106 protein-coding genes, 1 tRNA gene and 5 pseudogenes (1 of these 112 cut by a window edge) are annotated in these 112489 nt (G+C 65.4%); 41 read left to right on the top strand and 71 right to left on the bottom strand.

Features of this window, described 5'->3' with window-relative positions; all coding sequences use genetic code 11:
- The 7 genes from ABIC90_RS08595 to ABIC90_RS08625 all read left to right on the top strand — a co-directional run.
- On the top strand, positions 1–2187 hold a 2187-nt coding region (locus ABIC90_RS08595), incomplete at its 5' end, for a DUF637 domain-containing protein (RefSeq protein WP_354353678.1).
- The gene (locus tag ABIC90_RS08600; RefSeq protein WP_354353679.1) at positions 2187–2741 is read left to right on the top strand and encodes a hypothetical protein; all 555 of its coding nucleotides are present in this window, start codon (positions 2187–2189) and stop codon (positions 2739–2741) included. The genes ABIC90_RS08595 and ABIC90_RS08600, both read left to right, overlap by 1 nt.
- A gap of 252 nt (positions 2742–2993) precedes the next feature.
- Positions 2994–4724 (top strand): ShlB/FhaC/HecB family hemolysin secretion/activation protein, encoded by a 1731-nt coding sequence (locus ABIC90_RS08605; RefSeq protein ID WP_354353680.1) that lies wholly within the window; start codon positions 2994–2996, stop codon positions 4722–4724.
- A gap of 93 nt (positions 4725–4817) precedes the next feature.
- Entirely contained in the window at positions 4818–5351 is a 534-nt protein-coding gene (locus tag ABIC90_RS08610) for a hypothetical protein (RefSeq protein WP_354353681.1), read from the top strand.
- On the top strand, positions 5348–5791 hold the full coding sequence (locus ABIC90_RS08615; RefSeq protein WP_354353683.1) for a hypothetical protein: 444 nt from the start codon (positions 5348–5350) through the stop codon (positions 5789–5791). Before ABIC90_RS08610 ends, ABIC90_RS08615 begins: the two co-directional genes overlap by 4 nt.
- A 39-nt stretch (positions 5792–5830) precedes the next feature.
- On the top strand, positions 5831–6598 hold the full coding sequence (locus ABIC90_RS08620; protein ID WP_354353684.1) for a CC0125/CC1285 family lipoprotein: 768 nt from the start codon (positions 5831–5833) through the stop codon (positions 6596–6598).
- A 143-nt stretch (positions 6599–6741) separates the two neighbouring features.
- A complete protein-coding gene (locus ABIC90_RS08625; protein ID WP_354353685.1) occupies positions 6742–6951 on the top strand; it encodes a hypothetical protein in 210 nt (69 codons plus the stop codon).
- On the opposite strand, the gene ABIC90_RS08630 is transcribed toward ABIC90_RS08625, so the two are convergent.
- Positions 6948–7490 (bottom strand): nucleoside 2-deoxyribosyltransferase, encoded by a 543-nt coding sequence (locus ABIC90_RS08630; RefSeq protein ID WP_354353686.1) that lies wholly within the window; start codon positions 7488–7490, stop codon positions 6948–6950. The two genes, ABIC90_RS08625 and ABIC90_RS08630, sit on opposite strands and share 4 nt — an antisense overlap.
- Positions 7491–7554: 64 nt before the next feature.
- Positions 7555–7977: a YbaN family protein gene (locus ABIC90_RS08635; protein ID WP_436318184.1), complete on the bottom strand. Its 423-nt coding sequence runs from the start codon at positions 7975–7977 to the stop codon at positions 7555–7557.
- A gap of 167 nt (positions 7978–8144) precedes the next feature.
- Here ABIC90_RS08635 and ABIC90_RS08640 point away from each other — a divergent pair, with 167 nt between their 5' ends.
- Both ABIC90_RS08640 and ABIC90_RS08645 read left to right on the top strand, forming a co-directional pair.
- Positions 8145–8540 carry a glutaredoxin gene (locus ABIC90_RS08640; protein ID WP_354353688.1) on the top strand — a complete coding sequence of 132 codons (396 nt, stop codon included), beginning with the start codon at positions 8145–8147 and terminating at the stop codon, positions 8538–8540.
- Positions 8541–8692: 152 nt separating this feature from the next.
- A complete protein-coding gene (locus tag ABIC90_RS08645; protein ID WP_354353689.1) occupies positions 8693–9442 on the top strand; it encodes an SDR family oxidoreductase in 750 nt (249 codons plus the stop codon).
- A 40-nt stretch (positions 9443–9482) separates the two neighbouring features.
- Here ABIC90_RS08645 and cynS read toward each other — a convergent pair whose 3' ends face one another.
- From cynS to ABIC90_RS08680, 7 genes are all read right to left on the bottom strand, one after another.
- Entirely contained in the window at positions 9483–9926 is a 444-nt protein-coding gene (cynS, locus tag ABIC90_RS08650) for a cyanase (protein WP_354353690.1), read from the bottom strand.
- A 36-nt stretch (positions 9927–9962) separates the two neighbouring features.
- Positions 9963–10790 (bottom strand): ABC transporter ATP-binding protein, encoded by an 828-nt coding sequence (locus ABIC90_RS08655; protein WP_354353691.1) that lies wholly within the window; start codon positions 10788–10790, stop codon positions 9963–9965.
- A gap of 25 nt (positions 10791–10815) precedes the next feature.
- Positions 10816–11697 (bottom strand): nitrate ABC transporter permease, encoded by an 882-nt coding sequence (gene ntrB / locus ABIC90_RS08660; RefSeq protein WP_354353692.1) that lies wholly within the window; start codon positions 11695–11697, stop codon positions 10816–10818.
- A 3-nt stretch (positions 11698–11700) separates the two neighbouring features.
- Entirely contained in the window at positions 11701–13056 is a 1356-nt protein-coding gene (locus tag ABIC90_RS08665; RefSeq protein WP_354353694.1) for a CmpA/NrtA family ABC transporter substrate-binding protein, read from the bottom strand.
- Positions 13057–13204: 148 nt separating this feature from the next.
- Entirely contained in the window at positions 13205–13873 is a 669-nt protein-coding gene (locus ABIC90_RS08670; RefSeq protein WP_354353695.1) for a response regulator transcription factor, read from the bottom strand.
- Between the two features lies 1 nt (position 13874).
- The gene (locus ABIC90_RS08675) at positions 13875–15062 is read right to left on the bottom strand and encodes a sensor histidine kinase (protein ID WP_354353696.1); all 1188 of its coding nucleotides are present in this window, start codon (positions 15060–15062) and stop codon (positions 13875–13877) included.
- A 158-nt stretch (positions 15063–15220) separates the two neighbouring features.
- A complete protein-coding gene (locus ABIC90_RS08680) occupies positions 15221–15643 on the bottom strand; it encodes a nuclear transport factor 2 family protein (protein WP_354353697.1) in 423 nt (140 codons plus the stop codon).
- 97 nt (positions 15644–15740) lie between these two features.
- On the opposite strand from ABIC90_RS08680, the gene ABIC90_RS08685 reads away from it, so the two are divergent.
- From ABIC90_RS08685 to ABIC90_RS08695, 3 genes are all read left to right on the top strand, one after another.
- Positions 15741–16358: a TetR/AcrR family transcriptional regulator gene (locus tag ABIC90_RS08685; protein ID WP_354353698.1), complete on the top strand. Its 618-nt coding sequence runs from the start codon at positions 15741–15743 to the stop codon at positions 16356–16358.
- A 27-nt stretch (positions 16359–16385) separates the two neighbouring features.
- Positions 16386–17270 (top strand): LysR substrate-binding domain-containing protein, encoded by an 885-nt coding sequence (locus ABIC90_RS08690; protein WP_354353699.1) that lies wholly within the window; start codon positions 16386–16388, stop codon positions 17268–17270.
- 186 nt (positions 17271–17456) lie between these two features.
- Complete coding sequence (locus ABIC90_RS08695; protein ID WP_354353700.1) at positions 17457–18614, top strand: alpha-hydroxy acid oxidase; 1158 nt, start codon at positions 17457–17459, stop codon at positions 18612–18614.
- A 372-nt stretch (positions 18615–18986) separates the two neighbouring features.
- Here the strand turns inward: ABIC90_RS08695 and ABIC90_RS08700 are convergent.
- From ABIC90_RS08700 to ABIC90_RS27385, 3 genes and pseudogenes are all read right to left on the bottom strand, one after another.
- Positions 18987–19271: pseudogene (locus ABIC90_RS08700) on the bottom strand (SDR family NAD(P)-dependent oxidoreductase); the annotation flags it as partial.
- Between the two features lie 12 nt (positions 19272–19283).
- Entirely contained in the window at positions 19284–19514 is a 231-nt protein-coding gene (locus ABIC90_RS08705) for a glycoside hydrolase family 95-like protein (protein ID WP_436318189.1), read from the bottom strand.
- A 6-nt stretch (positions 19515–19520) separates the two neighbouring features.
- Positions 19521–20021, bottom strand: a pseudogene (locus ABIC90_RS27385) (glycosyl hydrolase family 95 catalytic domain-containing protein); the annotation flags it as partial.
- A 99-nt stretch (positions 20022–20120) separates the two neighbouring features.
- Between ABIC90_RS27385 and ABIC90_RS08715 the strand changes: the two are divergent.
- On the top strand, positions 20121–20546 hold the full coding sequence (locus ABIC90_RS08715; RefSeq protein WP_354353704.1) for a FadR/GntR family transcriptional regulator: 426 nt from the start codon (positions 20121–20123) through the stop codon (positions 20544–20546).
- Positions 20547–20607: 61 nt separating this feature from the next.
- Here the strand turns inward: ABIC90_RS08715 and ABIC90_RS08720 are convergent, their stop codons facing one another.
- Together ABIC90_RS08720 and ABIC90_RS08725 are read right to left on the bottom strand one after the other, a co-directional pair.
- The gene (locus ABIC90_RS08720; protein WP_354353705.1) at positions 20608–21960 is read right to left on the bottom strand and encodes an alpha/beta hydrolase family protein; all 1353 of its coding nucleotides are present in this window, start codon (positions 21958–21960) and stop codon (positions 20608–20610) included.
- Complete coding sequence (locus ABIC90_RS08725; RefSeq protein ID WP_354353706.1) at positions 21957–24746, bottom strand: tannase/feruloyl esterase family alpha/beta hydrolase; 2790 nt, start codon at positions 24744–24746, stop codon at positions 21957–21959. The genes ABIC90_RS08720 and ABIC90_RS08725 overlap by 4 nt, the downstream gene beginning before the upstream one ends.
- 119 nt (positions 24747–24865) lie before the next feature.
- Between ABIC90_RS08725 and ABIC90_RS08730 the strand changes: the two genes are divergently transcribed.
- Both ABIC90_RS08730 and ABIC90_RS08735 read left to right on the top strand, forming a co-directional pair.
- Positions 24866–25795, top strand: a complete 930-nt coding sequence (locus ABIC90_RS08730) for a LysR family transcriptional regulator (RefSeq protein WP_354353707.1) — start codon at positions 24866–24868, stop codon at positions 25793–25795.
- A complete protein-coding gene (locus ABIC90_RS08735; RefSeq protein WP_354353709.1) occupies positions 25792–26790 on the top strand; it encodes a Bug family tripartite tricarboxylate transporter substrate binding protein in 999 nt (332 codons plus the stop codon). The genes ABIC90_RS08730 and ABIC90_RS08735 overlap by 4 nt, the downstream gene beginning before the upstream one ends.
- Positions 26791–27426: 636 nt before the next feature.
- Here ABIC90_RS08735 and ABIC90_RS08740 read toward each other — a convergent pair.
- The 3 genes from ABIC90_RS08740 to ABIC90_RS08750 form a co-directional block, all read right to left on the bottom strand.
- Positions 27427–27678 (bottom strand): hypothetical protein, encoded by a 252-nt coding sequence (locus tag ABIC90_RS08740; RefSeq protein ID WP_354353710.1) that lies wholly within the window; start codon positions 27676–27678, stop codon positions 27427–27429.
- Positions 27679–28089: 411 nt separating this feature from the next.
- Positions 28090–28467: a hypothetical protein gene (locus tag ABIC90_RS08745; RefSeq protein WP_354353711.1), complete on the bottom strand. Its 378-nt coding sequence runs from the start codon at positions 28465–28467 to the stop codon at positions 28090–28092.
- 415 nt (positions 28468–28882) lie between these two features.
- Positions 28883–29179 carry a hypothetical protein gene (locus tag ABIC90_RS08750; RefSeq protein WP_354353712.1) on the bottom strand — a complete coding sequence of 99 codons (297 nt, stop codon included), beginning with the start codon at positions 29177–29179 and terminating at the stop codon, positions 28883–28885.
- Positions 29180–29190: 11 nt separating this feature from the next.
- Between ABIC90_RS08750 and ABIC90_RS08755 the strand changes: the two genes are divergently transcribed.
- Positions 29191–29508, top strand: a complete 318-nt coding sequence (locus ABIC90_RS08755) for a hypothetical protein (RefSeq protein WP_354353713.1) — start codon at positions 29191–29193, stop codon at positions 29506–29508.
- A gap of 60 nt (positions 29509–29568) precedes the next feature.
- Here ABIC90_RS08755 and ABIC90_RS08760 read toward each other — a convergent pair.
- The 11 genes and pseudogenes from ABIC90_RS08760 to ABIC90_RS08805 all read right to left on the bottom strand — a co-directional run.
- Positions 29569–29841: pseudogene (locus ABIC90_RS08760) on the bottom strand (RHS repeat-associated core domain-containing protein); the annotation flags it as partial.
- A gap of 30 nt (positions 29842–29871) precedes the next feature.
- Positions 29872–30150 carry a DUF7710 domain-containing protein gene (locus ABIC90_RS08765; protein ID WP_354353714.1) on the bottom strand — a complete coding sequence of 93 codons (279 nt, stop codon included), beginning with the start codon at positions 30148–30150 and terminating at the stop codon, positions 29872–29874.
- 211 nt (positions 30151–30361) lie between these two features.
- A pseudogene (locus tag ABIC90_RS08770) lies at positions 30362–30657 on the bottom strand (RHS repeat-associated core domain-containing protein).
- Positions 30658–30699: 42 nt separating this feature from the next.
- Entirely contained in the window at positions 30700–30762 is a 63-nt protein-coding gene (locus tag ABIC90_RS27390) for a hypothetical protein (protein ID WP_436318190.1), read from the bottom strand.
- A gap of 261 nt (positions 30763–31023) precedes the next feature.
- Positions 31024–31515 carry a hypothetical protein gene (locus ABIC90_RS08780; RefSeq protein ID WP_354353716.1) on the bottom strand — a complete coding sequence of 164 codons (492 nt, stop codon included), beginning with the start codon at positions 31513–31515 and terminating at the stop codon, positions 31024–31026.
- On the bottom strand, positions 31512–31769 hold the full coding sequence (locus ABIC90_RS27395; RefSeq protein WP_436318191.1) for a hypothetical protein: 258 nt from the start codon (positions 31767–31769) through the stop codon (positions 31512–31514). Before ABIC90_RS27395 ends, ABIC90_RS08780 begins: the two co-directional genes overlap by 4 nt.
- A gap of 120 nt (positions 31770–31889) precedes the next feature.
- A pseudogene (locus ABIC90_RS08785) lies at positions 31890–32213 on the bottom strand (RHS repeat domain-containing protein); the annotation flags it as partial.
- Positions 32214–32453: 240 nt separating this feature from the next.
- The gene (locus ABIC90_RS08790) at positions 32454–32930 is read right to left on the bottom strand and encodes a hypothetical protein (RefSeq protein WP_354353717.1); all 477 of its coding nucleotides are present in this window, start codon (positions 32928–32930) and stop codon (positions 32454–32456) included.
- A gap of 1 nt (position 32931) precedes the next feature.
- Positions 32932–37956, bottom strand: coding sequence for an RHS repeat-associated core domain-containing protein (locus ABIC90_RS08795; RefSeq protein WP_354353718.1), 5025 nt, complete (start codon positions 37954–37956; stop codon positions 32932–32934).
- 74 nt (positions 37957–38030) lie between these two features.
- Entirely contained in the window at positions 38031–40979 is a 2949-nt protein-coding gene (tssI, locus tag ABIC90_RS08800) for a type VI secretion system Vgr family protein (RefSeq protein WP_354353719.1), read from the bottom strand.
- A gap of 291 nt (positions 40980–41270) precedes the next feature.
- On the bottom strand, positions 41271–41834 hold the full coding sequence (locus ABIC90_RS08805; protein WP_354353720.1) for a putative glycolipid-binding domain-containing protein: 564 nt from the start codon (positions 41832–41834) through the stop codon (positions 41271–41273).
- A 63-nt stretch (positions 41835–41897) separates the two neighbouring features.
- Between ABIC90_RS08805 and ABIC90_RS08810 the strand changes: the two genes are divergently transcribed.
- From ABIC90_RS08810 to ABIC90_RS08820, 3 genes are all read left to right on the top strand, one after another.
- Positions 41898–42533 (top strand): YiiX family permuted papain-like enzyme, encoded by a 636-nt coding sequence (locus ABIC90_RS08810; RefSeq protein WP_354353721.1) that lies wholly within the window; start codon positions 41898–41900, stop codon positions 42531–42533.
- 116 nt (positions 42534–42649) lie between these two features.
- On the top strand, positions 42650–43846 hold the full coding sequence (locus tag ABIC90_RS08815) for a Y-family DNA polymerase (RefSeq protein WP_354354084.1): 1197 nt from the start codon (positions 42650–42652) through the stop codon (positions 43844–43846).
- A gap of 4 nt (positions 43847–43850) precedes the next feature.
- Positions 43851–44534 carry a TIGR02117 family protein gene (locus ABIC90_RS08820; RefSeq protein WP_354353722.1) on the top strand — a complete coding sequence of 228 codons (684 nt, stop codon included), beginning with the start codon at positions 43851–43853 and terminating at the stop codon, positions 44532–44534.
- 6 nt (positions 44535–44540) lie between these two features.
- Here the strand turns inward: ABIC90_RS08820 and ABIC90_RS08825 are convergent, their stop codons facing one another.
- Complete coding sequence (locus tag ABIC90_RS08825; protein ID WP_354353723.1) at positions 44541–45611, bottom strand: purine-nucleoside phosphorylase; 1071 nt, start codon at positions 45609–45611, stop codon at positions 44541–44543.
- A 107-nt stretch (positions 45612–45718) separates the two neighbouring features.
- On the opposite strand from ABIC90_RS08825, the gene ABIC90_RS08830 reads away from it, so the two are divergent.
- On the top strand, positions 45719–47011 hold the full coding sequence (locus tag ABIC90_RS08830) for a DNA topoisomerase IB (protein ID WP_354353725.1): 1293 nt from the start codon (positions 45719–45721) through the stop codon (positions 47009–47011).
- Here ABIC90_RS08830 and ABIC90_RS08835 read toward each other — a convergent pair.
- From ABIC90_RS08835 to ABIC90_RS08855, 5 genes are all read right to left on the bottom strand, one after another.
- Positions 46957–47634, bottom strand: a complete 678-nt coding sequence (locus ABIC90_RS08835; protein WP_354353726.1) for a hypothetical protein — start codon at positions 47632–47634, stop codon at positions 46957–46959. The genes ABIC90_RS08830 and ABIC90_RS08835 overlap by 55 nt on opposite strands.
- A gap of 164 nt (positions 47635–47798) precedes the next feature.
- Complete coding sequence (locus ABIC90_RS08840; protein ID WP_354353727.1) at positions 47799–47978, bottom strand: DUF3606 domain-containing protein; 180 nt, start codon at positions 47976–47978, stop codon at positions 47799–47801.
- Positions 47979–48093: 115 nt separating this feature from the next.
- Positions 48094–49590 (bottom strand): class I adenylate-forming enzyme family protein, encoded by a 1497-nt coding sequence (locus tag ABIC90_RS08845; RefSeq protein WP_354353728.1) that lies wholly within the window; start codon positions 49588–49590, stop codon positions 48094–48096.
- 3 nt (positions 49591–49593) lie between these two features.
- Positions 49594–50580 (bottom strand): Bug family tripartite tricarboxylate transporter substrate binding protein, encoded by a 987-nt coding sequence (locus tag ABIC90_RS08850; RefSeq protein WP_354353729.1) that lies wholly within the window; start codon positions 50578–50580, stop codon positions 49594–49596.
- Between the two features lie 34 nt (positions 50581–50614).
- On the bottom strand, positions 50615–52972 hold the full coding sequence (locus ABIC90_RS08855) for an acyl-CoA dehydrogenase (RefSeq protein WP_354353730.1): 2358 nt from the start codon (positions 52970–52972) through the stop codon (positions 50615–50617).
- Between the two features lie 106 nt (positions 52973–53078).
- Between ABIC90_RS08855 and ABIC90_RS08860 the strand changes: the two genes are divergently transcribed.
- The 3 genes from ABIC90_RS08860 (at position 53079) to ABIC90_RS08870 (ending at position 56631) form a co-directional block, all read left to right on the top strand.
- Positions 53079–53864: a citryl-CoA lyase gene (locus ABIC90_RS08860; RefSeq protein WP_354353731.1), complete on the top strand. Its 786-nt coding sequence runs from the start codon at positions 53079–53081 to the stop codon at positions 53862–53864.
- 120 nt (positions 53865–53984) lie between these two features.
- Positions 53985–55151 carry an acyl-CoA dehydrogenase family protein gene (locus tag ABIC90_RS08865; RefSeq protein ID WP_354353732.1) on the top strand — a complete coding sequence of 389 codons (1167 nt, stop codon included), beginning with the start codon at positions 53985–53987 and terminating at the stop codon, positions 55149–55151.
- Positions 55152–55260: 109 nt separating this feature from the next.
- Positions 55261–56631, top strand: a complete 1371-nt coding sequence (locus ABIC90_RS08870) for an MmgE/PrpD family protein (protein ID WP_354353733.1) — start codon at positions 55261–55263, stop codon at positions 56629–56631.
- Positions 56632–56859: 228 nt separating this feature from the next.
- Here ABIC90_RS08870 and ABIC90_RS08875 read toward each other — a convergent pair whose 3' ends face one another.
- The 7 genes from ABIC90_RS08875 to yaaA form a co-directional block, all read right to left on the bottom strand.
- Positions 56860–57750 (bottom strand): LysR substrate-binding domain-containing protein, encoded by an 891-nt coding sequence (locus tag ABIC90_RS08875; protein ID WP_354353734.1) that lies wholly within the window; start codon positions 57748–57750, stop codon positions 56860–56862.
- Between the two features lie 79 nt (positions 57751–57829).
- On the bottom strand, positions 57830–58735 hold the full coding sequence (locus ABIC90_RS08880; protein WP_354353735.1) for an SDR family NAD(P)-dependent oxidoreductase: 906 nt from the start codon (positions 58733–58735) through the stop codon (positions 57830–57832).
- Positions 58736–58842: 107 nt separating this feature from the next.
- Positions 58843–59658 (bottom strand): ATP-grasp domain-containing protein, encoded by an 816-nt coding sequence (locus ABIC90_RS08885; protein ID WP_354353736.1) that lies wholly within the window; start codon positions 59656–59658, stop codon positions 58843–58845.
- Between the two features lie 11 nt (positions 59659–59669).
- Positions 59670–60557, bottom strand: coding sequence for an NADPH-dependent 7-cyano-7-deazaguanine reductase QueF (gene queF / locus ABIC90_RS08890; protein WP_354353737.1), 888 nt, complete (start codon positions 60555–60557; stop codon positions 59670–59672).
- Entirely contained in the window at positions 60554–61456 is a 903-nt protein-coding gene (locus tag ABIC90_RS08895; RefSeq protein WP_354353738.1) for an alpha/beta fold hydrolase, read from the bottom strand. The genes queF and ABIC90_RS08895 overlap by 4 nt, the downstream gene beginning before the upstream one ends.
- Positions 61457–61469: 13 nt before the next feature.
- A complete protein-coding gene (locus ABIC90_RS08900) occupies positions 61470–62312 on the bottom strand; it encodes a 2OG-Fe(II) oxygenase (protein ID WP_354353739.1) in 843 nt (280 codons plus the stop codon).
- The gene (gene yaaA / locus ABIC90_RS08905; RefSeq protein WP_354353740.1) at positions 62312–63094 is read right to left on the bottom strand and encodes a peroxide stress protein YaaA; all 783 of its coding nucleotides are present in this window, start codon (positions 63092–63094) and stop codon (positions 62312–62314) included. Before yaaA ends, ABIC90_RS08900 begins: the two co-directional genes overlap by 1 nt.
- A 129-nt stretch (positions 63095–63223) precedes the next feature.
- Between yaaA and ABIC90_RS08910 the strand changes: the two genes are divergently transcribed.
- Complete coding sequence (locus tag ABIC90_RS08910; protein ID WP_354353741.1) at positions 63224–66103, top strand: valine--tRNA ligase; 2880 nt, start codon at positions 63224–63226, stop codon at positions 66101–66103.
- A gap of 100 nt (positions 66104–66203) precedes the next feature.
- Entirely contained in the window at positions 66204–67094 is an 891-nt protein-coding gene (gene galU / locus ABIC90_RS08915; RefSeq protein ID WP_354353742.1) for a UTP--glucose-1-phosphate uridylyltransferase GalU, read from the top strand.
- 65 nt (positions 67095–67159) lie between these two features.
- Here the strand turns inward: galU and ABIC90_RS08920 are convergent, their stop codons facing one another.
- From ABIC90_RS08920 to cysM, 3 genes are all read right to left on the bottom strand, one after another.
- Positions 67160–67387, bottom strand: coding sequence for a sulfurtransferase TusA family protein (locus ABIC90_RS08920; protein WP_013539858.1), 228 nt, complete (start codon positions 67385–67387; stop codon positions 67160–67162).
- The gene (locus tag ABIC90_RS08925; protein ID WP_354353743.1) at positions 67377–67955 is read right to left on the bottom strand and encodes an NUDIX domain-containing protein; all 579 of its coding nucleotides are present in this window, start codon (positions 67953–67955) and stop codon (positions 67377–67379) included. Before ABIC90_RS08925 ends, ABIC90_RS08920 begins: the two co-directional genes overlap by 11 nt.
- Positions 67956–68100: 145 nt before the next feature.
- On the bottom strand, positions 68101–69003 hold the full coding sequence (gene cysM / locus ABIC90_RS08930; protein WP_354353744.1) for a cysteine synthase CysM: 903 nt from the start codon (positions 69001–69003) through the stop codon (positions 68101–68103).
- Between the two features lie 41 nt (positions 69004–69044).
- Between cysM and ABIC90_RS08935 the strand changes: the two genes are divergently transcribed.
- Positions 69045–69129: transfer RNA gene (locus ABIC90_RS08935), tRNA-Leu, on the top strand.
- Between the two features lie 79 nt (positions 69130–69208).
- Positions 69209–69868, top strand: a complete 660-nt coding sequence (locus ABIC90_RS08940; protein WP_354353745.1) for an SGNH/GDSL hydrolase family protein — start codon at positions 69209–69211, stop codon at positions 69866–69868.
- A 9-nt stretch (positions 69869–69877) separates the two neighbouring features.
- Here the strand turns inward: ABIC90_RS08940 and ABIC90_RS08945 are convergent, their stop codons facing one another.
- Positions 69878–70810: an SDR family oxidoreductase gene (locus ABIC90_RS08945; RefSeq protein ID WP_354353746.1), complete on the bottom strand. Its 933-nt coding sequence runs from the start codon at positions 70808–70810 to the stop codon at positions 69878–69880.
- 56 nt (positions 70811–70866) lie between these two features.
- Here ABIC90_RS08945 and ABIC90_RS08950 point away from each other — a divergent pair, with 56 nt between their 5' ends.
- Both ABIC90_RS08950 and ABIC90_RS08955 read left to right on the top strand, forming a co-directional pair.
- Positions 70867–71931, top strand: a complete 1065-nt coding sequence (locus tag ABIC90_RS08950) for a CDP-6-deoxy-delta-3,4-glucoseen reductase (RefSeq protein ID WP_354353747.1) — start codon at positions 70867–70869, stop codon at positions 71929–71931.
- A gap of 24 nt (positions 71932–71955) precedes the next feature.
- Positions 71956–72930: a Bug family tripartite tricarboxylate transporter substrate binding protein gene (locus ABIC90_RS08955; RefSeq protein WP_354353749.1), complete on the top strand. Its 975-nt coding sequence runs from the start codon at positions 71956–71958 to the stop codon at positions 72928–72930.
- 119 nt (positions 72931–73049) lie between these two features.
- On the opposite strand, the gene ABIC90_RS08960 is transcribed toward ABIC90_RS08955, so the two are convergent.
- The 8 genes from ABIC90_RS08960 to ABIC90_RS08995 all read right to left on the bottom strand — a co-directional run bounded on the left by ABIC90_RS08960 (position 73050) and on the right by ABIC90_RS08995 (position 82326).
- Positions 73050–73814, bottom strand: coding sequence for an ABC transporter ATP-binding protein (locus ABIC90_RS08960; protein WP_354354085.1), 765 nt, complete (start codon positions 73812–73814; stop codon positions 73050–73052).
- Positions 73815–73830: 16 nt separating this feature from the next.
- The gene (locus ABIC90_RS08965; protein WP_354353750.1) at positions 73831–74610 is read right to left on the bottom strand and encodes an ABC transporter ATP-binding protein; all 780 of its coding nucleotides are present in this window, start codon (positions 74608–74610) and stop codon (positions 73831–73833) included.
- 20 nt (positions 74611–74630) lie between these two features.
- Complete coding sequence (locus tag ABIC90_RS08970; RefSeq protein ID WP_354353751.1) at positions 74631–75839, bottom strand: branched-chain amino acid ABC transporter permease; 1209 nt, start codon at positions 75837–75839, stop codon at positions 74631–74633.
- A 10-nt stretch (positions 75840–75849) separates the two neighbouring features.
- On the bottom strand, positions 75850–76779 hold the full coding sequence (locus tag ABIC90_RS08975; RefSeq protein WP_354353752.1) for a branched-chain amino acid ABC transporter permease: 930 nt from the start codon (positions 76777–76779) through the stop codon (positions 75850–75852).
- Positions 76780–77021: 242 nt separating this feature from the next.
- Positions 77022–78314, bottom strand: coding sequence for a replication-associated recombination protein A (locus ABIC90_RS08980; RefSeq protein WP_354353753.1), 1293 nt, complete (start codon positions 78312–78314; stop codon positions 77022–77024).
- A gap of 20 nt (positions 78315–78334) precedes the next feature.
- Positions 78335–78967, bottom strand: coding sequence for an outer membrane lipoprotein chaperone LolA (gene lolA / locus ABIC90_RS08985; RefSeq protein WP_354353754.1), 633 nt, complete (start codon positions 78965–78967; stop codon positions 78335–78337).
- 167 nt (positions 78968–79134) lie between these two features.
- Entirely contained in the window at positions 79135–81558 is a 2424-nt protein-coding gene (locus tag ABIC90_RS08990) for a DNA translocase FtsK (RefSeq protein WP_354353755.1), read from the bottom strand.
- Positions 81559–81651: 93 nt separating this feature from the next.
- Positions 81652–82326 (bottom strand): Crp/Fnr family transcriptional regulator, encoded by a 675-nt coding sequence (locus tag ABIC90_RS08995; protein ID WP_042580841.1) that lies wholly within the window; start codon positions 82324–82326, stop codon positions 81652–81654.
- 181 nt (positions 82327–82507) lie between these two features.
- Between ABIC90_RS08995 and trxB the strand changes: the two genes are divergently transcribed.
- The 3 genes from trxB to rpmG all read left to right on the top strand — a co-directional run bounded on the left by trxB (position 82508) and on the right by rpmG (position 84070).
- Positions 82508–83467, top strand: a complete 960-nt coding sequence (gene trxB / locus ABIC90_RS09000; RefSeq protein ID WP_354353756.1) for a thioredoxin-disulfide reductase — start codon at positions 82508–82510, stop codon at positions 83465–83467.
- Positions 83468–83651: 184 nt separating this feature from the next.
- Positions 83652–83885 (top strand): 50S ribosomal protein L28, encoded by a 234-nt coding sequence (gene rpmB, locus ABIC90_RS09005; RefSeq protein WP_007830293.1) that lies wholly within the window; start codon positions 83652–83654, stop codon positions 83883–83885.
- Between the two features lie 11 nt (positions 83886–83896).
- A complete protein-coding gene (rpmG, locus tag ABIC90_RS09010; protein WP_007830291.1) occupies positions 83897–84070 on the top strand; it encodes a 50S ribosomal protein L33 in 174 nt (57 codons plus the stop codon).
- A 178-nt stretch (positions 84071–84248) separates the two neighbouring features.
- Here the strand turns inward: rpmG and ABIC90_RS09015 are convergent, their stop codons facing one another.
- The 3 genes from ABIC90_RS09015 to ABIC90_RS09025 form a co-directional block, all read right to left on the bottom strand.
- The gene (locus ABIC90_RS09015; RefSeq protein ID WP_354353757.1) at positions 84249–85463 is read right to left on the bottom strand and encodes a DesA family fatty acid desaturase; all 1215 of its coding nucleotides are present in this window, start codon (positions 85461–85463) and stop codon (positions 84249–84251) included.
- 132 nt (positions 85464–85595) lie between these two features.
- Positions 85596–86867 carry an RsmB/NOP family class I SAM-dependent RNA methyltransferase gene (locus ABIC90_RS09020; RefSeq protein WP_354353758.1) on the bottom strand — a complete coding sequence of 424 codons (1272 nt, stop codon included), beginning with the start codon at positions 86865–86867 and terminating at the stop codon, positions 85596–85598.
- 28 nt (positions 86868–86895) lie between these two features.
- Positions 86896–88749, bottom strand: coding sequence for a M48 family metallopeptidase (locus ABIC90_RS09025; protein ID WP_354353759.1), 1854 nt, complete (start codon positions 88747–88749; stop codon positions 86896–86898).
- A 51-nt stretch (positions 88750–88800) separates the two neighbouring features.
- On the opposite strand from ABIC90_RS09025, the gene ABIC90_RS09030 reads away from it, so the two are divergent.
- Positions 88801–89034, top strand: a complete 234-nt coding sequence (locus tag ABIC90_RS09030; RefSeq protein ID WP_354353760.1) for a DUF1653 domain-containing protein — start codon at positions 88801–88803, stop codon at positions 89032–89034.
- Positions 89035–89039: 5 nt separating this feature from the next.
- On the opposite strand, the gene ABIC90_RS09035 is transcribed toward ABIC90_RS09030, so the two are convergent.
- Positions 89040–89354, bottom strand: coding sequence for an I78 family peptidase inhibitor (locus ABIC90_RS09035; protein WP_354353761.1), 315 nt, complete (start codon positions 89352–89354; stop codon positions 89040–89042).
- Between the two features lie 36 nt (positions 89355–89390).
- A complete protein-coding gene (gene purN, locus ABIC90_RS09040; protein WP_354353762.1) occupies positions 89391–89987 on the bottom strand; it encodes a phosphoribosylglycinamide formyltransferase in 597 nt (198 codons plus the stop codon).
- A gap of 153 nt (positions 89988–90140) precedes the next feature.
- Between purN and ABIC90_RS09045 the strand changes: the two genes are divergently transcribed.
- The 4 genes from ABIC90_RS09045 (at position 90141) to ABIC90_RS09060 (ending at position 94722) form a co-directional block, all read left to right on the top strand.
- Positions 90141–91322 (top strand): acyl-CoA dehydrogenase family protein, encoded by a 1182-nt coding sequence (locus ABIC90_RS09045; RefSeq protein WP_354353763.1) that lies wholly within the window; start codon positions 90141–90143, stop codon positions 91320–91322.
- Between the two features lie 36 nt (positions 91323–91358).
- Positions 91359–92474 (top strand): acyl-CoA dehydrogenase family protein, encoded by a 1116-nt coding sequence (locus ABIC90_RS09050; protein WP_354353764.1) that lies wholly within the window; start codon positions 91359–91361, stop codon positions 92472–92474.
- Between the two features lie 83 nt (positions 92475–92557).
- A complete protein-coding gene (locus tag ABIC90_RS09055) occupies positions 92558–93919 on the top strand; it encodes an alpha/beta fold hydrolase (RefSeq protein WP_354353765.1) in 1362 nt (453 codons plus the stop codon).
- Between the two features lie 14 nt (positions 93920–93933).
- On the top strand, positions 93934–94722 hold the full coding sequence (locus ABIC90_RS09060) for an enoyl-CoA hydratase (protein ID WP_354353766.1): 789 nt from the start codon (positions 93934–93936) through the stop codon (positions 94720–94722).
- A 5-nt stretch (positions 94723–94727) separates the two neighbouring features.
- Here the strand turns inward: ABIC90_RS09060 and ABIC90_RS09065 are convergent, their stop codons facing one another.
- Positions 94728–95288: an HNH endonuclease gene (locus tag ABIC90_RS09065; protein WP_093245882.1), complete on the bottom strand. Its 561-nt coding sequence runs from the start codon at positions 95286–95288 to the stop codon at positions 94728–94730.
- 167 nt (positions 95289–95455) lie between these two features.
- Between ABIC90_RS09065 and ABIC90_RS09070 the strand changes: the two genes are divergently transcribed.
- From ABIC90_RS09070 to lspA, 3 genes are all read left to right on the top strand, one after another.
- Positions 95456–96505 carry a bifunctional riboflavin kinase/FAD synthetase gene (locus ABIC90_RS09070; RefSeq protein ID WP_354353767.1) on the top strand — a complete coding sequence of 350 codons (1050 nt, stop codon included), beginning with the start codon at positions 95456–95458 and terminating at the stop codon, positions 96503–96505.
- Positions 96506–96628: 123 nt separating this feature from the next.
- Complete coding sequence (gene ileS, locus ABIC90_RS09075) at positions 96629–99493, top strand: isoleucine--tRNA ligase (protein WP_354353768.1); 2865 nt, start codon at positions 96629–96631, stop codon at positions 99491–99493.
- Entirely contained in the window at positions 99493–100014 is a 522-nt protein-coding gene (lspA, locus tag ABIC90_RS09080; protein WP_354353769.1) for a signal peptidase II, read from the top strand. The genes ileS and lspA overlap by 1 nt, the downstream gene beginning before the upstream one ends.
- Before the next feature lie 525 nt (positions 100015–100539).
- Here the strand turns inward: lspA and fabG are convergent.
- From fabG to ABIC90_RS09130, 10 genes are read right to left on the bottom strand one after another with little or no spacing between them, the layout of a single operon-like run.
- The gene (gene fabG, locus ABIC90_RS09085) at positions 100540–101271 is read right to left on the bottom strand and encodes a 3-oxoacyl-ACP reductase FabG (protein WP_354353770.1); all 732 of its coding nucleotides are present in this window, start codon (positions 101269–101271) and stop codon (positions 100540–100542) included.
- Positions 101268–101738: a hydroxymyristoyl-ACP dehydratase gene (locus tag ABIC90_RS09090; RefSeq protein ID WP_354353771.1), complete on the bottom strand. Its 471-nt coding sequence runs from the start codon at positions 101736–101738 to the stop codon at positions 101268–101270. The genes fabG and ABIC90_RS09090 overlap by 4 nt, the downstream gene beginning before the upstream one ends.
- Positions 101735–102499: a class I SAM-dependent methyltransferase gene (locus ABIC90_RS09095; RefSeq protein WP_354353772.1), complete on the bottom strand. Its 765-nt coding sequence runs from the start codon at positions 102497–102499 to the stop codon at positions 101735–101737. The genes ABIC90_RS09090 and ABIC90_RS09095 overlap by 4 nt, the downstream gene beginning before the upstream one ends.
- Entirely contained in the window at positions 102496–103323 is an 828-nt protein-coding gene (locus tag ABIC90_RS09100) for a polysaccharide deacetylase family protein (RefSeq protein WP_354353773.1), read from the bottom strand. The genes ABIC90_RS09095 and ABIC90_RS09100 overlap by 4 nt, the downstream gene beginning before the upstream one ends.
- 16 nt (positions 103324–103339) lie before the next feature.
- A complete protein-coding gene (locus tag ABIC90_RS09105; RefSeq protein ID WP_354353774.1) occupies positions 103340–105745 on the bottom strand; it encodes an MMPL family transporter in 2406 nt (801 codons plus the stop codon).
- On the bottom strand, positions 105742–106350 hold the full coding sequence (locus ABIC90_RS09110; RefSeq protein WP_354353775.1) for a LolA-related protein: 609 nt from the start codon (positions 106348–106350) through the stop codon (positions 105742–105744). The genes ABIC90_RS09105 and ABIC90_RS09110 overlap by 4 nt, the downstream gene beginning before the upstream one ends.
- 13 nt (positions 106351–106363) lie before the next feature.
- Positions 106364–107395 carry an acyl-CoA synthetase gene (locus tag ABIC90_RS09115; RefSeq protein WP_354353776.1) on the bottom strand — a complete coding sequence of 344 codons (1032 nt, stop codon included), beginning with the start codon at positions 107393–107395 and terminating at the stop codon, positions 106364–106366.
- Positions 107392–109113, bottom strand: a complete 1722-nt coding sequence (locus ABIC90_RS09120) for an AMP-binding protein (RefSeq protein WP_354353777.1) — start codon at positions 109111–109113, stop codon at positions 107392–107394. The genes ABIC90_RS09115 and ABIC90_RS09120 overlap by 4 nt, the downstream gene beginning before the upstream one ends.
- 16 nt (positions 109114–109129) lie before the next feature.
- Complete coding sequence (locus ABIC90_RS09125) at positions 109130–109774, bottom strand: hypothetical protein (RefSeq protein WP_354353778.1); 645 nt, start codon at positions 109772–109774, stop codon at positions 109130–109132.
- Between the two features lie 5 nt (positions 109775–109779).
- Complete coding sequence (locus ABIC90_RS09130; protein ID WP_354353779.1) at positions 109780–110091, bottom strand: phosphopantetheine-binding protein; 312 nt, start codon at positions 110089–110091, stop codon at positions 109780–109782.
- A gap of 100 nt (positions 110092–110191) precedes the next feature.
- Here ABIC90_RS09130 and ABIC90_RS09135 point away from each other — a divergent pair, with 100 nt between their 5' ends.
- The gene (locus ABIC90_RS09135) at positions 110192–111709 is read left to right on the top strand and encodes a helicase HerA-like C-terminal domain-containing protein (RefSeq protein WP_354353780.1); all 1518 of its coding nucleotides are present in this window, start codon (positions 110192–110194) and stop codon (positions 111707–111709) included.
- A 10-nt stretch (positions 111710–111719) separates the two neighbouring features.
- Here ABIC90_RS09135 and ABIC90_RS09140 read toward each other — a convergent pair whose 3' ends face one another.
- Together ABIC90_RS09140 and ABIC90_RS09145 are read right to left on the bottom strand one after the other, a co-directional pair.
- The gene (locus tag ABIC90_RS09140; RefSeq protein WP_354353781.1) at positions 111720–112361 is read right to left on the bottom strand and encodes a DUF1109 domain-containing protein; all 642 of its coding nucleotides are present in this window, start codon (positions 112359–112361) and stop codon (positions 111720–111722) included.
- A protein-coding gene (locus tag ABIC90_RS09145) for a sigma-70 family RNA polymerase sigma factor (RefSeq protein ID WP_354353782.1) crosses the window boundary here: on the bottom strand, positions 112358–112489 show its final stretch. The gene runs 426 nt beyond the window's last position; only the last 132 of its 558 coding nucleotides appear in the window; the start codon falls outside the window, past its right edge; it ends in the stop codon at positions 112358–112360. Before ABIC90_RS09145 ends, ABIC90_RS09140 begins: the two co-directional genes overlap by 4 nt.

The raw sequence follows: 112489 nt of genomic DNA on the forward strand, positions 1-112489 counted from the left end.
CTGTTCAACGTCCAGAACCTGAGCATCAAGGCCAGCGGCGGGGTGACGGCGCAACTGGGGCAGAACGACGCGCTCGCGGCCCTGGCGCAGCAGCCCGGCATGGCCTGGGTGAATCAACTGGCGAACGACCCGGCCTTCGCGAACAGCATCGAGTGGCAGCGGGTGCAGGAAGAGCACAAGAAGTGGGCCGAGAGTCAGACGAGCCTGGGGCCGGTGGCGTCGGTCATCGTCAGCGTGGTGGTGGGTGTAGCCACTGCGGGAGCGGGCTCGGCTGCCGTCGGAACGGCAACCACTGCCACGTCCACGGGGACCGGTATCGCCGGGGCGATGGGGCTTTCTGCAACGACCACCACCATCGCCTCGGCTGCGATGCAGGCGGGCATCACCGCGATTGCAAGCCAGGCAACGATCTCGTTCGTCAACAACGAGGGCAACCTCGGGAAGGTGTTCGATGAACTGGGCAGCAGCCAGAGCGTCAAGAACATCCTCACGGCGATGGTCACGGCGGGTGTCATCGAAGGGCTGAGTGTCGAAGGGGTGCTGCCGGACAACCTGCGCACGGCGACGAATGGCAAGGCGCTCTTTACGGACCAACTGCAGCGCCAGATGCTCAATGGCGTCGCCAGCTCGGTGGTTCGCAGTGCGATCAATGGCACGAGTCTGGAAGACGAGTTGGGCAGCGCAATTGCAACTGCGCTCCTGAACACTGTCGCAGCGCAAGGAGCCAACGCGATTGGAGACTTGAAGAAGGACGGGACTTTCAACGTGTATGGCCAGCAGGTTGCGCACGCCATTTTGGGTTGCGTTGTGGGTGCGGGCCGCGCTTCAGCGGGAACTGGCGGCGGCGGCAGTGCTGGATGCGCTGCAGGGGCCATTGGCGCGGTGGTGGGCGAACTGACGGCCAAGGCCGTGAACCCCACGGCCGATCCCAAGCTGGCCGAGCAGACACTTCAGGCCGCCAACCTCATGAGCGGCGTCATCGGTGCGTTGGTGGGCGGGAATGCGAGCGCGAGTTACATCGCAGCATCGGCGGGAGTCAACGCGGCTGAAAACAACTTCTTGAACCACGCGGACTGGCTGCAACTGAATACGCTGCGCATCAAGGCATCTTCTCCGGGCGGGCTGACTGCCACTGAAAGTGAACAGTTGATCGCTCTGGAACGCGCCGATCAACTCAGCGATGGCTTATTGGCCAAGGCACGCTCGGGGCAGCCCTTGAGCGCCGACGACAAGATCAATCTGGGCGTCTATCTGGACAGATATCGCCTGCTCAATGGCGATGCCGCTACGGTGCAGTTGCTGACCAATGGCAGCCCTACCGCCAATGCCAGCAACTACTCCTATCCCTACGGCGGCACCGATGAGCAGAAGCTGGCCTACATGCGCCAACTGCGCGAGAACGAGGGCCCCTTCAATGCCTACCTCGGACGTGACAAGTCGGCGAATGAGCAGAACTTCAACCAAGCGCTCATCAAGGCCGGGCAACCATTGAACGTCACGAACAACGAGGCGTCGCTGCCCACTTCAGTCGAAACTCACAAGTACGATGCATTGTTTGCGGCGTTGCAAAACAGTCCGATTTTGGCTGCAGGGACATACACCATTGGCACGGCAGCGGGAGCTGACAGCCAGAAGGTGGCAGTAGCAACACAGTTGGCAAGTCTGATCAGTGATTCGCTGGGCTCGTTCGTGGTGTCCCGAGTGGATATAACCCCGTCGCTAGGGCAGACCGTTCCCCCAGTTGTGAAAGGAGATGTCACCAGAGACGGCGCGATCAACATCTTGATGGCAGAACATGCCCCACAGGGGCAAATACCTCTAACACAAGCCGCGGCCGAAGCAATCATTCAGGCAACACAACCACCTAATACAAAAATTAGAGCGGCAGGTGCAGGCGCGCCTGGTTCTGATCTTATCTACGAAGGTAGTGTCGGTACTTCGGTTCAGGTGAAAACAGCCTCAAATCCGGATAATTTTGAATCAGCCGTCAAGGGAGACCTTAGATCGGTGCAACCGAGCCCAGTAATCGCAGTGCAGGTTCCAGAAGGAATAAGCTCAAATCAATTAATGGGAAAGCTGCTGAATAACTTCAAATCCTCCGAAACCACGGGGAAATTAATATTTGTGGTTGATCAGAATGGGAAAATTCTAATCCCTCTGCAACCATTTCCAGTCAAGGAGAAATAATGTCGAGTGACTATTACCTTTATGGGCGAGATACACTGGAATTGATCTATTTAGATCAGGGGCGTGGTGACGACTGGATGGACTGGAGTGCGGAGAGATTTGGTGGACCAGTGATGTTGTTGAATCTTTTGAGTCCAGGTGAAGATTCAAAAATCGTCTACCTATATCCGGAACATTTGAAAAAATTGTATTCCCGATTTGCGGGCGCCAACCCTTCGGGGGTGGAAATTGGAAAAAATAGTTGGTACGAGCGTAAATATCCACTTGCCGATTTCTTGAATCATGAAGGTGAAACCCGCCATGCTAGAAGCCCATATGTCAATCTATCCATGACTGACGAGGAGGCGGGATATCCACATCTCAAGAAATATCTGCCGGAAATATTTGACAAGGAAATAGTCGCCAAAATGGCGACTGACCCTTGGTTGGATATGCGTTTATTGGGAGAGGCGATAGGAAAAGGCCTTGTTAAGCCGAATCCTCATTGCAGCCCTCGGTGGACAGTCGATTGGCAAAATTATTGCGACGACTTGAGACTTAAAAAGTCTTCATGATGAGAAGCTTGGGAATTGGTCGACCGGCGAGCGGAATTCACTGTGAAACAGGTTAGCACTATCCGGCAATATGGAGGAACCCGGGCCAATTCTTAGACACCCGATGTGCCCGATTCAGGTCGTGCACAAACCCCAAAGACAGTGGCCGGTTCTGGTGGCACTCGCAGTGCGTTTCATGCCTGTGGCTGAGCTTGCCGAACAGCGGTGCGCGAGGATGCGCACAAGAAAGATTTTGAGGGAGAGAACTTGAAAATGAATCCGCGTGCCATCCTGGCCGGCGTGCTGTTGGGCGGTCCTTTGTGGGCGCACGCCCAAGTACCCAGCACCCCCCAATCGATCATCGAGCAGCAACGCCAGCAAGAACGTGAACGCGCCCTGCGCGAGCAGAACGAGCGCACTGTCGACCAGCGCGCGCAGGCCACACCCCCGGCGCCGGCGCAGCGCATCCCCGAATCCGAGTCCCCGTGCTTTCGCATCGACCGCGTGCTGCTGGCCGGCGAGCAGTCCGAGGCCTTCCAGTGGGCCGTCGCCGATCTCTCAGGCCCTGACGGCAACGATTCACCCATCGGCCGATGCCTGGGCACATCTGGGGTCAACGTGGTCTTGGCCCGCGCCCAGCAGGCCGTCATCGCCAGGGGCTGGGTCACCAGCCGCGTGCTCGCCGCGCCGCAGGATCTTTCTACCGGCACGCTGACCTTGTCGCTGGTGCCGGGCCGCATCGCCGCCATCCGCCTGACACCGGATTCGTCTTCCACACTGCTCGGCAGTTCCGCCTTGCTGGCCACCGCGATCCCCGCGCGCCCGGGCGATCTGCTGAACCTGCGCGACATCGAGCAAGGGCTGGAGAACCTCAAGCGCGCTCCCACCGCAGAGGCCGACATCCAGATCGAACCCTCAACCGCCCCCGGCGCAAAGCCCGGCGACAGCGACCTGGTCGTCAAGTACGTCCAGTCCAAGAAATGGCGCGTCACCCTGAGCCTGGACGACAGCGGCACCAAGGCCACGGGCCGCAACCAGGCCGGCGCCACCGTCTCGCTCGACAACCCCTTCGGCCTGAACGACCTGTTCTACGTCAGCGCCAACCACAGCATCAACAGCCATTTCCTCTCGGAGCCCAGCTACGGCACCGAAGGCCAGACCGCGCACTACTCGCTGCCGTTCGGCTACTGGATGCTGGGCTTCACCGCCTCCAACAGCCAGTACCACCAGAGCGTCGCCGGCCTGAACGGCGACATCGTCTACGCCGGCAAGACCAACAACGCCGAGGTCAAGCTCTCGCGTCTTGTCTACCGTGACCAGAGCCGCAAGACGACGGTGGCGCTCAAGGGCTTCAGGCGCGAGTCGCGCAACTTCATCGAAGACCAGGAGCTGGATGTGCAGCACCGCGTGGTTGGCGGCTGGGAACTGAGCTTGAACCACAAGGAGTTCATCGGCGAGGCCACGCTCGAAGGCACGCTGGCGTACAAGCGGGGCACCGGCGGCTTCGGCTCGCGCGCCGCGCCGGAAGAAGCGTTCGGCGAGGGCACCTCGCGCATGAAGCTCTTCACTGCCGATATCAGCCTGAACGCGCCGTTCAAGCTGGGCGAGCAGAAGCTGCGCTACTCGGGCCTGATCCGCGCGCAGTGGAACCGCACGCCGTTGACGCCGCAGGACCGCTTCGCCATCGGCGGGCGCTACACGGTGCGCGGCTTCGACGGCGAGACGAACCTCATGGGCGAGCGCGGCTGGCTCATCCGCAACGACATCGGCTGGGCCATGGGCCAGAGCGGCGCGGAGCTTTATGCGGGCATGGACTACGGCCATGTCGGTGGGCGTTCCACCATCGACACGTTGGGCCGCAGTCTGGCCGGCGCCGTCATCGGCGTGCGCGGGCAGTGGACCAAGCTCAGCTATGACTTATTCGTCGGCGCGCCGATCAGCAAGCCCGAGGGGTACCGCACCGCCAAAGTCACGCTGGGCTTCAATCTCAACGCCAGCTTCTGATTCAAAAATATGAGGGAAATCCGAATGCACCGTCCTATAGAAATAGTCCACCGATCAGCAGCAAAGCCAGCAATTGCACTGAAAAGAAGCCTCATGAAGGCGCTAACAGCTTTGCCCTTAGTCGCCGCACTTTGGGGCTGCGCTTCTCCAACACCTCGCGTTCCAATCGAGACGGTTCGTTCCAACTACCAGAATCAATTGGTCAAAGCGGGAGAACCCTTCGCCACGCTGAGCGGCTATCCCTACAGCCACTACAGCAATACGGCATGGGCTGCCTACGTTCCTTCTCGCGTCGACGGCACCGCCACGGGCATCAGACAGTTCGGAGGTGCCAGTGTCGGCCTCTACAGCCCTCAAGTCTCTCTTCTCAAACTCAAGATTCCGCCAGGGCGACACGACGTAATGGTCTCCGGCGGAAAGCTCACGGGTGAGCAGACTTTGCTCAAGAACATTGAATTCAAGGCTGGAGCGAGCTACGTGATCACCGAAAAGACAAGTGAAAAAGGAGAAAGGCTCGTGCTGATATCGGCCTACCACGCGGACGCACGGTTCTCCATCGATGAGAAGGAGCACTACCTCGTGGAGTCACCGGCTCTCGCCGTGGCCCCCTTGGGGAACTCAAAATGAAGAGGTTTTTCCTCCTGGTGCTGGCCTGCGTGCTTGCCGGTTGCACTGCCATGCCGTTGTACAGAAGTGTTGACGAACTCAAGGCCCGCGCGGAGCACCGTGTGACCCTCACGACGGAACGCGACTTCGTCCTGGTGTACCGCGACGTCGGGCGTCAAGCCCGCAGTGCGTCCGCGACCATCAACAAGATGTTGACCGGTGCCTCAAGCATCGATATGCGAGAAATTTCGGAGCTTGATCAAACCGGAGGTCAAGGCACCGTGACGATGATGCAGGGATATACAACGCGAATTGCCCACTACGAGATCACCAAGCTTTCGACGGGCGGTACCGAGGTGAAGGCTTGGTGGTCTCGCTTCAGCCCCGTCTCTATCGATTTCTTGAAATCCGCCGTGGAAGGCAAGGCGCCTACGGAGGGCACACCCCAGCCTTCCAAGTAGCTAGAACTCGGTGGCGTCCGACGAGTTCAGCGTGCCTCAATGCAAGCTTTTAAAGCGCCATACAAAAGTCACGGCCTGCGGCACAACGGGCTGAATGCACGACAAATCATCATCAAAGGGAGAACTCAAATTCTAAAAATACTCGCCACCTTGGCGGCGGCTGCATCGCTGGCTGCATGTGTCAGCCCTACGTCTTATCGCCCTGCCGGCGCTGAAGGCAACATCTTCGGCTACACCAGCAGCAAGCTCTCGGACCAGGTCTACCGCGTCCGATTCCAGGGCAGCGGCCGAACGCCCTACCGGTGGATAGATGCCTTCCTGCTCTACCGCAGCGCCGAGGTCGCGAAGGACGCCGGAGCACCAGCGTTCAAGATCATCGAAGGCAAGGTGGATGCTTCAACGGTGCTCTCAGGAGAAGACATCTTTGGCGGGGTCGATCCAGACGCCAAACTGACGGTCGTCGCGATGTCCAGGCGTCCAGAACCGGAAGGCGATGTCGTGCTCGGCAGCGCCGATGGTGAGGCGAACATGCGCCGCACAGCCGGCGCCATGCCGGTGTTCCGGATGCCCCGTCCACCGCTGCCGAAGGCGCCGGCGCCGGCGCCGATCTACATCTACACGCCCGGCTACGCAACGCCTGCGCTGCCTGACCGCTCCATCCTGATCGAGTTGCGCGCCGACCTCCAAGACAAGGGCGACAACATCTTCGAGACGGCAGAGGTATTGCAGAAGCTCGCGCCGCGCATCAAGCGCGCAGTGCCTACAACGCAGGCAACCCCAAGCGCGACAACGCCGACCCCGCTGTAAATGGGAGGAGAAAAAATTGACTACCCGTAAACACATCCTCTTCATCGCCGCCCTGCAGTAAGTGAACCCGAGCAGCCGGAGCCGGCGGCCCATGCCTGCAACGCCGTGATCCTGCATGGCTGAACCAAGCCATCCAGGATCAATTGCTGGCCCCCTACGAGTTCGTAGTGCTGTCGCACTCGGCCAACGTAGCTGGCGCGCCAACGCTGCGCATCGAAATCACGGACATATGGCCAATGCTGGCGGGCTTTACTGCCCATGCTGTGGGCGATGCAGTCGGCTACGCGGCAACGCTCCTGCGCGATGAACTGGTCACCAGCAAATTGGACAAGAACCCTGCAGTAAGCGGCTAGCGCTGTGCGGCAAGCAGCGCAGCGATCATTTGCAGCGCCGCCTCCGGCGTTGGCTCGATGTGAATCGAACAAGCCAGCATGAGATTCAGCGGCTGGCCGAAATCTTCGACTGCAATACCGGTGGCGCTCTCGCGCAGCACGCCGCCTTCGTCATGCGTGCAGGACAACGCTGCACGCGCACGATCCGCATAGCTGCCTTCAGGCACGCCGTAAGCCACGACCGGAATTCCCAAAGCCACGGCAGCGCCAACCTCGAACACCGTGCCCGAATCCGGCTCCAGGCCTCTGAAGGACGAGAGGTTCGCCACCACGCCGTCCGCGCTGCGAAGGCGCTGCATGTTGGCTTCGTAGATGCGCTTTTCCAGCGCGTCGGGCGTCTGCTGCTCTTCTTCGCCATCGGCGGGCAGCAGCGCTACCAGGCCCAGTACGTCGCAAGCGAGCGTGAGCCGCACGAAATGTGCCCTGGCATCGGGACGGAAGACGTCCGGGCCCGCGAGGTAGATCCTGGGACGCTTCGGCGTTTCGGGGGTCTGGTTCATCGCAGGAGCTTCGTCGATTTTCAAGCTGGGCTCAATATGCGACGAAGCACTGCATCGCCGCGCCTCACTGCGGCGGCAGCAACGAAGACGGCGGCTGCGGCGAAGGCACCGGCCGCGACCACAGCCAGGCCAGCACCACGGCCATGCATCCGATGGCCAGCACAGCCATCCACGTGCGATGTGCCGTGAACGACACGATGACCGCGCAGGCCGCCATGGTGACGGTCGCGCTCCACTTGGCGCGGCGGCTCACGGTGCGACCGTTCTCCCAGTTGCGCAGCAAGGGCCCGAACAGGCGGTGATTACGCAGCCACGCATGCAGGCGCGGCGAACTGCGCGCGGCCGCCCATGCGGCCATCAGGATGAACACGGTCGTCGGCATGCCCGGCAGTACCACGCCGATGAGCCCGAGGACCAGGCACAGCACCGCAAAGCAATGCAGCAGCACGCGTGCAAGCAAGGACAAAGGCTTGGGACCAGGGTTCAACGCAGCAACACTCTTTCTTCAAGGACCGGGGTGGCGAAGCAGACCGAATCAGCCCTTTCGCCAGTGCCCATTCTCACCAGCTTGCGGATGGCGCGTCGGCGGACCGGGCAGGAGCCACTCAGGCACGCACCTGACGCCTACAGTAGCGCGAACCACCGAAAGCCCCCATGCCCCGTCCCGTCCTCGAAGAAGCCCGCATCCACCCCGCCATTCGCGCCAAGGTGGCCGAGAGCCGCCAGACCATCGTTCGCGAGGTGATCGCGGCGGTGGCGGCGCACGACGTGGTCGTGGTCGGCATGGGCATCAACCCGCATCCGAAGCGGGCGCTACGGGCGCTCGATGCAATCCAGCAGCCGTGCAAATACCTCGAATACGGCAGCTACCTGAGCCGATGGCGCGACCGCAGTGCGCTCAAGATGTGGACGGGGTGGCCGACATTTCCGATGGTGTTCGTGAAGGGCATGCTGGTGGGCGGGGCTGCGGATTTGCAGAAGCTCATCGACAGTGGCGAGCTCAAGGGCCTTCTTGTTCGGACCGCCGACGACGCAACGCTTTCGCGCTGATCGAGCGCGGCGCGCGCTCCGCGCTTTCGCAGGATCAGGCAAGAACCCTGTTCGATCCATCTACCGCTGCCGACCCCATCGCCGCGAAACTTCTCTGCATGCCCGGCGCACCCTTCGCGCCGTGGTCCCGCAACCCGCACGAGGAGTTTCATATGAGCGCAATCCAGGAAAAAGTCGTCCTCATCACCGGCGCGAGCAGCGGCATCGGCGAAGCAGCCGCGCGGCTGCTGGCGCGGCGCGGGGCCAGCGTGGTGCTGGGTGCGCGGCGCACCGAGCGGCTCGAAGCCCTTGCGGCGGAGATCAACGCCACGGGCGGCAGCGCGAGCTTTCAGCATCTCGATGTGACGCATCGGCCCAGCATGGAAAACTTTGCCGAGTTCGCCTTCGACACGCACGGCCAGATCGACGTGCTGGTCAATGCGGCGGGCGTGATGCCGATGTCGCCGCTGTGGAACCGCAAGATCGAGGAGTGGGAACTCATGATCGACGTGAACCTGCGCGGCGTGCTGCTTGGCATTGCCGCGGTACTGCCGACGATGCAGCTGCAGGGCTGGGGCCACATCGTGAATGTGGCGCCTGTCGCGGTGCAGGGCCTGTCGCCGGAGTCGGCGGTGTACCACGGCACGCAGTACGCGGTGAACGCGATTTCCGAAGGGCTTCGGCAGGAGCACGAAGGCCGCCTGCACGTCACGCTGCTGAGCCCCGATGTGACAGGGCTCGCCGATCCGCTGTCCGAACGCATCGCCGCAAGCTACACCTTCGAGCGCATGCACACGCGGCGGCGGCTTGCCGCGCCGGCCGACCACGTGGCGCGGGCGATTGCCGGCGCCATCGAAGGCTACGGCGTCACGATGCCGATGCGCGCAGCTGCCAGGTCCAAGCCAGCCGCGCACGCGTGGTGACAGGCAGAGGCAGCCAAGGCCCGGCCCGGTCCGGTCCGCGTCAGTAGGTCTTGTACGGCAGGAACTTGCCCGACAGCACCACGTTGACGCGGTCGCCCTTCGGGTCGGCCTGGCGCTGGATGTCCATGCTGAAGTCGATCGCGCTCATGATGCCGTCGCCGAACTCTTCGTGGATCAGTTCCTTGATGGTGGTGCCGTACACGCTCACGATTTCGTACCAGCGGTAGATCAGCGGATCGGTCGGCACGGGCGTGGCCAGCGAGCCCTTGTAGGGCACGACCTGGAGCCACTTCTGCTCTTCGACGGTGAGGCCGAAGATCTTGCCCACGACCTTGGCCTGCTTGTCGTCGAGCGTCATCTGGCCGAGGCACGCGGCGGTGGTCCATTCCTTGGACTGGCCGACCTTCCTGGCCACGTCGGCCCATTGGATGCCCTTGGACACCTTCACGGTGATGATCTTCTCGGTGACGTCGTTGCGGTTCATGCGGGTTTGCTCCTGATTGAAATCGAGACTGAAAGGTCACGACGCCTTGGCGCGCGTGACGAGGAAATCGACGATGTGGTTGCGCAGCGCGTAGTAGCCGTCCAGGTGGTGCAGCGAGGCGCGCGTGCGCTCACGCGGCAACGGGTTGACCACGGTCTCGGCGATGTTCCCGGCGCGGTAGCCGCCGCCGGGCTGGTCTGCGCCGTTGGTCATCAGCAGGATGCGGTCGGCCAGCAGGATGGCCTCGTCCACGTCGTGCGTGATCATGAAGACCGTCTGCTGGGTCTGGCGCACGATGGCCATCAGCTCGTCCTGGATGGTGCCGCGCGTGAGCGCATCCAGCGCGCCGAAGGGCTCGTCCAGCAGCAGCATCTTGGGCTGGATGGCAAAGGCGCGCGCAATGCCCACGCGCTGCTTCATGCCGCCCGAGAGCTTCGAGGGCTTCTTGTCGATGGCCGCCTGCAGACCCACCATCTCCACGAAGCGCTCGACCTGTTTGTCGACATGGCCGGCCGACCAGTCGGGCCATCGCGAGGACACGGCAAAGGCGATGTTCTTGCGCACGGTGAGCCAGGGCATCAGCGCGTGGCTCTGAAAGACCACGCCGCGCTCCAGGCTCGGGCCGGCCACCTCGCGGCCATCCATGAACACATGGCCCGCACTGGCCTGGTCCAGGCCCGCCAGCACGTTGAGGATCGTCGTCTTGCCGCAGCCCGAGTGGCCGATGATGCAGACGAACTCGCCGCGGTCCAGCGTGAAGGACACGTCGGCGAACACGGGCCGCGAGGGCACGAAGGCCTTGGCAAGCCCCTCGATGCGCAGGAAACCGCTGATGGCGGGCGGGGGGGTGGTAGCGGGGGTCATGAGAGGAGCGCCTTGTGCCAATCGATCACTCCACATAGGTCACCTTCCGCTGCAGGCCGGCAAAGGCCTGGTCGAGCAGCATGCCCACGACGCCGATCACCAGGATCGCGAAGATCACATTGGTGAGCGAGAGGTTGTTCCACTCGTTCCACACGAAGTAGCCGATGCCGGTGCCGCCCACGAGCATCTCGGCCGCCACGATGACAAGCCACGCGATGCTCATGCTGATGCGCATGCCGGTGAGGATGGTGGGCGCGGCCGCCGGCAGGATGACGCGGAACGCGCGGCGCAGCGGCTTGACCTCGAGCGTGCTCGCCACGTTGAGCCACTCGCGCTTGACCGAGGCCACGCCGAAGGCGGTGTTCAGCAGCATCGGCCACACCGAGCAGATGAAGATCACGAAGATGCCGCTGACCGACGAGTCCTTGATGGTGTAGAGCGCCAGCGGCATCCACGCGAGCGGCGAGATCGGCTTGAGCACCTGGATGAACGGATCGAAGGCCTTGTGCAGCAGCGGCGACATGCCGATGACGAAACCCAGCGGCACCGCCACCACGCAGGCCAGCAGAAAGCCCAGCCCCACGCGGGCGAGCGAATAGGCCAGCTGGATCGCAATGCCTTTGTCGTTCGGCCCGTTGTCGTAGAACGGGTTCGACAGGTGCTTCCACGCGGTGGCGCCCATCTGGGCCGGCGTGGGAAAGCCCGAGCTCTTGACCTGGCCCTCCTGGCCTTGCGTGGGGTCCTTGCCGAGCATCTTCTGGTACTCGATCTGCTCGGCGGTCATGCCGGCCGTGGCGGCTACGGTGGCTGGCGGCGCCGTAGCAAGCTGCCACACGCCGATGAGCAACAGGAACATCAGCAACGACACCAGGGCCGCCTTCATCGACAGCGTTTGCTTCTTGCCCATGGCTCAGGCCATCTTGCTGATGGCGAAGCTCTTGACGTAGTCGTCGGGCTTCGCGGGGTCGAACACCTTGCCCATGATGGTGAACTTGGGGTACGCGCCATCGGGCACGCTCTGGCCGAGTTCCTTCATGCGCTTCTTGGCGTCGGTCAGCAGGAACACCTTCTCGGCGATCTGCTTGTAGTTGACGTCGCCCTTCACATAGCCCCAGCGCTTCATCTGCGTGAGCATCCACACCGCCATCGACTGCCAGGGAATCGGGTCGAAGTCGGCGCGGTCCGGCACGGTGCGGATGTTGCCCAGGCCGTCGGCGAACTTGCCGGTGAGCACCTGGGTGATCACGGTCTCGGGCTGGTTCAGGTACTGGGCGGGCGCGATCACCTTGGCGATGAGCTCGCGGTTCTTCGGCTCGCGCGCCATGGCCGAAGCAGTGAGCACTGCCCGCACGAGCGCGGCGAAGGTGTTGGGATGCTTCTCGATGAACTCGCTCGAGGTGCCGAAGGCGCAGCAGGGGTGGCCGTTCCACAGGTCGCGCGTCAGCAGGTGCAGGAAGCCGATTTCCTCGAACACGGCGCGCTGGTTGAACGGGTCGGGGCCGAGGTAGCCGTCGATGTTGCCGGCACGCAGGTTGGCCACCATCTCGGGCGGCGGCACTACGCGGATCTGGATGTCGGTGTCGGGGTTCAGGCCCGCTTCGGCCACGTAGTAGCGCAGCAAAAAGTTGTGCATGCTGTACTCGAAGGGCACGGCGAACTTCATGCCCTTCCACATCTTCGGATCGCGCTTGTCCTTGTGCTTGTTGGCCAGCGTGATGGCCTGGCCGTTGGTGTTCTGGATGGTCGCGACGTTCATCGCCACCGGGTTGGAGCCCGCGCCCATCGAAATGGCGAGCGGCATCGGCGACAGGAAGTGCGTGGCGTCGTATTCCTTGTTGAGCATCTTGTCGCGGATGAGCGCCCAGCCCGCGGTCTTGACCACGTCCACGTTGAGCCCCTGCTTCTGATAGAAGCCCAGCGGGTGCGCCATGATCAGCGGCGTGGCGCAGGTGATGGGGATGAAGCCGATCTTGAGATTGGTTTTTTCGAGCGGCGCCTTGTCCTGTGCCATGGCCTGCAGCGCGCCCAGCGGCAGCACCGACGCGATGGCGGCGCGCGCGGTGTTGGCGCCCACGGCGCGCAGGAAGTTGCGGCGCAGGCTGTCGTTCGGGAACAGCGCCTTCATGAGGCTGGCTTCGAGCTTGTCGTCGGGGCCGACGTCGATCTCCGGGCCGCCGCCGTGGTTGCGGCCGCAGGCGCAACGCATGCTCAGGGGCCGGTCGGCGTCGTAGAGATCGCAGGCGGTCGAATCGGATGGGCTGGACATGGTGGTGCACCTCGGTGAAAAGATGCTTGCCACGATGCAAGGCCCGGGCCGGATGCGCGGGCCAAAGGCCTTCGGCGCTCAGATCGTGCCGCTGTTGTCGAGGGCTTGTAGGGCTGGCACTACAAGACGGCCGCCGCTGGCTCCCATTTCAGGCCGCGGGGGCCGCCTTGCCGTGGCGTTCGGCATACAGCGCGAGTTCCACGTCGTTCTTGGTGCCGGTCTTCTCGAGGATGCGCGCGCGGTAGGTGCTGACGGTGTTGGGCGCGAGGCCCAGCTGTGCACCGATTTCGCTCACGCTGTGCCCGGCGCTGAGCAGGCGGTAGACCTGGTGCTCGCGGTGCGAGAGCTGTTCGGCGCCCTGCCCCGCGTTGCGCCCCACGGCAGCGGCCAGCGCCTCCGCCGTGGCGGCTGAGACATACAGGCCGCCTGCCGCCACCTTGCGCACCGCGCTCACCATGTCGTCGGCATCGGCGCTCTTGTTCAGGTAGCCGGAGGCGCCGAGCTTGATGCAACGCACCGCGTACTGCTTCTCGGGGTAGGTGCTGAGCATCAGCACCGGCAGCGTGGGCCATTCCTTGCGCAGGGCCTGCAGCACGTCGAGGCCGTCACGGCCGGGCAGTGCGATGTCGAGCAGCACCACGTCCAGCCCCTGCGGGCCGTGGAGCTGCTGCACCGCTGCGAGCACCTCGGGGCCGGTCTGCGCTTCCGCGCGCACGCTCATCGAGGGCAGGCCGTTGGAGGGGTCGCCCAGCATCTGCTTGAGGCCCTCGCGCACGATGCGGTGGTCGTCGCCGATGAGCACGCGGATGTCGTTCATCTCAGGCATCGGCAGGCAATGGCAAGTGCAGGCAGAAGGTGCTGCCCTTGCCCACCTGGCTATCGATATCGATGCGCCCGCCAAAATGGCGCGCCCGCTCCCGCATGCCGAGCACGCCGTAGGAGGTGGAGGCCTCGAAGGCCTGCGCCGGTGCGCCCACGCCGTCGTCGCGCACGCGGATGCTCAGTTGCTGTGCCTCAAGGCCGATGCGGATATCCAGGCTGTGCGCCTTCGCGTGGCGACCGACATTGCTGAGCATCTCCTGGAAGATGCGGAACACCGCAATGGCCGCGGGCTCGGGCAGCTCCACGCCCGCCGGCACGTCGAAGTGCCACTCGAGCGCCAGCTCGGCCGACTGGACGAACTCGTGCGCCTGCCATTCGAGCGCGGCCCACAGGCCCTGGTGGTCGAGGATGCTGGGACGCAGGTCGGTGATGATGCGGCCCACGTTGTCGACGGCGCGCTCGATCAGTTGGCTCATGTTGCCGCACTTGCAGCGCATCTGGTCGCGCATGGATTGCGCCGCATCGGGCGTGCGCTCCTGCTGCTCGCCCAGGCGCTTGCCGATCCAGTTCACGTCCATCTTGAGCGCGACCAGCAGGCTGCCGAGTTCGTCGTGCACCTCGCGCGCGATGCGGGTGCGCTCGTCTTCGCGCACCTTGTCGAGCCATGCGGAGAGTTCGCGCAACTGCACGAGCGCGTCGCTGAGTTCGCGGGTGCGCTCCTGCACGCGCAGGCCCAGTTCGTCCTTGGCCTGCTGCAGCGCCTGGGCGTGGCGGCGGCGCTCGGTGATATCGACGAAGGTGATGACGGCGCCGCGCACCTGCGTGCCGTCCATGATCGGGTGGCTCGAATACTCCACCGCGAAGGCGGTGCGGTCGCGGCGCCAGAACACCTCGGTGTCGATGCGGCACGGCAGGCCGCGCCTGAAGGCGTTGAAGATCGGGCAGTCGGTGTCGGCGTAGTGAGCGCCGTCGGGGTGCGAGTGGTGCGTGAGCTCGTGCATGTTCGAGCCAATCACGTCGCGCGCCTCGTGGCCCAGCATCTGCGCGCCGGCCCGGTTGATGAACATGCAGTGGCCGTCCAGGTCGATGCCGAAGATGCCCTCGCCGGTGGACTCCAGCAGCAGCCCCAGTTGGTGCTGCCAGAGCGGATGGCTGGCGGTGGGGTTCAGGACGGGGGTTTCCATGCACCAAAAGCAAGCAACAAACGTTCCCGATGTTTTGCTCCCTCCCCCTCTGGGGGAGGGCCGGGGTGGGGGCACACGGCCTAGAAGAAAGCACTGCGCCTGCTCGAAGGCCTGCCCCCATCCCAACCTTCCCCCAGCGGGGGAAGGGGCAAGACCGGTCAGCGGTCCCAGCGAAACTGGCGCTCCGACTCCGCAATCGGCTGGTCGTTGATGCTCGCGTAGCGCTTCTGCATCAGGCCGTTCTCGGCGAACTCCCAGTTCTCGTTGCCATGGCTGCGGAACCACTGGCCCGCGGCGTCGTGCCATTCGTACTCGAAGCGCACCGCGATGCGGTTGTCCATGAAGGCCCAGAGCGTCTTCTTCAAGCGGTAGTCGTGCTCGCGCTCCCACTTGCGGGTGAGGAAGGCCACCACCTCTTCGCGGCCGTTGACGAAGTCGGCGCGGTTGCGCCATTCGGTGTCGGGCGTGTAGGCCAGGCTCACCCGGACCGGGTCGCGGGTGTTCCAGGCGTCTTCGGCGGCCTGGACTTTGCGGGTGGCGGTCTCGAGGGTGAAGGGCGGCAGCGGCGGGCGAGATTCCATGAAGGTCTTTCGTTGAAGTGGAAGCAAAGGCAAGCGAGGCGGACGGCCGGAATGTGCCACACGTAGACAGACCTGTCTACATGCCTACAATCGCGGCATGGACATCTACGCCATTCCCGACCTTGCGGCATTCCCCGCGCGCGACCGCATCCTGCTCACGGCACACGACCTCTTCTACGCCGACGGCATCCGCGCCACCGGCATCGACCGCGTGATCGCCGCCTCGGGCGTCACCAAGGTCACCTTCTACCGGCACTTCCCCTCGAAAGACGACCTGGTGCGCGCCTTTCTCGATCATCGGCACGGCCGCTGGATGGCGTGGTTCGTCGACGCATTGGGCCGGCGCGGCGCGCAGCAACGCATCGGCGACGGGCGAGCCCTGCTGGTGCTGGCCGACGCCATGGCCGAGTGGTTCGCCGATCCGGTGTTCCGCGGCTGTGCCTTCATCAACTCGGTGGTGGAAGTGGGTGCCAGCGTGGCTGGCGCAGCCGACATTGCGCGCGAACACAAACGCGAGATGGTCGAGGTGATCGCCGGCCTGCTGCCCGACGTGCCGCAGCGCATGGCCATCGCGCAGGCCGCCGGGCTGGGGGTCGACGGCGCCATCATCAAGGCGCAGATGGGCGATGCGGCACTGGCACGCGAAGCGGTCGGCGACCTGCGCCGGCTGCTCGAAGCCCTGGTCGCCAGCTTGCCGGCGGCCGCGATTCGCTAACATCGCTCGCCCACCCCAAGACACTGCATGGCATCGACCCGACTCCCCTCGACACAGGGCCTGCAGGCCTTCGAGGCGGTCGCACGGCTGCGCAGCGTGAACCTGGCGGCCGAAGAGCTCAGCGTGACACCCAGCGCGGTGAGCCATCGCATCCGGCAGCTCGAAACGCAGCTGGAACTCAAGCTCTTCACAGGCAACGACTTCAGCCTCGGCGCCGACGGCGTGGCCTACCTGGCCCGCGTGCGCGAAGCCATCGCGGCGCTGCAGCAGGTGCCGGGCCGCGAGCCCGCGTCGCAGATCCGGCGGCTGCGCGTGGCGGTCACGCCCACCTTCTCTCGCCAGATGCTGCTGCCGCGCCTCGCGCAGTTTCGCGATGCCTACCCGACCATCGAGCTGATGCTGCAGGTGACCATGCCGGTGCGCAACATGACGGCCGAGGAGGCCGACCTGGAGCTGCGCTTCGGCACCGGGCCCTTTCACGACCGCGAGTTCTGCCAGCTGCTGGCCGACGAGGTGGCGCCGGCCTGCAGCCCCGCGTACCTGCAGCGCCACGGGCCCTTCGACGGTTTCGCGACCGATGCGGAGGTCTCGCGCGTGCAACTGCTGCGCACGCCGCTCGAATCGTGGCGCACCTGGTTCAAGGCGCGCGGCATCGGCCTGCCGGAGCCCGCCACCGGCCATCAGTTCAACGACCTGGGCCTGGCGCTCGATGCGGCGGCCGAAGACTTCGGCGTGGTGCTGATGCACCTGAAGCTGGGCAGCGCCTGGCTGGAGAGCGGGCGCCTCGTGCGGCTTTCGGCAGAGAGCGTGCCTTCGCCCAATGCGTACTTCCTGTGCTGGCGGCCCGGGGCGATGGAGCGCTGGGAGTGTGCGACCTTCGTCGAATGGCTGCGGCAGGCGCTGCGCGACTGACTGATCAGCCAAGCGACTGAACGATCGACTGAATTCTTTTCAGGTCGCCCCCGGGTACTTTTCAGATCGTCGGCGCTTTGCCCGCCCACACTCGACCGGGGCGGCGCCTGCCCATAATGGCCCGCCCGCCGCTTCGCCGGATCCGCTTGCGCGAACGAACACACAAGACCATTCAGGAGACTCCCCGTGGCCGACCTTTCCAAGATCACCAACATCGAAGACCTGCGGGTGATCGCCAAGCGGCGCGTGCCGAAGATGTTCTACGACTACGCCGACTCCGGCGCGTGGACCGAAGGCACCTACCGCGCCAACGAGAGCGACTTCCAGAAGATCAAGCTGCGCCAGCGCGTGGCGGTGAACATGGAGGGCCGCTCCACCCGCAGCACCATGGTCGGCCAGGAGGTGGCCATGCCCGTGGCCATCGCGCCCACCGGTCTCACCGGCATGCAGCACGCCGATGGCGAGATCCTCGGTGCCCGCGCGGCCAAGGCCTTCGGCATTCCGTTCACGCTGTCGACCATGAGCATCTGTTCGCTCGAAGACATCGCCGAGAACACCGACCGCCATCCCTTCTGGTTCCAGCTCTACGTGATGAAGGACCGTGACTTCATCGAGCGCCTGATCGAACGCGCCAAGGCCGCCAACGTCACGGCGCTGCAGCTCACGCTCGACCTGCAGATCCTCGGCCAGCGCCACAAGGACATCAAGAACGGCCTCACCGCGCCGCCCAAGCCCACGATCAGGAACCTCATCAACCTCGCGACCAAGCCGCGCTGGTGCATGGGCATGCTGGGCACCAAGCGCCGCACCTTCGGCAACATCGCGGGCCATGCGAAGGGCGTGAAGGACCTGTCGTCGCTCTCGTCGTGGACGGCCGAGCAATTCGACCCCGCGCTGAGCTGGGCCGACGTGGAGTGGATCAAGAAGCTCTGGGGCGGCAAGCTCATCCTCAAGGGCATCATGGACGTGGAAGACGCGCGCCTTGCAGCCAGCAGCGGTGCCGATGCGCTCATCGTGTCGAACCACGGCGGCCGTCAGCTCGACGGCGCGCCCTCTTCCATCGCCGCGCTGCCGGCCATCGTGGAGGCCGTGGGCAGCGAGATCGAGGTGTGGATGGATGGCGGCATCCGCAGCGGGCAGGACGTGCTCAAGGCCCGCGCGCTAGGCGCAAGAGGCACGCTGATCGGCCGCAGCTTCCTGTACGGCCTGGGCGCCCACGGCCAGGAAGGCGTGACGCGCGCGCTGCAGATCATCCACAAGGAACTGGACATCACCATGGCCTTCTGCGGCCATACGAAGATCGACACGGTCGACTCCAGCATCCTGCTGCCGGGCACCTTCTGAAGAGAAAAAGACGGGGCCTGCAAGGCCACGTCGACGGCAGGTGGAGGAGGTGCCTGCTGACACGCGCGGCGTGCGTGCGTGCGGGACAGAATGTTGCAGGGACAACAACATAGCCGCCCCGCATGGCGGCCTCGTCGGACAACCTGGCCGAGTGGTTCGACTTCTACGTTTACGCGTTCTCGGCGCTCTATTTCGCGCCGGCTTTCTTCCCAAATTCGGACCCCACCGCGGTCGTCGCGCTGCTGCTGCATGAAACGCAGATCGTCGCAGCTCGTAACGAAGATGACCTACTCACCCAAGTAATTGGGCACTCGGTTTCCAGCAAGCGGACCCTTCGGGGTCCGCTTTCATTGCAGCTCGAATATCCGATCCATCGAGCACGCTGCCGTGGTGCACGTAGCCTACGCAGTTGAAGAGACCGTCGAGCGCAGGCAGTTTGGCCGCCAGCGCGGCAATCGCGTCCGCGCTACGCACGTCAAGCACCGCCGTGCGGATTCCGGTGGAGGCATGCGCCAGCTTGTCGAGAAGCCCGACGTTGATGTCGGTCGCGATCACCTGCGCGCCTTCGCGTGCGCAGGCCAGCGCGGTGGCAAGGCCGATGCCCTGCGCCGCTGCGGTGACGAGGATCGTCTTGTTCTGGAGTCTGTTTGAAGTCATCTGTTCATTGCGTCACGTCGGCGTGACATCGCGTTCTTCGCCATTGATACGCACCCGCACCGGCTTCTTGTCGCGCGCCTTGTCCGCGACGATTTCATAGGAGGTGACGACCCCGTCCTTCCACACGCAGCTCACGCGGTAGCCGCCACGCGCGCGCAGGCCGTTGAATGCGCCGGCTTTCTTCCAGTCGCCGGGACAGGCGGGCAGCAGCACGATCACGCCTTCGTGGCTTTGCAACAGCATCTCGGTCAGCGCACCCGAGATGCCGAAGTTGCCGTCCATCTGGAACGGCGGGTGGTTGCAGAACAGGTTCTGCAGCGTGTTGTAGGTCAGGAGGCCGCGCAGCATGGTCTGCGCGCGCCCGGCATCGCCCAGCCGCGCGAACAGGGCACAGCGCCAGGGCTAGGTCCACGAACGGCGGCTGTCGCCCGTCACCATCGAGGCGGTGAAAGGCTGGTTGGCCACTTCGCCGCAGCGGGCCTTCAGCGACACCAGCGCGGCGGCTGCGAAGGCGGGCGTCTTGGCGGGCGTGATCTGGCGCCCCGGATACACCGCGAACAGGTGCGAGGTGTGGCGGTGGATGTCCTTGGGATCGTCGATGTCCTCCTGCCATTCCTGCAGCTGGCCCCACTTGCCGATCTTGTTCGGGGCGAGCCTGGCCTGCATGTCCGCCACCACCGACTGGTAGTCCGTGTCGATGTTCAACGTGCGGGCCGCATCCAGGTAGTTCTGGAACAGATCCCAGATGATCTACTGGTCGTACATCACGCCGTCTTCGGTCGGTCCGTGTTCCGGCGACCAGCCGTTGGGCGAGACGAAACGCCAGCGCTCGGCGAAAGCCCGTCCGAAATGATGCAGGCCCGCGCGATGCTCGAAGGCTCGGTGGTCACGCTGGCCTCGGCCCGCGTCACGCCCCAGCATCTGGAGCGTGTGAAGGCATCGCTGGAAAGCATGCGCAAGGACGGGCTCAACGGTCGCACACAGATCGAGAACGACCGGCGCTTTCACATCGCCATTGCCGAGATGACGGGAAACTCGGTGCTCGTGCGGCTGATCGGGGAGCTCTTCGATGGTCGGCACAGCCCGATCTCCTCTCGCATGAGCGCACGCACCGAAGATTCGCAGGCGTGGAAGGCTGCGTTCGTCGAGCACGAGGCGATCTACCGCGCGCTGGAGGCGCGGGATCCCCAGGCCGCGGTGGCGGCGATGTTGCATCACCTGAGCGCATCGCATGCGCGGTGGACCGCGGAAGCCACACCGGCCTCCGTCGACTGAGCGACCGGTGCAGGCAGGCGCTGCAAGTGCTGGGGTGTGCGGCCGATCCGGCCGCGCCAGTTCAGGGCGCGCGCGCAGGCACGCGGCTCTCGAGCGCAGGCGCTTGCCACTCAGGCCTGATGTGGCAGCCGTTCTTGCCGTCGGTGTCGTAGCGCGGCGCGAGCGATGCGCAGCGTTGCGCCAGGCTCTGGGGCGTGGGCTTCTCGCCCTTTTCGATCCAGTCCATCAGCGCACCGAAGAGCGCGGGGTATTCCGAATCGCTCAGGTAGCTGTGCTCGCGCTCGGCGCTGAAGCTCTGCACCAGATTGCCTCCGGTGCCGGCCGCGTCGCGGATGCGGCGGTAGGCGTTCTCCAGTTCGACGAAAGCGGTCGGGTCGTCGATGGCATGCAGGCCCACCGTGGGCAGCGAGGTGCGGCCGGTCGGCTGGCTGTCGGCCGCCAGCGCGCCCTTGGCCTGCGGGTCGGCCGCGTAGCGCAGCACGCCGGCGTTGAGCGCCGCATCGTCGGCCGAGCCGCTGTAGACCACGCCGATGTTGCCGAAGGGGTTGCGGCCGCCCAGGCGCTTTTGCACCAGGTCCTGGAAGAGCCATGTCGCCCAGTTCAGATGGCCGACGAGCGAGCGCTCCTGGATCTTCACGACCGACAGAATCGTCTGGAGCCGCGCGGCCTGCTCGGGCGTGCGCTGCGCGGGGGGCATGCCGACGCCGGTGCATTCCCTGACGCGCGCGGCGAGCTCGGCGCGGGTGAGCTTCGAATCGGCCGGCAGGCCCATCCACAGCGGGTACTGCGGCTCGTCCGGACGCGGATGGTTGCGGCAGACGTACTGGTAGACCACGCGCAGATCGAGCCGGAAGTCGTAGTTGCTGTTGCCGCCGCCGATCACGCCGCTGGTGAGCAGCAAGCCGTCATACGGGCTCTTTGCATCGCCGACGGGCGCATAGAGCTCGGCCGCTTTCGCCGCCACGCCCCCGCCGTAGCTCTGGCCATGCAGCAGCGTGCGCTTGGGCTGGCCGAAGTGGCGCACGAAGATACGGCGCAGCCGCTCGGTGTCTTCGGCCGCCATCGTCACGCCGTAGCCGCCGCGCCGGTAGGTGGAGCCGGCCCACGCATAGCCGGCCTTCACGGTGATGGCCCAGCGCTTCAGGTCTTCCTCGCTGCGCTCCAGCTTGGGCGGCCCGGTCTCGGGGCCGCCGTGGGCATGCATCACGAGCACGCCGCGGTTCCAGTCCTTGGGAATCGCGATCCAGTAGAAGGCGCCCTCGCCGTCTTCACCGGTGTAGCAGCGCGCGGCCTCGGGCACGGGCGCCGGGCAGGTCGCGGGCTTCGGTGCGGTGGCGGATGCCGCGTGCGCGGAAAGCAGGGGCGCGGTGCCCAGCAGCGCGAACGCGGCCAGCGTGGCGAGATGTTTTTTCAATGTCGTACTCCGAGTTCCAGCGCCGCGTTCGCTCCTGCCGTGGAGACGAAACCGAGGACGCCGCTGTTGAAGATGAAATTGCCCGGCCGGCCGGCATCGGCCTGCACCACGCCCACGGTGGGCGTGTCGTAGCTCAATGATGCCGCCGCGCCGCCCAGGTTGAAGCCGCTGCCCGACACCGTGGCTTCGCGGCTCTCGCCCTTGACGCTGGCCATGGCGTAGCTGCCGTCGGCCGCGCCCGGCAGCAGGCTCTGCTGCAGTCCGAACATGCGCAGGCCCGCATTGGCGGCCGACTCGCGCACCAGGTGCAGCGGCACCGGACTGCCGTTGACGAGACCGATCACCATCGAGCCCGTGACCACGCCCCCCTCAGTCACGGCATTGCCGCTCGCGTCGGTGGTGTGCACATCGAAGGCATTGCGTGCCGCGTTGTAGGTGATGTAGCCCTTCTCGGGACTGTTGCAACTGGCGAGGTAAGGCACGAAGCCCACGACCGGATCGCGGCAGTATTGGAATGTGCCCGCATTGCGCAGCTTCACGGCGAACGCCTGCGCCGTCGTGGTCACTTTGCCCACCATGCTCGCCGTGTCCTGCAGCACTCCCACCACGTTGCCTTCGAACGCGACCGGATTGAAAGTCGTGGGCTTGGCCGCGTTTTCGAAGGTGTTCTGGAACGCAAGCAGCGGCGCGAAACTACCGCCGACGGGCGCATTCACACCGCCCAGCAGCACGCCGCCCGGTGCGAAGCTGAAGACCGCCCCGCTCTCATCGCTCGCATAGCTGCAGCTGCCCTGCGACACCAGCGTGCCGCTGCGCTGCGTGCCCACGGCGCGCTGCAGGCTGGCATCGACGGTCACGGTGTAGGCCATGGCCGCGGGGTCGATCTGCACCCGGAGTTCTTCGCCGAAGCTGTTGCCGCCCTTGTAGCTGGTCAACGACGCGGGCAGGTTCGGGCACGCCAGCGGGTCGCCCACCTCGGTCACGCAGCTGTAGTTGACGGCGGCGTCCAGGCTGCCGCTGCCGCGGTACTTGGGCCACGACGGAAACTGGCACAGCGGACGCGTACGGCCGTAGGTGCCGGCCACCGCATCGACCGCCACGCCGGTGGCGGGCGCCAGGCCGCCTTCCACCCAGCCTTCGAGCGCGGCGAGCGAATCCCAGTTGGGAATGAAGCTGCCCGTGCCGTGGCCCATGCCGGGCACGGTGTAGAAGCGCACATGCTGGTCGACCGCGGCCTGGCCCACGGTGGCGACGAGCTGCCGGTAGTAGTCGATGGTCGAGTTGGGGCTGATCACCTCGTCGGCCAGGCCGTGCAGCATGATGAGCCGGCCGCCGCGCGCGAAGAACGGTGCAAGGTTCGGGTTGGTCGCATCGGTCAGCATCGAAACCTCCGTCACCCGCGCGGCATAGCTGCCCGGGTCCAGCGGATCGAAGCCCAGCGAGTCGAAGGTGGGAATGCGCGTGACGAAGTACTTCACCCACTGGTCGCCGGTGACGTACATGTTGGCATCGGCCGAGGTGGCCGGGTTCGCTGGCACCGGGCGCGTGCCGAGGTCGCGCGTGGTGTACGGGCCCGCCACCAGCGCGCCTTCGAGGATGTTGTAGCCGCCCGCGCGCTTCACGCCGTTGGCGAGCGCGTAGGTCATGAATTCCAGCGGCGACTCGATGGTGCGCACCGTGGCCAGTTGCGCATCGGACAGGCAGGTGTTGCCCGTGTCCGCGCCGCCGTTGCAGCGCAGCGAGTCCAGGATCTGCGTGTTCAGCAGCCGGCAGCTTTCCACGTTGCTCACGATGTTGTCGACCGCGCCGTCCAGCTTGTCGCACGCCTGCATGGCGGTGCGCTGCACCAGCAGCGTCTTGGCAACGTTCATCCACCCCGCGCCGCCGTTGGCGTAGAGCGCCCGGCCCACCGCCACGTTCGACAGCCGCGTGCCGGTGTAGTTGAGCGCGGGCTCGTTGGCGATCACGCCGTCGTAGTCCTCGGGCCAGCGCTGGATGTAGCCGAGCGCATCGCGCCCGCCGGTGGAGGTGCCCAGGAACCAGGCATGCCTGGGCTTGACCGCGTAGCGCGCGAACACCAGCGCCTGCGCCACGTCGCGTGTTTTCTTGAGCGCATTGCCGCCATAGTTGGCCAGCTGCTCGTCGTTGGCCGCAAAGCGCCCGTCGGTGATGCTGCTGGACTGGTGGCCCGAGTCGTCGCCGTAGGTGGCATAGCCGAGCGCCAGCGGCGCGGGCTTGCCGGCGGGGCCGAAGCGGATGACCTCGGTGCCGTCGATGAGCACGCCGTCGAAGCCGCCGCCGCCGAAGTGGATGGTCTTCTGGTTCCACTTCTCGGGCAGGTTGACCGCGAAGTTGATGAGCTGCGACGCCGGGTCCACGGGCTGGATGGTGCCGCGCACGCGGCAGTAGTCGCCCAGCTGGTTGCCGGCATCGCCTGCGGCCACGGGCGTGGCGCTGGTGACGGTGGCGCCCTGCGTCGGCAGGCTGATCAGCGAGGCGGGCAGGCTCTTGCCGGCGAGGTCCGCGCAGGCGATAACCGGCACCACGGGCGGGGGTGGCGGGTTGTCGGGTGGGTTGTCGGGTGGGTTGTCGCCCGGGCCGCCGCTGGCCGGAGGGGTGTTCGGCACGACCGGGAAAAAGCCGGCGCCGCCGCCCCCTCCTCCGCCTCCGCCGCAAGCGGCGAGAACCAGCGACAGCAGCGATGCAGCAATCGCGGGGCCGAGCGAACGTACGGCACGAGGGCCGATGTCCATCTTCGAAATCGGGCGGGGGCACAGTGTGCGCATGCGTTTGTCTCCGGCATGCGGCCTCGAAGGACCGCTTTTTTGGGTGGGCGGCCGGACGATAGGTGCCGAGTGACCTAGGGTCAAATAAAATAAAAGCCTGTATTCGATATAAAAAAAGTATGGAGATAAGACCGCTTCGCTATTTCGTGGCCGTCGCCGAAACCGGCCACATGACGCGCGCCGCAGAGCAACTGGGCATCCAGCAGCCGCCGTTGAGCCTGGCAATCAAGTCGCTCGAACGCGAGCTGGGCGTGCAGCTTTTCAGGCGCCATCCGCGCGGCGTGGCGCTCACCGACGCGGGGCGGCTGTTCCAGGTCGAGGCGCTGCGCATGCTGCAGGACATGGAAGCGATGAAGCAGCGCATGGCGCGCGTGGCAAGCGGCCAGGCCGGCACGCTGGCGGTCGGCTTCACCAGTTCGGCCGCGGCGCACCGCTTCGTGCCCGAGGCGCTGCGCGCGTTCCGCCGCGAGCATCCAGGCGTGGAACTGCAACTGCGAGAGAACAACGCCGCCGAGCTCACCGAAGCGCTGGCCGCTGGCCGGCTGCACTGCGGCCTGCTGCGCGTGCCGGTGGCGCGGCCCGAGGGGTTGCTGTTCGAGACGCTGCTGCGCGAACCGGTGCTGGTGGCCATGCCCAGCGACCACCGCTTCGCCCTCGCACGCAAGAACAAGGACACCGGCTCGCGGCCGTTTGCGCTCGCGCGGCTGTGCGAGGAAGGCATCATCCTCGTGCGCCGTCCGGGCGCGCCGGGCCTTTATGCCGATCTGTTGGCGCTGTGCCACGCCAAGGGCCTGCGCCCGCGCGTGGTGGCCGAGGTGGACCGCATGATGACCAACCTGAACCTGGTGGCCGCGGGTGTCGGCCTGTCGGTGGTGCCGGCGTCGATGACCGGCGTGCACGCGCATGCCATCGCCTACGCGCGGCTGGCCGACGGCGGACAGCTCGATGCGCCGCTCACGCTGGTGTCGCGCGTGGAAGAAGACAACCTGCCCGCGCAGCACTTCGCCGCACTGCTGCGCCGGCATGCGAGCGAGAACCCCGGGTCATGAGCACCTTGCCGACCCGCCGCCACTTCGTGCGCCGCACCGGCGTGGCGCTGGCTGCTGCGTGCGCCATGCCGCAAATCGTGTGGGCGGCGACCACGCCATGGCCGAACCGGCCGGTGCGCCTGCTCGTGGTCTATCCGCCGGGCGGCGTGAGCGACGGCATGGCGCGCGTGCTGGCCGAGCCGCTCGCGCAATCGCTGGGCGTGCCGGTGCTCATCGAGAACCGCGCCGGCGCGGGCGGCAGCATCGGCATGGATGCGCTCGCTCGCGCCGTGCCCGACGGCTGCACGCTCGCCTTCTCGGCCATCAGCCCGATCACGCTGCACCCGCTGATCGCACGCGTTCCTTATGACCCGCTGCGCGCCTTCGCGCCCGTGGCCAGCGTGATGCGCACGCCGGTGCTGGTGGTGGGCACGCCGGCGTTCACGGGGCACAGCTTCGACGATCTGATTGCGCTTGCGCGCAGCAAGCCGGGCGCGGTGCGCTGGGCCACCTCGGGCGTGGCCACCGTCGGCCACATGGTGCTGGCGCAGGTGCGCACGCAGAGCCGCACCGACATCACGCACATCCCCTATGCGGGCGGCGGCCCGCAGCTCAACGATGCGCTCAGTGGGCAGTTCGAGGTGCTGTCGACCAATGTGGCGGCGCAGCAGCTGCAGTACATCGAGGGCGGGCGGTTCCAGGCATTGGCGGTGGGAGCGCCAGCGCGCATCGAAGCACTACCGGCCATGCCGACGCTGGCGGAACTGGGCTACGAGCGCGCGAACTGCGACTCGCTCTTCGGCGTCTTCGCGCCGGCGCGCACGCCTGCGGCGGTGGTGCAGCGGCTCAATGCGGAGATCAACCGGGTGTTGCAGGGCGAGACAGTGCGTGCGCGGCTGCGGGAGGCGTACAACCTGCCGGCCGGAGGAAGCATCGAAAGCTTCGTGCTGGAGATTGCAACGGACCGGCGGCGCAATCGGGCGCTGGTGGCGGGGGGACGGGGGCAGTTCGATTGAATGCTTGTGCGGCGGTCTGGCACCAATATGCGGCCTGTCGGGCAAATAGCCGATCCATGGTGAAGCTTGTCACGTTCGACTTTGCAAGGCATTCGAAGACGTCGGCAATCACCTCCTGCGCAGAGGTCGGGAAAAAATTTCGACCTGCGTTGCTACGCAGACTTCGCGGTCATAGCTTTACTTGCGCTGGATGCTCAACGCGCCGGCCTTCGGGACAGAAGGAGAGGGGTCGTCCCGACTCTGGCCCAGTCTCTTCACACGGCTGAGCGCCTGAGCCTTCAAGCGCCCTGCCGGGTCGTACTGCTGCTCCTGGGCCGCCTCGTTGGCCTGTAGCGCCTTGCCAGGGTTTGCACCACCAAGGCCTGGCCGCAGCGCAGTGAAGGCTCCACCGCCAGCCATTGCCTTGAATTATTGAAGGAGCCCGTCACACTCATTGGCAGGGGCAACAACCATATCGCCCGCATCAATGCGGTCTCTTCCTTCGCCAAGGGTTGTGGCGTTCTGTGCTGCGCTCCACAACGAATCCTGCGTGAGGTCATAGCTACCGCCATTGGCCGCCATCAACGCTTTCACGCCTGACGCTCAGCAGCCTCCAGCGTACCAAAGGCCGGATCAGCGTCCCTTGGTGTTCATGGGTTACCAGAGCTTGAGATGAGGAGAGCAAAAGCCGCGGACAACATCCAACAACTCAAGGACACGATCCTCATCGGATTCACTGGTCACTGAACTTCGGAGTTGCTCCAGTGCATGCTCGACTTCTTCCGCTGCCGATCCTCGTCGCTTGTACTGGCTCAATAGACCGTGAAGTTGAATGGAGTCAGCACCTGCAGATATCTGGCTTGCAAGCTCCTGCTGAATTCCTGAGCCAGGATATGGGTCCTGTTTCATGGCTTTCTCTATCTTTCTTGGTTCGTTTCAGAGCATCTAGATATTTACTGGCCGGCATAGTGCCGCTTGGCTGAATCGTTCCGTGCGTCGCACCGGCGCGCACGCCTGCGGGGCGGTGCAGCGGCTGAAATGCGGAAACAAATCGGCGGCGCAATCGGGCGCAATTCGACTGAACGCCTGCAAGGCAGACTGACGATCAAGCCGTGATGCCAATCAGCAATCGCCTGCCTTCGCTCAACGGGCCAATATGGATTGGCGCCCCCCGAATACATCAAGAACTTGCTCTGCCTGGATTTTTAACTTTTACAGTCTCACGTCGATGCCGTGTGGGCCAACGCTCCATGCTTCAAGCTGGAGCACGGCGGCCTCCTCCCTGCGCCTGCAACAGGCTCTGGATAGACCTCTAGGCTGTCATTTCACCGGGTACTCAACAAGCCCAAGCTCCTCCGATCTCGTGTAAGGGAGTTTCCCTTCATAGAACTCGAAACCGGCAGCCCGCAAACGCCCCATCAGACCCTGCGCCAATTCGGAGTCAGTGTTCCAAGGCAGATCCAGGCCAGTCTCCGGAGAAACGGGTAATCCCTTGTGCGCGCAAATCGTCAAGCTGTAGTTTCTGTCCTCGATATCGAATTGGTAGGGATACTTCGCAAGTATTGAGTCGAGATCATCTGGAACCCCAAGAAGAGTCATGAACCAACTCTCGCCGTCATCCTCGCACTCAACCCTGTATGCGGGGTATTCATCGTACACAGGCGTTTCACCACCTGCCAGATCTACGCCGAGAATCATCCCGATTCTCTTGGCAGCTTCGCCCAATGACCTCTTGGGAATAAGCCAAGCACCAAAACAAGTCATCCCGCATTCCTCAAAGTGAAACTGCCCCTTCTTTCATGAATCCCGGAAGCGCCTTAGATGCAAATATCTTGAAACCGAAATTCCCGCCACCCTTGGTTCAGACGTGCACGTGGCCCGCGCCATAAGTGAGCCAAGTGGTCGGTATGGCCGTCGGCTTGCGTGATCTGGATGCGATTGCCAAGCTGTCGCAGCGGTGCTGCCAGCGGCCGTCAGCAACTGGCGGCTCAGCTTGCCCTCTTCGCCGATTAGGTAATTGCTACCGACTCATCTGCCTTGCAGATGCGCGGGCACGGCAGGGCATCATCGAGCTTCATTTCGACCCCTTTTCACTGGCCCCATCAGGTCGCATTCATCCCGGCTCTCGACGCATCTTCAGGCACTCCGCGCACATGGGCTTCAGGCTGCCAAGGATTTCGTTGAGTTCCTCTTCCTGCACCACATGGAGTGAGCCGTCGATCAAGGTGGTATTCGGAAGCGGGAGCTCCAATTTGAGCGCCACGATGGGAAACTCTATTTCGTCCCATATCAAATTCAGGAAAACGATTTCTCTTGGGGCGAAATAGCTCTTTTCAATGTCATTGATGACCGCCTCGGTCACCAACTCAGCGCCATGCCAACCATGTTTTTCGCATTGCATCAATGGCATGAACTCAATCCTTGCTCCGTATTCTGTTTCGAGCCATGTATTTCATTTGTCCTCCAGCCCCCTTGCGGAACATCCGCGCCGCCTGCACGCAAGACATTGGCAACGTGATCTACGCAACTGTTAGTGCGCGCGTTGTAGATTTCCAATTTCTTACCGATCTGGCTTCGCTGAAAGCGCTGCGCCGCATCGGCATCTTCGAGTTCGATGGTTGCTGTACTCGAAGGTTTTCGATTTCTCATTTGGCAAGCAATCTTTTCGTTGACTACGGTTGTGTTATGCGCTCGATCGGTGATGACTTGATGCGTGTGCAAGTCGCCTTTCCCCCATGACGGTCACGGTGTAGTGACCGGTACGACTGTCTGTCGAATAACGGGCCAATGTGGCGCTTCCCTGGCAAGTCCCAGAGCATCAATGCAGTTCACCGGATTAGGGGCATAAGCGTGCCCGTTGATGCCGCCCGAGAGTCCGATCGGGTCTCACGATACAAACCTCCCCGCCACCGGGTCTTAATACCTGAACCGGTTGTAGTGCAGCCCCGTCTCCTCGTCCAGATACTGCCCCTGGATAGTGAGCCTGGCTTCTCCCCACGCCTTGCAATTTGCCTCTCACCCATTGTTGCCGCCCTCATCGGTCAACTCTACTGGCGTTCCGAGTTGGTCACACCGTTAGTAACGCGGTGCCCCCTTTCCTGCCTATTCAAACTGGCCGTCTTCAAAATGCATGTGCTCTTGGGAAGCGCTTGAAAATTTCCCCACAAACTCAGATTGAGTGTCTCTCGGGGTTTTTATCTTGAAATCTCCATTTGCAATCGCCCAGTCATAAACGGGTATATCAACTGGGTATTTTGTCAAAATCCCCGTCAAAGCCAATCGACCAATCCATTCAATAGCTTTGCTCTTGTCGGAAAAAATTGCGGAGGGAAATTTCGCATTTTCACCATTGAAAATCCAGACTTCTTCCAATTCTTTCATTCACAATTCTCCGATAGATTGCTGCACCTATGCCATCTCTGAATTCTATCGATTGATGATCTTATTTTTGATTTATTACTTTGAATAAAATAATTCTGCGCAGCGGTTAATTTTTCCTTGCCGCCAAGTGGTTTTCCATTTTTGCCTATTTGCATATTCAAGCATCCCTCACCCCTAAGGTGAAAATAAGCGGGCCCATGATCGCCACTCTTTACATAATGCTCCATCTCAAACCATTATCTTGGGCGATAATTTTTTCAAGCAACTTCGGTTCGGTAGAATTTCTCCTGTTCTGACACGGTTTTCTCCCGGTTTTGCTGAGTCCGAGCGGGTCGATCCACTCGATTGAATTAGGCGCATAGTGATGAAGGTTTATTCCTCCTTGCAGCCTGATCGGGTCTCTCGATACAAACCGCCCCACCACCGGTCGTAATACCTGAACCGGTTGTAGTGCAGCCCCGTCTCCTCGTCCAGATACTGCCCCTGGAACCGGATCGGATTCTTCAACCCTGCGCTTTCCTGGCCGCCTCGCTGGTCGTCAGCATGGCCTCACCCCAAGCCCTGTAGTTCGGCCTCCCATGCGATGTTGCCGCCCTCATCGGGCAACTCCATCGGCGTTCCGAGGTGGTCGCACTGGTAGTAGTGAATGTTCTCCAGCGGCGCCGGCGGCTCCCGTTCTGCCCCAGCCCTGGCTCGTACATCCCGCAATTTCGGTTCAGCAGATTTCTTCTTTCTTCCGAGACGATTTTCCCGGCTTTACTGAGCTTGATCGGGCCAATCCACATCGTGGAATTCGGCGTACAGATGAAAATTTCTACCATCATGGCCAATCTGTTTATCTATATCGGCTTATCGCCAAAAAATTTATCTATTTTAAAATCTGATTTTTTGAGCACGCAAAGAAGCAATTTCTTTAATTTCTTGATCGTCGCTCATTGCGCAGCGCTGAATCAGAGAGTCAAAAAGGGCGGGTGAAATTAATTCATACAAATCAAGAAAGGCTGAGTACTCTTCATGACTGCCATTCTTCAAAATCGGAGCCGCGACTTCTTCTATATTTAACAAAACCCATTCGCGAGGAAATTCAAGGATTAAATTTCTGCTTTCCTCCGTAAAACCGTGCGCATAGCTTGCATAGGCAACAAGATCTGGAAATATTTTTTTTCTTTCTTCAAGCGGAAGATCCCTCACCTTCTCAAATGCAATTTCTCTTGAAATTCCTGGGGCTCCAAATCTAAACTCCTCAACTACATCAATTGATTGCTTTGCAATTTCTCGAAGCTTGAAGTATTTATTCTTCGCGTTGGAAAATTGCGTATATGCATCATCCAATTCTTTCCAGCGATCAAATTTTGCAATGGTCATTTTTTCTTTCCCTTAGGAGTCCATGGAAGGGTTTGATATTTTTTCACAAATTCTTCCGCAGGCATTCGTTTTATCGGGCAGATCGTATGATGCGTCTCTCCGTGGGAACCTCCAACATCTTTACCATCGGCCTCGATACCAAGACCATCTGGCATATTGGTTCCCGCCGGTATTTGATAATAGGCCACACTGATTGGACTCTTTTGAGGATTTCCATAGGTAGGAGCACCTTGTGTACGAGTCGGCCCAACCATTCCTTCACCATCTGCTGTCAGGTCCGGTTTTTGTCCTGGCTTTAAGTTGTACCCTGCAATTCGAGGCGCCCGCGGTTGTGTTGCATTTCCAAAGGCATGAAGATCTGTTCGACAGACCTCAGTCAATCCCAATGGATCAATCCAATTGATTGGATTTGGTGCGTATTGCAGTAAATTGATCCCGCCAGCCAGGTTGATCGGGTCTTTGGATACAAACCTCCCCACCACCGGGTCGTAATACCTGAACCGGTTGTAGTGCAGCCCCGTCTCCTCGTCCAGATACTGCCCCTGGAACCGGATCGGATTCTTCAGCCCCGCCTTCCTGGCCGCCTCGCTGATCGTCAGCCTCGCCTCACCCCACGCCTTTTAGTTCGCCTCCCACGCAATGTTGCCGCCCTCATCGGTCAACTCCATTGGCGTTCCGAGATGGTCGCACTGGTAGTAGTGAATGTTCGCCAGCGACGCGGGCGGCTCCCCGTCCCGCCCCAGCCCCAGCTCGTACACCCGTTGTATAGGCGGGTCCAGGTCGTAGCGGCCCTTAGCTCCGTGTGCGCGCTTGTTGCCATCTTCGAGCGCTTGAGCAAGGCCTTCTGCAGTCTACCGGTGTGCTTGCCTGCAATATCGACACGAAGGACCTAGGCTTGATGATGTAGTCACATCTGGCGTCCTTGGCAATCCGCCTTCCTAGATCGAATTTGCATTATTTCTTTTTTTTATGATTTTTTTTGAGGATTCAATTTCAGCAATAAGCGACTCCAAAGTTTTCACCGAAAATACAATGTCAGAGTGGCATGTATCTTTTTCTGTTAGGGCATTGTTATCGCGAAAAAATTTCTCAATTCCCTTCCTAATAGAGTTTAGGGCGACTTGAGTGGGCTCGATTATTTTTATCTTCTTGTGCTCAAACAGAAGTTTTCCATTTTGAGGCTTTATCTCCAAAACAAAGGAAGAGTCTGTCCCTGAGAATTTTCTAGGCTTATTGGTCTTGAGGGCCTTCTCTAATGCGTCGATCATGTCGCTTATAGCGACATAAATCATCATTCGATGATTTTCTTCTTTTCTTGAAGATATTATCGAATCGCTTGAAATTATTGTGATATCACCCAAGTCAAAGCTGTGTGGCTTTGATTGTTTTTCAACTCTTGAAAAATCGAACCTCACGCTACTCACTCTCAGCCGGATAAACGGTAATTACTCTATTTCCGTCGACAGAGTCAACAGCTGTTTTATAGCGGGCACGCTTTCCATTAACCACGGTTTTTTTCTCATATGTCTGAATTCGACGCTTGGGATCACTTACTCTAGTTCCATTTTTTACGAGAAGTTCGCATAGACATTGGACTTGATCCTGAGTAGTGCCTGGTTCAAACAAGTCTCCTTTGCCTTGTGAGGAGGGCACCCCAGGCATGTGTCGCTCTTGAATGTGTTGCCAGCCTTCCTTTGGGTTTCCTGGTTCAATTCTGGGTGGTGTAGTTTTTCTTCCGGCCAACCCCAGCGGATCAACCCATTGCGCTGGATTCTGCCCGTACTGGTAAAGATTGGCTCCTCCCATCAGGCCGATCGGATCTTTCGACACAAACCGCCCCACCACCGGGTCGTAATACCTGAACCGGTTGTAGTGCAGCCCCGTCTCCTCGTCCAGATACTGCCCCTGGAACCGGATCGGATTCTTCAGCCCCGCCTTCCTGGCCGCCTCGCTGATCGTGAGCCTGGCCTCACCCCACGCCTTGTAATTCGCCTCCCACGCAATGTTGCCGCCCTCATCGGTCAGCTCCATTGGCGTTCCGAGGTGGTCGCATTGGTAGTAGTGAATGTTCTCCAGCGGCGCGGGCGGTTCCCCGTCCCGCCCCAGCCCCGGCTCGTACATCCCGTTGTACAGCGGGTCCTGGTCCAGGTCGTAGTGGCCTTGCGCATCGACATAGCTTTGCGTGATCGCCTTTGGCCGCTGCAACATTGCCCGGCGCATGTCGACATTGGATCTGCCCTGCAAAAGCGGCACGAAGCTGTTGGGCTCGAACACGTAATGCACCGTCCGGCTTCGTGCCGAGTCCGACTCCCAGGCCATCTGGTCTCCATCCCAACCGAAGAGCACCATGCCCAGGCCACGCGCCTGCACCTGGCGCCGGTACTCGGCCGCGTGGTACTGGCTGCCGTCCATCGAACTGGTGATGACGATCGGCTCGCTGCGCTTGGCAATGCGCCGACCGAGCGGGTCGTACATGAATGACGTGCGCGTATCCTGCGTGCGTGCCTCGGTGAGACGGCCCAACGCATCCCAGGCGAAGCGCGTGCGCTGTCCCTGGTGCAGCCGCTCGACCATGTTGCCCCGACGGTCGTATTCGAAGTGTGTGCCAGCGTAGTCCTTCACCAGATTGTTCAGGATGGCCGAGATGTTGTGGAGTGTCCCGACCTCTCTGGCCTCTGGCGCCATCGGGTCCAGGATGTTGCTGGCCGGATCGAAGGCGAAGGTCTCGGCGCCCAGTCGGCTCTGGGCTTGTAGCAAACGACCGACGGGGTCGTAGCGGTAGCTCAGGCTGCCACGGCGGCTGTCGCCGATGTCGGTGAGTTGGCCGGCGCGGTCGTAGCTGTACTCGCGCTGGATGCCCAACGCGCCGGCGTTCGAGGCAGAAGCAGATGGGCCGCCTCGGCTCTGGCCCAGTCGCTCCACACGGCTGAGCATCTGGGCCTGCAAGCGCCCTGCCGGGTCGTATTTCTGCTCCTGGGCCACCTCGTTGGCCTGAATCCGCCTGACCTCGCGATGCAGGTCATCGCGCTCGATCTGCAGGGCCTCCATGTCATCAAGCATCAGGCCGTGCACATGGCCAGCGCCGTAGGTGAGCCAGGTGGTGGTGTGGCCGTCGGGACGCGTGGTCTGGGTGCGGTTGCCCAACTCGTCGTAGCGGTGCTGCCAGACGGCCGTCAGCGGCTGGCTGCTCGGCCTGCCTTGGTCGTCGATCAGGTAGTGATGGTGCTCGGTCCTCACATTGCCGACGACGTCGGGGAACCACTGCAAGTGGATGCTGGTATTCCTCGCATCGATGAGTTGCCCGTTGCCGTCATAGGCATAGCTGTCGGTCTGGATGCTCTGCGGATCCAAGGTGCGCCCGCGGGGATGACCGTCCGGGTCCCTGGGCTCGATGTACAGCCCCGCCGTGCGTCTCGTCAGGCGCCCCATCGGGTCGAAGTCGAACTGGGTGACCGCATCGCCTTCGGCGACCTGGCGCAGGACGCCGGTGGCGGGGGTGTAGCCGTACACGGTCCTGCTGCCGTCGAACTGCGCTTCCGAAAGCAGCTTGCCCAGCGGGTCGTAGCTGAAGCTGTGCGTGCGGCCGTTTTCGTTGCGCAGCGCCGCCAGCCGCCCCAGGCGGTCCCATTGGTAGTCGATGGTGTGTCGATTGGCGTCGATGCGCCGGGCAATGAGGCCCACGGCGTTGTATTCGTAGCGGGTCTCGCGCTGCAAGGCATCGCGGTGCGAGAGCAGGCGGCCTTCTGCATCGTGTGCCAACTGCTCCTGGGTGCCATCGGGATTGACGATGCGCGTCAGCTGGCCGCGCTCGTAGTGATACTGGGTCGTCTCGCCAGCCGAATTCGTTGCCTCGAACAGGCGCCCGCGGTCGTCGTAGGTCCAGCGCGAGGTCTTGCCCGAGCAGTCGGTGTAGGCCGTCAACTGGCCGGCATCGTTATAGGCCAGTCGCTTCTTGCCGCCCCTGGCATCGGTGATCTCCACAGGAAGGCTGTGCGCGTTGTAGGCGTACTCGGTCTTGCGGCCCAGCGGGTCGATCTCCTCGATGAGATTGACGCCCTCGTAAGTGCGCCTCCAGGCATGGCCTTCGGCATCGCGGATGCCGGTGAGGTTGTCCATGTCGTCGTGGGCGAAGTGCACCGTGCTGTGGTCGGCACGCGTGTGGCTCACGAGGTTGCTGTGCGCGTCGTAGGTGTAGTGATCGCTGCTGCCGTCGGCATGCAGATGTCGGGTGATGTTCTTTCGGTCGTCGCGGAAGAACCACTCCTCATGCGCATAGAGCATGCCGTCCGCGCCGCGAACTTCCGGATGAATGATGCGGTAGGTGTAGCCCAGGTAATCGAAGTAGTAGCGTGTCTGCGCCCCAAGCGCATCGATGACAGTGGCCAGACGGACGTGGTTGTTCCAGACGATGGTGGTGTCGAAGCTGCCGTCGTCGGCGTACTCGCGATAGGCCCTGGCCTGGGCGCTGTTGCCCGCGTGCAGCTCTACGGCGTTGCCATCTTCGTGTTCCCATTGAAGATGAATACCGCGACCCGTGCGGTCCGTGTACCTGGAGATCAGGTGGGTGCTGGCCGTCTCGCCTGCGGTCCGATACTCGTAGCGCCAGCTTTGCTGGTTCTCATCCTGGGCGGCAATGAGGTCGCTGCTGCCATCGGCCAGCGTCTGGTAGGTGTAGGCGGCCAGTTGACGCATGGCACGCCCGTCCTGCACGAGCCACAGGCTCTGGATGCGGCCCTGCGCATCGATGGCGGTGCTCACATGGACCTGGCCGCTGACGATGTCCGAGAGTTGCCCGCCTTCGTGGCGGTAGGCCAACTCGGTGGTTTGGCCGGTGCGCGTGCGCTGGCTTGCGAGACGGTAGTGCACGACCTTGTTCCTTGCGCGCCCTGTTCTCCCATGCATGAACCGGGGAGCGAGTTCGAAGGTCTCGATGTAGTCTCGCCCGTGGCTCAAGATGAGCAGGCCACCGTTTGCCCGGCCGAGGGTGAGGTCCTCAATGGCGTTGTGGTGGGTCTGGCCCGCATGGCCATCCTCGGGCTCCGCCAGCTTGGGAAATCGATGCTCACGGCCATCGGCAGCGAAATAGCTCAGGCTGCCGTCCTCGGACTGATCGATGCGGGTGGTGTAGGGGCTGGTCCACCGGGCACCAAGAAAGGCGCTGTTGCCCGCCTGTCCGGATGGATGCTGCGGTCGGTCGCAGGCCGCCAGGCGCGAGTGGTACGTGCGGCTCCAGACGATGGGCATGTGGCCCGGCAGAGCAAAGTCGGTATGAACGAAAGTTTCGCTGCCGGTTGCAAAGCTGATGGAATTGGTCGTTTGAGCACCGGTTGCGCAGTTCTTGCAGGGGTTGGCATTGCTCACGCCCTTCACGCGCTCCGCGCTGAGTCTGTCCAACTCCGCATTCGTCTTCTTCCGTTCGTGCGTTGCGGTCGTCGTCAGACCGACGGTGGAAGCTCCAGTCATGCCCTTGGCGCGATAGCGCAGAACTGCATCCTTGAGCCTCAGGAGAAGCCAGGCGATGGACATGTCGACGCCCGCGTTGCCCAACGCCTCGATCTTCGTTTTCGCATCTGCGGCCAAGCCGTCCAGCGAGTCGGCGTAGGCGTTCATCAGCTTCGCCACCTTCTCGCCAGCATCGGTGTTGCGCATCACCACGCCAGCCCCGGCGTTGACCGCAACCTTGGCACCATGGGCGGCCTGCTCGCCGACATAGCTGGCGCCATCCTTGATCCCCTCCCCGATGTCGCCGGCAATCCCTTTGATGGCACCCCAGACGCCGCTCTCGTAGGTGGTTTCGGGATCGCGTTTGGGAGGCTCCGCGGGCGTCGGCGTGCTGGTGTCGAACGGGGTACCCGAGGCGAGCTTGCGCAAGACCTTGCTCAACCCAGAGAGCAGGTCGTGCGCCATGGTGGCGGCGGTCTTCAGTATGTCTTTGAGCTTGGTGCTCGCCTCATCCACGAACTTTTCGAGTTCGCCGGCCAACGTCGCATTGAGATGATCGACAAGCATCACCACGAGTGCCTCGCTGAGCCCGTGACCGGCGGTGCGCAGCTTGCTTCGCACCAGATGCAGTGCGGGCCGCAGGCTGGTCCGCGCCGCGGCCATGGTGGGGGGAAACGGAATGATGCCGATCAGGTTGATGCCGAAGCTGACCCAGTTGAGCGCCTTCTCCCCGACGTTCGCAGCCTTGTTCTCGACGAGGATGATGATGTCGCACACCGCATCGATGGCAGCCAGGATGTTGCCGAGGATCGGAACGGCACCGGCGACCGACACGACCCTGTCCAGCGTGACATAGCCGCCGCTGATCTTTATCAGCCAGTCGTTGACGGCCTTCTTGGCGCCAGGTAGCTCGGCTGGATCGATCTGGTCGAGCGGCTTGACGACCACCTCCCTCTCATTTGCCTTCTGCGCTCTTTCTGCTTGCGATATCTCGGCCATGCCGGAACTCCCTGAGCCGCCTGGCTCTTGCTGTTTTTTTGATGTGCGGGTAGGCGCTGCGCACGCCTGTGGTTTCAGACCGTGGTGCGAGGCAGCACCACCCCCGGCGGCAATCGCGCCGCGGCCTTGTCGGCGATGTCGCCCATCGCGCTGTTTGCAACAGATGCCGCAGCGGCGGTCTTGGCGATGCCGCCGAGGTGACCGAGGTGGCCGCCGATGGCTGTGCTGACGGCGCGATTGACCTGTTTCATGAGACCCGCAAGCATGTCGTTTGCAGGCGCCGTGGCTGCGTCCGCATTGCCGTCGGTTTTGTCGGGCGGCCATGTCGGTTTGCCGAAGTAGCTGCCGTGGTCCCACGGATTGCGCGGGTCTTTTCCCAGCTCGATGCGCGCCCCACCCGGTGCCAGCCCCGAGACAGCCGCAAAGCCCTTGTCATCCAGCGTGCCGGTCTTGACCTGCCCGGCCGAGTCGGTGACCTTGTAGTCCGCGCCCTTCAAGCCGTGGTTGTTGGCATAGCGGTGCGTGAGCTCGAGTTGCCCCTTGCCCGGCTTCAACCCGTCCGGCAGGCCGGGTCGGCTTGCACTGCTGGGGCCGACCATGCTGTGCACGCTCGCATGCTGGACATGCGGGCCGCTGGTGCCGCTCTGGATGCCGCCGCCCTTGTAGCGGGCGTAGCTGCCGCCACCATTTATCACCAACTCCGTCTTGGCCTCGATCCGGATCTTGTCGGCCCGGATGGTGACTTCGTCCTTGGCCAGGAGGTGGATGCAGGTCTTCAACGCCTGGATGTCGATGTCGGCCTGCGCCGCCACGACCTTGATGCCCTTTTGCGCCGCAAAGAGCTTGATGGCCTGCAGCGCCACGCCCAGGAGGCTGTCGCCGCTGGTGATGCTGGTGTGCCTGCCGCTGGTGATCGCCGTGTGCTCGACGCTGGCGATGTGCGTGCTGAACTGGCTGGTGGTCTCGATGCCCGCCGGGCTGGCGAGAACCAGGTGCGGCTGCGCCAGTTCGGGGAAGCGCCCGGCTTGGACATCGGCAGCGCCTTCGCCCTTCACCGCATCGTTCTGCGCCTTCAGGGACTTGGCGACTTCGGCCTGGTCGCTGCCTTCCTGCGCCTTGTTTTTCTGCGCCTCCTGCGCCCCCGCGTCATGCAGATCGCCCGCCTCGACCAGTCGCTGGCGGGTTTCGCCGCTGTCGAGCAGATGCGCCCTGGCGTCGGGACGCGCCTCGGTGGTGATGAGCAGACCCTGCTTGGCACGAATGGCGCCGTGTGCGTCGGTGCGCAGTTCGAAACCTTCGCCGCGTGCATCCAGCCGGCCTGCGTTGCCATCGATGCGCGTGACGTTTCCCAGGCTCAGCGAACTGCTCTGGTGATCGCTCTTGAGCTGCGCCTGGATCTTCTGGTCGGTGTCGTCCAGCACCAGATGGTTGGAACGGCCGCCGGCGCTGTTGCCGCCTTCCTTGACGAGTTCCCGGCTCCTGAAGCCTGACAGCGCCGCCTGTCCGGGCAACTTCCAGGGCGGCAGGTTCATCTGGTTGTGCACGCGCCCCGTGCAGAAGGGCAGGTCCGGGTCGCCGCCGATGAAGTCGACGATGACCTCCTGGCCGATGCGCGGTAGATGCATGCCGCCCAACTGGTTGCCGGCCCACGGCGAGCTCACCCGCAACCAGCAGGTGGAATGCTGGTTCTTCTGGCCGAGGCGGTCCCAGGGGAACTGGACCTTGATGCGGCCCAGTTCATCGGTCCACAGGTTCTCGCCCTCGGGGCCGACGACCAGTGCAACCTGGGGGCCTTGGGTACTCGGCTTGTGCCGCGACAGTTCAGGTCGAAGGGGTTCGGTGACGGGATGGGCGGTGAAGTCGACCTCGACACGCCACATCTGCTTGCGGTGGGCTGCGGCTTCCGCGCCCTGGCTCTCCTGCGCGATGTTTTCGATAAGGAACCGGGTGTCCAGCACAAGGTACTGGACGTTGGCGGCCTCGCGGGGATTTTTGTGCAACTGGAAGGTGAAGCCGGGGACCATGCCACGCAGCCGGCCGCTGGCCTTGGCGCGAGCGCCATGTGTGCGCAGGGCCTGCATGCGCAGCAGGGCAATGCGACGGCCCTCTTCAAGGGGTTGGTTGACGCCTGCCCCGGCGCGGGGCTGCGCGTAATGGCTGCCGCCCCGGCCATCGTGCCACTGGTACACCTCCTGCCCGGCTTGGCCGGTGGAGCGGGGATCGGCGCGCTTGACAGTCAGGTCGGCCCTGGGCCGGGTGTAGTCGTAGTCGCGGCCGGTGTACTGGCCGCTGGTGAGCTGGTGGTGGGGAACGAAGCTGTGGATGTATTCGGCATCGACCTTCCAGTCGGGCGGGTGGTACTCGATGTCTCGATAGGCCCGGCTCGGCATCGGCGCGTGTGCACCCATGTTGTCGGTGAGCACGAGGCGGTGCTTGCCCTGGCTGTGCGAGAAGTAGAAGTTCAGGCCCCACTCCTGGCACAGGCGCTCGAAGAATGCGAAGTCGCTCTCGTTGAATTGCGTTTGAAAGTCCCGGACCGGGTAGGTGTCGCCCAGATGGTTGTCGACAGGGAAGCCGTAGTCCGCAAGCAGCTCATCCAGGATCTGGACGACGGTCTTGTTCTGGTAGATCTTGCAGTCCGTCGTCAGCGTGGCCAGATGCAGCCAGGGGCGCAAAGTCAGCTTGTACTGGAGGTGCCGGCCTTCTTCGCCCCAGAACTGCGCGCCGGTGATGAGCGCGTTGATCTCGCGCACGCCCGCACCAAGCCCTCCTGCAGTTGCACCCGTCGCGCCTGTAGTGAACTCGCCTGCGCCGTCGAGCTCGATCGTGCAGTTGAGCTCGCAGCCGATGAAGCTGTCCAGATCGATGTCCGCCGCGGCGCCGAAGCTGAAGTTCAGTGCATCGGGGGTCTTGAGAAGCAGCTCGTACTCGAACAGTGTGTTGACGCCCTCGCGCCCCGACAGGCGCACGGGCTCCATCGAGTCGGGAATGGCGGGGCTGGTGACGGTGAGGGTTTGAGACACGCGCTGGACCTCGGATGAACGACGGTCCGGCAGTCTCTGGCAGCTAGGAGTTGCACTGTTGCAAACAATGGTCAACCATGACTCACGCGCGCAACTGGCGCAGCGAGGCGTGAAAAATTTGCGAGTGTCGGGCTGGATCGCGTCTCGCTCACCCTCCCCGCTCCTGCCCGGGCCGAACGCCGTACACGATGCGCACCTGAAGACACAGCGCTTGATCGTCAGTAGCCGGAAGAAGGGGCAACGCGATTTCGGCCCGCATGGCACCTGCCCCACTTCCGCCGGGATTGCTAGCTAGCTTTCGGCCACCCAGAGCCGCGGGTAGTCGCTCACGAAGCCATCGCCCGTGACCTTCAACACCGCCTCATAACCAAAGCGCTTCGCCGCATACGCATATTCGCTCTCCGCGCGCCGCTCGTAGCGCTGCGCCAGTTCGCTCAGCACCTCGCCGCCGTCGAGGTCGACCCACGCGGCCGGCGCATCTGCCGACTCCCCCACCGAAAGATTCAGCCGCCGCAATTGCAGCAGGTTGGTCGCGGGCGTGAAGCCCAGGTCGAGATCCACGCAGTGCGAGAGGTCCGGCACCGCCTCGTCGTTGACCTTCCAGTGGCCGTGCGCGTCGCGCGTGATCGACAGGTCGACGGCCGAGCCGCCGAGCCAGCCGCGCACCGTGCCCCACTGCGTGTGCCAGTGCAGGTCGCATCGCACGCGGTAGTGCAGCTGCGCGATGCGGCCGTCCTCCTGGCGGAACACGGCCGCGCCGTCCAGTTGCCAGGCCGAGGCATTGCGCTCGAGGCGGCAGGCGTCGTGGCCCGGTGCGTCGAGCCTGCGCCAGAGAATGGAGGCGACGGTTTGCATGGCGCGGATGATGGCCCCGCATGCGGCGGCACGCAAGCGGCATCGCGCAAAATGCCCCGCACGATGAAAGCCCTTTGCACTGCACCCGCCGCGCTGGCCGCACTCCTGGGCGCATTCCTCGCCGCACTGGCGAGCCCCGTCAGCCACGCCGCAGCCGCCCTGAAAGACGGCGACATCGTCTTCCACACCTCGCGCTCGGCGCAGAGCGTGGCGGTGCAGCGCGCCACAGGCTCCCGCTACAGCCACATGGGCATCGTGCTGCTGCGGGACGGCAAGCCCTTTGTGTTCGAGGCCGTGTCGACGGTGCGCTACACGCCGCTCGCGCAATGGACGGCGCGCGGCAACGGCGGGCACTACGTGGTCAAGCGCCTGCGCGATGCCGACACGCTGCTCACGACCGGCGCCGTGGCCCGGCTGCATGCCCGCACCGCGGACTTTTCGGGCCGTCCCTACGACCTGACCTTCGAATGGTCGGACGGACGCATCTACTGCTCGGAGCTCGTGTGGAAGCTCTACCAGCGCGCGCTGGGCGTGCGCATCGGCGAGTTGCAGAAGATCCGCGAATTCAACCTGAAAGACCCGGCGGTGCGCGCCAAGATGCGCGAACGCTATGGCAACACGGTGCCGATGGACGAGCCGGTGATCTCGCCGGTGGCAATGTTCGATTCGCCGTTGCTCGTGACCGTCGAAACGCGCTGATCGCGGGCCGAACGGTGCCCCTCGCCCGGCGCGGGCCGTCCAGCCGCGAGACAATCGTTTCCGTGAGTTCCCAGCCCCCCGCCACGCCGCGGCTACGCCGCATTGCCCACCTCGACATGGACGCCTTCTACGCGTCGGTCGAGCTGCTGCGCTATCCGCAGCTCAAGGGGCTGCCGGTGGTGATCGGCGGCGGGCGGCGCACCGTCGACGAAGCCATCCGCAACCTGCCCGAGGGCGGCACCCTGGCCGACATCCCGCTCGATGCCTTTCCGCGCCTGAAGGACTACGCGGGCCGCGGCGTGATCACCACCGCCACCTACCCCGCGCGCCAGTTCGGCATCGGCTCGGCGATGGGGCTCATGAAGGCCGCCAAGCTGTGTCCGCAGGCGTTGATCCTGCCGGTGGATTTCGACGAGTACCGGCGCTTTTCGCGCGCCTTCAAGCAGGTGATCCTTGACATCGCGCCGCTCATGGAAGACCGCGGCGTGGACGAGGTGTACATCGACTTCACCGATGTGCCCGGCGGCCAGCGCGACGGCGGACGCTCGCTCGCGCGGCTGATCCAGAAAGCCATCCTCGACGCCACCGGCCTCACCTGCTCGATCGGCGTGGCGCCCAACAAGCTCATCGCCAAGATGGCGAGCGAGTTCAACAAGCCCAACGGCATCTCGGTGGTCCACGAGGAAGACCTGCAGACGCGCATCTGGCCGCTGCCCTGCCGCAAGGTCAACGGCATCGGCCCCAAGGCCGACGAGAAGCTCAAGCGCTTCGGCATCGAGACCGTGGGCGAGCTCGCGGCGCGCGACCGCGACTGGCTGATGCAGAACTTCGGCAAGGCCACCGGCGCGTGGATGCACGAGGTGTCCTGGGGCCGCGACGACCGGCCGGTGGTGACCGAGAGCGAGCCCGTCTCGATGAGCCGCGAGACCACCTTCGACCGCGACCTGCATGCGGTGCGCGACCGCGCCGAGCTGGGTGCGATCTTCACGCACCTGTGCGAGAAGCTGGCCGAGGACCTGCAGCGCAAGGGCTACGTGGGCAAGACCATCGGCATCAAGCTGCGCTACGACGATTTCAGGATCGCCACGCGCGACCAGACCATCGACCGCTTCACCGACGACGGCAAGACGATCCGGCAGGTCGGCGGCCTGTGCCTCAAGCGCGTGCCGCTGGAGCGCCCGCTGCGCCTCCTGGGCGTGCGCGTGGGTGCGCTTGCCAAGGCGGGCAGCCCCGAGGCATTGGCGCCGGGCGGTGCGGGCGCGGCACGCGCTTCGGCGGCCGAGCCGGCTTTCACCACCGCATCGCTCTTCTGACGACATGACGCTCCAACGCTGGCTCCGGCGCATGGCATTCACGCTGCTGGGGTTGGTGGCTGCGGTGGGGCTGTATGTGGCCGTGGCGTGCGCGCTGATGTTCTGGCCCGCGAACGCGAAACCCGCCGCAGAAGCACCCGCTATCGAAGCCTGGGTGCTGAGCAACGGCGTGCACACCGATCTCGTGTTCCCGATCCGGTCGGCCACGGTCGACTGGCTGCAGCTTTTTCCGCTGACGGATTTCAAGGCGGTGCCGCCCGATGCCGAATTCGTCGCCATCGGCTGGGGCGACCGCGAGTTCTATCTGCACACGCCCACCTGGGCCGACCTGACGGCCGCACGCGCCTTCGGTGCGCTGTCGGGCGGCAACCGGGCACTGGTGCATGTGACCTACCTGCAGCGCGCGCAGATGCGCCGCGGTGCCTACAAGCTGCCGCTCTCACAGGCGCAATACGCGCAGCTCGTGGACCATGTGCGCGCCACCCTGCCTTCAGGCCGCGCAACACCCATCGCCGGCGCGCGCTACGACAAGCAGGATGCCTTCTACGAAGCCGAAGGCGGCTACCACCTCTTCGAGACCTGCAACACCTGGACGGGGCGCGGACTTCGGCGTGCCGGCGTCACGGTGAGCCGATGGACGCCGTTCGACTTCAACGTGACCTGGCATCTGCAGCCCGCGCAGCCCTGAACCCGATCACGGCTTCGGTACGCCGGCCTGCCACTGCGGCCAGTTCTTCACGATGTGATCGACCACGCGGGTGCCGACCAGCGCGATGTTTTCCACCGTCTCGGCAAACCCGCCAGCGGTTTCGCCCGGCGCCGGGTCCAGATGCTGCAGCGTGGCTTCCTTCGGATTGCCCTGGTCGAAGTTGACGGCACCGCGCAGGCTCATCACGCGGTCGGTGCCGTGGGTGCGCTTGATCACCAGCGTGATGGCGGCGGCTTCCATCTCGGTGATCACGTAGTCGTCGGCACCGTAAAGCTTCGCGATGTACTGCGCCTGCTTCGACATGCCCGGCCCGTGGAAGAAGGTGTCGCCGGTCATGTGCGTGCCGGTGCCCACGAAAGGCGCGCGGCGTGCGGCAGCATCGGGGTAGCGCAGGCGGTACTTGCGGGCAGACTCCGAATCCTTCAGCGGCGTGTCGGCCGAGAGCTTCATGGCCCAGCCGACCAGGTCGGGGTTGAGCTTGAAGCGGCGGTAGTCCTCGTAGCCCTTGCGCGGCATGAAGGTGGGCTCGCCGGGCTTGTTTTCTTCAGGCGCCCAGCGGTGGCCGAGGTCGTAGTCGACCAGCCAGGTGGCCCAGCTCACCTCGCCAATGGTGCCGCGCGAAGGCGGTGTGCCGGCCACGCCGGAAATCACGTAGTAGGCCTGCGAAAAATCGAGCTGCGGGTTCAGCAGGATGGCCTGCATCGACGATGACGAGTTGACCTTGCCCATGCCGAGCACCGCGCCGCACACGCCGTCGGCGTTGCAGTACACGGGTTGCAGCGCACCGGGCACGGCCATGGGCTTCGCGCCCTTCCAGTAGCGCTCGTACCAGTGCTGGAACTCGCCGGCGCGGTCGCCGGTGTTCTGGCCGATCTCGAACATGGCGGCGACGAACACCTTGACCTTGACGGGCGCGGCCGCCGGGGCGGTGCGCGCTTCAGGCACGGGCGCATGGGAGGCGCAGGCCGTGGCGAGCAATGCGACGCCGCACAGCGCCGGCCAGCGAATGGCGACCGACGACAAAGAAAAAAAGGAGGAGGAAAAACGAGTGAACATGATCTGGCCCGGAACAGGAGGAAGGAAGGCACCAACAGCTTGCGGCGTCCTACACCGCGCCATTGTCGGCGCTGGCAAAAGCGGATGCATCTCCAGACGCAAACACCATGCCGGCCTCTTCCTCTCGCTCGACTTCCTCGACTGCGCCTCTCGTCACGCCGCCCGTCAAGCCGCCCGTCAAGGTGCCCTCCAAGCCGACGCCCATCGCCAACGGCCTGGTCTACGTCAACCCCGACATGCCCGGCATCGCCCGCCTGAAGCACGGCGAGCGTTTTCGCTATCGCGATGCCAAGGGCCGGTGGCTGCGCGATGTCGACGAGATCTCGCGCATCCGCATGCTGGCGATTCCGCCGGCCTACACGCAGGTGTGGATCTGCCCCCTGCCCAATGGCCACCTGCAGGCCACCGGCGTCGATGCACGCGGCCGAAAGCAATACCGCTACCACGCCGACTGGCGCTCGATGAAGGACGAGACCAAGTTCGAGCGCATGGAAGCCTTTGCGCTCGCGCTGCCCCGCATCCGCACCCGTGTGCAGCGCGACCTGCAACCTGACAAGGGCCGCAAGGCCCCCGGCCGCGGCCAGGTGCTGGCGGCGCTGGTGCGGCTGCTCGACACCACGCTGCTGCGCATCGGCAACGAGGAGTACGCCAGCAGCAACGGCTCGTACGGGCTCACCACGCTGCGCAACCGCCATGTGGCCGTGCAGGGCGCGGCGCTGCAGTTGCGATTCAAGGGCAAGAGCGGCGTGATGCACGAGGCGCGGCTGGACGACCCGCGCGTGGCCAAGGTGGTGCGCCAGTGCCAGCAGCTGCCGGGACAGGCGCTCTTTCAGTACGCCGACGAAGAAGGCGCATTGCACGGCGTCTCGTCCACCGACGTCAACGACTACATCGCCGAAGCCGCCCAGGGCGAGCGCTTTACCGCCAAGGATTTCCGCACCTGGCATGGCACGGTGCAGGCGCTGGAGCTGACGCGCCTGGCCTGCGAGCCGGGCCGCGGCGGCGTGGACGGCAGCCGCTACAGCGCCAAGGACATCATCACCGCCGTCGCCAGGCAGCTGGGCAACACGCCGGCGGTCTGCAAGAAGGCTTATGTGCACCCTGCGGTGCTGTCGCTGGGCAGTGCGCTCGCGAACGACGAGGATGCCGCTGCCGTGTTCGAGAAGATGGCCCGCATTCCGACCCGGCCTTCGCGCGGGCTCTATGCGTCGGAGCGCAGGCTGCTGGCATTCCTGCGCACGCACAGGAGGGGTCTGGCTTCGGGGCAGCGTGCCGCGAAGTCGGGCACGGCGGCCACGTCGGGCAAGTCAGGCAAATCGGCCAGGCCCGACAAGAGCCGCCGGCCTCAGCCGGTCGCGAGCTTGAAGCGCACGCTGTCGCCTTCCAGCGCCACCGTGTAGCCCATGTCCTCGGCAAGGTTCTGAAGCGCGATCGCATCGATGGCGAGCGCGCGCGGTGCGCGGTGCGCATCGAGCACCGGGTTCGTGCTGGCGGTGTCGCGCAGCACGGCGCTGAGCTTCAAGCCGTCGGCGCCCAGCGGCTCGACGCGGATGGTGCCGGCCTCGTCCACGCCGTCGTGCAGGTAACCGAGGGCACCGAGAAACAGGTAGCGAAGCGCCGCGCCTGCGGGCCAACGGGGCTCGTCATCCTTCGGTTCCGGAAAGGCCTCGGCATCGAGCGTCACGCCGTGCAGGTCGAAGGCGGCACGCATCAGGCTCACGCACTGCGCCACCAGGGCGCTGCGGGTGATCCCGTCATCGGTGGTCGCAAGCTCCCAGTCGCGCAGCGACCGGATGGCAGCCACCAGTTCGGACACCTGGTTGTCGATCAGCGCCACCCGCTCCGCGCAGGCAGCGCCATCGATGGCGGCCGCGCCCACCTGGCGCTTGAGCATCAGCAGCGCCATGCGGATCACAGAGACGGGCGCCGCCATGTCGTGCCGAAGCGCCGGCAAGGCTCGTGTGAGCAACTCATGGCGCACGCCGGCGGCGATCCAGCTGCGCGCTCCGGGGGAGGACTTCATGGGGCGGCCGCCGGGATAGGCGCACGATCGGCGCGGCAAGTGGCGACTGGAGACACGGTCACTGGGCAATTCCTCGAAGCGGGGGAGGCACCAAGTATCGTGCCGGCCCTCTGTCCGGGATGTAGGAGCGTGCCTACTGAAGCGCCGTGCGCGTTGTCCCGCGTTCATGGCTTGCCGAGGTAGACCCGTATGTCCTTGGTTTCCACGCCGGCGGCAGCCACAGCCGAACGCAGCTGCGCTTCGGTAACGCCCAGCGTCTGGGTCCAGTAACGGACCTCGTGGGCTTCATTCACATTGATGCGAGCCGCATCCTGCGGTCCGCGCTTGCTCAGGTCATCGGCCATGGTGTAGCTTCCTTGTTGAAGGCCCTGACCATGCGGCGGCAAGTGGTGCCGCACTGGAGGACAGCATCGCACTTCCATGCAGGAAAAATCCGAGTGCTGCGGCACTGGCCGCGTTTCAGGGCTGCAGGGCGCGCGCCCGCAGTTCACGCTTGAGCAGCTTGCCGTTGGCGGTGGTCGGCATGGCGTCGATCACCTCGATGCGGGCCGGGCGCTTGTAGGGCGAGAGGTGCTCGACCAGTTGCGCGCGCAACGCAGCTTCGTCGAGCGCCGCACCGGGCTTCATCTCGACGAAGGCGACGATCTGCTCGTTGCCGTCGGCCTCGGGCACGCCGACCACCGCGCACAGGTGCACGCCGGCAAAGCGCCCGATCACCGCCTCGATCTCCGCGGGGTAGACGTTGAAGCCCGAGCGGATGATCATTTCCTTGAGCCGCCCCACCACGAACAGCGCGCCGTCGGCACCGAAGCGCCCGAGGTCGCCCGTGGCATACCAGCCGCCGGGGCGCATGACCTGGGACGTGGCGTCCGCATCTCGGAAGTAGCCCAGCATGAGACCGGGGCCGCGCAGCCAGATCTCGCCGGTGTCGCCTTGCGGCGCATCCTGCCCGTCGGCGGTCACGATGCGGGCCTCGCCCCCCTCGACCGCATGGCCGGCCGCGGTGTCCTGGCGCGGCGCCTCGACGCGCGTGAGAAACACCGAGCCCGCGTACTCCGACAGGCCGTAGCCGTAGTGCAGCGGCTGGCCGAACAGGCGCTCCACGCGCTGCTTCAGCGCGAGGTCCAGCGGCGCTGAGCCGGTGTACACATAGCGCAGTTGAGGAAAGCGCGGCGCCACGCCCTCGGCATCGATGTGCGCGAGCAGCCGCGCATACATCGTCGGCGGGCCCAGCAGGTTCGACACCTCCTCGTGCGCCAGCGCATGCAGCACGTCGGCCGGCGAGAAGCTGGCGCGCAGCACCAGCGATGCACCGCCGGTGAGCGCGGCCATCAGCACCGTGCCGATGCCGAAGATGTGCGTCATCGGCAGGAAGGCATAGGCGCGGTCGCGCTCGTTCAGCGCCCGCACCGACGCCGACACGCGCCCGAAATGCAGCAGGCCGCGGTGCGACACCATCACGCCCTTGGGCGTGCCCGACGTGCCCGAGGTGAAGATGATCGCGGCCGTGTCGGCCAGCGCGGCATCGGGCTGCGTTTGCGCCTGGGCGCGCGTGGCGGAATACATCACGCCCGGCAACGCGGCCGGCGTGGCCTCGGCGCGTGCCGCATGCTGCCGCGCAGCCTCCGAGGATGCGGTGGTGAAGCAGCACAGGCGCGCATCCGCCCGCTCGGCGATGGCCGCGATCTCGCCCGGCGACATGCGCGCGTTGACGCCGCACGACCACGCACCGACGCGGCTGCAGGCCATCAGCAGCGCGATGTGCGCGGCGCAGTTCTCGGCCACCAGCACCACGCGGTCCGTGGGCCGCACGCCGGCGGCCAGCAGGTCTTGCACCGCGACGTCGACCAACCCCTGCAGCGCCGCGTAGCTCGTGGTGCCCCCAGGCTCGAAAAGAAAGACCTTCTCCGGCGTGCGAACGGCGCGCTCTTCCAGCAGGCTGTGGATGCGGCGCATCGGCTATTCCGCCTCGATGCCCTTGGACGCGGTCGCCCAGAGCTTGCGGTCCGACTGGCCCTTGGCCGCGAGCAGATCGGCGCCGCCCGGCCACACGTCGTAGCCCTGCTCGCGCAGCCGGTTGGCGATGTCTTCGCGCGCCAGCATCTTTTGCGCCGCGGCGTTGATGCGCGCGACCAGCGCCGGGTCCATGCGCGCCGGGCCGTACAGGCCGAACCAGCCGCCCACGTCGTAGCCCGGCACCCCCGATTCGATCATCGTCGGCACCTCGGGAAGCATGCGGTTGCGCTGGCGCGAGGTCACGGCCAGCGCGCGCACCTTGCCCGTCTGGATGAAGGGTTTGGAGGTGGCGATGATGTCGAACATCATGGTGACCGTGCCGCCCATCACGTCGGCCAGCGCCGGGGCGCTGCCCTTGTAGGGCACATGGGTCAGCTGCACGCCCGTCATCTTCTCCAGCAGCGCGCCGCTCAGGTGGTTGGAGGCGCCCACGCCGGCCGACCCGTAGAACACCTTGCCCGGCCGCGTCCTGGCGTAGGCCAGCAGTTCGGCCACGCTGTGCACCGGCACATCGTTGTTGATGACCAGCACGTTGGTGTAGTCCACCAGCGGCGCGATGGGCGTCAGGTCCTTCATCGGGTCGAAGGCCATCTTGCGCTGCACGTTCGGGTTGATGGTGATGGTCGGGCTCGCGCCGAAGAAGAGCATGGCGCCGTCGGGCGAGGCCTTGGCGACCGCATCGCCGCCGAGCGAGCCGCTCGCGCCGGGGCGGTTGTCCACGATGACTTGCGTGCCCAGTTCCTGGCTCAGCGCGGGAGCCAACAGCCGCGCCGCGCCATCGACCGGCCCGCCGGCGGAGTAGCCGACCACGAGCTTGATGAGCGATGGCAGCGGCTGCTGCGCGAACGCGCGCGAGGGCAGCATGGACAGCAATGCGCTGCCCGCCAGCGCGGCAACGGCGTGGCGCCGGGTGAGGTCGAGGGATTCCATGGCGTTGTCTCCTGTTGTTTATTTCTTCGGCGCCTCATACCGGCAGATCTAGGACCTGCCGCGCGAGGATGTTGCGCTGTATCTCGTTGGTGCCGCCGTAGATCATTGCGGCCGTGGAACCGATGAGCGGCGACAGCACGTTGAAGCTTTGCCCGTCGAGCACCTGGTCGCCGGCGATGGCGCCCTGCTCTTCGCCGGCCTCGACCAGCAGCGCGCCGATGCGGTGGTAGGTCTCGCTGGCCCAGATCTTCAGCAGCGAGACCGACGCGGGCAGCGGCTTGCCGGCGCGCACGATGTCGGCAAAACGGGTGTAGGCGGCGGTCAGGTCGGCCACGTCGAGCCGGAGTACCGCGTAGCGCTGCGCGAACACGGGGTCGGCGAACAGGCGCCGTGCCTGCGCCAGCCGCGCGAGCTGGCCCAGCGCGTACTGCGACTGCTTGGGGCTGCCCAGAAAGATGCGCTCGAAGCCCAGCAGGGCCTTGGCAATGGTCCAGCCGCCATGCAGCTTGCCCACGAGGTTTTCGGCCGGCACGCGCACGTTGTCGAAGAACACTTCGCAGAACTCCGGCTCGCCCGCGAGCGTGTGGATAGGCCGCACCGTGACGCCCGGCGTGCGCAGGTCGCACAGAAGAAAGCTGATGCCTTCCTGCTTGCGTGCTTCCTTGTCGGTGCGCACGAGCATGAAGATGTGGTTGGCATCCTGCGCGAGCGTGGTCCAGATCTTCTGGCCGTTGACGATGAAGTGCTCGCCCTCGGCATCGCGCCCGGCAACGGCCTCGGTGCGCAGGCCCGCGAGGTCGGAGCCGGCATTGGGCTCCGAATAGCCCTGGCACCACACGTGCTCGCCGCTCAGGATGCGCGGCAGAAAGCGCTGCTGGTGCTCGGGCGTACCGTGCTGGATGAGCAGCGGCCCGATCATCACGATGCCCTGGTCGGGCGCGCGCGCCACGCCGTATTGCTCCAGCTCTTCGATCCACGCGATGAGCTTGTCGGCCGGCAGCCCCATGCCGCCGTGTGCCTGCGGCCAGGCCGGGGCGATCCAGCCCTGGGCGGACAGCGTGAGGTACCAGTCGCGGATCTCGCGCCATCGCGCGCGGTGCGACAGGTAGCGCAATGCCTGCGGATAGCGCTGCTGCAAAAAGCCGCGCACCATGCGGCGGAACTCGGCCTCGGGCATGGCGGCCCAGTCGGCAATGCGCGGGAATTCAGCGGTCCATGCGGTGGTGCTCGCGGCGGCCTCGGCTTCGCCGGTGAGCGCGGCATGCCGTTGCTGGTGCGCGGTGACGTTGCCCAGCCATGCGGAGAGGCACAGCACGCGCTTGTAGTAGAGGCTCAGGTCGCACTCCTGCGTGTAGCCAATGGCGCCGTGCAGTTGCACGGATGTGCGCGAGGCCTGCAACGCGGCCGCCGTGCAGCGCGCATTGACACGGCTCGCCTCGGCCTCCAGCCGCTCCGCAGGCAACCCTTGCGCGGCCAGCGCCAGCACCTCGCCGAGCGTGGCCTGCGCGACTTCGAGATGGATGAACATGTCGACGCAGCGGTGCTGCAAGGCCTGGAAGCTGCCGATGGGCTTGCCGAACTGCGAGCGGGTGCGCAAGTAAGCCAGCGTCTGCGCGAGCATTGCCTGCCCTGCGCCCAGCAGCTCCGCGGCCTGCAGGATCTGCCCGGCCGCGAGCGCATGGCGCAATGCGTCCTGCGCGGCGGGCCCCTCGGCCAGCACCGCCTCGGGCGGCAGCGCGACCTGCTCGAAGCGCAGGCTGGCCGCCTGCCCGCCATCGACCAGCGGCATCAGCGTTTCGGTGACGCCTTCGGTGCCGCGCGGCACCCACAGCAGCACAGCCTCGCCGGCGCCGCGCGCGGACACCAGCCAGCCGCTGGCGGCGGCACCGGGCAGCACCATGAGCTTTTCGCCTTGCAGCAGCACGCCGCTTGCATGCCCGCCGCTTGCATACCCGCCGCCTGCACCGCCGACGCGCGCTTCGCAGCCGCAAGCCAGCGGCACCGCGCTCAAATCACCCGCGCTCTCCTGCCAGGCCAGCGCGGGCAGGCTGCGGCCCGCGACCAGTTCGGCGAGCAGGGCACGGGCCGCCGGCGTGTCCAGCCGCGCCAGCAACAACGCGCTGAGGCCGGCCACGGCCAGCAGCGGTTCGGGCGCCGCATGCTCGCCGGCTGCGCGCAGGATTTCTGCCGCGCCGTCGAGCTCCATCCCAAGGCCGCCAGCGGCTTCGGGTGCCAGCATGCCCGTCCAGCCCAGTTCCGCGAGCGCGCTCCAGCCTTGTGCTTCGCCCGCGTCGGGCTCCTCCGTCAGCGCGCGCCGTCGTTGGGTGGCGCGGCTTCGCACGAAGTAGTCGAGCGCCGCTTCGCGCATTGCCGAGAGTGATTCGATGTCCATGGCCGCAGCGTGGCAGAAGACCCCGCCGGGCGGCATTTGCATTTGCCGAAGGGAGGGTTTCGCAATCACGGAGCCACCTCGCGCGGGACGGGACTAGATTCGGCGCATGACCACCAAGATCAAGAAATCCCTGCACACCGAACTGGGCCACAGCACGCCCGACAGGATCACCGTGCGCGGGCGCGACCTGCCCTCCGAAATCCTCGGCCACCTGAACCTCGGCGACATGGCCTTTCTGGAGCTCACGGGGCGCATCCCGACGCCGCAGGAGTCGGTAACCTTCAACGCCATCGTCGTCACGCTGGTCGAACATGGCGTGACGCCGAGCGCGCTGGCGGCACGCCTCACTTACGCAGGCGCACCCGAGGCGCTACAGGCCGCGGTGGCGGCGGGCCTGTGCGGTCTGGGCACCGTGTTCGTCGGCAGCACCGAAGGCGCGGCGAAGATGCTGTACGAAGCGATCCCCTTCGGCGAGAAGCCCGCGCGCCCGCTCGCCGACATGGCGAAGGACATCGTGGCCGACCACCGCGCGCGCAAGCAGATCGTGCCGGGCCTGGGCCATCCGCTGCACAAGCCCATCGATCCGCGCACGCCGCGCCTGTTCCAGATCGCGGCGGAGAACGGCCTCTCCACCCACTATGTCGCGCTGATGCAGGCGGTGCAGGAAGAAGCCGAGCGCGTCTCGGGCAAGTCGCTGCCGATCAACGCCACCGGCGCCATCGGCGCGATTGCCGCCGAGTTCGGTTTTCCGTGGAAGATCATTCGCGGCATCGGCGTGATGGCGCGCGCCATCGGCCTGGTGGGCCACATCCTGGAGGAGATCGACGACCCGATGGCCATCGAGATCTGGCAGCGGGTGGAAAAGGAAGCCGGCGGGCCACGCCAAGACTGACATGAGCCCCAAAACCGTTCGGGCTGAGCCTGTCGAAGCCTCGCGCGGCGCTTCGACAAGCTCAGCGTGAACGGATTTTTTCTCAGCGAGAGCGGACTACTTTTTCGAGCACACCCTGGCATGAACAACCACGACAGCGAACCCAGCTTCCCCGACATCCGCGACGCCGTGCGCGACCTGTGCGCGCAGTTTCCCAACGAATACTTCCGCAAGATCGACGAGGCCCGCGGCTACCCCGCCGAATTCGTGGATGCACTCACCAAGGCCGGCTGGATGGCTGCGCTGATTCCGCAGGAATACGGCGGCTCGGGGCTGGGCCTCACCGAGGCCTCGGTGATCATGGAAGAGATCAACCGCTGCGGCGGCAACTCGGGTGCCTGCCACGGCCAGATGTACAACATGGGCACCTTGCTGCGCCACGGCAGCGAGGCCCAGAAGCGCAACTACCTGCCGCGCATCGCGAGTGGCGAGCTGCGCCTGCAATCGATGGGCGTGACCGAGCCCAGCACCGGCACCGACACCACCAAGATCAAGACCATCGCGGTGAAGAAGGGCGATCGCTACGTCATCAACGGCCAGAAGGTGTGGATCTCGCGCATCCAGCACTCGGACCTGATGATTCTTCTGGCGCGCACCACGCCGCTCGCGGATGTGAAGAAGAAATCGGAAGGCATGTCGATCTTCATCGTCGACCTGCGCGAGGCCATCGGCAAGGGGATGACGGTGCGGCCGATCCTCAACATGGTCAATCACGAGACCAACGAACTGTTCTTCGAGAACCTCGAGATTCCTGCAGAGAACCTGATCGGCGTGGAGGGCCAGGGCTTCAAGTACATCCTGGACGGCCTCAACGCCGAACGCACGCTGATCGCGGCCGAGTGCATCGGCGACGGCTACTGGTTCATCGACAAGGTGACGGCGTACACCAAGGAGCGTGTGGTCTTCGGCCGGCCCATCGGCCAGAACCAGGGCGTGCAGTTTCCGATTGCCGAGGCCTTCATCGAGATCGAGGCGGCCAACCTCATGCGCTATGAAGCCTGTCGCCTGTTCGATGCGCACCAGCCCTGCGGCGCGCAGGCCAACATGGCCAAGTACCTGGCGGCCAAGGCGAGCTGGGAGGCGGCCAACGCCTGCCTGCAATTCCACGGCGGGTTCGGCTTCGCGTGCGAATACGACATCGAACGCAAGTTCCGCGAGACCAGGCTCTACCAGGTCGCGCCGATCTCGACGAATCTCATCCTCAGCTATGTGGCCGAACACATGCTCGGTCTGCCCCGATCTTTTTGACTCGCCCCCAGGCTTCGCGCACTACGTGTCGCTTCTCCAACCCCCTACCGGGGGCAACACCGGAGGCCCGGCAAAGCCGGTTCCTCGGTGTTCCCCGAAAGGATCCTTCATGACTTCCCTCATCGCCGTCGACCACCCCAGCCAGGTGCTCGCCACCTTCGCCGCCGAGCTGCAATTCGCGGACATCCCCGCCCCCGTGCTGCGCCGCACCGAAGACCTGATGCTCGACTGGCTCGGCTCGGTGCTCGCGGCGCGCACCGCGCGACCGATACGCAGCATCGAGCGCTTCGCGCAGCTGATGGGACCGGCAGACGGCCCCAGCGAAGTACTGACCTCGCGCCGCACCAGCTCGCCGCTGTTCGCCGCGCTCGTCAACGCGGCCGCTTCGCACTTCGTGGAACAGGACGATGTGCACAACGGCTCGGTGTTCCATCCGGCAGCCGTGGTCATCGCACCCGCACTCGCGGTGGCGCAGAGCATCGGCGCGAGCGGCGCGCAACTGCTGACCGCCGTGGTGGCGGGCTACGAGGTCGGCATCCGCGTCGGCGAGTTCCTGGGGCGTTCGCACTACAAGATCTTTCACACCACGGCGACGGCAGGCACGATCGCCGCCGCAGCCGCTGTGGGGCGCCTGCTCGACCTCACGCCGCAGCAGATGCTGCACGCCTTCGGCTCGGCCGGCACGCAGTCGGCCGGCGTGTGGGAGTTCCTGCGCGATGCGGCCGATTCCAAGCAGCTGCATTGCGCGCATGCGGCGGCGAGCGGCTTGCTGTCGGCTTACCTCGCGCAGGACGGGTTCACTGGCGCCGCCAAGGTCCTCGAAGGTGCACAGGGCCTGGGGGCAGGCATGTCGAGCGATGCCGATCCCGCAAAGCTCACCGATGGCCTGGGCACGCGCTGGGCGCTCGCCGAAACCTCCTTCAAGTACCACGCCTCGTGCCGCCACACCCACCCCGCCGCCGACGCGTTGCTGGATGTGATGACGAAGAACAAGCTCAAGCACAGCGACATCGCCCGCGTGACCACGCATGTGCACCAAGGCGCCATCGACGTGCTGGGCCGCGTGACGGTGCCAGCGACAGTCCATCAAGGCAAGTTCTCGATGGGCACGGTGCTCGGCCTGATCGCGGTGCACGGCCGCGCAGGCCTTGGCGAATTCGACCGCGACTTTCTTGCGCCGGAAGTGGCGGGTTTTCGCGACAAGGTGACGATGCAACTCGACACCGAAGTCGACACTGCCTACCCCGCCCGATGGATCGGCAAGGTCAGCGTAGCAACCGCCGATGGCCGCACGCTGCAGGGCCGCGTCGACGAGCCCAAGGGCGACCCGGGCAACACCCTGAGCCGCGCGGAAATCGAGGACAAGATGCAGCGCCTCGCGCACTACGGCGAAGGCGCCACCACAGAAGAAGCCAACGCCATGTGCCAACGCATCTGGCAACTCGCCACCACAACCCAAGTGGGCCGCTGGCTCCCCTGACGACAGCCTTAAAACCCAAACAAGCCCGGTCTGCGGTGCGGCGCAGCCGGCCCCTCTGCGCCGCCGAGGAGCGCAGCGTTTCGCGGATCAGGGCTCGCCGCTGTTTGAGCGCAGCGAGTTCGGCGAGACCCCGCGAAACGCGAGCACCGCAGGGAAGCCCGAAGGGCCGGCGCAGTGGGGTCGGCTGCGCCGCACCGCAGACCGGGCGGCTTCCGCTCCCGGGCAGAGCTAGAGCGCGACAAGATGATCGAACAGCTCGCGCGCAGAAGCCGGCAACTGCTCGCGGTTGCGAGCAATGAGCTTGAGCTCCCGCTCCGCCCACGCATCGCTGAGCGCAACAGTGGAGATCCGCATCGCCATCGACAGCCGCTGCGCCGAAGACGCCGGCAACACGCCGACCCCCACGCCCGCTTCGATCATCAGGCAGATGGCCTCGAAGCTGCTGACCTGGATGCGAGGATTGAAACCCCGCCCCGCCAGCTCCGCGCGGCGTTGCAAAAACCGATGGATGGCGCTGCCATGGTGCAACCCCACATGCTGTTCATCGAGCGTGTCGGCAAAGGCCACGGAAGGCGCGCCCGCCAGGTGATGCGTCTTCGGCACCACAAGCACCAGTTGGTTGCTGCCGAACGCGCGCGCATCGAAATCGCCCGTGTGCACGTCGCCTGCGAGGATGCCGATGTCGGCCTCGCCATCGGCCACTGCGCGCACGATTTCCTCGCTCAGGTATTCGCGCAGGTCCACCTGCACTGCAGGGTGCTGCGTGAGAAAGCCCGCGAGCTTCTGCGGCAGGTATTCGGTGATCGAGGTGGTGTTGGCGAACACCCGCACATGCCCCTTGATGCCCTTGCCGAAGTCCTGCATGTCGCAGCGCAGGTGCTCCATCTGCTGCATCACGCGCTTGGCGTGATACAGCACCGCCGTTCCCGCGGCGGTGAGCGTCACGCCCTGCGCACTGCGGTGCAGCAGCTTGCCGCCCACGGCCTCTTCCATCTGCTTGATGCGCGTGGAGGCTGCCGCCAGAGATATGCAGGCCTTCTCCGCGCCGCGCGTGAGGCTGCGTGCGTCCGCCACGTAGACGAACAGTTTCAGGTCGAACAGGTCGAAATGCAGGTTCACCGGGCAGGCAAGCAGGAAGCGGGAGGAACGCGCATTGTCCAGCGAATGGCGCCGTGCGTGCCCTTCCGCGGTTCTGGCCTCAGACTGGGTCCCAGCTGAACACGTCCGCCGACCGGTCCAGCGGGTAGAAGCTGGCGCGCATCGCCGGCATCGCGTGCTCGGCGATGCTCTGCGGCGTCCAGCCCTCCGACCGATGGACCGAGCGCTCCGGCCGCGGCTGGCTGATGAGCGATATCTCGTTGTTGCGCACCGAAAAAATCTGTCCGTTGACCGCGCTCGCCGCGTCGCTCGCCAGGTACACCGCGAGCGGCGCCACCTTGGCCGGCGTCATCTGCTTGATCTTGTCGACCCGCACGCGCTGCTCTTCGGTGTCGGTCGGAATCGCGCCGATCATGCGGCTCCACGCAAAGGGCGCGATGCAGTTGGAGCGCACGTTGAACTTGAGCATGTCCAGCGCGATCGACTTCGACAGCGCCACGATGCCCAGCTTGGCCGCCGCATAGTTGGCCTGCCCGAAGTTGCCGATGAGCCCCGAGGTGGAGGTCATGTGCACCATCGCTCCCGAATTCTGTTCCTTGAAATGCGTGGCGGCCGCGCGGCTCACGTAGTAGGCGCCGTAGAGATGCACCTTGAGCACCGCGTCCCACTCGTCCACCGACATCTTGTGAAAGAAGCGGTCGCGCAGGATGCCGGCGTTGTTGATCACCGCGTCGATGCGGCCGAAGCTCTCCACGGCGCACTCGACGATGCGCGCGGCGCTCGCGGCATCGGCCACGCTGTCGGTGCTGGGCACGGCCTCGTTGCCCCCGGCGCGGATTTCATCCACCACCTGCTGCGCAGGGCCGGCGCTTCCGCCTTCGCCGTCGAGCGCGGCGCCGATGTCGTTGACCACCACCTTCGCGCCGTTCTTCGCCATGGCCAGCGCGATGTCGCGCCCGATGCCACCGCCCGCGCCGGTGACGACGATCACTTTTCCTTCAACCATGTTTGTCTCTGCTCCGGAGGTTCGTTCGCCCGCGGGTTCGCGGGGTCGATCCAGAATGCCACAGGGGGCGGGGAGCAGGTTTCTGAATTCCGAAGGGGGACTTCGGGTCAGCGCGCCTCGCCCTCAAGGATATTTCTCCAGAGCAGAAGCGGGTTAACGCCAGCGTAGCCCGATTCCTGTGCGTCGTTGCATTCGATGACGATCCAGCGTCCGTCCAACGCTTTGGCAAAGTCCACCACCAAGAAAGGTACGTTCAGGCGCGAGGCAACCTCTTGCGCCAGAGCCAGACCAATCTGCACATCCGCAATTTCGTATGGAGCCACCTGATACCAGTAGCGCCCCCAGCCAACGCAGGCTCCGTTCCACCAGAACGACCTGTATTCCGCCGAGGGCGGGACCTTGCCCGGAACATGCCCGGCAATCGGCATCAGCGGAACAAACTCTCTGACCACTGGCTTCTGCCAGTGAAGGATTTCATCCTCCCGATACTTCTCGGCGGCCATCTCGTAATGCGCACGGCTTTTAATGATGGCGAGCTCGGGGTTGTGCTTGCTGGTTTGCCGCGAGCCTTTCAGGAAGACTGGCCACTCGAACATCGCTTCAATCTCGGCAGCATCGGGCAGCGTTTCATAAACAACGGTTCTGGGTGTCAGCTCTTGGATCAGGGGGTACCACCGCTCCAGTTCGCTGGCGAGAAGATGGTCTTCCGGCGCGTTGACAAGCCGCAACCCCATGTCGAGCTTCTCAGCGAATATCGCGTCGTAGCCGTCGAGTGGACCGACTCGAAGAACACATCGCTCTTCAGCATCCAGTCTGTATGGGTGGTCGCATGCAAAGTTCAACTCAAAGTTGAAGTCATAGCTCGACACACCGACCGTCTCGCTGACGATCAGAAGCTTTTGTTCGATCCGCGCAATGCCCACACTGCCCGCCTCTATTGCCGCGCCGTGCGAATGTTCGCCGGCAGTGCCTGCGGCCAGCTGGTGCGAAACGGATTGATGTCCAGCCCACCGCGCCGCGTGTAGCGCGCATACACCGCCAGCTTGGTCGGCTTGCAGCGGCTCCAGATGTCCGTGAACATCCGCTCCGCGCAGGGCTCGTGAAACTCGTTGTGGTTGCGAAAGCTCACGATGTACGCGAGCAGCCCGGCCTGGTCGATGGGCGGGCCGCTGTAGCGGATCTGCACGCTGCCCCAGTCGGGCTGGCCGGTCACGAGGCAGTTGCTTTTCAAGAGGCGGCTGGTGAGGGTTTCGTTCACGTGCACCTGCGTGGTGTCGCTGCTCAGCAGTTCGGGCGCGGGCTGGTAGTGCGTGCACTCGATGTCCAGCCGGTCCAGGTCGAGGCCGTCGATCTCGTGCACCGGCTCGCGGTCGAACAGGTCGGGCGTGAGCAGCTTCACGCCGATGCCGGCGGACTGGTCGCTGCCGCGCCAGGCGGCTTCGGCCAGGTCGGCGCGCAGATGTTCGCGCACCGCGTCGATGCTCGCGAAGGTGCTGTTGTTGAAGCTGTTGAGGTACAGCTTGAACGACTTGCTCTCGATGATGTTGGGCGTTTCGCAAGGAATGGTGAAGTGCGCGATGGCCAGTTGCGGCTTGCCGCGCGGGTTGAGCCAGCTCACTTCGAAGGCGGTCCACAGGTCGGCGCCGAAGAAGGGCAGCGCACCGGTCTTGATGCCCATGGCTTCGCGCTGCGTGGCGCGGGCGATGGGGAAGAGCAGCGACGGGTCGTACCTGTCGGCATAGGCCGAGGCGCGGCCCAGTTGCGATTGCTCGGGGGTATTGGGGTCGTCGGGGGGGTTGTCGGGGTGGTTGTCGAGGCTCATGGGGTCTTGTCCTTGGCGTCCGCGGCATGGGCGAACGGGGCGATGTGGTTGGCGAGGATGGTGCAGACCTGGGGCGGCAGGTCGTGGCCCATGCCGGGCACCGAAATGAAGGTCGAGCCCGGAATGCGTTGCGCCGAATCCTGGCCGCAGGCGATGGGCACGAGCGCATCGGCTTCGCCGTGCAGCACCAGCGTCGGGCACTGGATGCGCGCCAGCAGCTGGGGGCGGTCGTCGTCGGCGCCGATGGCGAGCATCTGTCGCATCAGCCCGGCCGGGTGGTACGAACGGCGCATGCTGAAGGTCAGGCGCTCGGCAAGCTCCGCGTCGGTCTGCGGATAGGCCGGGCTCTGGATCAGCCGCAGCAGCTTGATGCTGTGCGCCACGAGTTCGGCCTCGCCCTTGCCCAGGGGCCTGCGCATGAGCATGGCGCCCACTTCGCGGCGCGGGCCGGGCAGGCCGCGCGCGCCGCTCGAACTCATGATGCTCACCAGGCTGGCGGCACGCTCCGGCGCCGTGGCCGCCAGACGCTGCGCGATCATGCCGCCCATCGAGGCGCCGACGATGTGTGCCTTCGCGATGCCCAATGCATCGAGCACGCCGACGGAATCGTGCGCCATGTCCTGCAGCGTGTATGCCGAGCGCACCTTCAGGCCCAGCCGGTGGCGGATGGTTTCCCACACGATGTTGCCCGCGCCCGTGTGGTCGAAGCCCTGGCTCAGGCCGATGTCTCGGTTGTCGTGGCGCACCACGCGAAAGCCCGCGTCGACCAGCTGCTGCACGAAGGCGGTCGGCCATGCAACCAGCTGCATGCCGAGGCCCATGATGAGCAGGATGACCGGGCGCCCTTCGCCTCCGGTGTCGTCGACTTCGATCTGCAGCCCGTTGGCGGTGACTTTCATCGGTTCCCTGTCGTTACTTGAATTCGCGCTCGCGCAGCCATTTGGTGGCGACCCATTTCTCGCCCGCGAGCACCGGCGCGCCGCCGTGCAGCGTGCGGGTGACGGGGTCGGGCCGGTCGTAGCTGAAGAAGACGCCGGTGCCGCGCACGGGCGCGACTTCGAACCCCACGTCGGGGAAGGTGGTGGCGCCGCCCTGCTCGGGCTCCTGCAGGTACATCACGAGCGTGGCCACGCGCTGGCCGCCGCGCTTGAGGATGGTGGGCGTGCCGGGCTCGTGGGGATCGAAGTAGTCGTAGTGCGGGCGGTACTGCGCGCCTGGCGCGTAGCGCAGGATCTGCAGGCCCTCGCCGTATTCCAGCGGCCAGCGCAGCAGCATGGCCAGGCGCTGTTCGAGGCGCGCGACGATCTCGTTCTCGCCGCGCTCGAAGAACATGCCGTCGCTGGTGCGATCAACGTTGAGCACCTCGCCGCCGGTGCGCGTCTCGACGGTGAGCGAGCGCGCGAGCCGCACGCGCGCCGCGGCGATCAGCCCCTCGCATTCCTCGGCCGACAGCAGGTTGCCGAAGACGATGACGCGCGGGTGCCGCATCGTCTGCAGCACCTGCACCTGGCGGTCGCCGGCGTCGATGTAGAGCGGCGCGCCATCGAGGTCGGGCCCGGGCATCTCGGTGCGCGCCGGCGCCAGCGCCGCCTCGACATCGGGGAACCCGGCCTCCAGCTGGGCCAGCGCCATGTCGGTGGCCGAATCGTGCCAGCCGGCCGCGCGCATCGACGCACGCAGCGCAGGCACAGAATGACCGGCCGCCAGCTGGGCAGCCAGCCATTCGCGCAACTCCGGACTGATCGCTTGCGACATCAGACTTTTCTCCTGAACACCAGCCTTTCGGCTGTCGACACTTCTGCGTCGAAACCATAACCCTCGAGATTGAACTTTTCCAGCGCCTTGGGCGTGGCCGCCCTGTGCTGCACGGCCCAGCGGGCCAGCAGGCCGCGGGCGCGCTTGGCGAAGAAGCTCACGATCTTGTACCTGTCGCCCTTCCACTCCTCGAACACGCACTCGACCACGCGGGCCTTGAGCACCTTCTTGTCGACGGACTTGAAGTATTCCTGCGACGCCACGTTGATGACCACGGGCGTGCGGTCGGCCGCGAGGCGCTCGTTCAGGTGCTCGGCGATGCGCGAGCCCCAGAAGGCATACAGGTCCTTGCCGTGGCGGTTGGCCAGCGGGGTGCCCATTTCGAGGCGGTAGGGCTGCAGGCGGTCGAGCGGCCGCAGGATGCCGTAGAGGCCGCTCAGGATGCAGACATGGTCCTGCGCCCAGGCGAGCTGTGTGGGCGTGAGGCTGCGGGCATCGAGGCCGCCGTAGACATCGCCGTCGAAGGCGAAGGCAGCCTGCCGGGCGTTCTTGGCGGTGCTTTTGGCGGACCAGGCCTCGTAGCGCGCCGCATTGAGGGCGGAGAGCTTGTCCGACAGGTGCATGAGCTCGGAAATCTCAAGGGGCGATTTCTCGCGCAGCAGCTTGATCAGCTCGGTCGAGGGGCCGCGCGGGGCTTCGAAATGGGGCTGGGTGGCGGGGACTTCGGGGGGGACGGGGGTGTCGTAATCGAGCGACTTTGCAGGGGAAAGCAGGAAGAGCATTCCGGAATTATGAGTGGCCGCCATGTCCGTGGCCGTGTTCAGAGCCGTATCGGAAGGCCGCGCCAGTAAAATCGCCGGCTGTCCCACCTGCCCTCCACGGCGCCTCCGAAGGCGCCGCACTGCATTCCAATGAGCGAATCCATCACCCCTCCCGCCCAGCCCGGACTGGACAGCCTGTCCAAGTCGTTCGAACCCGCCGCCATCGAGGCGCACTGGGGCCCCGAATGGGAGAAGCGCGGCTACGCCAAGGCGGGCTTCCGCGGCACGCAGCAGCCCAAGGAGGGCGCCGATGCGTTCGCGATCCAGCTGCCGCCACCCAACGTGACGGGCACGCTGCACATGGGCCATGCGTTCAACCAGACGATCATGGACAGCCTCACGCGCTACCACCGCATGAAGGGCGACAACACGCTCTGGCTGCCGGGCACCGACCACGCCGGCATCGCCACGCAGATCGTGGTGGAGCGCCAGCTGCAGGAGCAGAAGGTCAGCCGTCACGACCTGGGCCGCAAGAACTTCGTGGCGCGCGTGTGGGAATGGAAAGAGAAATCGGGCAACACCATCACCCAGCAGATGCGCCGCATGGGCGACACGGTCGATTGGAGCCGCGAGTACTTCACGATGGACGAGGACCTCTCGGCGGTCGTGACGCAGACCTTCGTGAAGCTGTACGAAGAAGGCCTCATCTACCGCGGCAAGCGCCTGGGCAACTGGGACCCTGTGCTCAAGACCTCGGTGAGCGACCTCGAAGTCGAGAGCGAAGAAGAAGACGGCTCGCTCTGGCACATCGCCTACCCGCTGGAAGACGGCAGCGGCACGCTGACCGTGGCCACCACCCGCCCCGAAACCATGCTCGGCGACACGGCCGTGATGGTTCACCCGGAAGACGAGCGCTACAGGCACCTGATCGGCCAGCGCGTGAAGCTCCCGCTGGTGGACAAGCTGATCCCGATCATTGCGGACGACTACGTCGACAAGGCCTTCGGCACCGGCGTGGTCAAGGTCACGCCCGCGCACGACTACAACGACTATGCGGTCGGCCAGCGCCACAAGCTCGAAGTGATCGGCGTGCTCACGCTGGACGCGACCATCAACGACAACGCACCCGAGAAGTACCGCGGCATGGACCGCTTCGTGGCGCGCAAGGCCATCGTGGCCGACCTGGACGCGCTGGGCCTGCCCATCGAGGTGAAGAAGCACAAGCTGATGGTGCCCCGCTGCGCGCGCTCGGGCGCCATCGTCGAGCCGATGCTCACCGACCAGTGGTACGTGGCCATGACGCGCCCGGGCGCGGACGGCCAGTCGATCGCGCAGAAGGCCATCGACGTGGTGAAGTCGGGCGAGGTGCGCTTCGTGCCCGAGAACTGGGTCAACACCTACAACCACTGGATGGAGAACATCCAGGACTGGACGATTTCGCGCCAGCTCTGGTGGGGCCACCAGATCCCGGCCTGGTACGACGAGGAAGGCAATGTGTACGTGGCCGAGAACGAGGCCGACGCACAGGCCAAGGCGCCCGGCAAGACGCTGCGGCGCGACGAGGACGTGCTCGACACCTGGTACTCGGCGGCGCTGGTGCCCTTCTCTTCGCTCGGCTGGCCCGAAAAGACGCAGGACCTGGACCTCTACCTGCCTTCGCAAGTGCTCGTGACGGGCTACGACATCATCTTCTTCTGGGTCGCCCGGATGATCATGATGACCAAGCACTTCACCGGCAAGGTGCCGTTCAAGGACGTGTACATCCACGGCCTGGTGCGCGACGCACAGGGCAAGAAGATGAGCAAGTCCGAAGGCAACGTGCTGGACCCGGTCGACCTGATCGACGGCATCCAGTTGCCCGAGCTGCTCGACAAGCGCACGCAAGGCTTGCGCAAGCCCGAGACGGCGCCAGCGGTGCGCAAGAACACGCAGAAGGAATTTCCGGAGGGCATTCCGGCCTTCGGCGCCGATGCACTGCGCTTCACGTTCGCCTCGCTCGCCTCGCTCGGCCGAAGCATCAACTTCGATTCGAAGCGCTGCGAGGGTTATCGCAACTTCTGCAACAAGCTGTGGAACGCCACGCGCTTCGTGCTGATGAACTGCGAAGGCCAGGACTGCGGCCTCATGGAGCACACCAAGGAAGAGTGCAAGGTCGGCGGCCCGGCGCATGGCTACCTGAAGTTCAGCCGCGCGGACTATTGGATCGTCTCGCAGCTGCAGCGCGTGGAGGCCGAAGTGGCCAAGGGCTTCGAGGAGTACCGGCTGGACAACGTGGCCAACGCGATCTATCAGTTCGCGTGGGACGAGTTCTGCGACTGGTACCTGGAAATCGCGAAGGTGCAGATCCAGACCGGCGACGAATCGCAAAAACGCGCCACGCGCCGCACGCTGATCCGCACGCTCGAAACGCTGCTTCGCCTGGCGCATCCGGTGATTCCGTTCATCACGGAGGAGCTGTGGCAGAAGGTGTCGAAGGTGGCGGGCCGCGAGGGCGAGTCGATCATGGTCGCGGCCTATCCGAAGAGCCAACCCGAGAAGATCGATGAAGCGGCCGAAGCGCATGTGGCGCGGCTGAAGGCGCTGGTCGATGCATGCCGCACGCTGCGCGGCGAAATGAACGTGTCGCCCGCCACGCGCCTGCCGCTCTATGCGGTGGCCGACGATGCCGAAGGCGCGGCGTTCCTGCGCGACTCGGCACCGGTGCTGCAGGCCCTCGCCAAGCTCAAGGAAGTGAAGGTCTTCGACGACGAGGCTTCGTGGCAAGCCGCGGCCGAGGCGGCACCCGTCGCAGTGGTGGGTGCTGCGCGCCTGTGCCTGCACATGGAGATCGACAAGGCCGCCGAGAAGCTTCGCATCGGCAAGGAAATCGCGCGCATCGAAGGCGAGATCGCGAAAGTGCACGGCAAATTGAGCAACGAAGCCTTCGTCGCCAAGGCGCCGCCGGCCGTGATCGAGCAAGAACGTAAACGTCTGACTGACTTCTCGGCCACTCTGGAGCGGCTTCGCGACCAACTTGTACGCCTAGGCTGACAGACGCAGGGCATCGAAGGCGTTTACGATTCCGGATGCGGCTTCGCGCCGTCCCGCATCCGGAATTTCCCTCTCTTTGCAGAAAGACGCTGAACCGCCCATGTCCACTTCCTCGACCCGCATCCGCAAGGCCGTCTTCCCCGTTGCAGGCTTCGGCACGCGCTTCCTGCCCGCCACCAAAGCACAGCCCAAGGAAATGCTGCCGGTGGTCGACAAGCCGCTGATTCAGTACGCTGTCGAAGAAGCCTATGCCGCAGGCATTCGCGACATGATTTTTGTGACCGGCCGCAACAAGCGTGCGATCGAAGATCACTACGACACCGCCTACGAACTCGAAAGCCAGCTCGAAGCCAGCGGCAAGGATGCGCTGCTGAAGATTGCGCGCTCGGTGATGCCGGACGACATGACCTGCTCGTACGTGCGCCAGCCGCGCATGCTGGGCCTGGGCCATGCGGTGCTGTGCGCAGAGCATCTGGTGGGCGACGAGCCCTTTGCCGTGCTGCTCGCCGACGACTTGATGGTCGGCCCCGATGGCGGCGAGCCTGTGCTTGCGCAGATGACGGCCGCGTTCGCGCGCCTTGGCGGCTCGCTGCTGGCGGTGCAGGAAGTGCCGCTCGCGCACGTCAAGCGCTACGGCATCGTGGCCGGCGATCAGATCGAAGAAGGCCTGGTGAAGGTCAACCGCATGGTCGAGAAGCCCAAGCCCGAAGACGCGCCTTCGCGCCTGGGCGTGGCAGGCCGCTACATCCTCACGCCGGGCGTGTTCGACGAGATCCGCAACCAGCCCAAGGGTGCGGGCGGCGAGATCCAGCTGACCGACGGCATCGCGGCGCTGATGAAGAAGGAATCGGTCTACGCGTACGCCTACAAGGGCACCCGCTATGACTGCGGCAGCAAGGAAGGCTTCCTGCAGGCCACGGTGGAACTGGCGCTGGCGCACCCGGAGGTGGGCGACGAGTTCCGTGAATACCTCAAGAGCCTGAAGCTCTGAGGGGCGGCGGGAAGCACTGAATGGAAATGGGGCCACACAGGCCCCATTCTTTTTTTTGGTGCTCGCTAGCGCCGCTTCAGCACATGGATGAAGTCGGTGCCGACCGTCTGCTGCTCCATGAGCTCGTTGCCGGTCTGGCGCGCGAAGGCCTGGAAGTCGCGCACCGAGCCCGGGTCGGTCGACACCACCTTGAGCAGTTGCCCGCTCGCCATGTCGTTGAGCGACTTCTTCGCCTTGAGGATGGGCAGCGGGCAGTTCAGCCCGCGGGTGTCGATTTCGCGATCAACTTCCACGCTGGGGCTCCTCGGGTGGCAGGTTGATCGCGCGACGGCGTTCATTGTCCTCGGCCGCGGTGAAGAACACGGGTTCGTGGCCCCGGGTGCGCAGCCAGTCGGCCAGCGCATAGCCGGTGCCCGCGGGCCAGCACCTGAGATCGGGCAGGTCGTAGAGGCGGTAATCGACCAGTTCGGGCGAGAGCTTCACCTCGCCATCCGCCACCACGTGGTAGGCGATGATGATCTGGTTCATGCGCTGGAAGTCGTAGGCGCCCACGAGCTTCGTGGCGCTGACGTCGAGGTTGGTTTCTTCCTTCACCTCGCGCGCGATGCCTTCCTCGGGCGTCTCGCCGGCTTCCATGAAGCCGGTGATGAGCGCGAACATCTTGCCGGGCCAGGCCGCATTGCGCGCCAGCAGCACCTGGCCGCGGTACTCGACGATGGCCGCGAGCACGGGCGTGGGATTGTTCCAGTGCGTGTGGCCGCAGTTCGGGCAGCGCAGGCGCTCCTTGGGGCCGCCGTCTTCCATCAGGGCGATCCATTCGAGCGGCGTGGCACAGACCTGGCAAAACTTGGGGTGGGGCATGGGAGGGACTCTCAGCGTTGTTGTTCTTGAACCATGGTCCCTTCCAGAAACATCGCAGAACCGGCTTTGCCGGGCTGCTGATGTTGCCCCCGGAGGGGGTTGGCGAAGCGACACGAAGTGCGCATAGCCTGGGGGCGGACCTGTTTCAGGCGGGGAACACGCCGGTGGAGAGATACCGGTCGCCGCGGTCGCACACCACGAAGACGATGACCGCGTTTTCCACCGTCTTGGCGACTTCGAGCGCCGCCCACAATGCGCCGGCCGCCGAAATGCCGCCGAAGATGCCTTCTTCGCGCGCGAGGCGCCGGCACATTTCTTCGGCGTTGTCCTGGCTCACGCTGATTTCTTCATCGACGCGGCTGGCGTCGTAGATCTTGGGCAGGTACTCGACGGGCCACTTGCGGATGCCCGGAATGCGCGAGCCTTCGGCAGGCTGCGCGCCGATGATGCGCACTGCGGGATTCTTTTCCTTCAGGAAGCGCGAGACGCCGGTGATGGTGCCGGTGGTGCCCATGGCACTCACGAAGTGGGTGATCTTGCCCTTGGTGTCGGCCCAGATCTCAGGGCCGGTGGTTTCGTAGTGGATGCGCGGGTTGTCGGGGTTGGCGAACTGGTCGAGCACCCGGCCCTTGCCCTGCGCGACCATCTGCTCGGCGAGGTCGCGGGCGTATTCCATGCCGCCGCTCTTGGGCGTGAGCAGGAGCTCGGCGCCGAAGGCCTTCATCGTCTGGGCGCGCTCGACGGAGAGGTCCTCCGGCATGATCAGCACCATGCGGTAGCCCTTGATGGCCGCAGCCATCGCCAGGGCGATGCCGGTGTTGCCGGAGGTGGCTTCGATCAGGGTGTCGCCGGGCTTGATCTCGCCGCGTTCTTCGGCGCGCTTGATCATCGAGAGGGCCGGACGGTCTTTCACCGAGCCCGCGGGATTGTTGCCTTCGAGCTTGCCGAGGATCACGTTGCCGCGCCGGGCATTGTCGGCCGCATCGATGCGTTGCAGAGCCACCAGGGGGGTCTTGCCGATGGCGTCTTCGATCGTCGGATAATTCATGCCAGCCACTGTGCCATAATTTTGGGCTTCCTTCCGGATGTGCCCGGGTGGTGAAATTGGTAGACGCAGGGGACTCAAAATCCCCCACCGAAAGGTGTGCCGGTTCGATTCCGGCCCCGGGCACCATCGATACCTTGCTGTCGATGCGGAAAACAGGGCTTCATGGCCGCTTGGTTCATTCTCAAGAGTCTCACTGAAAGCCCCCATGCAAAAACACCGGCGCGCCGCGTGGCACGCACTCCCCTCGTTTTTCTGGCTGGCCCTGATGGTCCGCGCAGGCGCCGCTATGGCGGCACCCGATTGCACGGTGGCGCTCTGGGGCGATTCGATTCTTCACGGCGCTTTCGGCGCGTCGCCCACGAACCGCATCGAGGAACCGCCCGCGGTGGCATTGCAGCGCCTGCGGCCCGCCTGGTCGGTTGCGGACTTCAGCATGCCGGGCGACAGCGCCCACAAGCGCCTGCCCAGCTTCGTGCTCCAGCCGATGCCCACGCGCGTCGTGGTCCTGCAATACGGCATCAACGACGCCGGCAACCGCTACCCCTACGAGCCGGCGCTGCGGGCGATGGTCGACTACGTCAAGGCCGCGGGCAAGACGCCGGTCGTCACCGGCCTCTCGCAGGTGAAGGCCGGCCGCATGCCGCTGCGGGACGACTACGACGCCGTCGCGCGCCGCGTGGCCAAGGAGGAAGGCGCGTTGTTCGCCGACTGGGGCGCGGTCCGCTTCGACCCCGCCGACATGGCGGACGACGTCCACCCGCTGCAGCCGTACAGCACGCGCCTGGTGGAACGCCTTGCGCTCGCCCTCGACGACATCGCGCCCGAGTGCGCGCCGCCCGACAGACAGCGCCCCTCAAGGCCCTGAGCGTCGCCCTCAGGCCCTGGCCAGCAGCCCGGTGTGCACCGTCGGGTACGCCAGCCGCACGCGCAGTTCGCGCTTGAGCCGCGTGTTGTCCAGGCGGCGCGACTCGCCCATGAAGCTCAGCAACTGCAGCGGCAACTGGCGCTCAGCCTCCGCGCGTGCCACGCGCGGGGGGCGCGGCATGCCGTAGAGATCGGCGGCCAGGTCGATGTAGTCGCCCATGTGCAGTTCCGTGTCGTCCGACGCATGAACGATGCGCTGCGGCTTTCCGCGGAACAGCGCCGCGGTGCAGGCGCGCGCGAGGTCGTCGGCATGGATGTGGTTGGTGTAGACGTCGTCCTCCCGCCGCAGCACCGGCGTGCCGCGCTGCAGGCGAGCGCGCGGCGTGCCGTTTTCGCGGTCCGGCGCGTAGATGCCCGGGATGCGCAGGATGCTGGCACGCACGCCGGCGCTGCGGCCCAGCCAACGGACGGCCCGCTCGGCATCGACGCGCCGGTGGGAGCGGGGCGTGTCGGGCTGCACCCGGCGTGTTTCGCTCACCCGGGCGCCGCCGCAATCGCCGTACACGCCGCTGGTCGAGCCATAGACCAGTGCCGAAGGCGCCGACCGCAGCCGCAGCGCGCGCGCCAGGGCCGTGGTCCGCTGGTCGCGCCACCAGGCAGCACCGCCATCGCGGGCGGGCGGTGCCAGGTGCAGCACCCGGGTGGCGATGCCCGCGAGCCGCCGCAGCGTGGCCGGATCGTCCAGGCTGCCCACCAGCGGACGAATGCCGGCCGCACGCAATGCCGCCACGCGGTCGGCCGAGGAAGTGAGCGCCACCAGTTGCATGCGGCCCCGCAGGTCGCGCGCCACCCGCTGGCCGACGTCGCCGCAACCCACGATCAAGAGGCGCTCGCGCCGGAACCGGGCCGGCAGCGCACCGGAGGGACTATTGATTGAAGGCAAAATCCTCTTTCCTTTACGTTTCAGATCCAGGCTGAAAAACAAGCCGAAGAATACAGATGACTGCTGCACCGCCGCACGAAGCCGGCTTTTCCATCACCGTCGAGCCCAGCGGGCGCCACTTCGTGGTTCACGGCGACGAAACCATCCTGGCGGCCGGCATCCGGCAAGGCATCGGCCTCCCCTACGGTTGCAAGGACGGCGCCTGCGGCTCCTGCAAGTGCAAGAAACTCTCGGGCGAAGTCACCCTCGGCCCGCACCAGAGCAAGGCCTTGAGCGCCGAAGAGCAGCTCGCCGGCTACGTGTTGACCTGCTGTGCCCATGCCCGGAGCGACGTGGTGCTCGAATCGCGCCAGGTCACCGAAGCCGGTGCTTTCCCCATCCGCAAGATGCCGGTGCGGGTGCTGGCGCTGGCGCGCCAGTCGCACGACGTGATCATGCTGCGCCTGCAGCTGCCGGCCGGCGAGCCGCTGCAGTTCCATGCGGGCCAGTACGTGGAGTTCATCCTGCGCGACGGCGCACGGCGCAGCTACTCGATGGCCAATGCGCCGCACACCCTGGCCCAGCCGGGCACGGGCATCGAGCTGCATCTGCGGCACCTGCCGGGCGGCAAGTTCACCGACCACGTGTTCGGCGTCATGAAGGAAAAGGAAATCCTGCGCATCGAAGGCCCCTTCGGCAGCTTCTTCCTGCGCGAGGACTCCGACAAGCCGATCATCCTGCTGGCCTCGGGCACGGGCTTTGCGCCGATCAAGGCGCTGCTCGAGCACATGAAGTTCAAGAACATAGAGCGGCCCGCCACCCTTTACTGGGGCGGCCGCCGGCCCGAAGACCTCTACATGGACGACTGGGTGCGCGCGCAACTGGCCGAAATGCCCCACCTGCGCTACGTGCCCGTGATCTCCAACGCCACGCCCGACGACAACTGGACCGGCCGCACCGGCTTCGTCCACCAGGCGGTGCTGGAAGACTTTGCCGACCTGTCGGGCCACCAGGTCTATGCCTGCGGCGCGCCCATCGTGGTCGACTCGGCCAAGCGCGACTACGTGGCGCTGGCGGGCCTGCCCGACGAAGAGTTCTTTGCCGACGCGTTCACCACCGAGGCCGACAAGGCGCTGCCCTGATTTTTTCCCAGAGACAAAAGAAAAATGAAAACGAGACACTTTCTCCTCACCCTGCTCGCAGCCGCCGCGACCCTCGTCGCGGGCCACGCCACGGCCCAGCAGCAGCACCCCATCCGCCTCGTCGTGCCCTACGCCGCGGGCGGCCCCATCGACGTCACCGCGCGCATGCTGGCCGAGCGCGTCAAGGACGCCCTCGGCCCGGTCATCATTGACAACAAGCCGGGTGCGGGCGGCAACATCGGCGCCGACATCGTGGCCAAGGCGCCACCGGACGGGCTGACCATCGGCATCGCGGCCACCGCCACCAACGCCGTCAACCCGTGGCTCTACAGCAAGATCCCGTTCAACGCGGCGACCGACTTCGCGCCGATCACGCAGATGGTCCGCGTGCCCAACGTGCTGGTGATGAACGCCGAAACGGCCAGGCGCCTGCACATCGAGACGGTGGCCGACCTGATCCGCTACGCCAAGGCCAACCCGGCCAAGCTGAACTACGGCAGCGGCGGCAACGGCAGCGCCGGCCACCTGGCGGGCGAGCTGTTCAAGAAGGAAGCGGGCATCTTCGCGCTGCACATTCCGTACAACGGCGGCAACCCGGCGCAGCTGGCGCTGATCTCGGGTCAGGTCGACTTCAACTTCGACAACCTCGCGACAGCGGCGCCGAACATCCGCTCGGGCAAGCTGAAGGCAATTGCGGTGACGACGCTGGAGCGCAGCGCCTCGCTGCCTGAAGTGCCGACGGTGGCAAGCACGCTCAAGGGCTTTTCGATCGACACGTGGTGGGGCCTGGTCGCACCGGCCGGCACGCCGCACGACGTGGTCGTGAAGCTGAACCAGGCCTTCGTCGCCGCGCTGAACGCGCCGGAAACGAAGACCCGGTTTGCATCGCTGCTGGCCGAGCCGGTGGGCAACTCGCCGGAACAGTTCGGCTCTTTCATGAAGAGCGAACTGGCCAAGTACGAGAAGGTGGTCAAGGCCACCGGCGCAAAGGTCGATTGATACGAAACCGTTCGGGCTGAGCCTGTCGAAGCCTTGCGCGGCGCTTCGACGAGCTCAGCGTGAACGGATTTGTCTCGAACGCAGCTTCGTATGAAGGCGGCCACCGAAGGCCGCGCAGCTTATTCGCCGAGGTACGCCGCGCGAACCCGCGGGTCGCGCAGCAGTTCCTTGGCGTCGCCGTCCATCGTGATGAGCCCGGACTCCATCACGTAGCCGCGGTCGGCCAGCTGCAGCGCGCGGTTGGCGTTCTGCTCGACCAGCAGGATCGTCACGCCCTGCGAGGCCACGGTCTGCACCACCTCGAAGATCTTGTCGCACATGATGGGCGACAGGCCCATGGTGGGTTCATCGAGCAGCAGCACCTTGGGGCGCGCCATCAGCGCGCGGCCCATGGCGAGCATCTGCTGTTCGCCGCCCGACATCGTGCCGGCCAGCTGGTCCTTGCGCTCGCGCAGGCGCGGGAAGGTAACGAACACCCGTTCCATGTCGCTCGCGATGCCCGCCTTGTCGTTGCGGATGTACGCGCCGATCTGCAGGTTCTCGGTGATCGTCATGCGCGTGAACACGCCGCGGCCCTCGGGCACCATCACCAGGCCCTCGCCGACCAGGTCCCAGGCGCCGCGGCCCTTGATGGGGCGGCCCAGGAATTCGATGCTGCCCGCACCCGCAGGCAGCGTACCGGTGATCGCCTTCATGGTGGTGGTCTTGCCGGCGCCGTTGGAGCCGATCAGCGACACCAGTTCGCCCTCGCGCACTTCGAAGTCCACGCCCTTGACGGCCTGGATGCCGCCGTAACCGACCTTCAGGCCGCTGACCTTGAGCAGCGTCTTGCCGGCCGCCTTGGCCTGCACCGCGGTCGCGCGGGTTTCTTCTTCGCTGGTCATCGTTGCTGTCGTCATCTCAATGTCCTCCGGTGCCGAGGTAAGCCTCGATCACCTTTTCGTTCTTCTGCACGTCGGCCGGCGTGCCTTCGGCGATCTGCTTGCCGTAGTCCAGCACGGTGACGCGGTCGCACAGGCCCATGATGAGCTTGACGTCGTGTTCGATGATGAGAATGGTGCGGTCGTCCTTGCGGATGCGGTCGATCAGCTCGCGCAGCAGCACCTTCTCGGTGGAGTTCATGCCGGCGGCGGGTTCGTCGAGCGCAATGAGTTGCGGGTCGGTGGCCAGCGCGCGGGCGATTTCCAGGCGGCGCTGGTCGCCATAGCTCAGCGTGCGCGCCTTGTAGTCGGCGAACTTGCCGATGCCCACGTAGTCGAGCAGTTCGTGCGAGCGGTCGGCAATGGCTTTTTCTTCAGCCTTGAAGCTGCCGGTGCGCAGCATGGCGCCGAAGACGCCCGAATGGGTGCGGATGTGGCGCCCGACCATGACGTTCTCCAGGGCCGTCATTTCGGCGAAGAGGCGGATGTTCTGGAAGGTGCGCGCAATGCCGGCCTTGGCCACTTCATGCACGGCCGTCGGCTGGTAGGGCTTGCCGGCCAGCTCGAAGGTGCCGCTGTCGGGCGTGTACAGCCCGGTGATCACATTGAAGAAGGTGGTCTTGCCCGCGCCGTTGGGGCCGATCAGCCCGTAGACCTGGCCGCGCTTGATGGTGATGCCCACGTCCGACAGGGCCTGCAGCCCGCCGAAGCGCTTGGAGATGCCGCGGACGTCGAGGATGGTGTCTGTTGTTGTCGTCATGTCTTTTTGCGCTCCTCGGCTCACGGATTGATCGACATGGGACGCGACGCCGCACCCGGCACTTCGTCGGCGGGCGAATCGATGCCCGGGGCATGGGTCTGCAGCGAGCCGGGGGCGACGGCGGCATGGGTCGGGTCGACCGGCACGCCGCCCCTCTTGGTCAGCGTCTTGCCGTGTTCGGGCGAAGGCCAGAGGCCGCGCGGACGCACCAGCATGATGATGATCATGGCCAGCGCGATGAACAGCTGGCGCAGGATCGAGGCATCGAGACGGCCGTCGGTCAGCGATTGCAGCGGGCCTGCCACGTAGCGCAGCACTTCCGGCAACGCGGCCAGCAGCACGGCACCCAGGATGACGCCGGGCAGGTGCCCGATGCCGCCGAGCACCACCATGGCCACGATCATCACCGACTCCATCAGGCTGAAGGACTCGGGGGACACGAAGCCCTGGAAGGCAGCGAACATCGCGCCCGAGACGCCGCCGAAGCTCGCGCCCATGCCGAAGGCCAGCAGCTTCATGTTGCGGGTGTTGATGCCCATCGCCTTGGCGGCGATCTCGTCTTCGCGAATGGCCATCCAGGCGCGGCCGATGCGCGAGACCTGCAGGCGGTGCGAAATGATGACGGTGGCAACCACCAGCGCCAGGAACAGGTAGTAGTACAGCGTGACCGACGAGATGGTGAAGCCGTCGAACTTCCATGCCTTGCCGAGGTCGAGCCCCCAGAACTTGACCGAGTCGATGGCCGTGATGCCCTTGGGACCGTTGGTGATGTTCACCGGCTGGTCCAGGTTGTTCAGGAACACGCGGATGATTTCGCCGAAGCCGAGCGTCACGATGGCCAGGTAGTCGCCGCGCAGCTTGAGCGTGGGCGCGCCGAGCAGCACCCCCAGACACCCGGCCAGCACGAGCGCCAGCGGTATCACGATCAGCAGCGAGGTGTGCAGCCCGTTCGGGAACATGGCCTTGAACCACGGGAAGGTATCGGTCAGGTGCGACGAGCCCATCAGCGCGAAGAGGTAGGCCCCCACCGCAAAGAAGGCGACGTAGCCCAGGTCGAGCAGGCCGGCGTAGCCGACCACGATGTTCAGGCCGAGCGCCAGGAGCACGTAGAGCAAGGCGATGTCGGCAATGCGCACCCAGGCGTTGCCCTGCATCTGCAGCAGCAGGGGCAATGCGAGCACCGCGACGGCGCCGAAGAAATAGAGGGCGAGGTTTTTGCTGTTCTTCATGGTTCGCTCCTTACGCACGGTCCGCCACGCGTTCGCCGAGCAGGCCCGACGGTCGCAGGGTGAGCATGACGATCAGCACGATGAACGCGAAGATGTCGCTGTAGTTGCTGCCCAGCACACCGCCCGTGAGGGTGCCGATGTAGCCCGAGCCGATGGCTTCGATGAGGCCCAGCAGGATGCCGCCGACCACCGCGCCGGCAAGGTTGCCGATGCCGCCGAACACCGCGGCGGTGAAGGCCTTGAGGCCGGGCAGGAAGCCCATGGCGTGCTGCGCGATGCCGTAGTTGGACGCGTACATCACGCCGGCAATGGCCGCAAGCACGGCGCCGATGATGAAGGTGGCCGAAATCACCATGTCGGGCCGGATGCCCATGAGCGCGGCGACGCGCGGGTTCTCCGCGGTGGCGCGCATTGCGCGGCCGAGCTTGGTGTAGTTGACCAGCCACATCAGCACCACGAGCGAGAACGCCGTGACCGAGAGGATCATCACCTGCGTGGGCGAGATCACCGCGCCGCCCACATGGATGGGGTCGGTGGGCAGCAGGTTGGGATACGCCTTGTTGGTCGGCTTCCAGATGATCATGGCCAGCGTCTGCAGCAGGATCGACATGCCGATGGCCGTGATGAGCGGCGCGAGCTTGGGGCTGTTGCGCAGCGGCCTGTAGGCCACCTTCTCGATCACGAAATTGAGCGTCGCCGCGACGATGCACGCGATGATCAATGCGATGAGAAGGACCAGCCAGCCCGGCGCGTTGGGCATGCCGTCCTTCATGAGGCCGATGATGGTCCAGCTTGTGAGAGCCCCCACCATCAGCACTTCTCCGTGCGCAAAATTGATGAGGTTGATGATGCCGTACACCATGGTGTAGCCCAAGGCTATCAAGGCATACATGCTGCCGAGAACCAGACCGTTGATGATCTGCTGCAGCAATATTTCCATAACGCGATTTCCTATGTATTGCACCGTTGAGGGGTGCCATTCACCCACCGTGGCACCGGTTTGGCGCCCTTGGCTGGACAAGCAAAAAACCAGCCAGCATGTGTCGCAGGCAGATTTGGTGGGCGGGATTGTAAGCACGCACCAGCGCTGATTTGGTGCGCGGCGACCGGGGTTTACCCGCTCACCTCATGCTGTATGCGCTTAGCTTCATGCGCGGCGCGCGCAAATGGCGCAAGAGGGTATCAGTCGCCCTGTCCGGCGTTGCGGCGGCGAAGCTCTCGCAGCTTCTCCCCGATGCGGATCTCCAGGCCGCGCTCCACCGGCTCGTAGAAGACCTGGCCTTCCAGGCCCTCGGGAAGGTAGTTTTCGCCGGCCGCGAAACCGCCTTCCTCGTCGTGCGCATAGCGATAGCCCTTGCCGTAATCCAGCTCCTTCATGAGCTTGGTGGGCGCATTGCGCAGGTGCATGGGCACCGGGCGCGTGCTGTCCTTCTTGACGAGGGCGCGCACGGCGTTATAGGCCTTGTAGACCGCGTTCGACTTGGGCGCGATGGCCAGGTAGACCACGCATTCGGCCAGCGCAAGCTCGCCCTCGGGCGTGCCCAGGCGCTCGTAGACCTCGGCCGCATCCAGCGCCAGGCGCAGCGCGCGGGGATCGGCCAGCCCGATGTCCTCGCTGGCCATGCGCACCAGGCGTCGGGCCATGTAGCGCGGGTCGGCACCGCCATCGAGCATGCGCACGAACCAATAAAGCGCCGCATCGGGGTCGCTGCCGCGCACCGATTTGTGCAGCGCGCTGATGGTGTCGTAGAACTGCTCGCCGCCCTTGTCGTAGCGCCGCATGCGCTCGCCGAGCACGCGCAGCAGCCATTCGTCGGTGATGCTGTCGAGCTTCTCGGCGCGGGCCGCGACGGCCAGCGTTTCGAGCGTGTTGAGGAGACGGCGCGCATCGCCGTCCGCATAGGCGACCAGCCGGTCGATGGCGGCCTGGTCGATGGCCGGAACCGCCTGGATCGACTGGGCCTTGGTCACAATCTGCTTGAGATCGCTCTCGTTGAGCGACTGCAGCACATACACCGCCGCCCGCGACAGCAAGGCCGAGTTGACCTCGAACGAAGGGTTCTCCGTGGTGGCACCGATGAATGTGAACAGCCCCGACTCCACATGGGGCAAGAAGGCGTCCTGCTGGCTCTTGTTGAACCGGTGCACCTCGTCGACGAAGACGATGGTGTGCCGCTGCTCCAGCCCGTCGCGCGCGGCCGTGGCGCGCTCGACGGCCTCGCGGATGTCCTTCACCCCGCCCAGCACCGCGCTGATGCTCAGGAACTGCGCGTCGAAGGCATCGGCCATCAGCCGCGCGATGGTGGTCTTGCCGGTGCCCGGAGGGCCCCACAGGATGCATGAATGCGGCTGCCCCGATTCGAACGCGATGCGCAGCGACATGCCAGGGCCCAGCAGGTGCCGCTGGCCGATCACTTCGCCCAGTGTCTTGGGACGAAGACGCTCGGCGAGGGGTTGATGGGAGCTGGTGGCCAAACCTGGGGCGATGAAGAAATTTACTGCTTGACGACATCGGCGCCGGCGGGCGCCTTGAAGTCGAACACGCTGGCGGGCAGAGACGGGTTCACCTCGACCTTGCTGAACTTGAGCACCGAGCGCTGGCCGAAGCTGTCGAGGATTTCGAGCGCCGCGAGCGCGTCGCCCTGAAAGCCGACCTGCACGCTTTGCAGCTGGCCGTCCTTGTTCTTCGGTGTGGCCTTGACCCATTCCAGGCCGTCGCGTTCGGGCGCGGCTTCCAGCGTGAAGTCGGCCTGCAGCGCGCGCAGATCGGGCGCCGCGGCGATCAGCGCGGCGGGCGTGGAGCCCAGCGCCTGCGCCTGGGCGCGCTGGGTGACCTGATTCAGGTCGGCGTCGTAGAGCCATAGCGTCTTGCCGTCGGCCACGATGACCTGGGCAAAGGGCTTGCGGTAATCGAACTTGAATTTGCCGGGCCGCTGGAATTCGAAGGTGCCGGTGGAGGTTTTGACGCGGCCCGGCTGACCGTCGCGCGAGGGCGCAGTCACGGTCTGGGTGAAATCGGCGCGGCCGGATTTGACCGTCTTCACGAAAGTCTCAAGGCTTTCAAGCCCGCCGGCCCATGCGTTGGCGGAGCAGAGAAGGCCGATCAGTAGCCAGTGGCGAATTTTCAATTGGAGTTCCTCGGAAAAGCGAATTGCTCGGGGCTTGAACCTAACCGCGGCGAATTGCGGGATGTGTAGGTCTTCATGAAGATTTGCAACGCCCAATGGGCGCTCTTGCAAATTGCCTTTCAGCAGGTAACGCAATTGTGCCGGGGGCGCATCCCAATTGCTCCGTGCTATTCCGTGCGCGCCGGCACCAGGATTTCGCGCTGGCCGCTGCCGCTCATGGCGCTGACGAGACCGGCCTTTTCCATGTCCTCGACGAGGCGCGCGGCGCGGTTGTAGCCGATCTTCAGGTGGCGCTGCACCAGCGAGATGCTGGCCTTGCGGTTCTTGAGCACGACCTCGACCGCCTGGTCGTACATCGGGTCCTTCTCGGCATCGCCGCCGCCCAGCAGGTCGCCGTCACCATCGCCGTCGACCGTGCCGCCTTCGAGCACGCCTTCGATGTAGTCGGGCTCACCCTGGCTCTTGAGGTAGGCCACCACGCGGTGCACTTCCTCGTCGCTCACGAAGGCGCCGTGCACGCGAATGGGCAGGCCCGTGCCGCTGGGCATGTAGAGCATGTCGCCCATGCCCAGCAGCGCCTCGGCGCCCATCTGGTCGAGGATGGTGCGGCTGTCGATCTTGCTGGACACCTGGAAGGCGATGCGGGTCGGAATGTTGGCCTTGATGAGGCCGGTGATCACGTCCACGCTGGGCCGCTGCGTGGCAAGGATCAGGTGGATGCCGGCGGCGCGCGCCTTCTGCGCGAGGCGGGCAATGAGCTCTTCGATCTTCTTGCCGACCACCATCATCAGGTCGGCAAGCTCGTCGATGACCACCACGATGTGCGGCTCGCGCTTGAGCGGCTCCGGATCGTCGGGCGTGAGGCTGAAGGGGTTGTAGATGAACTCCTCGCGCGCCTTGGCTTCGTCGATCTTGGTGTTGTAGCCGGCCAGGTTGCGCACGCCCAGCTTGCTCATGAGCTTGTAGCGGCGCTCCATTTCGGCCACGCACCAGTTCAGGCCGTGCGCGGCCTGGCGCATGTCGGTGACCACGGGTGCCAGCAGATGCGGAATGCCTTCGTAGACCGACATTTCGAGCATCTTCGGGTCGATCATCAAGAGCCGCACGTCGCGTGCCTCGGCCTTGTAGAGCAACGAGAGGATCATCGCGTTGATACCCACCGACTTGCCCGACCCGGTGGTACCGGCCACCAGCACGTGCGGCATCTTCGCGAGGTCGGCCACCACCGGGTTGCCGATGATGTCCTTGCCGAGGCCCATGGTGAGCATCGACTTGCCTTCGTTGTAGATCTGCGAGCCCAGGATTTCGCTGAGCTTGATCGACTGGCGCTTGGCGTTCGGCAACTCAAGCGCCATATAGTTCTTGCCAGGGATGGTCTCGACCACGCGGATCGACACCAGCGAGAGCGAGCGCGCCAGGTCCTTGGCCAGGCCAAGAATCTGCGAGCCCTTCACGCCGGTGGCGGGCTCGATTTCGTAGCGCGTGATCACCGGACCCGGCGAGGCGAGCACCACGCGCACCTCGACGCCGAAGTCCTTGAGCTTCTTCTCGATCATGCGCGAGGTCATCTCGAGCGTGTCGGGCGATACGGTTTCCTGGCGCACCAGCGCAGCGTCGAGCAGGTCGACCTGCGGCAGCTTGCTGTCGGGGAGTTCCTTGAAGAGCGGCTTCTGCCGCTCCTTGACGACGCGATCGCTCTTGGGCACTTCGGTCATCGCGGGCTCGATCTGCACCGGCGGCGAAGGCGCACGGCGCTTGGGTCGCGCCTCGATGCGGTCCTCTTCGTCGCCAGGAAAATCGGTGGTCATCGCGGGCTCTGCGCCATGGCCCGATGAATCGCCGCCGCGCGTGAAGGACGGCTCATCGGCCTCGGCGCGCTCGCGGGCGGCCTGCTTGCCCATGGCGATGTCGGCCGCCATTTCGCGCTTCTCGCGGCGCGACTCGAAGAGCGAATAGGCTCGTGCGCCTATGCGCTCGGCAATAAGGCTCCAGGAAAAGCGGAACACCAGCGCCGAACCGATCACGCCGCCGGCGATGGCCACGAGGGCCGAGCCGGTGAAGCCCATCCAGCGCACGCTGGCCGGGCCGACGAGATAACCCAGCGCGCCGCCGCCGGAGCCGGGGAGATGCGATTCAAGCCGGTACAGGCGCGACCATTCGAGCATGGTGCTTGCGCACAGCAGCAGGACGAGGCCGCACCAGAACGCCACGCGGCTGCGGTTGAAACGGCCGCGAGGCGGCTGCCCGGCCGCAGAGGTTTCGCCGCCGCGCAACCAATTGGCCAGCGACGAAAGCCAGGCACGCAGGCCGGCCGCAAGGCACCACCAGACCGAATAGCCGGCCGCATAGTAGCTGCCGTCGGCCAGCCAGGCGCCGATGCGGCCACCCCAGTTCTTGATCTCGCCACCGGTGCCCGAGGTAGACCACGCCGCGTCGGAAGGCGTGAAGCTCAGCATGGCCAGCAGCCAGAACAACAACGCGGCGAACCCGGCGATCAACGTGATTTCGTGGGCGAAGCGCATGGCGCGCATGCGCACGGGTTGCCCGTCGGCGGCAGAGGAAGATTGAAGCGTATGGAGCGAATAGGTCATGAAAAACACGGCACCCGGCCCCACAAACAGGGGCCGGACGCACGAACACTACAACAAAAGGCCGTGGCCGCCATCTGCGCCCGGCCCGAAGGCTCAAGTGAGCGTCAGCAAGCGTTCCTTGACGATCATCGATCCGTCGTCCAGGGTCTGGACGAAACCGCGCTCTTCCAGGTCTTTCATGACGCGGCTCACCATTTCGCGCGAGGCGCCCACCATCTTTGCCAGATCCTGGCGGGAAATCTTGTCGCGCACCTTGAGGTTGCCCGCACCGTCGTCGACGGCGAACTCGAGCAGCGAACGGGCCACGCGGCCGTAGACATCCATCAGCGCCAGCGACTCGATCTTGCGATCGGCGTGACGCAGGCGCTGCACCAGGCCGCGCATGATGTTGTAGGCCATGGAGGAGTTCTCAGGCAGGCAACGCGCGAAGGCGTCGCGGCCCAGCATGAGCACGTCGCACTGGATCTCGGTGCGCACGGTGGCCGAATGCGGCTCGTCGTCGATCAGGCTCATTTCGCCGAGATAGTCCCCGGGATGCAGCGTGGCCAGGATGACCTCGCGGCCGCGGCTGTCGGCGCTGGTCACGCGCGCTCGACCGGTGAGGATGATGTAGAGCGCGTCGGACTTCTTGCCCTGCTCCACAACGACTTCGGCACGCTTGAAGCGCTTCTTGATGATCGCGTCCGCAATGCTTGCGGACTGCGTGGCCGTCAGTGACGCGAACAAAGGAACGCGCCGAAGCAATTCAAGGTTGGACAACATCGACATTTATCAATCCCTGATACAGCACACGGTGTTGGTCCAAAAGACAAGCCAATGGATTACTACAATCGCGCGCATTGAAAACACCGAGCACCCGGTGTTGAACCGGGCGGTGATACTCCACATATAGCGCTACCACCCTGAAAATGTACACGCTGGCGCAGCGCAAATCTTAGGTTTTCTACTCATGTCCTCTCCCCAACACGCCAAGGTTTTGATTCTCGGCTCCGGCCCTGCCGGCTATACCGCCGCGGTCTATGCAGCCCGTGCGAATTTGCAGCCTTTGCTCATTACGGGCATCGCCCAGGGCGGGCAATTGATGACCACCACCGAGGTCGACAACTGGCCGGCCGACGTGCATGGCGTGCAAGGGCCGGAGTTGATGCAGCGATTTCTGGAACACGCCGAGCGCTTCAAGACGCAGATCGTGTTCGACCACATCAACAAGGTCGACCTGAGCAAGCGCCCGTTCACCCTGACCGGAGACAGCGGCACCTACACCTGCGATTCGCTGATCATCGCCACGGGCGCTTCGGCCAAGTACCTGGGCCTCGATTCGGAAGAGAAGTTCATGGGCCGCGGTGTCTCCGCATGCGCCACCTGCGACGGCTTCTTCTACCGCGAGCAGGAGGTCTGCGTGATCGGCGGCGGCAACACTGCCGTCGAAGAAGCGCTGTATCTCTCGAACATCGCGAACAAGGTCACGCTCGTCCATCGCCGGGACAAATTCCGCGCCGAGCCGATCCTGATCGACAAGGTGAACGAGAAAGTCGCCGAGGGCAAGATCGTGCTGAAGCTGCACAACGAACTCGACGAGGTGCTGGGAGACGGCACCGGCGTGACGGGCATCCGCATCAAGAACACGCAAACGGGCGCTACCGAGCAGATCGACCTCAAGGGTTGCTTCATCGCCATCGGGCACCACCCCAACACCGACATCTTCCAGGGCCAGCTGGACATGAAGGACAACTACATCCTGACCCGCTCCGGCCTGCAAGGCTTCGCCACGATGACCAGCATCCCCGGCGTCTTCGCTGCCGGCGACGTGCAGGACAACGTGTACCGCCAGGCCATCACGAGCGCAGGCACCGGCTGCATGGCGGCACTGGACGCGCAACGATTCCTGGAGCAGGACGGCACGGTCTGATCCGGGTTCCGCACGGAAAGGCTATAATCCGAGGCTTTGCCGAAACATGGCTCTTTTGCGAGAGCCATTGAAACCTAGGCAAGCCGGGGTACCGCCACCCGTTTTCTGGCGAGGTCAAGCTGCAAAACACCCTGCAATCACCAATGATTGCGCCGGTGCCAGCTGTTCAAGAAAGAGTGTCCACATGGCACGCGTATGCGACGTAACGGGCAAAGGCCCGATGGTCGGAAACAACGTTTCCCACGCCAACAACAAAACCAAGCGCCGGTTCCTGCCGAACCTGCAATATCGCCGTTTCTGGGTCGAGACTGAAAATCGCTGGGTTCGCCTGCGCGTTTCGAGCGCTGCACTGCGCCTGATCGACAAGAACGGTATCGACGCCGTGCTCGCAGACCTGCGCGCACGCGGCCAAGCTTAAGGAGCTGAATCATGGCAACGAGCAAAGGCGGACGCGAAAAGATCAAGCTGGAATCCACCGCGGGTACCGGCCACTTCTACACGACCAGCAAGAACAAGAAGACGATGCCTGAAAAGATGTCGATCATGAAGTTCGACCCGAAGGCGCGCAAGCACGTCGAATACAAGGAAATCAAGCTGAAGTAATTCGGCTCCGGTTCTCCAACAAAAAACCCGCTGCTAACCCAGCGGGTTTTTTGTTGCCTGTCGATTGGCATTGGTTGAATCCGCCCTTGCGGAAATACCGGCACACCCATACGCGAAGTCAACGCGCACAAAAAAGCCGACCCGGGGGTCGGCTTTCTTATGGAGAGGCCAAGCTCTCTCAGGCGCGTGCAGCGCGCAGGCGCTTGGAGAACTCGCGCAGGCCTGCAATGCCGCTGGCTTCGGCACGATGGCACCAGGCCGCCAGGTCGGCCGCCAGCTGCTCGCGCGACTGCGAGGTGTTCAGCCAGAGCTGACGCAGTTCTTCGCGCATCGTCACCATCTTGTCGAGCACCGGGTGGGCGGCACGCGCCTGAACGAGATGCGTGCGCACAGATGCCGGCACCTTGTCGTCGTCGCGATGCAACCAGCGCTTCGCCGCCTTGAGCACCGAGATGTCGGCGCCCTTGGTCTTGAGCAGCGCCAGTTCTTCGCTGGTCGCACGACGCATCTCGCGGGCATAGCCGGCCATGACTTCGTAGCGGTTGGCGATGACGGCTTCCAGCGTCTTCTCGTTGGCCACGGGCTGGATTTCGCCCATCTGCATCTTCGGCGGCACCTTCTTGACCTTGGCCCAACCAATCGCCTGCATGGCCTGGATGTAGATCCAGCCGATGTCGAACTCGTACTTCTTGACCGAGAACTTGGCCGAAGTCGGATAGGTGTGGTGGTTGTTGTGCAGCTCTTCGCCGCCGATGATCAGGCCCCAGGGCGAGATGTTGCGGCTGGCATCGGGCGCCTCGAAGTTGCGATAGCCCCAGTAGTGGCCAATGCCGTTGATGATGCCGGCCGCGGTGATCGGGATCCACAGCATCTGCACTGCCCACACAGCCATGCCGAGCGTGCCGAACAGCGCCAGATTGATGATCAGCATGAGGCCCACACCCTGCCAGCTGTAGCGCGTGTAGAGGTTGCGCTCGATCCAGTCATCGGGCGTGCCGTGACCGTAGCGCTCCATCGTTTCCTTGTTCTTCGACTCTTTGCGATAGAGCTCGGCGCCGCGCCAGAGCACTTCGTCGATGCCCTTGACCTGCGGGCTGTGCGGGTCTTCCTGGGTCTCGCACTTGGCGTGGTGCTTGCGGTGAATGGCAACCCATTCCTTGGTCACCATGCCGGTGCCCAACCACAGCCAGAAGCGGAAGAAATGCGACGGGATCGGGCCCAGATCCATGGCCCGGTGCGTTTGCGTGCGGTGCAGGAAAATCGTGACCGCGGCAATCGTGATATGCGTGGTGACCAGCGTGTACAACACGACTTGCCACCATGTGAGGTCCCACAAGCCGTGTCCGAGCCATTGGATGGCCGCGTTGAAAACGACCGAGTCAGGAAGCAACATTGAGTCAGGTACTCCATGGCCACACGAAGGTGCAACCTTAAGATAACCGGCGATTTTAAGGGGGCATGGCCAAAACGAGGCCTTTTACCCTTCAAGAAAAGCGCTGATTAACCCTAGTTTGGAGTCCCGCCCCTATTTGCGGTTCCACACCGCGGCAAAGAAACCATCCGTCGAATGGCGGTGCGGCCAAAGCCGCAGGTAGCGCCTGCCGTCCGTGCCGCCGGCGCAAAGCGCTTCGAAACCCTCCACTTTGAGCCCCTGCAGCAGTTCTGCGGCATCCTGAGGCTCGAAATCGGGGTTGGCGGCGCCAAAAGCCTCGGCGATGGCCTCGTTTTCCTCCGGCAGCACGCTGCAGGTGGCATAGACCAACCGCCCGCCCGACTTCACCAGCCGCGCCGCGCTTTGCAAAATGGCGGTCTGCTTGGCCGTCAATTCCTCCACCGACTTGGGCGACTGCCGCCATTTGAGGTCGGGATTGCGCCGCAGCGTACCCAGCCCAGAACACGGCGCATCGACCAGCACCCGGTCGATCTTGCCCGCCAGGCGCTTGATCCGGTCGTCGCGCTCATGGGCGATCGCGGCCGGATGGACATTCGACAGCTTGCTGCGCGCCAGCCGCGGCTTGAGCGCGTCGAGCCGGTGCGCCGAGGTGTCGAAAGCATAAAGACGGCCGGTGTTGCGCATCGTGGCGCCGATGGCCAGGGTCTTGCCACCCGCGCCGGCGCAGAAATCGACCACCATCTCGCCGCGTTTGGCGTCCAGCAGCAGCGCCAGCAGTTGCGAGCCTTCGTCCTGCACCTCGACAGCGCCGCGGGCGAACGCGTCCAGCTTGGTCAGCGCCGGCTTGCCTTCGATGCGCAAGCCCCACGGCGAGAACGGCGTTACTTCAGATTTGATAGCAGCCTTCGCAAGCTCGGCCTTCACTTCCGCCCGCTTGTCTGTCAGTGCATTGACGCGCAGATCCAAAGGAGCCGCCTGCTGCAGGCTCTCGACCAGCGGCCAGAAACCATCGCCGAGTTGGGCCTTGAGCGGCGCCACCAGCCATTCCGGCAGGTTGTGGCGATGGCGCTCGAGCAGGTCATCGGGCTTGACGGCGTCGCAGTTGTCGAGCCAGCGCTTTTCGGTGTCGTTGAGCGCGCTCTTCAGAAAGTCGCGCGGGCCGTAAAAACCCAGGATCGCCATGCGGCGCTCCTTCGAGCCGCTGCCCGAAGGCGAGAGGTGGTCGAACAGCAGCTTCTTGCGAAGCACGGTGTAGACGGTCTCGGCCAGCGTGGCGCGCTCACGCGGGCCGAACTCGCGATGGTCGCGAAAAAAGCGGGAAACGACCTGATCGGCCGGGTGATCGAATTTCAGGACAAGGCCCACCAGATCGGCGGTGGCCTCCAACAGGGCTTTGGGATGCATCCCCCGATTGTCTCAGGCGGTCGCCTCGCTAGGCTCCGCGCGTCCAAACGGCGCCGAATGCGTGCTGTTCGATATCCGCCACCGTGGGTGAATGGCCGGCCCAGAGCACCAGTGCCGCGCCCGGGAGGGTCAGCGTCTGCTCGAGCTCGCGGCACAGATGCCAGCGGTCGTCGTCGTCGAGTCCGGGCAGGTCGACGAACACGATGTACGCGCGGCGCCACTGGAACTCACGCAGGTTCTTGCGCACCACCCAGGCCCGCGACACGGGCAGGCAGCGCAAGAAATCCGCCTTCAGCTCGCCCAGTTCGTAGTCGTTCAGGTCGTGGCGCGCGATCTGGCTGAAAAAAGACGTGCTGGTGATTTCCTCCCACGCGCGCTCTTCGGCCTCTTCCGCCTCCCTGAGCCGCCCCCGCCACAGCTTGAGCGCCTCTTCGTCGTGCGGCCCGGCGTCAGGGTCTTCGAGCGACGCAACCGCGCTCTGCGCAGCCCACCATCGGCTGGCGGCGCCCGAGTGATGCAGGCGTTCGAGCACTTCCAAACGGGCGGCGCGGTCACTCAGGGGGAGCATCTGCACCAGCCCGCGCAGCGCCCCGGGATGCTCGGGTGCAATCCGGAGCGCGCTTTCGTAGTGCGCGCGCACCTGCGCCGCCGGATCGAGCCGCCGCTCGGAATCGGCCCACTCGACCATCTCGTCGGGCGTATTCCGTTCACCGCGCGCCGCCAGTACCGCGATGCGTTCGCGGATGCGCGAGCGGTGCGCGTGGTGCTGCTTCCAGTCGCCGGCATGGGCGCGGCGCCAGAGGTTGTCGAAATGGCCGATCCACTTCGCGCTGTCGGCCAGCAGGTCCAGCGCCGGCCGCTCCGACCAGGGCGGCAGCACCGCCTTCTGGCCCAGCGCTTCCAACCGGTCGCGCAGCACCGGATGGGTGTCGTCCAGGTCGCTCACGCGGCGCAGGGCTTCGCGCAGGGACTGGCGCGCGAAGACCTCGTCCGGCGGCGTGAGCGAGCGCTTGTGCAGGGCCTCGAACGGACCCGGCGGCTGCGGCTCCAGTTCGGCGCGGGCCCAGTGCGAGGGCCAGAACTCGTTGGCGTACCAATCACCCCTGATCGCGATCTCGGTCAGGGCGGCCGCGGCCACCGGCGTGCCGAGCAACTGGCCCGAAATGCGGTCGGCTTCGTACTCGTCCTGCCGCGCGAGCGCGAAGGTCTTGGCCGCGAAGCGCGGGAAATACCAGTGAAAGAAGGCCTGCGAGAACATCGCCATCACGCCTTCGTTGCGCTGCAGGCTGGCGTCCAGCTTGAGCCACGACAGCCGGGTGCGGTAGATCCAGGCGCTGAGCTTGCCGTGGTTGCCGCGCAGGTGACCGTATTCGTGCGCCAGCACCGACAGCAGGCGCCGCCGGTCGAGCATCATCAGGAGCGGCAGGCCGATGCTCAGCGAATTGACCGCCCCGCCGAAGAGCCCGAAGCGGGGCACCTGGCGGATGCTGGCGTTGAAATCGTCGTCGATGTAGACCCGATGGACGGGCGGGCCCTTGATCTTCACGCGGATGCGGTCGAGGGCCTCGAAGAGCGCCGGCGCATCGGCGCGCGAAAGCGCCTTGCCTTCCGGCTCGTCGAAACGCACCCACAGCGCGCGCACCGTCGCCCAGAGCAGCCCCAGGGCAAACAGCAGGAGCCAGCCGCGCGTCAGGTTGAAACGATCGCGCCCCAGCGACACGGCGACCCAGACGACGATGCCCACCGAAAGCGCCAGACAGCCCAGCACCCACAGGTAGCCGAGCGCGGCAAAGGCCGCGACGCTGCGCCGGTAGCGCGCGCTGTCGTCCTTGCTGGCATGCTCGCTCAGCCGGACCAGGTGAACAAAATCCGCGCGATCCATTCGACTCCCGTCAAATCAAGCACTGACAGCTTTTGAAGAAAGAAGCCCCCGTTGACCGACGAAGACCTGCCACCTCTGATCGAAACACCCCCTGGGCGCTACCGCCACTACAAGGGCGGCGAATACGAAGTCCTGGGCACCGTGCGCCACAGCGAAACCCTGGAACCCATGACGCTGTACCGCGCCCTGTACGGCGCCCGGGGCCTCTGGGTCCGTCCTGCCGCGATGTTCGGCGAAACCGTCGAGATCGACGGCGTGCCGCGGCAGCGATTCACCCCCGTCTAGGTTTGTCAGCCGCAGCGAACGTCGGTCACGCGGTTGCGCGCATCGACGTCCAGATTGAGCCGACCCCCGTTGAGTTCCATCGTGACCGCCTCGCCTGGCTTCAGCACGCGCACGATCCCCGCCTCTGCGCGCACGCGCGCGGCAGCCTCGAGCTGCGGCGTCAGCGGCTGACCGACGGCAAACCGTGCGCCGTCGGCATTGCATTGGAAGACCGGCTCCGGGGGCGCGGCCGGCGCGGTCGCGGGCCCCGGCGCAGCGCAGCCCGCCAACAAAACGGCACCGGCAGCGGTCAAAAACAGCGATTGGGTTTTCTTCTTCACGTCAAAGCTCCCGAAAACCCGCGAATATAAACAACTTTAACGAATGTGACGTGATGTATCCGCAAGCCATCCGGCGATGGCGCGTGGATACAACTGATGTTCCTGGGCCAGCACCCGGCCGGCCAGCGTGGCGGCGGTGTCGTCGGGCAGCACCGGCACCACGGCCTGCGCGAGGATCGGACCGTGGTCAAGCTCGGTCGTGACCTGGTGGACGGTCACGCCGGCCACCTTGCAGCCCGCATCGATGGCGCGCTGGTGCGTGTTCAGCCCCGGAAAGGCCGGCAGCAGCGAGGGATGGATGTTGATCAGCCGGCCCGCATAGCGCTCGACAAACCCCGGCGTCAGGATCCGCATGAAGCCTGCCAGCACCACCAACGCCGGCGAATGCGCTTCCACCGTCTTCGCCAGCGCCTCGTCGAACGCCTCGCGCGTCGGAAATTCCTTGTGCGGGACGACGGCGGTGGCAATGCCGTGCGACCTGGCAAGCGCAAGCCCGCCGGCCTCCGCCTTGTTGCTGATGACCGCCACGATGCGCGCACCGAAGCGTTCGGCCCAGCGGTCATGCTCGGCGGCACGCACGATGGCCGCCATGTTGGACCCGCCGCCGGAGATCAGGATCACGATGTTCTTCATGGGAGGCGGGATTATCCGTGGGCCGCGGCCGCCTCGGCGGAGCCGGCCGCTTGTCGCCGCGCGGACACCGAATCACAGCACGACCGTGCTAAAACTCGAAGTCCCGGAGACACACCGCGTCGGCGGTGAACCGATCAACACAGCGAGGCACGCATGGATTTGAGCTTCACGCCCGAGGAACAGACGTTCCGCGAAGAAATTCGCGCCTGGGTCAAACAGAACCTTCCCCAAGAGATTTCGCACAAGGTGCACAACGCACTGGAGCTGACGCGCGACGATCTGCAGAGCTGGGCCAAGATCCTCGGCAAGAAGGGCTGGCTGGGCTACGGATGGCCCACCGAATTCGGCGGCCCCGGCTGGACCGCCATCCAGCGCCACCTCTTCGAGGAAGAAACCGCCCTTGCCGGCGCGCCGCGCATCATTCCCTTCGGCCCCGTGATGGTCGCCCCGGTGATCATGGCCTTCGGCAACGCCGAGCAGCAAAAGCGCTTTCTTCCCGGCATCGCCAGCGGCGAAGTCTGGTGGAGCCAGGGCTACAGCGAACCGGGCTCGGGTTCCGACCTGGCTTCGGTCAAGACCAAGGCCGAGCGCCAAGGCGACAAGTACATCGTCAACGGCCAGAAGACCTGGACCACGCTCGGCCAGTACGGCGACTGGATGTTCAACCTCGTGCGCACCAGCAACGAAGGCAAGCCGCAGACGGGCATCAGCTTTTTGCTGCTCGACATGAAGTCGCCCGGCGTCACCGTGCGCCCGATCAAGCTGCTCGACGGCGGCCATGAAGTCAACGAAGTGTTCTTCGACAACGTCGAAGTGCCCGCCGAGAACCTCATCGGCGAAGAGAACAAGGGCTGGACCTACGCCAAGCACCTGCTCTCGCACGAGCGCACCAACATCGCCGACGTGAACCGCGCCAAGCGCGAACTCGAGCGCCTCAAGCGCATCGCCAAGAGCGAAGGTGTCTACGAAGACACGCGCTTCCGCGACGAGATTGCCAAGCTCGAAGTCGACATCGTCGCGCTCGAGATGATGGTGCTGCGCGTGCTGTCGGCCGCGACCTCGGGCAAGAACTCGCTGGACGTCGCGGGCCTGCTCAAGATCCGCGGCAGCGAGATCCAGCAGCGCTACAGCGAACTGATGATGCTGGCCGGCGGCCCCTACTCTCTGCCGCTGATCCGCGAAGCGATGGAAGCCGGCTGGCAGGGCAACTTCCCGGGCGGCAACCCTGCGCTCGCGCCGCTGACATCGACCTTCTTCAACATGCGCAAGACCACCATCTACGGCGGCTCGAACGAAGTACAACGCAACATCGTCGCCCAGACGGTGCTGGGCTGAGCCCTTCGACCAAGCTCAGGACGAACGGAGATATATATGGATTTCAATTTCACCGACGACCAGGAACAACTGCGCGACGCCGTTCGCAAGTGGGTCGACAAGGGCTACGACTTCGAGCGCCGCCGCGGCATCGAGGCCAAGGGCGGCTTCTCGCGCGAGGCGTGGGACGAACTGGCCGAGCTCGGCCTGGGCGGCCTGTACATCGCCGAAGACGACGGCGGCCTGGGCATGGGCCCGGTGGCCGGCATGGTCGTGATGGAAGAACTGGGCCGCGGCATCGTGCTGGAACCCTTCGCGCAGACGCTGATCGCTGGCGCCGTGCTCAGCGGCCATGCCGACGCAGGCACCAAGGACAACTGGCTGCCGCGCATTGCCGGCGGCCAGGCCATCGTGGTACTGGCCTACCAGGAACGCAAGGCGCGCTACCGCATCGACGTGTGCGACGCCCATGCCGCCAAGACCGGCGACGGCTGGTCGCTGACCGGCGCCAAGAGCGTGGTGCCCGTGGGCGACGAAGCCGATGCGTACCTCGTGCCGGCCAAGGTCGACGGCAAGATCGCCCTCTTCCTGGTCGAACGCAGCGCCAGCGGCGTGGAAGCCAGAGGCTACGGCACTCAGGACGGCGGCCGCGCGGCCGAGGTGGTGTTCGACAAGGCCGACGCCACGCTGGTCACGGCCGATGGCCTGGCCGCGCTGGAATACGCCGTCGATGTCGGCATTGCCGCCACCTGCGCCGAAGCGGTCGGCGTGATGGACAAGACCGTCGCCCTCACCGTCGACTACATGAACCAGCGCAAGCAGTTCGGCGTGACCATCTCCACCTTCCAGGCGCTGCGCCACCGCGTCGCCGACATGAAGATGCAGCTGGAACTCGCGCGCTCGATGAGCTACTACGCGACGCTCAAGCTCAACGCCCCGGCCGAAGAGCGGCGCCAGGCGCTGGCGCGCGCCAAGTACCAATTGGGCACGTCGATGCGCTACGTGGCCGCCAACTCGGTGCAGCTGCATGGCGGCATCGGCGTGACCGACGAATACATCGGCAGCCACTACTTCCGCAAGCTCACGCAGCTGGAGCTGACCTTCGGCGACACCTTGCACCACCTGGGCGAAGTGTCGGCCCGCATGCAGGACACTGCCGGCGTCTTCGCCTGACAGTTATTTTTCCCATAGCATCCAACGCCCGCCCGCCTTGCGCCGGTGGGCGTTTTCACTTGGAACCCAGCCGGGAACGAAACATGCAATCTCGCCGCACCCTCATCGCCATGGGTATTTCGGGGCTCGCCTCCACTGCCATGCTGACCGCCTGCGCCACTTCACCGTCGCCCTCGTTCATCGAACGCCCGCCGATCGTCTTCATGCACGGCAACGGCGACTCGGCCGCGCTGTGGCAGACGACCATCTGGCGCTTCGAATCGAACGGCTGGCCGCGTGACCGGCTCTTTGCGGTCGACCAGCCGAACCCGGTGGCCCGCGACGACGACGCCGTGGCGCAGCCCGGCCGCAGTTCGACCGCCGAGTCGGCCGTCTTCCTGAAAGCCGAGGTCGACAAGGTGCTCAAGGCCACGGGCGCCAGCAAGGTGGTGCTGATCGGCAACTCGCGCGGCGGCAACACCATCCGCAACTACGTGCAGAACGGCGGCGGCGCGGCCGTGGTCAGCCACGTGGTGCTGGGCGGCAACCCGGCGCACGGCATCTGGGCGGTGAAGGGCTTTCGCGAGAACAACGAGTTCTCGGGGCTCTCTGGCTTCATGCAGCAGCTCAATGCGCCCAAGGGCGCGAACGGCGACGAGGTCCCGCCCGGCGTGAAGTGGCTCACGCTGCGCTCGGACAACAACGACAAGTACGCGCAGCCCGACGGCGTCTGGATCGGCGCACCCGGCAAGCCGACGAACATCGGCTTCGACGGGCCGGCGCTCAAGGGCGCGACGAACATCGTGCTGCCGCGCGTCGATCACCGCGAGACCTCGTTCTCGCCCGCCGCGTTTGCAGCGACCTGGCAGTTCCTGACCGGCGCGGCGCCGGGCAGCACGGCCGTGGCGGCCGAAGCGAACGTGGTGCTCGACGGGCGCGCCATCGGTGCGGAGAACCTCTCGCTCAACGGCGGCCAACTGCGGATCTACGCCGTCGATGCGGCCACCGGCGAGCGGCGCGGCGATGCGGTGCACAGCAAGAACATCGGTGCCGACGGCCGCTGGGGGCCGTTCAGCGCACGCGGCGGCACGGCCTACGAATTCGTGCTGAGCGCACCCGGCTACGGCACCACGCACATCTACCGCAGCCCGTTTCCGCGCAGCAGCAGCGTCGTCAACCTGCGACCCGAACGCCTCACGCCGGCCGACGGCAGCGCCAATGTGGTCGTGGTCTTCACGCGGCCTCGGGGTTACTTCGACGCACAGCGCGACATCATGCGATTCGATGGCCGAACCCCGCCGGCCGGTGTGCCACCCCAGGGTTCGGGTGTTTCGAGTTCCAGGCTGCGCATTGCCGCAAGCGAGCCGCAGCGCGCGGTCGTCGGCGAGTTCAACGGCGAGCGCATCGCCGGGCTGACATGGCCCGCGGTGAAGGAGCATGTGACGGTGCTCGAACTGACTTATTGATGAGGACCGCGGCCATGAACGACTCGAACGCCCCTTTCGTACTGACAACCCGCGATGCGCGCGGCGTGGTCACGCTGACGCTGAACCGCCCCGCGTCTTTCAATGCGCTCTCGGAGGGCATGCTCGGGGCGCTCGAACAGGCGCTGGGCGAGATCGCGGCCGACGACGCCGTTCGCGCGGTCGTCATCGCGGCCGCGGGCAAGGCTTTCTGCGCGGGGCATGACCTCAAGGAAATGCGCGCCGAACCTTCGCTCGGCTATTACCAGAAGCTCTTCGAGCGCTGCGGCGCAATGATGCTGTCGATCCAGCAGCTGCCCGTGCCGGTGATCGCGCGCGTGCACGGCATTGCGACCGCCGCAGGGTGCCAGTTGGTGGCGGTCTGCGACCTGGCGGTGGCGTCAAGCGATGCGCGCTTTGCGGTCAGCGGCGTGAACGTGGGTTTGTTCTGCGCCACGCCGAGCGTCACGCTGTCGCGCAACCTCGGCCGCAAGGAAGCCTTCGAGATGCTGGTGACCGGCGAATTCATCAGCGCACAGGAAGCGCGTGAGAAGGGGCTGGTCAATCGTGTGGCGCCTGCCGCCGAACTCGATGCGGCGGTCGAAGCGCTGGTGGCGAGCATCGTCGCCAAGCCGCGCACGGCGCTGGCGCTCGGCAAGGCGCTGTTCTATCGCCAACTGGAAACCGGCATCGAGGCCGCGCTCGCCGACGCCAGCCAGACGATGGCCTGCAACATGATGGACGAGAGCGCGCTAGAAGGCGTTCAGGCCTTCATCGAGAAGCGCCCCCCGGACTGGAAACGCTGAAGAAACTAGGTGTCGTGCAGCCGAGAACTCTGCGGCAGGTGCGCCATCAGGAATTCCATCTGGTCCGCCAGGATGCGGCGGTTTCGCAGAATGAAGTCTTCCCAGAGGCTGGGCACGTAGGGCGCGTACAGCAGCGGCATGTTCGCCTGCTCGGGCGTTCGGCTGCTCTTGCGGTGGTTGCAGGGCTTGCAGGCGGTGACCACGTTCATCCAGGTGTCGATGCCCTTCTGGGCGAAGGGAATGATGTGCTCGCGCGTGAGCTCGTCTTCATGAAAATGCCCGCCGCAGTAGGCGCAGACATTGCGATCCCGCGAAAACAGCTTGCTGTTGGTGAGCCCCGGACGCTGGGTGAAGGGATTGATGCGCGGCACGCCCTTGGTGCCGATGATGCTGTTGATCGCAATCTGCGATTGCTCGCCCGTGATGGCGTTGTGGCCCCCGCGAAACACCGCCACCTGCGCGCCCACTTCCCAGCGAACTTCGTCCGCCGCGTAGTGGATCACCGCCTGTTCCAGCGATATCCATGACTGGGGCAGCCCTTGGGCCGACAGCTTCAAGACCTTCACCAACGTCTCCTCGAAAAAAGGAAGAACCACGGAAAGACCAGGGACACGGAGCGCATCGGAGACCCACGCCTGACGACGCACTGCGTCACAATATACCGGCTTTGTGACAAAACGGCCTGATTCGCCCATTCGACGGGCGAGGGGCGCTATCAAAAAGATACTCACCGATGCAGGTTTTTCGCGGCTTCCGGCACCCGGGCGTAGCCCCCGCCTGCGCCCTCACCATAGGCAATTTCGACGGCGTGCACCGTGGCCACCAGGCCATGCTCGCGCTGTTGCAGACCGAGGCCCGCCAGCGCGGGCTGCCCAGCTGCGTGCTGACCTTCGAGCCGCACCCGCGCGACTATTTCGCCGCCCTCACCAAAAAGCCCGACCTGGCGCCGGCCCGCATCGGCACGCTGCGCGACAAGTTGAGCGAGCTCGCGGCATGCGGCGTGGCGCAGACCGTCGTGCTGCCTTTCGACGGCCGGCTCGCTTCCCAGTCGCCCGAGGAATTCATCCAGAACGTGCTGGTCGACGGGCTGGGCACACGCTATGTGCTCGTGGGCGACGACTTCCGTTTCGGCGCCAAGCGGGCCGGCGACTACGCCATGCTGGATGCGGCCGGCGATGCGCGCGGCTTCGACGTGGCGCGCATGAACAGCTACGAGGTTCATGGCCTGCGCGTTTCGAGCTCGGCGGTGCGTGAGGCGCTGGCCGAGGGCCGCATGGCCGATGCGCAGACGCTGCTCGGACGGCCCTACACGATTTCGGGCCACGTGGTCCACGGCCGCAAGCTGGGCCGCGCGTTGGGCGCCTCGGCGCCGGGGCTGGACGACGGCTTTCGCACCCTCAACCTGCGCTTCAAGCACTGGAAGCCGGCCGCCAGCGGCATCTTCGCGGTGCTGGTGCACGGCCTGGGCCCCAAGCCGCTGCCCGGCGTGGCCAACCTCGGTGTGCGCCCCTCGCTGGACGCCAACGACGTCAACGGCGGCCGGGTGCTGCTGGAGACGCATTGCCTGGAGTGGCCCTCGCATCTGGGGACCGAAGGGGCCTACGGTAAAATCGTCCGCGTGGAACTCCTGCACAAACTGCACGACGAATTGCGCTACACCAGCCTCGAGGCCCTGACTGCGGGCATCGCCAAGGATGGGCGCGACGCACGTGCGTTCTTTGCATCGACCCACGCCCAACACCACGCGGAAACCCACCGCCAGACCACGCGCGACCGAATTTAGCCCTGCACGCCCCGTGCTGCCGCCCTTCGACAAGCTCAGGGCGAACGGCTTTATCTTCCGCACCGACCGCTCAATGCAGTTCGGGCTGAGCCTGTCGAAGCCCCCTCTGTTTCGCACCCCAACATGTCTGACGCTGCTTCCCCCACCGATTACCGTTCCACGCTGAACCTGCCCGACACCCCCTTCCCGATGCGCGGCGACCTGCCCAAGCGCGAGTCGGGCTGGGTCAAGGAATGGAACGACGAAGGCCGCTATCAGCGCCTCCGCGACGCCCGCCACGGCGCGCCCAAGTTCATCCTGCACGACGGCCCGCCGTACGCCAACGGCCAGATCCACATGGGCCACGCGGTGAACAAGATCCTCAAGGACATGATCACCAAGGCGCGCCAACTCGAGGGTTATGACGCGCTCTACGTGCCCGGCTGGGACTGCCACGGCCTGCCGATCGAGAACGCCATCGAAAAGCAGTTCGGCCGCAACCTCAGCCGCGACGAGATGCAGGCCAAGAGCCGTGCCTTCGCCACCGAGCAGATTGCGCAGCAGATGCTCGACTTCCAGCGCCTGGGCGTGCTGGGCGAATGGGACCATCCCTACAAGACCATGGACTTCGCCAATGAAGCAGGCGAGCTGCGCGCGTTCAAGCGCGTGATCGAGCGCGGTTTCGTCTACCGCGGCCTCAAGCCCGTTTACTGGTGCTTCGACTGCGGCTCGTCGCTGGCCGAATTCGAGATCGAATACGCCGACAAGAAGAGCCAGACCATCGACGTGGCCTTCAGGGCCCACGACCGCGAGAAGGTGCTCAAGGCCTTCGGCACCGACCACACGATCCTCGGCGACATCTTTGCCGTGATCTGGACCACCACCGCGTGGACCATCCCCGCCAACCAGGCGATCAACCTCAACCCCGAGATCGAGTATTCGCTGGTCGACACCGAGCGCGGCCTGCTGATCCTGGCGAACTCGCTGGTCGAGATGTGCATGACGCGCTACGCGCTCGACGGCAAGGTGCTGGCCACGGTCAAGGGCGAAGCGCTGGGCGGGCTCGAATTCGAGCATCCGCTGTACGACGTGAAGGACGAGAACGGCAACCAGGGCTACCAGCGCCTGTCGCCCGTGTACCTGGTCGACTACGCCACCGCCACCGACGGCACCGGCTTGGTTCACTCCTCGCCCGCCTACGGCGTGGACGACTTCAACTCCTGCATCGCCCACGGCGTGGCGTACGACGACATCCTGAACCCGGTGCAGGGCAACGGCAGCTACGCGCCCGACTTCCCGCTCTTCGGCGGCCAGAACATCTGGAAGGCCGTGCCGGTCATCATCGCCGCGCTGCGCGATGCCAACCGCCTGCTGACCACAGAGACCATCACGCACAGCTACCCGCACTGCTGGCGCCACAAGACGCCGGTGATCTACCGCGCGGCGGCCCAGTGGTTCGTTCGCATGGACGAAGGCGAAGGCGTGTTCACCAAGGACAAGGCGCCCAAGACACTGCGCCAGACCGCGCTCGATGCGATCGAGCAAACCACCTTCTATCCGGAGAACGGCAAGGCGCGCCTGCACGACATGATCGCCGGGCGGCCCGACTGGTGCATCAGCCGCCAGCGCAGCTGGGGCGTGCCGATCCCGTTCTTCCTGCACAAGGATTCGGGCGAGCTGCATCCGCGCACCATGGAAATCCTCGACCAGGCCGCCGACATCGTCGAGAAGGGCGGCATCGAGGCCTGGAGCCGCGTCACGGCCGAGGAAATCCTGGGCGCCGAAGACGCGCCCAGCTACACCAAGAGCACCGACATCCTGGAAGTGTGGTTCGACTCGGGCTCGAGCTTCTATCACGTGCTGCGCGGCACGCACCCCAACGTGCACCACGAGACCGGCCCCGAAGCCGACCTGTACCTCGAAGGCCACGACCAGCATCGCGGCTGGTTCCATTCGTCGCTGCTGATCGCCTGCGCGCTGGAAGACCGCGCGCCCTACCGCGGCCTGCTCACGCACGGCTTCACCGTCGATGCCAAGGGCATCAAGATGAGCAAGTCGCTCAAGAACGGCATCGACCCGCAAGAGATCAGCAGCAAGCTGGGCGCGGAAATCATCCGTCTCTGGGTGGCTGCGAGCGACTACTCGGGCGACATCGCGGGCGACGACAAGATTCTCGCGCGCGTGGTCGATTCGTACCGCCGCATCCGCAACACGCTGCGCTTTCTGCTGGCGAACACCAGCGACTTCGACATCGCCAAGGACGCGGTGCCGCTGGACCAGCTGTTCGAGATCGACCGCTATGCGCTGGCGCGCGCCTCGCAGTTCCAGGCCGAGATCCTTGCGCACTACAAGGTGTACGAGTTCCATCCGGTGGTGTCCAAGCTGCAGATCTACTGCTCGGAAGACTTGGGCGGCTTCTACCTCGACATCCTGAAAGACCGTCTCTACACGACCGCCCCGGGCTCGCTCGCGCGCCGCAGTGCGCAGACGGCGCTCTGGCACATCTCGCAAGCCATGCTGCGCTGGATGGCACCCTTCCTGAGCTTCACCGCCGAGGAAGCCTGGAAGTTCGTGAGCACCGGCAAGCCGGGCGAATCGATCTTCACGCAGACGTACATGGCGTTCGCCGCGCCCGACGAGGCCTTGCTCGCCAAGTGGGGCCGCATCCGCGAGATCCGAGATGTGGTGAACAAGGACATCGAGGCGGTGCGTGCCGAAGGCAAGGTCGGCTCGTCGCTGCAGGCCAACCTGCAACTGAGCGCACCGGCCGACGACTTTGCGCTGCTGCGCACGCTGGGCGACGACCTGAAGTTCGTCTTCATCACCTCGGCCATTGCGCTGGCGGCGGGCGAGACGCTGTCTACCACCGTGGCGCCGAGCACCGCGCAGAAATGCGAGCGCTGCTGGCACTACCGTGACGACGTGGGCCACGACCCGGCGCATCCGACGATCTGCGGCCGTTGCACGAGCAACCTGTTCGGCGCCGGTGAATCGCGGAGCGTTGCCTGATGGCCGCCGCACGCTCCACATCTGCAGCATCGCGTTCGCGCGGTGGCAGCCTGGGCATCTGGCCCTGGCTAGGGCTGGCGACGATCATCGTGATCATCGACCAGTTCACCAAGACGCTGATCCTGGGCTACTACAAGCTGGGTGATGCGACCTACGTGACCAGCTTCTTCAACGTCGTGCGGGCGCACAACACGGGTGCTGCGTTTTCATTCCTGGCCGATCACTCGGGGTGGCAGCGCTGGTTCTTCACGGCGATCGGCGTGGCGGCCGCGGTGTTCATCGTGTGGATGCTGAAATCGCACGCAGGGCAGAAGCTGTTTTCGTTTTCGATGGCCTGCATTCTGGGTGGGGCCATCGGCAACGTGATCGACCGGATGATGCACGGGTATGTCGTGGACTTTCTCAGCTTTCACGCGGGGAACTGGTATTTCCCGGCGTTCAATGCGGCGGACAGTGCGATCACGCTCGGGGCTATCTGCCTGATCGCGGATGAGATTCGGCGGGTTCGTCGGGGGAAGTAGCGGTTTCTTTTTTAGGGGCACCCGGTACGCGGTGCGGCACAGCCAGCCCCACTGTGCCGGCCGCTTTGCGGCTTCCCTGCGGTGCTCGCATTTCGCGGGGTCTCGCAGAACTCGCCTTCGGCTCAGACAGCTGCGAGCCCTGATCCGCGAAACGCTGCGCTCCTCGGCGGCACAGAGGGGCTGGCTGTGCCGCACCGCGTACCGGGCGCTTGTCGTGGCTTGGATGCCGCTGCCCTCACCCCTGCCCTCTCCCAGAGGTAGAGGGAATAAGACACAAAGCGGGCTCCGAAGAGTTGGGATCGACGACAGCGATGCCTGCGGCGATGGGTGCTGTGCCCTTGGGCGGCCGTTGAGGCACCGCCGAGCAGCGCAGCGACGGGCGGATCAGGGCTCGCAGCTGTTTGAGCCGCAGGCGAGTTCTGCGAGACCCCGCCCGTCGCGAGCAGCGCAGGGAAGCCGCAAAGCGGCCGGTGACGTCGGCCTCCCCAGGGCTCAACCCCCATCGCCGCCCCCGAGACAACAAACTCAGATCATCCCGCCATTAATGGAAATCACCTGCCCCGTGATGTAGCCCGCTTCATCGCTGGCCAGGAACGAAGCCAAAGCAGCCACTTCCTGCGGCGTGCCAGCCCGCTTCACAGGCACCATCTGGTTGATGACCGCGGGGTCGAACACGGCGTCCGCCATCGGCGAGGCAATGATCCCCGGCGCGATCGCGTTGACCGTCACGCCGCGCGACGCCACTTCCAACGAAAGCGCCTTGGTCGCGCTGTTGAGCGCGCCCTTGGCCGCCGCATAGTTGACCTGCCCCCGGTTGCCGGTGATCGCCGACACCGAGGAGATATTCAGAATGCGCCCCCAACGCGTGCGCATCATCGGCAGCAGCAAGGGCTGCGTCACGCGGAAAAAACCGTTGAGCGACACGTCGATCACCTTGTGCCATTGATCGGCACGCATGCCCGGCAACACCGCGTCGTCATGCACGCCGGCGTTGTTGACGAGGATCTGGACCGCCCCGCCCTCCAGGATGCGCGCGCACGCCGCCGCCGAAGCCTCGTCGCTGCGCAGGTCGAACACATGGCATTCCGCCTTGCCGCCTGCCGCCGTGATCGAGGCCGCCAGTTGCTCGACCGCCTCAGGCCGCGAATTGGCATGCAGCAGCACCGTTGCACCGTCCCGCGCAAAGCGTTCGGCCATTGCCGCGCCAAGCGCGCCACTGGCGCCGGTGATCAGCGCGCGTTTTCCTTCGAGATTCATGATGAAGCGCTTTCTGTTGCCAGCGGCGTGTTCAGCACCACCACGGCACGGCCTTCGGCCAGCATGCGGTTGTCGTCGGCCTTGACCGAGAACTCGTAAAGAACCTGCCGCTCGTCACCCGACAGGCGCCTGGCCTCTACATGCAGCGCACCGTGGATGTCGTCCAGCCGTGCGACGGCCAGGCGCACATTGCGCGCCGTCGCCAGGAAACCCGCCGACGGCGTGCTGCCCTCGGCGGCCAGCAGGCCGCCATGGAGCGCCATGGCCTGCGCTGCGTATTCGATGGCATTCGGGGACAGCAGCCCGCCGGCGGTGCGCAAGGGGTTGTCCGGCAGCCGATGCGTCGTCGTGCTGCAGCGGATCACATCGGCATCCCAGGCGTCGAGTTGCTCCAGCAGGCACATGCTGCCGCTGTGCGGAATGCGCTTGGCAATGCCCGCGCGGTCCAGCGTCCGGGGCGCCGTCAAGCAGCGGCCTCCAGGTCGGCCACCAGCAGCACATTGGCAAAGGGCGTGCCTTCGCTCATCGGAATGCTCTGCACGCGAAAACCCAATCGCTGCAGCAGCGCCATCCATTCGTTCAGCGGACGGCCCCAGGTCGGCGAAACCTTGTGGCCGCGGATGCGCGTGACCGTGCGATCGACCCACTGGCTGATTGCAAAACCACGGCGGCTGGAGGCATCGCCCACGCGCAGCAGCAAGCGGGCCTTGGGATTGCCGCCGCGCCGCAGCGCATCGCGCACGCGCGTCAACACGCCCTCTTGCGCCTGGAGGTCTACGTAGTGCAGCACATCGAGGATCACGACCAGGTCGCAATCGGGCAAGGCGGCCGAGCACATGTCGGCGCACACCAGGCGCGGCGTGGGCTGCAGATGGCCGATGGAGGCCTCGGCCCGTGCCACGTCCTTGGGCATCAGCTCGATGCCCGTGTAGTCCGCGGCGGCCGGGGTGGCCGACCACGACGCCGGCCAGCGCCCCTGCTGCTGCATCGTGCTCATCGACGCCAGCAGGCTCGCAAAAAGCCCTTGCCCGCAGCCGATGTCGACCACGCGCCGATGTTGTGCGTCGATCAGGCCGCGTTCGAGCAAGCCGCGAAACACCGGGTCGCGCCCCAGCTTGCCGCGCGCGAACCGCCAGGCGAAGGTGCCGCCCTTCTTGTAGGGAACGGTTGCGGCTTCGTGCAGCTCGCGCCACGCGTTGTCCGTCGACGGCGACATCACGGCGCTCACGGTGTCAGCCCTTCGGGCAGGGTCACGGCGCGCAATCCATCGGCGCGCAGGCGTTCGAGCAACAAGGGCAGTACCTCCAGCAAAACGGGTTGTCCTTTGGCGGTGCGCGCGGCGTTGCCGTCGTGCAGCAACAGGATGTCGCGGGCCTGCAGGTTGTGGGTCAGGCGCGCCATCACCTTGGCGGCATCGCCTTCGCGCGTGTCGAAACCGCGCCGCGTCCAGCTCACGAGCGAGAGGCCCAGGCGGTGCAACACGGGTTCGAGAAAAGGGTTGCGCAGGCCGGCCGGTGCGCGAAAGCAGGTGGGGCGCTGGCCGGTAACCTCGGTCAGGATGTCTTGCGCCCGCGCGATTTCGCTGGCGAAGCCGCGCGGCCCCAGGAACGAGAAGTTGTGGCGATGCTGCGCCGTGTGGTTCTGGATGCTGTGGCCTCGGGCGACGATGTCGCGTGCCAGTTCCGGATGCGCCAGCACGCGTTCGGCGATGCAGAAAAAAGTGGCGCGCTGCCCGTGGGCGTCGAGCAGGTCCAGCACCCTGGGCGTGACTTCGGGCTCCGGCCCGTCGTCGATGGTGATCGCTACTTGCCGCCTCGCAGCCGCCGCTTCGGGCAAGCGCGTGACGTTGGGCCCCAGCAGGTTGCTGCGCGGCGTGAGCCCAGCGCCGGTGATCAGCGCGTGGTTCAGCACGATGGCGCCAACGGCCCAGGGCCACGCACCCGGCACCAGCACACCCGCGCCGATGGCTGCCACATGCCATGCCGCGCTGGCGCGCATGGCCGGCGGCCAGGGCCAGGATTCGGTGGGGGCGGAGGCAGAAGAAGAAGGCATGGCGACGGATTTTCCCTCAGCTGCGCGGCGCAACGGGGGGCGCCACCTGCCGCGCGAACGCAGCCGACAGCAGCAGCGCCAGGAAGGCGCCTGGCGCAACCACGCGACCGATGGACGACAACGCCGGGATATCCGATATCGCAATCAGGCCAAACGACACCACGGTTGTGATATTGGCGAGCATCAGCGAGGCCAAGGTGTCTTCATCCGCCCTGCCCGTGACGCGCAGCTGATCGAAAAACAGCGCGTAGTTCGAGCCCACGGCCACGATCAGCAACAGCCCCACCAGGTGCAGGATGCCCAGCGCGGCTTGCGCGAGCGCCATGCCGCCCAGCGTGAGCACCACCGCGAACAACAGCGGTTGGCACACCGCCACCAGCCGGCGCCACGAGCGCAGATAGATGCCCAGAAGCACCACCACCGCCAGCGCGCCGAGCAGCACCTGCCCGAAGGCCTCGTGCAGATATCGCTGGTACAGCCCCGCGAGCTCACGGCCCACGTCGACGACCTGCACCTCGGGCACCCCCGCCAACGCGGCTTCGAGCCGTGACTGATCGAATGTCTGGCCCGGATGCAGCACGAGCAACGTCGACCAGCCGCCGCCCGGCCGCTGATACATCAAGGTGTTGACCACCGACGCGAGCGGTCCGCCGGCCATGTCGGCGCGCTGCAACGGCGCGAGCTTGCGCGCGGCCTCCACGTCCGCCAGGAACGGGCCGAGCCGCGACGCGGGCAGCGGCATGCCCTGTGTCGCCTCGGCCAGGTTGGCGCGCAGCGCCTCGGCGTCGGGCAGGCTCGCAATGCGCGCGGTCTGCGCGGCCACGCTCGGCAGCACGCGCGTGACCGCCTCGTAGCCTACGAGTTCGCCCTTGTCCACCAGCGCATCGAGCCGGGCCGCCGCGACTTCGGTGTTGCGCAGCGCGGCCTGCTCGTCGTCGCCATAGGCCACCACCAGCACGCCGCCGTCGCTGGCGCCGATGTCGTTGCGCAGCATCTCGTCCAGCTGCTGGGCCGCCTTGGGCACCGGGCTCATCGCGCCCAGGTCGGCGCGCCACAGATGGCCGCCCTGCCACAGCACCAGGCCCAGGGCGGCCACGCCGAGCGCGGCCAGCGGCCAGCGCAGGCGAGGAAGGCCCCGCACCAGAACGCCCGCGACCTGCGCCATGTAGCGGCGCATGCCCATGCCGGTCGCGCCGTCGGGCGCCAGCATCGGCAGCACGTAGCGGGTGGCGAGCGCTGCGGATACCAATCCGGCGATCGAGAACACGCCCAGTTGCGCCAGCCCCGGAAAGCCCGAGAACACGAGCGCCGCAAAGCCGCACACCGAGGTCAGCAAACCCAGCCGCACCGTGGGCCAGTGCACCGCGCGCCAACGCTGCCAGCCGGTGCCGGCCACGGCGCCTGCGCCGGCCTGGCGCGCCTGGATCAGGTAATAGATGGCGTAGTCGACCGTCTCGCCGATCAAGGTGCTGCCAAAACCCAGCGTGAGCCCGTGCACCGAGCCGAACACCAGGCTCACGCTTGCGGTGCCGACCACCACGCCCGTCGCCACCGGCAAGAAGGCGATGACCAAGGCACGCGGCGAGGCAAAGGCCAGCAGCAGCAGGCACCCCATCACGATGCCGCCCACGACGGCCAGGTGAATCGCCTCGCTCTTGATCTTGTCGCGGCTCATCACCGAGAACACCGGCGCGCCGCTCATCAGCAGCTTGGGCTTGGCCTCGCCCATGTTGCGGGTGGCTTCGTCGAACGCCGCATGCACCCTCGCGATGGCCACGGCCTGGGCGTCGAGGTCGCTGCCCGCGGCACGGGTGGTGGCAATGAGCAGCGCACGCGGCGCGGTGCGCGACATCCACACGCCGTCTTCGCTGCGCGGCGCGCTCGCCGGCACCAGTTCCATCGCGATGCGTTGCGTCTCGCCGGTCGGGTCGCGGTCGAGCAAGGGCTTGATCGCGTTGCCGGCCGGCGTGCCGAGCATCGACAGCGTTTCGTTGATCGCGTCGCGCAATCCGTCGGTGGTGAACTGCGCGGGCGTGACGCCGGGCGACAGCTGGTAGCGGTGCTGCAACACCCAGGCACCGGCCTCGCTCCAGTCGCCCACGTCGCCGTTCTGGATCAGGTCGAAGAGCTGGCTCTCGCGCATGGACTTGGCCACCGCCCTGGAGACGGTCGCGCGCTGTTCGGCGGCGGCACCGCCTTCGATGCCCATCATGATGGTGCGTGACGCGACGCCGCTTTGCAGTTGCTCGATCAGCACCCGTTGGCGAAGGTCGGGGCTCTTCGGCAGAAAAGCCGACAGGTCGGCGCCGATCTGCGTGCGTGAGATGACGACGGCGCCGCACACCAGCACCAGCAGCCACGCCAGCAGCACGACCGCCCGGTTGCGCCAGCTGGGCGGGCCGCCCGCTTGCGACAGCGTCACGGTGTGGTGCGTCCGGTCGTGCCGGACGGGGCCCCGCCCGTTGGAGCGGCAACAGCGGCTGGCGCGTTGGGCGAAATATTCATGACCGAGCGGTCGCCGCCGACGAACTCCATCTCCAGCCCGAGCACCTCGCTGGCGCGGCCGCTGATGCGGATGCTGCGCACCTGCGCGGCCAGCCGGCTGTCCATGGGCGTGAGGTCCAGCGTCCACTTGGACGGCGAACCCGACACCTCGCTCTTGAAATACCGCTGCAGCGTTGCGCCGTCACCGCTCAGCGTGCCGCGCATGGCTTCCACCAGGCCGAGCAGTTCGGGCATGCTGTCCAGCGCCAGCGTGCGGTTGCGGCCGCCGCGCGACAGGGTCAGCGTATTGCCGTCGACGGCCATGGTTTCCACGCGCGGCGACAGGGTGCGGCGCACCAGCTTGTCGGGGGCGTCGAAGCTCAAGGTGCCGCGCGCATCGAGCGGGCCTTCCAGGCCGTGCACGAAGCGTTGTTCGGTAAAGCGGGCCTCGCCGCTCTTCTGCTTGGCCAGGAGGCCCATCAGGTCGGGCAGGTCGAATGCCCAGGCCGGAGCGGCGCAAAAAGCCGCGGCCAACAAGAACACCCTGCAAAGCCGGTCAAGCCGCATCTTCGAGCCAGAAATCATGAAAGTTGAACCAGTTGTACGGGTAAGCACGGCACAGCGCCTCCAGGCGCGCGACATAGGCCTCGACCGCGGCGCGTATGCGGCGCTCGCGCTCGGCGGCATCGGCGACGCGTTCGCTGAAGTCCGCCAGCGGATCGAAGCGGACATCGTAGCGGGCACCGCCGCCATAGAGGCCGGCCATGAAGAACACCTTGCGGCGCAGCAGTGCCGCAAGGCGGAACGGCCCGTCGTTGAAGGTGGCGGGGTGGCCGAGAAAAGGCAGCACGATGTTGTTGCCCCGCTGGTGCGAAGGCTGGTCTTCGCTGCCCGGAAGGGTGCGGTCGGCCAGCATGCCGCCCAGCCCGCCGCCGTCGAGCCAGTCGCGCAGCGCAAGCATCGAGTGCGGACGGCCGAGCGCGATCACATGGGGCCGCATGTCGGGCAGCGCGATGGCGTTGAGGATGGCGTTGATGCGCTGCGCGTTGTCGGGGTACATCAGCATCGCCAGGCGCAGGCCCTGCCGGCTCTCCTTGGGCTTGCAGGCGCCCATGACTTCGAAGCTGCCCACGTGCGCGCCCAGCAGGAAGGCGCCCCGCCCTTCGGTCACTTCGGTTTCCACCGGCACATTGCCTTCGACGCTGAGCTCGAACAGGTCCATGCGCCCGCGCAGGAAGTACACGCGATCGAGCACCGTCGAAGAAAACGCGTGCAGCAGCCGGTAGCCGTCGAGCCAGCCTGCCTTCGGGCCGATGGCCCTGAACAGGTAGCGCTTGATCTGCCGGCGCGGCGCCGGTGCGAACAGCAGAAAGTAGAGGCTGATCGGCGGCAGCAGCAGCCGCGTGACGCGGCGCCCGCAGATCAGCGCCATCGTGCAGATAAAACGCAGCGCCAGCATGTTGCTGCGCTCGGGCGTGCGGGCCCAGTCGCCTTTTTCGATCTTCTCGGTCTTTTCGCCTTTTTGCGGGGTCTGACCGGTTTCGGCCGCCTGGTTGACGGCGCGCGTCTCGACGTCCGTGTGCTTCATCGGCCCGACTCTGGCACAGCCGTCCAGCGTCCGCTGACAGCCAGCACGCCGTCGCAACGCACGTCGAAACGCACGCCGCGCGCGGCGCCGCTTTCCGGGTGCAGCTCGATGGAGAGCGTGCTGCCGGGACGCACCGGCGCCAGAAACTTGGCCGCCGCAAGGGTCGGATGCGCCCCCAGCCGCGCGACCAGCGCGGGCACGCGCTGGATGCTTTCCATGACCTCGGAGAGCACCAGAGCACCCGGAAGCAGGGGCTGGCCGGGGAAATGACCGGCGAACGACGGGTGGTCGACGGGCACGGTGTGCGCCATCTGCACGGGCGTGTCGTCGTCGGCCAGCTGCGCCAGCGCAAATTCGCGCAGCGCCCGCACCGTGAGCTTGCCGGTGCCTTCGCGCGGGAAAGACTTCACCTGCACCACGCGGCGCGGCACGAACACAGGCTCGAGCCGCTGCCGCAGCGCCGCGACGATGGCGCCCGCGGTCAGTGTCGGCGCGACCACGAAGGCCACGGGGCGCACCACGCCGTCGGCCACTTCGTCGGGCAGCCAGAAGGCGCCGTCCTCGACGCCTGGAATGCTGTTCAGGTGGTAATTGAGGTGCGCGAGCGAACTGCGCCGGCCCGCCACATGAATCAGGTCGTTGGCGCGGCCGAACAGGCGAAAGCGCCGGTCGTCGAGCAGTTCGAGCACGTCGGCCAGCAGCGTGGGCTCGGGCAGGAAGTCGCCGTCGAAAATGAAGCGCTCGGGACCGTCGCCTTCGCCCGGTTCCGCATGCACGCGGATCTGGCCGAAGGTCTCCCAGACTTCGCTCTGTGTGGTGCGGCGCGTGGCAACCTGGCCCGACTCAGTGCTGCCGTAGATTTCGAGCAGCACCGCGCCCATGGCCTGCTCGGCCTGGGCCGCGAGCTGCGGCGACAGCGGCGCGGTGGCCGAAAGAATCAGGTCCACCGGCGGCAGCTCGATGCCCGACAGCAGCAGCGTCTTGAGGTGGAACGGCGTGGTCACCAGTGCGCGCGGGCGCGGCACCGAGGCCAGGGTCTGTGCAACGTCGGCCGGAAAAAACGGCCGCCCGCTCTCGAACATCGCGCCGCCCAGCATCGCCAGCAACACCGACGATTCGAGGCCGTAGCTGTGCTGCACGGGCACGGTCGCCACCAGCGTCAGGCTCTGGAGCGAAGGCAGCTCGAGCTCCCGGCACAGGCGTTCGACCGCGACCGCCACATCGCCCACCAGTGTGCGCCAGGCCTTGGCATGCGGCTGCGGCGCGCCGGTGGAGCCGGAGGTCAGCAGGCTGGCCGCGTGCATCGCGCCGTCGAAGGCCGGCACGGCGGCATCCGAACCGGCTTCGAGGGTGGAGCGGTCTTCGATGAGCACGCGGCGCATGCCGGGCACCTGCAGATTCACATCGTCGGTGAGCGCGAACAGGCCGGTGCCGTGGCTTTGGACCAGTCGGGCCAGCGTATCGTCCCGTGCGTCGGGCGGCAGCAGGCTCGCATGGCCGCGCATGAGCGCCGCCCCCAGGCTCACGGCAAAGGCATAGCGGTCCACGCACAGGTTGACCGCGGGGCCTTCGGCCGGGAGCGTGGGCGCGAAGCGCGCCACATCGGCCAGGAACTGCCGGGTGCTCACCGGCACGCCGGCGCGCCAGGCCAGGGGGGCGTCGGGGTCGCGTTGCGCCAGCAGCGGCAACAGCGCCGGGAGAGGGTTGACTGTCGTCATGCGGGCACCGCTTGTGTCACCGCGGGCCGGCGCCGTTATCGACCGACGAGGTCCCGTAGAAGGCGCGCACCGCATCGACCAGGCGCGTGCGCTCGAATTCGGGGTGCAGCCGATAGCGCACCAGGTGCTCGCCCACGAAAAGCAGCCCCACCGACAAGGGCGACAGCACATTCGCCAGCAGCGACCAGGCCGAGAACGGCATCGTGAGATAGACCACGATCGACGAGACGACCACCACCGCGAAGTACGCGGTCCACATCTGCGTGAGGCGGGTGGTGTAGGACAGCATGTGCCCCTTGAGCGGATGTACGCGCTGCGCGAACTGCGTGATCAGCGGCAGGCCCTTGCCGCGTAGCGTGGAGCCGAACCAGCCGCACAGCGCGCCGTTGATTCCCACGTGCTGCAGCACGTAAAGACGGTTCGGATCGCCCGCTTCACCCAGAAAGACGAGCGAGAAGCCGGCGATGCCCAGCGCCGCCGCACCGGCGAAGCCCCAACGGCCGAACCAGCTGGCCGCGAAGCCCATGGCCGCGAGCCAGAGCGGCCCCAGAAGCACCACCACGGCCCAGGGCTCGGTGGGATGGAACAGGGTCATCCAGTGAGAGAGCCCGGCATAGGCCACCCCCGCCAGCAGCAGGAGCGCTATTCGCCATCGTGACATCGGGGTCAGGGAGCGGCGCGATGCTCGGCGACGTGGGTTGCGAGCGTGCGCAGCGACTGAAAGATCTGCTGATTGCGCTCGTCATCCGAGCGCAGCTGGAAGCCGTAGCGCCGGGAGACTTCGAGCGCCACTTCGAGGATGTCGATCGAGTCGAGCCCCAGGCCTTCGCCGTACAACGGATCGGTAGGGACGATGGCTTCGGGAGCGACCTCGAGATTGAGGGCGTTCACGAGCAACACAGCGAGTTCCTTTTCGATCGGCGACTGTTCTGATGCATCGCCAGTGGCGGGAATGGGGGGCTGAGCAGTCGATGACAAAAAAAACCTCCTGAACTTTTGCTGAACTACCGTGCGGGCCGTGGATTATAGGAGTGGCGGGTGATTAGACTGCCCGCTTAAATACGACCCGGAGCACCCCATGGCAGACCCCCTTCTGATCGCCCGCCACGACAGCATCGAGTGCGCCCTCCTGCCCAGCCTGGCCAACCGCCACGGCCTGATCACCGGCGCCACCGGCACCGGCAAGACCGTCACGCTGCAGACCATTGCCGAAAAGCTCTCCAGCATCGGCGTGCCGGTGTTCATGGCCGACGTCAAGGGCGACCTGACCGGCATCAGCCAGAAAGGCGCCGTCGGCGACAAGCTGGCCGCCACACTGAAGGAACGCGGCATCGAGGTGCCCGAACCCTCCGCCTGCCCCGTCACGCTGTGGGACGTGTTCGGCGAACAGGGCCATCCGGTGCGCGCCACCGTGTCCGACATGGGCCCGCTGCTGCTGGGCCGCATGCTCGACGTGAACGAAACCCAGGCGGGCGTGCTGAACCTGGTGTTCAAGATCGCCGACGACAACGGCATGCTGCTGCTCGACCTGAAAGACCTGCGCGCCATGCTGCAGTACGTGGGAGAGAACGCCAGCCAGTTCACCACCGAATACGGCAACATCAGCGCCGCCAGCGTGGGCGCCATCCAGCGCGGACTGCTGCAGATAGAGACCCAGGGCGGCGACAAGTTCTTCGGCGAGCCGATGCTCAACATTGCCGACTTCATGCAGACGGTGGGCGGCAAGGGCGTGGTCAACATCCTGACCGCCGACAAGCTCATGAACTCGCCGCGCCTGTACGCCACCTTCTTGCTATGGATGCTGTCGGAGCTGTTCGAGCAACTGCCCGAAATCGGCGACCCCGACCAGCCCAAGCTGGCCTTCTTCTTCGACGAGGCCCACCTGCTCTTCAACGAAGCGCCCAAGGCGCTGGTGGAACGCATCGAGCTGGTGGTGCGTCTGGTGCGTTCCAAGGGCGTGGGCGTGTATTTCGTCACCCAGAACCCGCTGGACATTCCCGATTCGGTGCTGGCCCAGCTGGGCAACCGCGTGCAGCATGCGCTGCGCGCCTTCACCCCGCGCGACCAGAAGGCCGTGAAGGCGGCCGCCAGCACCATGCGGCAGAAGCCGGGCCTGGACATCGAGACCGCCATCACCGAACTGGCCGTCGGCGAGGCGCTGGTGAGCTTCCTGGACGCCAAGGGCCGCCCGAGCGTGACCGAGCGCGTGTTCGTGCTGCCGCCGGGCAGCCAGCTCGGGCCGATCACGCCCGACCAGCGCAAGGCGTTGATCGCCAACTCGCTCGTCGCCGGCGTCTACGAGAAGACGGTAGACCGCGAATCGGCTTACGAAAAGCTCAAGGGCCGGGCCGAGTCCGCGCCCGATGCGCCCGCCGCCAAGGGCCAGGCCGGCAAGGCCGGCACCGAGGAAGCCGGCTCCGGCATGGGCGGCATGCTCAACGACATGATCTTCGGCAGCACCGGCCCGCGCGGCGGCAAGCGCGACGGCCTGGTACAGACCATGGCCAAGTCGGCGGTGCGCACCATGGGCACCTCGGTGGGCAAGGAAATCCTGCGCGGCGTGCTCGGCGGGATCTTCGGCAGCAAGAAGCGCTGACCCGGGGGCGCTACCAGCGCAAAAGCCGGGGTCCGAGCACGGCCCCCACGAGCACCGGCACGCCGATGCCGCTCACATACCAGACTGCGAGAAACGGCGCGGTGAGCTCCATGCAGTGCAGCGCATACACGGCGGCGCCCACACCGCCCGCCAGCGCACCGGCCGCGGCACCCGCGAGCGCTGGCTGCGTGGGTGCGAGCCCCCTGAGCGCCACCAGCGTGGCCACGAAAACCGGCAGGGCCATCACCCCGATGCTGAGCGCGCAGATGCGCCACGACTGCCCCATGAGCGAGGGCATCCGGTCTTCGGCGGGCATCGCGAACCACACGATGGCGGCCAGCACCCAGATGCCGAGCACCGGCAGCGCCGCGCCCATCCAGGCATGCCGAACCTCCACCCCAGGCCGCGCAAGCCGCTGCACCATCACCAGGCCAGCCGCGGCAATGCACAGCGGAAACAGCACTTTGACCCAGAACATCGGCCAGAACATGGCCTGCACCAGATCGCGCCGCACGCCGTAGTCGACCCACAGGATCAGCAGCGACAAGGGCACGCCCACCAGCATCGCCAGGCCGAGCCGCCGGTTCGTCGCGCGGCGCGGCGCGGCGACGGGGCCGTTGGCGAGCATCGCTACCAGGTCGTCGGTTTTCATGCGGTGGCGCTCCAGTCGTGGCCGAAGCGGGCGGCCAGGGCCTTGAGCCCGCGGTGGATGCCGACCTTCACCGCCGACTCGGACATCCCGGTCAGGTTCGCGGTCTCGGCCACCGACAGGCCCTCGAT

Source organism: Variovorax boronicumulans (assembly GCF_040544675.1).
In the GTDB taxonomy this organism is placed as follows: Bacteria; Pseudomonadota; Gammaproteobacteria; order Burkholderiales; family Burkholderiaceae_C; genus Variovorax; species Variovorax boronicumulans_D.

Excerpts from the sequence above, each read along its gene's own strand:
- yaaA (WP_354353740.1), bottom strand. The coding sequence starts at position 63,094 with ATGCTCTTCCTGCTTTCCCCTGCAAAGTCGCTCGATTACGACACCCCC.
- cynS (WP_354353690.1), bottom strand. The coding sequence starts at position 9,926 with ATGAACCGCAACGACGTCACCGAGAAGATCATCACCGTGAAGGTGTCC.
- ABIC90_RS09060 (WP_354353766.1), top strand. The coding sequence starts at position 93,934 with ATGAACGACTCGAACGCCCCTTTCGTACTGACAACCCGCGATGCGCGC.
- ABIC90_RS08685 (WP_354353698.1), top strand. The coding sequence starts at position 15,741 with ATGGACATCTACGCCATTCCCGACCTTGCGGCATTCCCCGCGCGCGAC.
- ABIC90_RS08995 (WP_042580841.1), bottom strand. The coding sequence starts at position 82,326 with ATGTCGATGTTGTCCAACCTTGAATTGCTTCGGCGCGTTCCTTTGTTC.
- ABIC90_RS08645 (WP_354353689.1), top strand. The coding sequence starts at position 8,693 with ATGAGCGCAATCCAGGAAAAAGTCGTCCTCATCACCGGCGCGAGCAGC.
- trxB (WP_354353756.1), top strand. The coding sequence starts at position 82,508 with ATGTCCTCTCCCCAACACGCCAAGGTTTTGATTCTCGGCTCCGGCCCT.
- queF (WP_354353737.1), bottom strand. The coding sequence starts at position 60,557 with ATGAGCCTCGACAACCACCCCGACAACCCCCCCGACGACCCCAATACC.
- ABIC90_RS08830 (WP_354353725.1), top strand. The coding sequence starts at position 45,719 with ATGCCGGCCTCTTCCTCTCGCTCGACTTCCTCGACTGCGCCTCTCGTC.
- ABIC90_RS08620 (WP_354353684.1), top strand. The coding sequence starts at position 5,831 with ATGCAAGCTTTTAAAGCGCCATACAAAAGTCACGGCCTGCGGCACAAC.
- ABIC90_RS08910 (WP_354353741.1), top strand. The coding sequence starts at position 63,224 with ATGAGCGAATCCATCACCCCTCCCGCCCAGCCCGGACTGGACAGCCTG.
- ABIC90_RS08835 (WP_354353726.1), bottom strand. The coding sequence starts at position 47,634 with ATGAAGTCCTCCCCCGGAGCGCGCAGCTGGATCGCCGCCGGCGTGCGC.
- ABIC90_RS08735 (WP_354353709.1), top strand. The coding sequence starts at position 25,792 with ATGAGCACCTTGCCGACCCGCCGCCACTTCGTGCGCCGCACCGGCGTG.
- ABIC90_RS08780 (WP_354353716.1), bottom strand. The coding sequence starts at position 31,515 with ATGACCATTGCAAAATTTGATCGCTGGAAAGAATTGGATGATGCATAT.
- ABIC90_RS08950 (WP_354353747.1), top strand. The coding sequence starts at position 70,867 with ATGACTGCTGCACCGCCGCACGAAGCCGGCTTTTCCATCACCGTCGAG.
- ABIC90_RS08765 (WP_354353714.1), bottom strand. The coding sequence starts at position 30,150 with ATGAAAGAATTGGAAGAAGTCTGGATTTTCAATGGTGAAAATGCGAAA.
- galU (WP_354353742.1), top strand. The coding sequence starts at position 66,204 with ATGTCCACTTCCTCGACCCGCATCCGCAAGGCCGTCTTCCCCGTTGCA.
- ABIC90_RS08840 (WP_354353727.1), bottom strand. The coding sequence starts at position 47,978 with ATGGCCGATGACCTGAGCAAGCGCGGACCGCAGGATGCGGCTCGCATC.
- ABIC90_RS08870 (WP_354353733.1), top strand. The coding sequence starts at position 55,261 with ATGACTTCCCTCATCGCCGTCGACCACCCCAGCCAGGTGCTCGCCACC.
- ABIC90_RS08795 (WP_354353718.1), bottom strand. The coding sequence starts at position 37,956 with ATGGCCGAGATATCGCAAGCAGAAAGAGCGCAGAAGGCAAATGAGAGG.
- ABIC90_RS09100 (WP_354353773.1), bottom strand. The coding sequence starts at position 103,323 with ATGCCTTCTTCTTCTGCCTCCGCCCCCACCGAATCCTGGCCCTGGCCG.
- ABIC90_RS27395 (WP_436318191.1), bottom strand. The coding sequence starts at position 31,769 with ATGGTTGGGCCGACTCGTACACAAGGTGCTCCTACCTATGGAAATCCT.
- ABIC90_RS09125 (WP_354353778.1), bottom strand. The coding sequence starts at position 109,774 with ATGTCACGATGGCGAATAGCGCTCCTGCTGCTGGCGGGGGTGGCCTAT.
- rpmB (WP_007830293.1), top strand. The coding sequence starts at position 83,652 with ATGGCACGCGTATGCGACGTAACGGGCAAAGGCCCGATGGTCGGAAAC.
- ABIC90_RS08690 (WP_354353699.1), top strand. The coding sequence starts at position 16,386 with ATGGCATCGACCCGACTCCCCTCGACACAGGGCCTGCAGGCCTTCGAG.
- ABIC90_RS09020 (WP_354353758.1), bottom strand. The coding sequence starts at position 86,867 with ATGCATCCCAAAGCCCTGTTGGAGGCCACCGCCGATCTGGTGGGCCTT.
- ABIC90_RS09015 (WP_354353757.1), bottom strand. The coding sequence starts at position 85,463 with ATGTTGCTTCCTGACTCGGTCGTTTTCAACGCGGCCATCCAATGGCTC.
- ABIC90_RS08965 (WP_354353750.1), bottom strand. The coding sequence starts at position 74,610 with ATGACGACAACAACAGACACCATCCTCGACGTCCGCGGCATCTCCAAG.
- ABIC90_RS09120 (WP_354353777.1), bottom strand. The coding sequence starts at position 109,113 with ATGACGACAGTCAACCCTCTCCCGGCGCTGTTGCCGCTGCTGGCGCAA.
- rpmG (WP_007830291.1), top strand. The coding sequence starts at position 83,897 with ATGGCAACGAGCAAAGGCGGACGCGAAAAGATCAAGCTGGAATCCACC.
- ntrB (WP_354353692.1), bottom strand. The coding sequence starts at position 11,697 with ATGGGCAAGAAGCAAACGCTGTCGATGAAGGCGGCCCTGGTGTCGTTG.
- lspA (WP_354353769.1), top strand. The coding sequence starts at position 99,493 with ATGGCCGCCGCACGCTCCACATCTGCAGCATCGCGTTCGCGCGGTGGC.
- ABIC90_RS08990 (WP_354353755.1), bottom strand. The coding sequence starts at position 81,558 with ATGACCTATTCGCTCCATACGCTTCAATCTTCCTCTGCCGCCGACGGG.
- ABIC90_RS08740 (WP_354353710.1), bottom strand. The coding sequence starts at position 27,678 with ATGAAACAGGACCCATATCCTGGCTCAGGAATTCAGCAGGAGCTTGCA.
- ABIC90_RS08730 (WP_354353707.1), top strand. The coding sequence starts at position 24,866 with ATGGAGATAAGACCGCTTCGCTATTTCGTGGCCGTCGCCGAAACCGGC.
- ABIC90_RS09070 (WP_354353767.1), top strand. The coding sequence starts at position 95,456 with ATGCAGGTTTTTCGCGGCTTCCGGCACCCGGGCGTAGCCCCCGCCTGC.
- ABIC90_RS09140 (WP_354353781.1), bottom strand. The coding sequence starts at position 112,361 with ATGAAAACCGACGACCTGGTAGCGATGCTCGCCAACGGCCCCGTCGCC.
- ABIC90_RS08850 (WP_354353729.1), bottom strand. The coding sequence starts at position 50,580 with ATGGAATCCCTCGACCTCACCCGGCGCCACGCCGTTGCCGCGCTGGCG.
- ileS (WP_354353768.1), top strand. The coding sequence starts at position 96,629 with ATGTCTGACGCTGCTTCCCCCACCGATTACCGTTCCACGCTGAACCTG.
- ABIC90_RS08960 (WP_354354085.1), bottom strand. The coding sequence starts at position 73,814 with ATGACCAGCGAAGAAGAAACCCGCGCGACCGCGGTGCAGGCCAAGGCG.
- ABIC90_RS08705 (WP_436318189.1), bottom strand. The coding sequence starts at position 19,514 with ATGCTGTTGCAAAGCCACGAAGGCGTGATCGTGCTGCTGCCCGCCTGT.
- ABIC90_RS08670 (WP_354353695.1), bottom strand. The coding sequence starts at position 13,873 with ATGAACGACATCCGCGTGCTCATCGGCGACGACCACCGCATCGTGCGC.
- ABIC90_RS08895 (WP_354353738.1), bottom strand. The coding sequence starts at position 61,456 with ATGAAAGTCACCGCCAACGGGCTGCAGATCGAAGTCGACGACACCGGA.
- ABIC90_RS08805 (WP_354353720.1), bottom strand. The coding sequence starts at position 41,834 with ATGCAAACCGTCGCCTCCATTCTCTGGCGCAGGCTCGACGCACCGGGC.
- ABIC90_RS08675 (WP_354353696.1), bottom strand. The coding sequence starts at position 15,062 with ATGGAAACCCCCGTCCTGAACCCCACCGCCAGCCATCCGCTCTGGCAG.
- ABIC90_RS08955 (WP_354353749.1), top strand. The coding sequence starts at position 71,956 with ATGAAAACGAGACACTTTCTCCTCACCCTGCTCGCAGCCGCCGCGACC.
- ABIC90_RS08855 (WP_354353730.1), bottom strand. The coding sequence starts at position 52,972 with ATGGACATCGAATCACTCTCGGCAATGCGCGAAGCGGCGCTCGACTAC.
- ABIC90_RS08750 (WP_354353712.1), bottom strand. The coding sequence starts at position 29,179 with ATGCCATTGATGCAATGCGAAAAACATGGTTGGCATGGCGCTGAGTTG.
- ABIC90_RS08745 (WP_354353711.1), bottom strand. The coding sequence starts at position 28,467 with ATGATTCTCGGCGTAGATCTGGCAGGTGGTGAAACGCCTGTGTACGAT.
- ABIC90_RS08825 (WP_354353723.1), bottom strand. The coding sequence starts at position 45,611 with ATGTTCACTCGTTTTTCCTCCTCCTTTTTTTCTTTGTCGTCGGTCGCC.
- ABIC90_RS08970 (WP_354353751.1), bottom strand. The coding sequence starts at position 75,839 with ATGAAGAACAGCAAAAACCTCGCCCTCTATTTCTTCGGCGCCGTCGCG.
- ABIC90_RS08725 (WP_354353706.1), bottom strand. The coding sequence starts at position 24,746 with ATGCGCACACTGTGCCCCCGCCCGATTTCGAAGATGGACATCGGCCCT.
- ABIC90_RS08865 (WP_354353732.1), top strand. The coding sequence starts at position 53,985 with ATGAACAACCACGACAGCGAACCCAGCTTCCCCGACATCCGCGACGCC.
- ABIC90_RS09115 (WP_354353776.1), bottom strand. The coding sequence starts at position 107,395 with ATGAAGCACACGGACGTCGAGACGCGCGCCGTCAACCAGGCGGCCGAA.
- ABIC90_RS08680 (WP_354353697.1), bottom strand. The coding sequence starts at position 15,643 with ATGGAATCTCGCCCGCCGCTGCCGCCCTTCACCCTCGAGACCGCCACC.
- ABIC90_RS08665 (WP_354353694.1), bottom strand. The coding sequence starts at position 13,056 with ATGTCCAGCCCATCCGATTCGACCGCCTGCGATCTCTACGACGCCGAC.
- ABIC90_RS08860 (WP_354353731.1), top strand. The coding sequence starts at position 53,079 with ATGACCACCAAGATCAAGAAATCCCTGCACACCGAACTGGGCCACAGC.
- ABIC90_RS09045 (WP_354353763.1), top strand. The coding sequence starts at position 90,141 with ATGGATTTGAGCTTCACGCCCGAGGAACAGACGTTCCGCGAAGAAATT.
- ABIC90_RS08610 (WP_354353681.1), top strand. The coding sequence starts at position 4,818 with ATGAAGGCGCTAACAGCTTTGCCCTTAGTCGCCGCACTTTGGGGCTGC.
- ABIC90_RS08820 (WP_354353722.1), top strand. The coding sequence starts at position 43,851 with ATGACGCTCCAACGCTGGCTCCGGCGCATGGCATTCACGCTGCTGGGG.
- ABIC90_RS08880 (WP_354353735.1), bottom strand. The coding sequence starts at position 58,735 with ATGGTTGAAGGAAAAGTGATCGTCGTCACCGGCGCGGGCGGTGGCATC.
- ABIC90_RS08900 (WP_354353739.1), bottom strand. The coding sequence starts at position 62,312 with ATGTCGCAAGCGATCAGTCCGGAGTTGCGCGAATGGCTGGCTGCCCAG.
- ABIC90_RS09055 (WP_354353765.1), top strand. The coding sequence starts at position 92,558 with ATGCAATCTCGCCGCACCCTCATCGCCATGGGTATTTCGGGGCTCGCC.
- ABIC90_RS08845 (WP_354353728.1), bottom strand. The coding sequence starts at position 49,590 with ATGCGCCGCATCCACAGCCTGCTGGAAGAGCGCGCCGTTCGCACGCCG.
- ABIC90_RS08630 (WP_354353686.1), bottom strand. The coding sequence starts at position 7,490 with ATGAACCAGACCCCCGAAACGCCGAAGCGTCCCAGGATCTACCTCGCG.
- ABIC90_RS08925 (WP_354353743.1), bottom strand. The coding sequence starts at position 67,955 with ATGCCCCACCCCAAGTTTTGCCAGGTCTGTGCCACGCCGCTCGAATGG.
- cysM (WP_354353744.1), bottom strand. The coding sequence starts at position 69,003 with ATGAATTATCCGACGATCGAAGACGCCATCGGCAAGACCCCCCTGGTG.
- ABIC90_RS08810 (WP_354353721.1), top strand. The coding sequence starts at position 41,898 with ATGAAAGCCCTTTGCACTGCACCCGCCGCGCTGGCCGCACTCCTGGGC.
- ABIC90_RS08615 (WP_354353683.1), top strand. The coding sequence starts at position 5,348 with ATGAAGAGGTTTTTCCTCCTGGTGCTGGCCTGCGTGCTTGCCGGTTGC.
- ABIC90_RS08815 (WP_354354084.1), top strand. The coding sequence starts at position 42,650 with ATGGACGCCTTCTACGCGTCGGTCGAGCTGCTGCGCTATCCGCAGCTC.
- ABIC90_RS09135 (WP_354353780.1), top strand. The coding sequence starts at position 110,192 with ATGGCAGACCCCCTTCTGATCGCCCGCCACGACAGCATCGAGTGCGCC.
- ABIC90_RS08640 (WP_354353688.1), top strand. The coding sequence starts at position 8,145 with ATGCCCCGTCCCGTCCTCGAAGAAGCCCGCATCCACCCCGCCATTCGC.
- ABIC90_RS08655 (WP_354353691.1), bottom strand. The coding sequence starts at position 10,790 with ATGACCCCCGCTACCACCCCCCCGCCCGCCATCAGCGGTTTCCTGCGC.
- ABIC90_RS08940 (WP_354353745.1), top strand. The coding sequence starts at position 69,209 with ATGCAAAAACACCGGCGCGCCGCGTGGCACGCACTCCCCTCGTTTTTC.
- purN (WP_354353762.1), bottom strand. The coding sequence starts at position 89,987 with ATGAAGAACATCGTGATCCTGATCTCCGGCGGCGGGTCCAACATGGCG.
- ABIC90_RS08715 (WP_354353704.1), top strand. The coding sequence starts at position 20,121 with ATGATGCAGGCCCGCGCGATGCTCGAAGGCTCGGTGGTCACGCTGGCC.
- ABIC90_RS09050 (WP_354353764.1), top strand. The coding sequence starts at position 91,359 with ATGGATTTCAATTTCACCGACGACCAGGAACAACTGCGCGACGCCGTT.
- ABIC90_RS08975 (WP_354353752.1), bottom strand. The coding sequence starts at position 76,779 with ATGGAAATATTGCTGCAGCAGATCATCAACGGTCTGGTTCTCGGCAGC.
- fabG (WP_354353770.1), bottom strand. The coding sequence starts at position 101,271 with ATGAATCTCGAAGGAAAACGCGCGCTGATCACCGGCGCCAGTGGCGCG.
- ABIC90_RS08605 (WP_354353680.1), top strand. The coding sequence starts at position 2,994 with ATGAATCCGCGTGCCATCCTGGCCGGCGTGCTGTTGGGCGGTCCTTTG.
- ABIC90_RS08600 (WP_354353679.1), top strand. The coding sequence starts at position 2,187 with ATGTCGAGTGACTATTACCTTTATGGGCGAGATACACTGGAATTGATC.
- ABIC90_RS09025 (WP_354353759.1), bottom strand. The coding sequence starts at position 88,749 with ATGGATCGCGCGGATTTTGTTCACCTGGTCCGGCTGAGCGAGCATGCC.